The sequence below is a fragment of the Haloarchaeobius litoreus genome (assembly GCF_024495425.1).
Classification (GTDB): Archaea; Halobacteriota; Halobacteria; order Halobacteriales; family Natrialbaceae; genus Haloarchaeobius; species Haloarchaeobius litoreus.
The window spans coordinates 450,186-563,847 of sequence record NZ_JANHJR010000004.1; the positions used below are offsets into that span (position 1 = coordinate 450,186).

General features: G+C 67.9%; 105 protein-coding genes (2 of these 105 only partly in view). 47 read left to right on the plus strand and 58 right to left on the minus strand.

Annotated elements, in window-relative coordinates; genetic code table 11:
* A protein-coding gene (locus NOW55_RS19890) for a hypothetical protein (RefSeq protein ID WP_256401870.1) crosses the window boundary here: on the minus strand, window positions 1-96 show its beginning. 168 nt of this gene lie to the left of the window's left edge; only the first 96 of its 264 coding nucleotides appear in the window; its start codon is at window positions 94-96; its stop codon lies off the left edge, out of view.
* Between the two features lie 282 nt (window positions 97-378).
* Here NOW55_RS19890 and NOW55_RS19895 point away from each other — a divergent pair, with 282 nt between their 5' ends.
* Window positions 379-1,797 (plus strand): FAD-dependent oxidoreductase, encoded by a 1,419-nt coding sequence (locus tag NOW55_RS19895; RefSeq protein WP_256401871.1) that lies wholly within the window; start codon window positions 379-381, stop codon window positions 1,795-1,797.
* A 27-nt stretch (window positions 1,798-1,824) separates the two neighbouring features.
* Here the strand turns inward: NOW55_RS19895 and NOW55_RS19900 are convergent, their stop codons facing one another.
* From NOW55_RS19900 to NOW55_RS19920, 5 genes are all read right to left on the minus strand, one after another.
* Window positions 1,825-2,649: a hypothetical protein gene (locus NOW55_RS19900; RefSeq protein WP_256401872.1), complete on the minus strand. Its 825-nt coding sequence runs from the start codon at window positions 2,647-2,649 to the stop codon at window positions 1,825-1,827.
* Window positions 2,650-2,740: 91 nt separating this feature from the next.
* Entirely contained in the window at window positions 2,741-3,844 is a 1,104-nt protein-coding gene (locus NOW55_RS19905; protein ID WP_256401873.1) for an Mrp/NBP35 family ATP-binding protein, read from the minus strand.
* Between the two features lie 48 nt (window positions 3,845-3,892).
* Window positions 3,893-4,183, minus strand: a complete 291-nt coding sequence (locus tag NOW55_RS19910) for a hypothetical protein (RefSeq protein ID WP_256401874.1) — start codon at window positions 4,181-4,183, stop codon at window positions 3,893-3,895.
* Entirely contained in the window at window positions 4,180-5,508 is a 1,329-nt protein-coding gene (gene nrfD / locus NOW55_RS19915) for an NrfD/PsrC family molybdoenzyme membrane anchor subunit (RefSeq protein WP_256401875.1), read from the minus strand. Before nrfD ends, NOW55_RS19910 begins: the two co-directional genes overlap by 4 nt.
* The gene (locus NOW55_RS19920; RefSeq protein ID WP_256401876.1) at window positions 5,505-6,752 is read right to left on the minus strand and encodes a 4Fe-4S ferredoxin N-terminal domain-containing protein; all 1,248 of its coding nucleotides are present in this window, start codon (window positions 6,750-6,752) and stop codon (window positions 5,505-5,507) included. Before NOW55_RS19920 ends, nrfD begins: the two co-directional genes overlap by 4 nt.
* A 234-nt stretch (window positions 6,753-6,986) precedes the next feature.
* Between NOW55_RS19920 and NOW55_RS19925 the strand changes: the two genes are divergently transcribed.
* A complete protein-coding gene (locus NOW55_RS19925) occupies window positions 6,987-8,429 on the plus strand; it encodes an APC family permease (protein ID WP_256401877.1) in 1,443 nt (480 codons plus the stop codon).
* Window positions 8,430-9,335 (plus strand): universal stress protein, encoded by a 906-nt coding sequence (locus NOW55_RS19930; RefSeq protein ID WP_256401878.1) that lies wholly within the window; start codon window positions 8,430-8,432, stop codon window positions 9,333-9,335.
* Window positions 9,336-9,404: 69 nt separating this feature from the next.
* On the opposite strand, the gene NOW55_RS19935 is transcribed toward NOW55_RS19930, so the two are convergent.
* Window positions 9,405-10,070: a helix-turn-helix domain-containing protein gene (locus NOW55_RS19935; RefSeq protein WP_256401879.1), complete on the minus strand. Its 666-nt coding sequence runs from the start codon at window positions 10,068-10,070 to the stop codon at window positions 9,405-9,407.
* Window positions 10,071-10,154: 84 nt separating this feature from the next.
* On the opposite strand from NOW55_RS19935, the gene NOW55_RS19940 reads away from it, so the two are divergent.
* Window positions 10,155-11,114, plus strand: a complete 960-nt coding sequence (locus NOW55_RS19940; protein WP_256401880.1) for an NAD-dependent epimerase/dehydratase family protein — start codon at window positions 10,155-10,157, stop codon at window positions 11,112-11,114.
* Window positions 11,115-11,116: 2 nt separating this feature from the next.
* On the plus strand, window positions 11,117-11,509 hold the full coding sequence (locus NOW55_RS19945) for a hypothetical protein (RefSeq protein WP_256401881.1): 393 nt from the start codon (window positions 11,117-11,119) through the stop codon (window positions 11,507-11,509).
* A gap of 433 nt (window positions 11,510-11,942) precedes the next feature.
* Here the strand turns inward: NOW55_RS19945 and NOW55_RS19950 are convergent, their stop codons facing one another.
* The 4 genes from NOW55_RS19950 to NOW55_RS19965 form a co-directional block, all read right to left on the minus strand.
* Window positions 11,943-12,251, minus strand: coding sequence for a DUF7344 domain-containing protein (locus NOW55_RS19950; RefSeq protein WP_256401882.1), 309 nt, complete (start codon window positions 12,249-12,251; stop codon window positions 11,943-11,945).
* Window positions 12,252-12,286: 35 nt separating this feature from the next.
* On the minus strand, window positions 12,287-12,538 hold the full coding sequence (locus NOW55_RS19955; protein WP_256401883.1) for a hypothetical protein: 252 nt from the start codon (window positions 12,536-12,538) through the stop codon (window positions 12,287-12,289).
* Window positions 12,539-12,610: 72 nt separating this feature from the next.
* Window positions 12,611-15,817 (minus strand): bacterio-opsin activator domain-containing protein, encoded by a 3,207-nt coding sequence (locus NOW55_RS19960; protein WP_390293637.1) that lies wholly within the window; start codon window positions 15,815-15,817, stop codon window positions 12,611-12,613.
* Window positions 15,818-16,384: 567 nt separating this feature from the next.
* On the minus strand, window positions 16,385-17,296 hold the full coding sequence (locus tag NOW55_RS19965; protein WP_256401885.1) for a winged helix-turn-helix domain-containing protein: 912 nt from the start codon (window positions 17,294-17,296) through the stop codon (window positions 16,385-16,387).
* 224 nt (window positions 17,297-17,520) lie between these two features.
* Between NOW55_RS19965 and NOW55_RS19970 the strand changes: the two genes are divergently transcribed.
* Both NOW55_RS19970 and NOW55_RS19975 read left to right on the plus strand, forming a co-directional pair.
* Window positions 17,521-19,383: an ABC transporter ATP-binding protein gene (locus tag NOW55_RS19970; protein ID WP_256401886.1), complete on the plus strand. Its 1,863-nt coding sequence runs from the start codon at window positions 17,521-17,523 to the stop codon at window positions 19,381-19,383.
* Complete coding sequence (locus tag NOW55_RS19975) at window positions 19,380-21,224, plus strand: ABC transporter ATP-binding protein (RefSeq protein ID WP_256401887.1); 1,845 nt, start codon at window positions 19,380-19,382, stop codon at window positions 21,222-21,224. The genes NOW55_RS19970 and NOW55_RS19975 overlap by 4 nt, the downstream gene beginning before the upstream one ends.
* A 96-nt stretch (window positions 21,225-21,320) precedes the next feature.
* On the opposite strand, the gene NOW55_RS19980 is transcribed toward NOW55_RS19975, so the two are convergent.
* From NOW55_RS19980 to NOW55_RS20000, 5 genes are all read right to left on the minus strand, one after another.
* Window positions 21,321-23,852, minus strand: coding sequence for a hypothetical protein (locus tag NOW55_RS19980; RefSeq protein ID WP_256401888.1), 2,532 nt, complete (start codon window positions 23,850-23,852; stop codon window positions 21,321-21,323).
* 232 nt (window positions 23,853-24,084) lie between these two features.
* On the minus strand, window positions 24,085-24,516 hold the full coding sequence (locus tag NOW55_RS19985) for a universal stress protein (protein WP_256401889.1): 432 nt from the start codon (window positions 24,514-24,516) through the stop codon (window positions 24,085-24,087).
* Between the two features lie 71 nt (window positions 24,517-24,587).
* On the minus strand, window positions 24,588-25,004 hold the full coding sequence (locus NOW55_RS19990) for a hypothetical protein (RefSeq protein WP_256401890.1): 417 nt from the start codon (window positions 25,002-25,004) through the stop codon (window positions 24,588-24,590).
* Entirely contained in the window at window positions 25,001-25,546 is a 546-nt protein-coding gene (locus NOW55_RS19995) for a hypothetical protein (protein ID WP_256401891.1), read from the minus strand. The genes NOW55_RS19990 and NOW55_RS19995 overlap by 4 nt, the downstream gene beginning before the upstream one ends.
* Window positions 25,543-26,280, minus strand: a complete 738-nt coding sequence (locus tag NOW55_RS20000) for a DsbA family protein (protein WP_256401892.1) — start codon at window positions 26,278-26,280, stop codon at window positions 25,543-25,545. Before NOW55_RS20000 ends, NOW55_RS19995 begins: the two co-directional genes overlap by 4 nt.
* A gap of 258 nt (window positions 26,281-26,538) precedes the next feature.
* On the opposite strand from NOW55_RS20000, the gene NOW55_RS20005 reads away from it, so the two are divergent.
* Complete coding sequence (locus NOW55_RS20005) at window positions 26,539-28,101, plus strand: ABC1 kinase family protein (protein ID WP_256401893.1); 1,563 nt, start codon at window positions 26,539-26,541, stop codon at window positions 28,099-28,101.
* 6 nt (window positions 28,102-28,107) lie between these two features.
* On the opposite strand, the gene NOW55_RS20010 is transcribed toward NOW55_RS20005, so the two are convergent.
* The 12 genes from NOW55_RS20010 to NOW55_RS20065 form a co-directional block, all read right to left on the minus strand.
* Window positions 28,108-28,395, minus strand: coding sequence for an amphi-Trp domain-containing protein (locus NOW55_RS20010; protein WP_256401894.1), 288 nt, complete (start codon window positions 28,393-28,395; stop codon window positions 28,108-28,110).
* Between the two features lie 221 nt (window positions 28,396-28,616).
* Entirely contained in the window at window positions 28,617-29,900 is a 1,284-nt protein-coding gene (locus NOW55_RS20015; RefSeq protein WP_256401895.1) for a P-loop NTPase, read from the minus strand.
* A 3-nt stretch (window positions 29,901-29,903) separates the two neighbouring features.
* Complete coding sequence (locus NOW55_RS20020; RefSeq protein WP_256401896.1) at window positions 29,904-30,740, minus strand: HEAT repeat domain-containing protein; 837 nt, start codon at window positions 30,738-30,740, stop codon at window positions 29,904-29,906.
* Window positions 30,737-31,663, minus strand: a complete 927-nt coding sequence (locus NOW55_RS20025) for a DUF8068 family protein (RefSeq protein WP_256401897.1) — start codon at window positions 31,661-31,663, stop codon at window positions 30,737-30,739. Before NOW55_RS20025 ends, NOW55_RS20020 begins: the two co-directional genes overlap by 4 nt.
* Complete coding sequence (locus tag NOW55_RS20030; protein WP_256401898.1) at window positions 31,660-32,376, minus strand: molecular chaperone TorD family protein; 717 nt, start codon at window positions 32,374-32,376, stop codon at window positions 31,660-31,662. The genes NOW55_RS20025 and NOW55_RS20030 overlap by 4 nt, the downstream gene beginning before the upstream one ends.
* Before the next feature lie 2 nt (window positions 32,377-32,378).
* Window positions 32,379-33,197, minus strand: a complete 819-nt coding sequence (locus NOW55_RS20035) for an ethylbenzene dehydrogenase-related protein (RefSeq protein ID WP_256401899.1) — start codon at window positions 33,195-33,197, stop codon at window positions 32,379-32,381.
* Window positions 33,184-34,248, minus strand: a complete 1,065-nt coding sequence (gene narH, locus NOW55_RS20040; RefSeq protein WP_256401900.1) for a nitrate reductase subunit beta — start codon at window positions 34,246-34,248, stop codon at window positions 33,184-33,186. Before narH ends, NOW55_RS20035 begins: the two co-directional genes overlap by 14 nt.
* Window positions 34,245-37,151, minus strand: coding sequence for a nitrate reductase subunit alpha (gene narG / locus NOW55_RS20045; protein ID WP_256401901.1), 2,907 nt, complete (start codon window positions 37,149-37,151; stop codon window positions 34,245-34,247). The genes narH and narG overlap by 4 nt, the downstream gene beginning before the upstream one ends.
* On the minus strand, window positions 37,144-37,338 hold the full coding sequence (locus tag NOW55_RS20050) for a DUF8120 family protein (RefSeq protein WP_256401902.1): 195 nt from the start codon (window positions 37,336-37,338) through the stop codon (window positions 37,144-37,146). Before NOW55_RS20050 ends, narG begins: the two co-directional genes overlap by 8 nt.
* Complete coding sequence (locus tag NOW55_RS20055) at window positions 37,335-38,780, minus strand: cytochrome b (RefSeq protein WP_256401903.1); 1,446 nt, start codon at window positions 38,778-38,780, stop codon at window positions 37,335-37,337. The genes NOW55_RS20050 and NOW55_RS20055 overlap by 4 nt, the downstream gene beginning before the upstream one ends.
* On the minus strand, window positions 38,780-39,361 hold the full coding sequence (locus NOW55_RS20060) for a QcrA and Rieske domain-containing protein (protein ID WP_368407800.1): 582 nt from the start codon (window positions 39,359-39,361) through the stop codon (window positions 38,780-38,782). The genes NOW55_RS20055 and NOW55_RS20060 overlap by 1 nt, the downstream gene beginning before the upstream one ends.
* Window positions 39,362-39,462: 101 nt before the next feature.
* On the minus strand, window positions 39,463-40,044 hold the full coding sequence (locus tag NOW55_RS20065; RefSeq protein WP_256401905.1) for a hypothetical protein: 582 nt from the start codon (window positions 40,042-40,044) through the stop codon (window positions 39,463-39,465).
* Window positions 40,045-40,464: 420 nt separating this feature from the next.
* Between NOW55_RS20065 and NOW55_RS20070 the strand changes: the two genes are divergently transcribed.
* The 8 genes from NOW55_RS20070 to NOW55_RS20105 all read left to right on the plus strand — a co-directional run bounded on the left by NOW55_RS20070 (window position 40,465) and on the right by NOW55_RS20105 (window position 49,651).
* On the plus strand, window positions 40,465-41,661 hold the full coding sequence (locus NOW55_RS20070; RefSeq protein ID WP_256401906.1) for a molybdopterin molybdotransferase MoeA: 1,197 nt from the start codon (window positions 40,465-40,467) through the stop codon (window positions 41,659-41,661).
* A gap of 55 nt (window positions 41,662-41,716) precedes the next feature.
* Entirely contained in the window at window positions 41,717-42,193 is a 477-nt protein-coding gene (locus NOW55_RS20075; RefSeq protein ID WP_256401907.1) for a molybdopterin-dependent oxidoreductase, read from the plus strand.
* Window positions 42,183-42,809, plus strand: a complete 627-nt coding sequence (gene mobA / locus NOW55_RS20080; RefSeq protein WP_256401908.1) for a molybdenum cofactor guanylyltransferase — start codon at window positions 42,183-42,185, stop codon at window positions 42,807-42,809. The genes NOW55_RS20075 and mobA overlap by 11 nt, the downstream gene beginning before the upstream one ends.
* Window positions 42,810-43,220: 411 nt before the next feature.
* A complete protein-coding gene (locus NOW55_RS20085) occupies window positions 43,221-46,097 on the plus strand; it encodes a bacterio-opsin activator domain-containing protein (RefSeq protein WP_256401909.1) in 2,877 nt (958 codons plus the stop codon).
* Between the two features lie 113 nt (window positions 46,098-46,210).
* Window positions 46,211-46,354 (plus strand): rubrerythrin-like domain-containing protein, encoded by a 144-nt coding sequence (locus NOW55_RS20090; RefSeq protein ID WP_256401910.1) that lies wholly within the window; start codon window positions 46,211-46,213, stop codon window positions 46,352-46,354.
* A gap of 2 nt (window positions 46,355-46,356) precedes the next feature.
* Window positions 46,357-47,652, plus strand: coding sequence for a glutamate dehydrogenase GdhB (gdhB, locus tag NOW55_RS20095; RefSeq protein ID WP_256401911.1), 1,296 nt, complete (start codon window positions 46,357-46,359; stop codon window positions 47,650-47,652).
* Between the two features lie 60 nt (window positions 47,653-47,712).
* Window positions 47,713-48,228, plus strand: coding sequence for a hypothetical protein (locus NOW55_RS20100; RefSeq protein ID WP_256401912.1), 516 nt, complete (start codon window positions 47,713-47,715; stop codon window positions 48,226-48,228).
* Between the two features lie 64 nt (window positions 48,229-48,292).
* Window positions 48,293-49,651 (plus strand): PQQ-dependent sugar dehydrogenase, encoded by a 1,359-nt coding sequence (locus NOW55_RS20105; protein WP_256401913.1) that lies wholly within the window; start codon window positions 48,293-48,295, stop codon window positions 49,649-49,651.
* Window positions 49,652-49,671: 20 nt separating this feature from the next.
* Here NOW55_RS20105 and NOW55_RS20110 read toward each other — a convergent pair whose 3' ends face one another.
* Window positions 49,672-50,040 (minus strand): SHOCT domain-containing protein, encoded by a 369-nt coding sequence (locus NOW55_RS20110; protein WP_256401914.1) that lies wholly within the window; start codon window positions 50,038-50,040, stop codon window positions 49,672-49,674.
* Between the two features lie 140 nt (window positions 50,041-50,180).
* On the minus strand, window positions 50,181-52,823 hold the full coding sequence (locus NOW55_RS20115) for a heavy metal translocating P-type ATPase (protein ID WP_256401915.1): 2,643 nt from the start codon (window positions 52,821-52,823) through the stop codon (window positions 50,181-50,183).
* Window positions 52,824-53,162: 339 nt separating this feature from the next.
* Between NOW55_RS20115 and NOW55_RS20120 the strand changes: the two genes are divergently transcribed.
* A complete protein-coding gene (locus NOW55_RS20120) occupies window positions 53,163-55,796 on the plus strand; it encodes a heavy metal translocating P-type ATPase (RefSeq protein WP_390293627.1) in 2,634 nt (877 codons plus the stop codon).
* Between the two features lie 196 nt (window positions 55,797-55,992).
* Here the strand turns inward: NOW55_RS20120 and NOW55_RS20125 are convergent, their stop codons facing one another.
* Entirely contained in the window at window positions 55,993-56,610 is a 618-nt protein-coding gene (locus NOW55_RS20125; RefSeq protein ID WP_256401916.1) for a TetR/AcrR family transcriptional regulator, read from the minus strand.
* 111 nt (window positions 56,611-56,721) lie between these two features.
* On the opposite strand from NOW55_RS20125, the gene NOW55_RS20130 reads away from it, so the two are divergent.
* Together NOW55_RS20130 and NOW55_RS20135 are read left to right on the plus strand one after the other, a co-directional pair.
* Window positions 56,722-58,080 carry an amidohydrolase family protein gene (locus NOW55_RS20130; protein ID WP_256401917.1) on the plus strand — a complete coding sequence of 453 codons (1,359 nt, stop codon included), beginning with the start codon at window positions 56,722-56,724 and terminating at the stop codon, window positions 58,078-58,080.
* A gap of 26 nt (window positions 58,081-58,106) precedes the next feature.
* A complete protein-coding gene (locus tag NOW55_RS20135; protein ID WP_256401918.1) occupies window positions 58,107-58,994 on the plus strand; it encodes a fumarylacetoacetate hydrolase family protein in 888 nt (295 codons plus the stop codon).
* A gap of 19 nt (window positions 58,995-59,013) precedes the next feature.
* Here the strand turns inward: NOW55_RS20135 and NOW55_RS20140 are convergent, their stop codons facing one another.
* Entirely contained in the window at window positions 59,014-60,018 is a 1,005-nt protein-coding gene (locus tag NOW55_RS20140; RefSeq protein WP_256401919.1) for a TatD family hydrolase, read from the minus strand.
* A 144-nt stretch (window positions 60,019-60,162) separates the two neighbouring features.
* Here NOW55_RS20140 and NOW55_RS20145 point away from each other — a divergent pair, with 144 nt between their 5' ends.
* On the plus strand, window positions 60,163-61,209 hold the full coding sequence (locus NOW55_RS20145; protein ID WP_256401920.1) for a beta propeller repeat protein: 1,047 nt from the start codon (window positions 60,163-60,165) through the stop codon (window positions 61,207-61,209).
* Window positions 61,210-61,212: 3 nt separating this feature from the next.
* On the plus strand, window positions 61,213-61,608 hold the full coding sequence (locus tag NOW55_RS20150) for a DoxX family protein (protein ID WP_256401921.1): 396 nt from the start codon (window positions 61,213-61,215) through the stop codon (window positions 61,606-61,608).
* A 36-nt stretch (window positions 61,609-61,644) separates the two neighbouring features.
* Here the strand turns inward: NOW55_RS20150 and NOW55_RS20155 are convergent, their stop codons facing one another.
* Complete coding sequence (locus NOW55_RS20155) at window positions 61,645-61,977, minus strand: DMT family transporter (RefSeq protein ID WP_256401922.1); 333 nt, start codon at window positions 61,975-61,977, stop codon at window positions 61,645-61,647.
* A 137-nt stretch (window positions 61,978-62,114) separates the two neighbouring features.
* Between NOW55_RS20155 and NOW55_RS20160 the strand changes: the two genes are divergently transcribed.
* Complete coding sequence (locus tag NOW55_RS20160; protein ID WP_256401923.1) at window positions 62,115-62,900, plus strand: TrmB family transcriptional regulator; 786 nt, start codon at window positions 62,115-62,117, stop codon at window positions 62,898-62,900.
* On the opposite strand, the gene NOW55_RS20165 is transcribed toward NOW55_RS20160, so the two are convergent.
* From NOW55_RS20165 to NOW55_RS20190, 6 genes are all read right to left on the minus strand, one after another.
* On the minus strand, window positions 62,897-64,195 hold the full coding sequence (locus tag NOW55_RS20165) for an MFS transporter (protein ID WP_303648864.1): 1,299 nt from the start codon (window positions 64,193-64,195) through the stop codon (window positions 62,897-62,899). The genes NOW55_RS20160 and NOW55_RS20165 overlap by 4 nt on opposite strands.
* A gap of 108 nt (window positions 64,196-64,303) precedes the next feature.
* Window positions 64,304-65,332, minus strand: coding sequence for an LLM class flavin-dependent oxidoreductase (locus tag NOW55_RS20170; protein ID WP_256401925.1), 1,029 nt, complete (start codon window positions 65,330-65,332; stop codon window positions 64,304-64,306).
* A 157-nt stretch (window positions 65,333-65,489) separates the two neighbouring features.
* The gene (locus NOW55_RS20175; protein WP_256401926.1) at window positions 65,490-65,993 is read right to left on the minus strand and encodes a DUF3592 domain-containing protein; all 504 of its coding nucleotides are present in this window, start codon (window positions 65,991-65,993) and stop codon (window positions 65,490-65,492) included.
* Window positions 65,983-66,942, minus strand: a complete 960-nt coding sequence (locus NOW55_RS20180) for a hypothetical protein (protein WP_256401927.1) — start codon at window positions 66,940-66,942, stop codon at window positions 65,983-65,985. Before NOW55_RS20180 ends, NOW55_RS20175 begins: the two co-directional genes overlap by 11 nt.
* Window positions 66,943-67,077: 135 nt before the next feature.
* Window positions 67,078-67,566, minus strand: a complete 489-nt coding sequence (locus NOW55_RS20185) for a DUF4870 domain-containing protein (RefSeq protein ID WP_256401928.1) — start codon at window positions 67,564-67,566, stop codon at window positions 67,078-67,080.
* Complete coding sequence (locus tag NOW55_RS20190) at window positions 67,563-68,171, minus strand: helix-turn-helix domain-containing protein (RefSeq protein ID WP_256401929.1); 609 nt, start codon at window positions 68,169-68,171, stop codon at window positions 67,563-67,565. The genes NOW55_RS20185 and NOW55_RS20190 overlap by 4 nt, the downstream gene beginning before the upstream one ends.
* A 178-nt stretch (window positions 68,172-68,349) precedes the next feature.
* On the opposite strand from NOW55_RS20190, the gene NOW55_RS20195 reads away from it, so the two are divergent.
* From NOW55_RS20195 to NOW55_RS20205, 3 genes are all read left to right on the plus strand, one after another.
* Window positions 68,350-69,828: an AMP phosphorylase gene (locus NOW55_RS20195; RefSeq protein ID WP_256401930.1), complete on the plus strand. Its 1,479-nt coding sequence runs from the start codon at window positions 68,350-68,352 to the stop codon at window positions 69,826-69,828.
* Window positions 69,829-70,142: 314 nt separating this feature from the next.
* Window positions 70,143-71,438 (plus strand): FIMAH domain-containing protein, encoded by a 1,296-nt coding sequence (locus tag NOW55_RS20200; RefSeq protein ID WP_256401931.1) that lies wholly within the window; start codon window positions 70,143-70,145, stop codon window positions 71,436-71,438.
* 149 nt (window positions 71,439-71,587) lie between these two features.
* Window positions 71,588-71,926, plus strand: a complete 339-nt coding sequence (locus tag NOW55_RS20205) for a hypothetical protein (RefSeq protein WP_256401932.1) — start codon at window positions 71,588-71,590, stop codon at window positions 71,924-71,926.
* A gap of 158 nt (window positions 71,927-72,084) precedes the next feature.
* Here NOW55_RS20205 and NOW55_RS20210 read toward each other — a convergent pair whose 3' ends face one another.
* The 4 genes from NOW55_RS20210 to NOW55_RS20225 form a co-directional block, all read right to left on the minus strand.
* Window positions 72,085-72,231 carry a hypothetical protein gene (locus tag NOW55_RS20210; protein WP_256401933.1) on the minus strand — a complete coding sequence of 49 codons (147 nt, stop codon included), beginning with the start codon at window positions 72,229-72,231 and terminating at the stop codon, window positions 72,085-72,087.
* Between the two features lie 160 nt (window positions 72,232-72,391).
* Window positions 72,392-72,547: a hypothetical protein gene (locus NOW55_RS20215; RefSeq protein WP_256401934.1), complete on the minus strand. Its 156-nt coding sequence runs from the start codon at window positions 72,545-72,547 to the stop codon at window positions 72,392-72,394.
* Between the two features lie 127 nt (window positions 72,548-72,674).
* Window positions 72,675-72,962: a hypothetical protein gene (locus NOW55_RS20220; RefSeq protein ID WP_256401935.1), complete on the minus strand. Its 288-nt coding sequence runs from the start codon at window positions 72,960-72,962 to the stop codon at window positions 72,675-72,677.
* Window positions 72,963-73,230: 268 nt separating this feature from the next.
* Window positions 73,231-73,992, minus strand: a complete 762-nt coding sequence (locus tag NOW55_RS20225; protein WP_368407792.1) for an ion transporter — start codon at window positions 73,990-73,992, stop codon at window positions 73,231-73,233.
* Window positions 73,993-74,120: 128 nt separating this feature from the next.
* On the opposite strand from NOW55_RS20225, the gene NOW55_RS20230 reads away from it, so the two are divergent.
* The 3 genes from NOW55_RS20230 (at window position 74,121) to NOW55_RS20240 (ending at window position 75,980) form a co-directional block, all read left to right on the plus strand.
* Complete coding sequence (locus NOW55_RS20230) at window positions 74,121-74,336, plus strand: hypothetical protein (RefSeq protein ID WP_256401936.1); 216 nt, start codon at window positions 74,121-74,123, stop codon at window positions 74,334-74,336.
* A gap of 261 nt (window positions 74,337-74,597) precedes the next feature.
* Complete coding sequence (locus NOW55_RS20235) at window positions 74,598-75,416, plus strand: DMT family transporter (RefSeq protein ID WP_256401937.1); 819 nt, start codon at window positions 74,598-74,600, stop codon at window positions 75,414-75,416.
* 27 nt (window positions 75,417-75,443) lie between these two features.
* Window positions 75,444-75,980 (plus strand): hypothetical protein, encoded by a 537-nt coding sequence (locus NOW55_RS20240; protein WP_256401938.1) that lies wholly within the window; start codon window positions 75,444-75,446, stop codon window positions 75,978-75,980.
* A 156-nt stretch (window positions 75,981-76,136) separates the two neighbouring features.
* Here NOW55_RS20240 and NOW55_RS20245 read toward each other — a convergent pair whose 3' ends face one another.
* Complete coding sequence (locus NOW55_RS20245; protein ID WP_256401939.1) at window positions 76,137-76,277, minus strand: DUF7556 family protein; 141 nt, start codon at window positions 76,275-76,277, stop codon at window positions 76,137-76,139.
* 251 nt (window positions 76,278-76,528) lie between these two features.
* On the opposite strand from NOW55_RS20245, the gene NOW55_RS20250 reads away from it, so the two are divergent.
* Window positions 76,529-77,017, plus strand: a complete 489-nt coding sequence (locus tag NOW55_RS20250; protein WP_256401940.1) for a hypothetical protein — start codon at window positions 76,529-76,531, stop codon at window positions 77,015-77,017.
* 181 nt (window positions 77,018-77,198) lie between these two features.
* On the opposite strand, the gene NOW55_RS20255 is transcribed toward NOW55_RS20250, so the two are convergent.
* On the minus strand, window positions 77,199-78,140 hold the full coding sequence (locus tag NOW55_RS20255; protein WP_256401941.1) for a hypothetical protein: 942 nt from the start codon (window positions 78,138-78,140) through the stop codon (window positions 77,199-77,201).
* A gap of 195 nt (window positions 78,141-78,335) precedes the next feature.
* Between NOW55_RS20255 and NOW55_RS20260 the strand changes: the two genes are divergently transcribed.
* From NOW55_RS20260 to NOW55_RS20290, 7 genes are all read left to right on the plus strand, one after another.
* A complete protein-coding gene (locus tag NOW55_RS20260) occupies window positions 78,336-78,527 on the plus strand; it encodes a hypothetical protein (protein ID WP_256401942.1) in 192 nt (63 codons plus the stop codon).
* A gap of 2 nt (window positions 78,528-78,529) precedes the next feature.
* Window positions 78,530-79,015, plus strand: a complete 486-nt coding sequence (locus tag NOW55_RS20265) for a hypothetical protein (RefSeq protein ID WP_256401943.1) — start codon at window positions 78,530-78,532, stop codon at window positions 79,013-79,015.
* 80 nt (window positions 79,016-79,095) lie between these two features.
* Complete coding sequence (locus NOW55_RS20270; protein WP_256401944.1) at window positions 79,096-80,052, plus strand: transcription initiation factor IIB; 957 nt, start codon at window positions 79,096-79,098, stop codon at window positions 80,050-80,052.
* 325 nt (window positions 80,053-80,377) lie between these two features.
* Complete coding sequence (locus tag NOW55_RS20275; protein ID WP_256401945.1) at window positions 80,378-80,851, plus strand: helix-turn-helix transcriptional regulator; 474 nt, start codon at window positions 80,378-80,380, stop codon at window positions 80,849-80,851.
* A gap of 169 nt (window positions 80,852-81,020) precedes the next feature.
* Complete coding sequence (locus NOW55_RS20280) at window positions 81,021-81,185, plus strand: DUF8015 family protein (protein ID WP_256401946.1); 165 nt, start codon at window positions 81,021-81,023, stop codon at window positions 81,183-81,185.
* Between the two features lie 128 nt (window positions 81,186-81,313).
* On the plus strand, window positions 81,314-81,493 hold the full coding sequence (locus NOW55_RS20285; RefSeq protein WP_256401947.1) for a hypothetical protein: 180 nt from the start codon (window positions 81,314-81,316) through the stop codon (window positions 81,491-81,493).
* Window positions 81,494-81,876: 383 nt separating this feature from the next.
* Window positions 81,877-83,556, plus strand: coding sequence for an alkaline phosphatase D family protein (locus NOW55_RS20290; protein WP_256401948.1), 1,680 nt, complete (start codon window positions 81,877-81,879; stop codon window positions 83,554-83,556).
* 26 nt (window positions 83,557-83,582) lie between these two features.
* On the opposite strand, the gene NOW55_RS20295 is transcribed toward NOW55_RS20290, so the two are convergent.
* Window positions 83,583-85,073, minus strand: a complete 1,491-nt coding sequence (locus NOW55_RS20295) for an alkaline phosphatase D family protein (RefSeq protein ID WP_256401949.1) — start codon at window positions 85,071-85,073, stop codon at window positions 83,583-83,585.
* A gap of 129 nt (window positions 85,074-85,202) precedes the next feature.
* Between NOW55_RS20295 and NOW55_RS20300 the strand changes: the two genes are divergently transcribed.
* The 5 genes from NOW55_RS20300 to NOW55_RS20320 all read left to right on the plus strand — a co-directional run bounded on the left by NOW55_RS20300 (window position 85,203) and on the right by NOW55_RS20320 (window position 98,118).
* Window positions 85,203-85,796: an HAD family hydrolase gene (locus NOW55_RS20300; protein WP_256401950.1), complete on the plus strand. Its 594-nt coding sequence runs from the start codon at window positions 85,203-85,205 to the stop codon at window positions 85,794-85,796.
* Window positions 85,797-85,871: 75 nt separating this feature from the next.
* Window positions 85,872-86,063 (plus strand): hypothetical protein, encoded by a 192-nt coding sequence (locus NOW55_RS20305; RefSeq protein ID WP_256401951.1) that lies wholly within the window; start codon window positions 85,872-85,874, stop codon window positions 86,061-86,063.
* 203 nt (window positions 86,064-86,266) lie between these two features.
* A complete protein-coding gene (locus NOW55_RS20310) occupies window positions 86,267-95,422 on the plus strand; it encodes a malectin domain-containing carbohydrate-binding protein (protein ID WP_256401952.1) in 9,156 nt (3,051 codons plus the stop codon).
* Window positions 95,423-95,470: 48 nt separating this feature from the next.
* Window positions 95,471-96,625, plus strand: coding sequence for a glycosyltransferase family 2 protein (locus NOW55_RS20315; RefSeq protein ID WP_256401953.1), 1,155 nt, complete (start codon window positions 95,471-95,473; stop codon window positions 96,623-96,625).
* Window positions 96,626-96,711: 86 nt separating this feature from the next.
* Window positions 96,712-98,118: a right-handed parallel beta-helix repeat-containing protein gene (locus NOW55_RS20320; RefSeq protein ID WP_256401954.1), complete on the plus strand. Its 1,407-nt coding sequence runs from the start codon at window positions 96,712-96,714 to the stop codon at window positions 98,116-98,118.
* Window positions 98,119-98,144: 26 nt separating this feature from the next.
* On the opposite strand, the gene NOW55_RS20325 is transcribed toward NOW55_RS20320, so the two are convergent.
* A complete protein-coding gene (locus NOW55_RS20325; RefSeq protein WP_256401955.1) occupies window positions 98,145-98,558 on the minus strand; it encodes a cupin domain-containing protein in 414 nt (137 codons plus the stop codon).
* Window positions 98,559-98,757: 199 nt separating this feature from the next.
* Here NOW55_RS20325 and NOW55_RS20330 point away from each other — a divergent pair, with 199 nt between their 5' ends.
* Window positions 98,758-99,591 (plus strand): phosphoenolpyruvate hydrolase family protein, encoded by an 834-nt coding sequence (locus NOW55_RS20330; RefSeq protein WP_256401956.1) that lies wholly within the window; start codon window positions 98,758-98,760, stop codon window positions 99,589-99,591.
* Between the two features lies 1 nt (window position 99,592).
* Window positions 99,593-100,819 (plus strand): Tm-1-like ATP-binding domain-containing protein, encoded by a 1,227-nt coding sequence (locus NOW55_RS20335; RefSeq protein WP_256401957.1) that lies wholly within the window; start codon window positions 99,593-99,595, stop codon window positions 100,817-100,819.
* A gap of 60 nt (window positions 100,820-100,879) precedes the next feature.
* Here NOW55_RS20335 and NOW55_RS20340 read toward each other — a convergent pair whose 3' ends face one another.
* Entirely contained in the window at window positions 100,880-101,791 is a 912-nt protein-coding gene (locus NOW55_RS20340; RefSeq protein ID WP_256401958.1) for a metallophosphoesterase family protein, read from the minus strand.
* 146 nt (window positions 101,792-101,937) lie between these two features.
* Between NOW55_RS20340 and NOW55_RS20345 the strand changes: the two genes are divergently transcribed.
* Window positions 101,938-102,963, plus strand: coding sequence for a flippase-like domain-containing protein (locus NOW55_RS20345; RefSeq protein ID WP_256401959.1), 1,026 nt, complete (start codon window positions 101,938-101,940; stop codon window positions 102,961-102,963).
* A gap of 7 nt (window positions 102,964-102,970) precedes the next feature.
* Here NOW55_RS20345 and NOW55_RS20350 read toward each other — a convergent pair whose 3' ends face one another.
* The 9 genes from NOW55_RS20350 to NOW55_RS20390 all read right to left on the minus strand — a co-directional run bounded on the left by NOW55_RS20350 (window position 102,971) and on the right by NOW55_RS20390 (window position 111,431).
* Window positions 102,971-103,888: an alkaline phosphatase family protein gene (locus NOW55_RS20350; RefSeq protein ID WP_256401960.1), complete on the minus strand. Its 918-nt coding sequence runs from the start codon at window positions 103,886-103,888 to the stop codon at window positions 102,971-102,973.
* 103 nt (window positions 103,889-103,991) lie between these two features.
* The gene (locus NOW55_RS20355; protein ID WP_256401961.1) at window positions 103,992-105,332 is read right to left on the minus strand and encodes a hypothetical protein; all 1,341 of its coding nucleotides are present in this window, start codon (window positions 105,330-105,332) and stop codon (window positions 103,992-103,994) included.
* Between the two features lie 107 nt (window positions 105,333-105,439).
* On the minus strand, window positions 105,440-106,276 hold the full coding sequence (locus tag NOW55_RS20360) for an ABC transporter permease subunit (protein WP_256401962.1): 837 nt from the start codon (window positions 106,274-106,276) through the stop codon (window positions 105,440-105,442).
* Window positions 106,273-107,211, minus strand: a complete 939-nt coding sequence (locus NOW55_RS20365) for an ABC transporter ATP-binding protein (protein WP_256401963.1) — start codon at window positions 107,209-107,211, stop codon at window positions 106,273-106,275. Before NOW55_RS20365 ends, NOW55_RS20360 begins: the two co-directional genes overlap by 4 nt.
* A gap of 173 nt (window positions 107,212-107,384) precedes the next feature.
* The gene (locus tag NOW55_RS20370) at window positions 107,385-108,242 is read right to left on the minus strand and encodes a winged helix-turn-helix domain-containing protein (protein ID WP_256401964.1); all 858 of its coding nucleotides are present in this window, start codon (window positions 108,240-108,242) and stop codon (window positions 107,385-107,387) included.
* A gap of 101 nt (window positions 108,243-108,343) precedes the next feature.
* On the minus strand, window positions 108,344-109,168 hold the full coding sequence (locus tag NOW55_RS20375; protein ID WP_256401965.1) for an ABC transporter permease: 825 nt from the start codon (window positions 109,166-109,168) through the stop codon (window positions 108,344-108,346).
* Complete coding sequence (locus tag NOW55_RS20380; protein ID WP_256401966.1) at window positions 109,168-109,974, minus strand: ABC transporter permease; 807 nt, start codon at window positions 109,972-109,974, stop codon at window positions 109,168-109,170. Before NOW55_RS20380 ends, NOW55_RS20375 begins: the two co-directional genes overlap by 1 nt.
* Window positions 109,971-110,888, minus strand: a complete 918-nt coding sequence (locus NOW55_RS20385) for an ABC transporter ATP-binding protein (protein ID WP_256401967.1) — start codon at window positions 110,886-110,888, stop codon at window positions 109,971-109,973. Before NOW55_RS20385 ends, NOW55_RS20380 begins: the two co-directional genes overlap by 4 nt.
* Before the next feature lie 126 nt (window positions 110,889-111,014).
* Window positions 111,015-111,431, minus strand: a complete 417-nt coding sequence (locus tag NOW55_RS20390; protein ID WP_256401968.1) for a hypothetical protein — start codon at window positions 111,429-111,431, stop codon at window positions 111,015-111,017.
* 119 nt (window positions 111,432-111,550) lie between these two features.
* Here NOW55_RS20390 and NOW55_RS20395 point away from each other — a divergent pair, with 119 nt between their 5' ends.
* The 3 genes from NOW55_RS20395 (at window position 111,551) to ddfA (ending at window position 113,243) form a co-directional block, all read left to right on the plus strand.
* Window positions 111,551-112,033, plus strand: coding sequence for a dihydrofolate reductase (locus NOW55_RS20395; protein WP_256401969.1), 483 nt, complete (start codon window positions 111,551-111,553; stop codon window positions 112,031-112,033).
* Between the two features lie 126 nt (window positions 112,034-112,159).
* Complete coding sequence (locus NOW55_RS20400) at window positions 112,160-112,816, plus strand: helix-turn-helix domain-containing protein (protein WP_256401970.1); 657 nt, start codon at window positions 112,160-112,162, stop codon at window positions 112,814-112,816.
* A 70-nt stretch (window positions 112,817-112,886) separates the two neighbouring features.
* Window positions 112,887-113,243: a DdfA family disk-determining factor gene (gene ddfA / locus NOW55_RS20405; protein WP_256401971.1), complete on the plus strand. Its 357-nt coding sequence runs from the start codon at window positions 112,887-112,889 to the stop codon at window positions 113,241-113,243.
* Window positions 113,244-113,333: 90 nt separating this feature from the next.
* Here the strand turns inward: ddfA and NOW55_RS20410 are convergent, their stop codons facing one another.
* Window positions 113,334-113,662, minus strand: partial view of a helix-turn-helix domain-containing protein gene (locus tag NOW55_RS20410; RefSeq protein WP_256401972.1) — the 3' portion only. It continues 325 nt past the right edge of the window; the window shows 329 of its 654 coding nt (coding positions 326-654); the start codon falls outside the window, past its right edge; its stop codon occupies window positions 113,334-113,336.

The window sequence follows — 113,662 nt, forward strand, 5'->3', positions numbered from 1 at the left end:
TGCCTCGGCGAGCTTCGGGAGATGCAGATGCCGTAGTCGAACGGTCAGGTCCTCGGTATCGAGCTCGTGGGACGCCGACCATGCGGCATCGGGCAACGGTAGCCGCTAGTCCTCCGGTTCCTTCATCAGTGAGAAGATGATCATCTGACGAGGCTGGGTGGCCAGTGACTCGTACAACTGGTTCCAGGTATCTGTCCCGCTGTCGTTCGCTGAGAATGTGCTGGACACGTTCGGGACGACCGACTTCATTCCTCGAAAAGCCTTGGTACGTGTTGACGCCCATCGGTGGGGACGCACCGTTCGACGGGTACTCCCGCGCCGAACAAAATTGTGGTGTTAGCACAATACTTTATGGTCTCGGCGGGCGAACGCTCACACATGGAAGGTCCGTTCGTCATCGTCGGCGGAGACGCGGCAGGGATGAGCGCAGCGAGCAAGGCCAAGCGGGACGACCCGGACCGGGACGTCGTCGTCTTCGAGAAGGGCGAGTGGGTCTCCTACGCCGCCTGCGGGCTGCCCTACTACGTCAAGGGCGATGTGGAGACCCTCGACGACCTCGTCCAGGTGACGCCCGAGGCGTTCGTCGAGGAACGCGGTATCGACCTTCGGACGAACCACGAGGTCACGGCGGTCGACCGCGCGGAACGGACCGTGACGGTAACCGGTCCCGACGGCGAGTTCGAACAGGCGTACGGCGACCTGCTGCTCGCGACCGGAGCGCAGGCCGTCGTCCCCCCCTTCGACGGCATCGACCTCGACGGCGTGTTCACTCTGCACAACATGAACGAGGCCGCCGAGATCCGACGCTACCTTGGACTGGACACGCCGACCGCAAACCTCCCGGAGATGGGCTACGGTGCGGCGGCCGCGGAGTACGCCGAGGCCGAGGGGCCCGAGTCGGTCGCCGTCATCGGCGGCGGTTACGTGGGCATCGAGATGGCGGAGGCCTTCGCGGCCCACGGCCTCGATGTGCATCTCTTCGAGATGTTGCCGCACACGCTCCAGCCCTTCGGGACCGAGGCAGCGGGCGTCGTCGAGGACCACCTCCGCGAGCAGGGAGTCGAGCTCCACCTCGACACGGCCGTCGACGGCATGGTCGGCGACAATCACGTCGAGGCCATCGCCGCCGGCGACCTGACCATCCCGGTCGACCTCGCGCTGGTCGGCGTCGGCGTCGCCCCGAACACCGAACTGGCCGAGGCTGCCGGCATCGAGCTCGGCCCGACTGGTGCCATCGCGACGGACGAGTACGGTCGGACGAACGACGAACAGGTCTTCGCGGCGGGAGACAACGCCGAGATGACCCACGTCGTGACCGGCGGGCCCGATCACGTCCCGCTTGCGTTGACGGCGAACCGTGCCGGGCGTGCCATCGGCGCGACGGTCGCCGGTGAGCCAACGCCCGTCGGCGAGATAGCCGGCACCGCCGCCGTCAAGGCGTTCGACCTGGAGGTGGCCCGGACCGGTATCGTCGACGAGGAGGCGGCCCGCGAGGCGGGGTTCGACCCGGTCTCGGTGACCATCACCGCCCGCTCCCGGGCCCACTACTACCCCGGCGACGAGGAGATACAGGTCACGCTCCTCGGGGACCGGGACAGTGGGCGCGTCCTCGGAGCGAGCATGGTCGGCCGTGAGGGTGTCGCGAAGCGAATCGACACCGTCGCCACGGCGCTGTATGCCCGCATGACCGCCCACCAGCTCTCGTACCTCGACCTGGCGTACGCGCCGCCGTTCAGCCCCGTCTGGGACCCGGTCCTGACCGCCGGGAAGGTGCTCGACGGGAAGCTGTCGTCCTGACGCGAACGACTCGCGGTCGCCCCCTGGTCAGTCCCCGTGGGGCGAACACTGCACCTCGAAGTACCGTTCATCGTGACGGACGACAGCGCTCCCGCCGTCGCCGCTCGTCCCCTGGTACGGACACCTGACATCGAGTTCGGACAGCGCTCGGACCGCAACCCGCTCGTGCTCGAACCCACGCAGCGGGAGGTCGCACGTCTGGTAGCCGTCGGCGTCTGTCTCGCAGTTCCCCGACGAGAACAGCGCGGATTCGACCGGCGGCGCGTCCGAGAGCGTTCCGACCGCCGCGTCGTCCACGGACGAGGCCGGCACCTCCTGGGCGCTGACGACGTAGCCCCACCCCCAGCCGAGGCCGAACGCGGCCAGCAGCATGAGCAATACTACGGCCGGGACGCTCCCGACGAACGTCGGAAGTGCGCCGGACCGGACGTCGAACCGGAACCGGAGGAGGAGCGGAACCCCGACGAGCACGACCACGAGCAGCAGGAACGCGGTCGGTGCCGACGGGAACCCGGCCAGCGCGACTGCCGTGTAGACGACCAGCACCCCGAGGAAGGAGCCCAGGACGGCGAGGAGTGCGTCACGGTTCGCGAGCCCGGTGTGCAGGTAGTCGGCGACGAACAGCGGGAGGGCGACCGCGCCGAGACCGCTGGCGAGGAACTGGATGAGTATGGCCGCCTCCGTGGCCCCGCTCGGGCCCAGCCGCAGGTACAGCGCGTCGTAGACCGGTCGCTGGACGCCCGTGGTGACGTTGAGCAGGACCAGGGCGACGGCGATGGTGCCGACGAGTCCGAGCAGGACGTAGGCGACGCCCCGTCCGACCCGTCGGATGATGGCGCTCGTGTCGGTCATGGGTGGGGCGTCGACCGGGATGGCGCGGTCGAACTACGCGAAATACAGTCGCCTGCCGCAAGTGTGTTATGGAGTGCCGAGACGGGGTCGGTCAGTCGGACTCCACCGCGGTCGGTACCTCGTCGCGGTCGTCCGGTGCGAGTGCACCGACGTGTTCGGAGACCTGCCTGCGGTTGACCTCGCCGATGCGGTCGGCGACGGCGTCCACCATGTCGAACAGGTCGTCGCGGACCGGACTGTCCTCGTCCCTGATGGTCGGGCCCTCGGTCGCGCCGCTGTCGAAGTCCGGGTGGACCGGCAGCTCGGAGAGCACCGGCACGTCGTAGTCCTCGCGGATCTCGTCGCCGCCGCCCGCACCGAACACCTCGTGGGTGTCGTCGCAGTTCGGGCAGTGGAACGTGCTCATGTTCTCGACGACGCCGAGGACCGGTGCGTCGTGGTCCGAGAACAGCCGAAGTCCCTTGCGGGCGTCGGCGACGGCCATCTCCTGTGGCGTCGTCACGATGACCACCCCGGCGACGGGGAGCGTCTGCAGCAGGTTCAACGAGGCGTCGCCGGTGCCCGGTGGGAGGTCGACCACGAGGTAGTCGAGCCTGCCCCACTCGACCTCCTCGACGAACTTCATCATCACGTTGTTCACCATCGGCCCCCGCATCACCGCGGGCTCGTCGCCGTCGGGCATCAGGTGGTCGGTGCTCATCACCGCCACGCCGTCAGAGCGCGGCGGGACGATGTCGCCCTCGGGCATGACGCCGGGCTCGTTCTCCGAAGGGAGCAGCCGTGGGACGTTCGGACCGTGCACGTCGGCGTCGAGGATGCCGACGCGGGCACCGCGGTCGTTCAGGCCGGCCGCGAGGTTCGCGGCGACGGTCGTCTTCCCGACGCCGCCCTTCCCGGAGGCGACGGCGACGACGTTCCGCACGCCCGGGAAGACCTCCTGGTCGAAGCCGTGCTCCTCCCCGATGTCGGCGCGGAGGTCGGGCTCCATCCCGGCGTCCTCGATCACCTCCCGAATGGCGGTGCCGATCTCTATCTCCGTGGGAGCGTAGGGCGCGTTGAACGCGAGCGAGACGGTCGCTCCCTCCGCGTCGATGTCGATGTCGTTCACGAGGCCCATGGAGACGATCTCGTCGTCGTTCATCGGGTCCTCGACGTTCCGCAGTCGGTCTTCGAGTTCGGATTCGGTGAGTGGCATGGAACTATGGTGTCGATTGGTGTGGCCGGGTGGTGGGCTGGCGGTTCTTCAGAAGAACAGCACGTCGATGGCCATCGTGGCGACGAACAGGCTGCCCCAGAGGACTGTGGTGAGACCGACGAGGTAGCCGACGCCGAGCCACGCCTTCGACCGGTCGCTCGGCTCGCCGACATACCAGGCCACGACCATCAGGTACACCGGCGCGAGCACGATGCCGAAGATGAGGTACGTGCCCGGGCCGACGAACGGGAGCGAGTGGCCACCGCCGCCACCGCCGCCACCGCCGGCCGCGAGTGGCAGCAGTGCGGCCAGCGTCGCCGGCAGTGCGGTCGGGTTCATGCGTCGTCCACCTCCTCGTGGGCCGATTCGATGGCGTGCAGCTCGACCACCGGGATGACCTTCGAGACGACGAGGAAGAACAGGACGACGATGCCGACCGTCCCGAGCAGCGCCGACAGCTCGACGGGCGACGGCACGTAGACGCCAGGCACGCCGTCGTAGAGCTGGAAGTGTGCGTGCTGGAGTCCCTCGACGACGAACAGTACCTTCTCGACCAGCGTCCCGACGAGCACGCCGAACGACAGCGCGACCAGCACCGGGATGCGGAACAGCGACGGCCGCAGCGAGCAGGCGAAGACGTACAGCATCGCCAGGAGCACGAGCCCGATGGCGACCCAGTACAGCGGCGTCGCTATCTTCACCTCCGTCGCGTGCTGGAGCGTCGTCGGGGCGGCGAAGATGCCCGTGATCACCTGCTGGAGCTGGAGCCAGAGGAAGATGAGTCCGAAGAAGCCCAGCCACTTCCCGAGGCCCTGGAACACCTCGACGGGGATGAGCTCCTCCCAGCCGTAGGCCCGACGGAACGCCGCCGCGACGATGATGATGCCGCTGACCGCGGAGGTCAGCGCGATGGAGAGGAACGACGGCCCCTGGACGCCGCCGGCCCAGCCCGCCATCGACGGCAGCAGCGCGAACAGCCACGGGATGACGCCCCCGTGGAGCAGCAGCGGTGCCATGATGATGATGGCGAAGGCGATCCACCAGACCATCCGCTCGACGATGGCGTCCTCGCGCTCGGAGTAGCCGAGCATCAGCACCGCGTACACCGGTTCGAGCTGGTGGGGGAGTCTGTCGCGCAGCCGGTGGATGTCGTACCGGATGGTCAACAGCAGGTACGTCGCCGTCAGGACGAAGTACGCGGTGATGACGGTCACGTCCCACATCAGCGGTGACCACTGCACACGGGTCGGCCACGCCGGCAGGACGCTCGTCACGAGCCTGTCGGGGCGACCGACGTGGATGAGGATGAACAGCCCGGCGCAGGTCAGTGCCGCGATGGTCAGCAGTTCCGCCAGCCGCGCGACGGGCTGGTAGCGATCCATCCCGAGGAGCCGCACCGCCGCGGAGAGGATGATGCCGCCGTGGGCGATGCCGACCCACCAGATGAACGCGCCGATGTAGAGCCCCCACGGCACGCCGCCGCCGGAGCCCCAGTCGGCGAGATTTGTCACGATGAGGCCGTGCTGGAGCTGTTGCAGGTAGAAGAACGCCCAGATGCCGATGGCACCCAGTGCTGCGGCCATCAGGGCCAGGTACTGCTTCGACAGCTGGCCGATGGGCCGGACGAGCGTCTCGCGGCTCACGTCGCTCGTGTCCACGCTCATGCCTCCTCACCCGCCTCGGCCGCCGAGGCCCCGTCGTCGAGCACCTCGTTCTTGCGGTTGTCGACGAGGCCGACGTCCTCGTAGGAGACTGGTCCCTCGACCTGCTCTGCGTGCGGCGACGGCTCGTTGCCGACGTAGTGGACGTTCGGGCTCGTCCCGCGCTCCTCCAGCAGGTTGAACGTCGAGACCGTGTGCTCCGTCCGGTTCGGGAAGGAGGAGCGGTCGTTCTCCTCGGCGTCGCGATACTGCCGGAGGTGCTGGTTCGGCGCGCTCTCCTCGTCGTTGAGGTCGCCGAAGTGGATGGCGTCCATCGCGCAGGCCTCCTCGCAGGCGGTCGTGCCGACCTTCTCCTCGCCCATCGCGCCGTCCTGCCTGTCGACGCAGAACGTGCACTTGCCCATCACGCCCTCCGGCGGGCGCGCGCCGACCCACTTCCCACGGTCGTCGAACTGGTGCTCGTTCGGGATCTCCGAGTCGGGCACGTCGGGTTCGCCCCACTGGAAGTAGTTCACCCCGTACGGGCACGACACCTCGCAGTACCGACAGCCGATGCAGATGTCGTAGTCCGTGAGCACGAGTCCGTCCTCGTCGCGGGTGTGGCGCGCGCCGACCGGGCAGACCTTCGTACACGGCGAGTCGGTGCAGTGCTGGCACGGCCGCACGAGGAAGTTCTCGTCGTCCTGGTTGCGGTCCTCGTAGGTGAAGACGTACATCCAGTTCGCCCCGCGGGAGAGACCGTGCTCCTGCGAGCACGCCGAGACGCAGGCGAGGCAGCCGTCGCAGTTGTTGAGGTTGATGACCATCCCCCAGCGGGTGCCGTCGCCCTGCGTGGGCGTGTCGCCGTGGCCGCCACCGGAGCCGCTCCCAGCGCCGGCGAAGACGCTGAGCGCCGCCGCGGCAGCGCCACCCTTCGCGAGCAGCTCCCGGCGAGAGATGTCCTCCGCGTCGGCTAGCTCCGTCAGTGTCTCCCGCACGCTCGTGGCGTCGGCGGTCTCCGAGACGACCTCACCGTCGAGGTCGTCCTGGAGTTCCGGCAGTTCGCGAGCGTCCTGCCCGAACTCCTCGAGCATGTCCTCGTGGTACTTCGCGTAGAACTCGGCGTCGGTCAGCTCACCGGCGACGACCCGCTGTGCGTCGCGGGCCATCTCCAGACCGAGATCCGTGTCGTACTCGGTCTCCGAGAGCACGCGCCGCATCTCGGTCTCGGACTCGTCGTCGAGCGGGAGCGTGGCGTCCTCAGGCATCCTGGTTCACCTCCAGTTTCCTTCGCGTCCCCGGTTCTGTACTCGTCATGGTTCCCAGTCGAGACTGGTAACGGTCTGGTCATAACCCACCACGCCGGTTCCCAGAACCCTGAACGGTGCCAGAATATGTTCGCTGGGGGACTCAAGTTGAACCCCGGCAACCGATGTGGTGAGCCCGCCGGGGTGAACGTTGGATTACCCTTTTCACCCGTGTCCTCGATTGGTACGGTAGTAATGGGCACTGGACAGGAGGGAATCTCGACCTCGGAGGGCGCGAACCGCGAAGGAGAGGTACCGGAGCAGGTCGTGGCAGCCGAATCCCCGTCCGGCGAGACCTCGGTCACCGAGGAAGGGACCGAACTCGAACGGACCATCGGGCTGAAGGGCGGCCTGGCCATCGGCGTCGGGACGATGATCGGCGCGGGCATCTTCGTCTTCCCCGGGCTCGCGGCGGGGCAGGCCGGTCCAGCCGCCGCAGGGTCGTTCGCCATCGGTGCGGTGATCGCACTGTTGGTCGCCCTCCCGGCCTCGGAGCTCGCGACGGCGATGCCGAAGTCCGGGGGCGGCTACTACTTCATCTCCCGGGCGCTCGGTGCGCTCGCGGGCTCGATCGTCGGCATCAGCATCTGGCTCGGACTCGTCTTCGCGACGGCGTTCTACCTGGTCGGCTTCGGCAACTACGCCGCGGCCGTGCTGGCCGAAGCGGGCGTCGCCATCGGCGGCGTCCCGGTGGTCGTCCCGCTCGCACTCCTGTTCGGGGTGGTGCTGACCGGCCTGAACCTGGTCGGTACCGAGAACGCCGCGACACTCCAGAACTACGTCGTCGGGCTCTTGCTGACCATCCTCGTCCTGTTCCTGAGCTTCGGCGGTCTCGACGCCGTCGGTGTGTTCGGGAGCAGTACCACCCCCGAACGATTCATGCCGTTCGGGCCGCTCCCCGTGTTCACGACCGCCGCACTCGTGTTCACGTCGTACCTCGGCTTCGCACAGGTCGCGACGGTCGCGGGCGACATCAAGGACCCCGGACGGAACCTCCCGCTGGCGATGGTCGGCTCGGTGGTCATCGTCGGCACGCTGTACGTGGCGACCATCTTCGTCGCCACCAGCGCGTTCGACAGCGCCACCCTGTCCGGCTTCGGCGAGACGGCCATCGTGGAGGTGGCCCGGAACTTCATCGGTGCGCCGGGTGCCATCGTCATCCTCCTCGCCGGGTTGCTGGCGACGGTCTCCAGCGCCAACGCCTCCATCCTCTCGACCTCGCGGGCGGTGTTCGCCCTGAGCAAGGACGCGATACTCCCCCGCTTCGCGAGTCGGATAAACCTGCAGTACGGGACGCCCCACATCGCACTCGCGATGGGTGGCGGTCCCGTGCTCGTCCTCGTCGCCTTCGGCGAGGTCGAGGTGCTCGCGGAGGTCGCCTCGTTCCTCCACCTCGTCATGTACGGGCTGATGTGCGTGGCGCTCATCACGATGCGACGGAACGAACCGGAGTGGTACGACCCCGACTTCAGGGTCCCCGCGTACCGGCTGGTCGCGGGTGTCGGAGCGGTCGCGAGTTTCGGCCTCATCCTGTTCATGAAACCCACATCACAGATCATCGGCGTCGCAATCATGGTCGCATCGGGTGGCTGGTTCGGGTACTACGCGAACGATGTCTCGCTCAAGGGGGTGGTCTGAATGTCCTGGGACGCCACCAAGGACCCGATGGTATCGGACGAACTCTCGGTCCGTGAACCCCCGAAGATACTCATCCCGGTTCGGGTGCTGGAGGGCCAGACGGTCCCGGAACCGCTCGTCGAGTTCCTCACACCAGCGGAGATCGTCGTCCTCGGCTACCACGTGCTCCCCGAGCAGACCCCGACGGAGCAGGGAAGTATGCAGTTCGAGGACCGCGCCCAGGAGGCCGTCGAGGCCATCGCGAAGGGGTTCCGCGAGGCCGGGGGAGGGGTCGAAACACGCGTCGTCTTCACGCACGACCGCGATCAGACCGTCGACCGCGTCGCAAACGAGGTCGGCGCGACGGCGACGCTGCTCCCGAACCCGACCGGCGAGGTCGAGGACGTGCTCGTCGCGGTCCGGGGGAGCATCGACGTCGCTCGCCTCGTCGACCTCGTCGCCGCGCTGCTCGCCGACGACGACGCAGACGTCACGCTCTGGGGCCTCACCGGCGGCGGCGGGTACGACGCGGAGTCCGCGGTCCAGCGCGCCGACGCGACGCTCGAGCAGCGGGGGTTCGACCCGGAACGCATCACGGTCGAGGTCAGCGGGTCCGAGACCCCCATCTACGACATCGTCGCCCGGTCCGTCGAGTTCGACGTCGTCGTCATGGGCGAGGGCGGGCCGCCGGTGCTCTCGGCCCTGTTCGGCGACGACGCCGAGCGCGTCGCGGAGGGCGCGGTCGCCCCGGTGCTCGTCGTCCGGGACCTGCCCGAGCCGGCTGAAGAGGCGACTGATGAGCACCAGAGCACCGATGAAGTCGCTACGGATGCATCGGACTCCGATGGCCCGGTCTCGGGAGACGACCACTCGGGCGAGACGGACGAGACGGGCGAGACAGACGAGACGGACGGGACGGAAGCGTAAACGAGACGAACGGATCACGGGCCAACTACGGTGGTTGGGTGCAGACGACCGGGTTCGACCCCACCCCGGTCATTCGTCCCGGTTCAGGTAGGTCCTGATGATGCTTCGCTCCGCTTTCTGTAGGTGCTCCGAGGCGGTGCTGGGGGCGCAGTCCATGGCGGCCGCCACGTCGTCCCGGCTCGCCTCCCGCGGCACCTCGTAGTAGCCGAGTTCGAACGCGGTCACGAGCACCTCGCGCTGTCGTGGTGGCAGCGATGGCGGAACCGGTGGCCGGCCGAGGTCGTACTCGCCGACCCGTTCGAGCCTCGTCTCGACGCCCTCCGGCATCGACTCGACCGCAGCCTGAAGCGTCTCCGTCGGGCCGACGATACGCGCCGTGATGGAGCCGTCGTGGTGGTACTGGATCGGGAACACCGGGATGAGCCCCTCGATGGTCCCCACGTCGAACAACCGCCACTCCACCGGGTGCGGTTCCGAGTGGACGTAGACGTATGCTCGCTCCTCGCCCACGTGTGTCACGTCGTATTCGAGCACGAGGTCGGTCTCCTCCAGCACGCCGACGAACCGCTGGACGTCGCCGTCGACGTAGAGCAGGACGGTCGCCCGCGGCGGCTCCAGCGACGGTGCCCAGTCGACCATCTGGGCGTTCCGGAACATCGACCCGTCGGTGAGTGCGGGGACGAGCGGATGCAGCTCCGCCTCGGCCCCCGAGACGCGGAGCGTGAGGTAGCGCATGAACGTCGGTCGTCACCTGACTACAAAAATAACCCGACCAGTGTCGGCAGTTCGAGCTTGGTCGTCGGCGAGCAATGACAGCGTATGAAGGTGTTCATCGCTGGCGCGACCGGCGTACTCGGCCGTCGAACCGTCGCGCTCTGTGCCGACCGGGGCCACGACGTGGTGGGGTTGACGCGAGATAGCGGGGGTGACCGGGTCGTCCGCGAGCACGGTGGCGAGCCACGTCGGGGCGACGTACTCGACCGGGAATCCGTCGTCGACGCTGCGACGGGCTCCGACGTGCTCGTCCACGCCGCGACGAAGATTCCGACCGATACGAACCCCGACGACGAGGAGTGGGAGCTGAACGACCGGGTGCGCCGCGAAGGTGCCGAGAATCTCGTCGCCGCGGCCGCCGAGCACGACGCCGACCGCGTGCTCCTCCAGAGCGTCGTCTGGCTGGCACGACAGCCGGACGGGAGCCGGTTCGACGAGGGCGCGGAGCCCCACCCGGACCGGTCGACGCAGTCCGCGCTGGAAGCAGAGCGGATCGTCACCGATGGGGCCGAGACGCACGGCTTCGAGCCGGTCGTCCTCCGCGGCGGCTACTTCTACGCACCCGACACGGTGCACACGAAGCTGTTCGGTGAGGGGCTGCTCGACCGTCGCATGCCCATCATCGCCGGCGGCCTCCTGGGGCGGGACGACGCGGAGCTCTCGTTCGTCCACGTCGACGACGCGGCGAGCGCCTTCGCCGCGGCCGTCGACGGCGACGCGACCGGGACGTTCCACGTCGTCGACGACCGACCGACCACGTACGCGAACTTCCTCCAGAGCTTCGCGGACGAGCTCGATGCACCCCGACCGCGACGGATTCCCGGCTGGCTTGGAGGCCTGTTCATCGACGCGAACATGCGACGACTGCTCACCGAGCCGATGCCGACCTCGAACGACAGACTGCGCGAGGCGTTCGACTGGGAACCCGAGTATCCGACGGTGGACGAGGGGCTGGCGCAGGTGGTCTCGCGCTGGCGGGCGACCGGCGAGGTCGTGGAAGCGTAGCGATGCGCAGCCGTCCCCTCCCGGGCGTGCTCGGGCTCCACCTCGCCGCCGCGACGACTCACGGGCTGACACACGGACTCGTGCCGGTGCCGTTATCAGCCTGGCAGAACGCGCTCGTCGTGGCGACGACGTTCCTCGGCCCGGCGCTCGGCGTGGTGCTCCATCGTCGCGGGCATCGGTCCGGGCTGGCGCTGTTCTCCGTCTCGATGGCGGCCGCGTTCGTGCTCGGCGTCGCGCTGCACTTCGTCGTCGACTCGCCGGACCACGTTCACGCGGTACCGGCCGGGACGTGGCAGCTGCCGTTCCAGGTGACGGCTGTGGGCGTCGCGCTGACGCCTGCGTTGGGGGCTATTGTTGGCGTCTGGTCGCTCCGCGATGATTCGGCAGGACCGTGATGACGGCTCTCGTCGGGTTTCCCGTGGTGCGTCGTCGTTCCTATCCGGATTCGGTCTATCCACACGACCCCGGAGTTCTATGTTCGTTCGAGTGACTGGAATCAGTCCTCTGGGTGTGTTCTTCCGGTCTTCGGTTGCTGATAGAGCAGAGAGCGTGGTCCAGACGTAGGTAGCTGGTGTTGGATGCACACGAAAACTCCGAGTTCGTGTGCATATTCGGGAACGTGGGGTTGTCTACGTGTGACCTCCAGGGGGCGGACTCAATAGCGGAGTTGGGTCCCTTTCCGATAAATACAGAGGATGGGTGTAGCACGGACGGCGACACTGCCGCTCTCTGGTCGGTAGGCACGTTCCGGCGATCGATGGGACACACGACTTGATGCAGCCGTGTGGCTCCATGGGCCGGCGTACACGGTGACCGTCCCTGCAGTCCTCAGAGCCAGTCGTCGGGCAGTTCGTCGACGTGGTTCGCCATCAACTCCAGTAACGGTCGAATTTCCTCGAACTGCGGACCCATCCGAATCGTGTTCGTCTCTTGGTCCCACTCGATGAATCCCGACTCCGCCAGTTTCGGGAGGTGCACGTGACGCATCTGGATCATGAGTTGTTCCAGACCCTCGTCTTCAAGGCGAACGTCGTCGGGGACCTGCGGGTCGTCGTCGTCCTGTGGGTTGTGGTCTAATAACGCGACGAGCACCCGTCGACGGTATCTGTTCGCCAGTGCATCGAGCATTGAGTCCATGTCGGAACTCGACGAGTCGGCACGACTGGTCATGATTATACGGTCTCTCTGTCGCTACGCGTTTCACCGTCTGCCACAGGCGAGAACTCCGGCGCAGCGACCGTTCGTGCCAGGGACTCGATTGGAACCTTCCCGTCCTCGTGAAGCAGGGTGAAGAGAATCCGGCGCCGCGGACGGCTGTCGAGTACCCCCAGCATCTCAGAGAGCGACGCCGGATCGCCAGTTGCTTTCGAGTCGTCCGCATCCCCCGTGCCCGCCGAATAATTCCGCGTTTGGTCGGTGTCCATACTCTCCATAGTGTAGCAATCCCGGTAACATGACTGTAAAATATATTCACGATACGATATTGGATAGTGAAACTATTTCGCCTCTATCTCCTCGCGTTCGTTTGCGAATATCACGTCGAGCGCGTTGCGCTCGGCGCTCCGGATGTGTTTGGCGAACGTCGACGGCACGATGCCCAGCGTGTCGGCCAGTTCTTGGCCCGTCCGTATCCGCGGCATCTCGAAGTACCCACTGCGGTAGGCCAGTTGCAAGACTTCCTGCTGGCGCGGCGTCAACCGGTCGAGGACCGTACTCTGGAGTGTCCCTTCAGTCTCGCGCGTTCGGGTTCGTCGTGCGAGCAGTTCGAGATCGCGTACGTCTCCCTCCAGCCCCTCGACGAACGCGCGGACGTCGCCAGTCTCAGGGAGCTCCACGACGGCCATTGCTGTCCCTGCTTCGATGCGCAGCGAGCGAATCATCGCGCCCCGTTCGAGGATTTGACCGGCGAGTGTCGTCTCGTCCAGCCGTGCTTTGAACAGGGCACCCGTCTCCCGGTCAGCCACATGATTCAGCTCCGCGATGGCGAGCAACTGCTCGCCAGCGGCCACCATCTCGGCGGCAGAGACGTTCCTTGCAGTGAAGAACACAGCCGCGTCACCGTCGGCCCCCTGCACTAGCCCCTCGAACTCGATTACGCAGTCCAGCTCCCGCGCGAGCCGAACGAGCGGCGTTTCGGCCGTCGTCGTGCGGAGCGTGAGTTCGACGACGCTGTCGGTCCGCCGGGTGGTGGTCGCTTCGAGTGCGTGAATGGCGTGGGCGATGGTTCCGCCGAATTCCGCCAGCACCTCCGTCTCGCGCTCGTCCGGTTGTGGCGTCCGCCCCCAGACCGTGATGATCCCGTACTTCGACTCCCCGTAAACGAGTGGGATAGTGACTGCAGAACGTGCACCGTGTTCGAGAGCGTGTTCGCGCCAAACGGATGCGCGGGGGTCTGTGGCGATATCGGCGACGATCTGCATCTCTCCTGTTCGGTGGGCGGTGACGAGTGGGTCGTCGCTCGACTCGTCCCACAGCGTCGCTGTCCGGTCTTCCAGATAGCCACTGTCGATGCCCGCCCAGGCCTGTGGGCGTACCGAATCAGAATCCACGGTGTAAGTGGCGAGCCAGGCCGACTCGTAGAGGTCGGAGCTGGCCAGTTGCTCACAGACCGCCTCATCGATCTCCTCGCGCGTCACGGCGCTGACGAGTGCCTGATCGATCCGCCGGATGAGCGAGTTGAGGTCGTCGAGGCGGGTCAGTTCCTCGTTTTGTGCCTGGAGTCGCTGTTCGCTGTCGGCACGGTCCCACGCCGATTCGACCGTCGCCCCGAAGCTCTGGGCGAGTTCGACGACCCGTTCGTCGAAGACGTCCGACGCCAGCGAGCCGGCATAGACCACCCCGTGTCTGCCGAGAGGAATGAGCAACCGACTCCGAAGGGTCGCCCCGTCCGGCACGGTCTCATCGACGGGGAGGTCGGCAGCGATGTCGATATCCTCACTGACGAATGTCTGCCAGACATGCTCGGAGACGTCGTCCGGGTGTCGGAGCGCATCGGTATCGATCTCCGCGTTGAGGGTGCTGGTGGCTTCGGTCAGGTCACCGCTCGCCTCGTCGTACCGCCAGAGCGCGGCGTACTCGACCCCGAGGACGTCCACGGCGAATTCGTCCACGCAATCCTGAATCGCCTCCACATCAGCGTCGATCAGTTCGTGACTCGCATCGGTGAGCCGTTCGAGGGACTGCTGAGTGTGTTTGCGCTCGGTGATGTCGAAACTAACGCCGAAGAGGACCGGCGGATCATCTTCGATGGCCCTGGCCCGCCAGTTGATCCACACGGGCGCGTCCGGGACGTCGTCAATTCGGACCTCACCCTCGATATACTCGCCCGGTTCGAACTCGGTGTTCATCACCGCCTCGGCCTCCTCAACGCTTTCGTGCCCCAGTCGTGCCAGAAACTCCTCGAAGGGAAGCGGTCCGTCCGACTTCGACAGGTCGAACATCTCCAAGAATCGGCCGTCGCCGTCGACGGTCTCGGCCTCCAAATCCCACTTCCAGGTTCCCATCTGCACGGCGTCGAGTGCGAGTTCGAGCTTTTCATTCGACTCGCGGCGCTGCCGTTCGGCCTGCGCCCGCTCGACGGCCGCCCACGTCCGTTCGGCCGTCTCCTCGACCATCTCAATCTCCTCGTCGGTCCACTCGCGAGCCTCCGCGTTATCGACAGCGAAGAACGCCACGAGGCGGCCGTCCTTGATCAGCGGTACGGCGACGCTGGCGTGGGTGTCGACCGACGCGTGCGCCGCCCGGTCCTCGTCGCTCAGTTCCGGGGCGGATTGCGTGTCGTCCAGAACGAGGTTCTCGCCGGCGCGGAGCGTCTCTACGATGTACTCGCCGTAGTCGGCCAGGCGACGTTCGCCGGTGTCCGAGAGAGCGTCGCCCCGGTAGTAATCAGGGCCAATCCAGAACGTGTCCTCGTCGTCGCCGACCACGATATAGTGTGCACGGTCGGCGTCCAACCGTTCCCCGAGGACACGTGCGGCCTCTCGCTGAATCTCGCTGGGGTCCGAGAGCGAGCGAATCGCGTCGGTGAGGTCGACGCGGAAGGAATCCAATTCGGCTTGCTGCTGGAGTTTTCGCTCGGCGTTCTTTCGCTCGGTGATGTCGAGTGCGGCACACACCAGACCGGTGATTTCCCCGGACTCATCTCGAAGCGGGGAGACCGTGAGGTCGTAGGTTACGTGCCCGGACGGTAATTCGTAGGTCACCTCCTCGCGGAGACGTTCGCCAGTTTCCAGCGCCTGCCGCTTGGGTGCCATGAGCGTCTCTGCCGCCTCGGGGGGCAAAAGCTCGTCTTCACGCTTCCCCAGTATGTCCACGTCTTCGAAATCCTGAGCCGGGTTCCTGACCCAAGTGTATCGCAGGTCGGTGTCCAGTCGGAAGAGGACGAGTGGCGAATTCTCTACCGCGACGTCGAGTTGCTTGTGCTCCGTTCTGAGTTCCTGTTCGAGCCGTTCGTTCGTCTCTCGGAGCTGCTCCATCTTCTTGCGTTCGGTGATGTCCTCGAAAACGACGGCAACCCGCCGGGAGCCGGCGCCCTCGGGTTTGAACACGTAGAAGTTGTACCAGATTCCGTCCGGCTCGGCGTACAGTTCGTGGCGCTCGCCCTCGCCCGTGCTGGCGACGCGGCCGAACACCTCGAACCAGTGCTCCTCGTATCCCGTATCGATCTCGGTTAGCCACCGACCCTCGAACTCCTCGCCGGTCATCTCGACCGCCGCCGGGTTCGAGTCGCGGTAGAGTACATCAAGCGCCTCGCCGTCACCGTCGAAGACCACGTCCGCCAGGAAAAAGCCCTCGTCCATCGAGTTCAGGACCGTCCGGTAGTGCCGTTCGCTTCCGACTGGCTTCCACCACACCCGTCCCTTCGCGCCGACCTTCTTCGTCTCGATGGTACCGTCTTCGACGAGGGCGTCGAGTCGATTGTAGATCGTTCGGTCGGAACAGTCGAACTCTGCGGCGATCTCCGGCGTCGTGTACGGAGTCCCCGGAGGACCGAGCTGGTCGAAGACCGCAAGGACCGTAGCGGCCGATGGCACGGACGAACCCATAGGACTGGTTGGGTGCAGATAGACAAAAAGATGCGGTCAACGGAAACAGATCGAGCGATTCCAGTCCTCGAGAATTCGGATTCCTCGCATTCAAGATACGCGCCTCTACTTATCGGCGGAATAGTTCCAACACCAGCGTTTCGAGTGATTCATCTGGAACCGGCTGTGCGAAGGTGGGGCGGGGGCTGAGTATTTTTTCTGCTTTGTGCCCTTGGGCACACCCACTCACTCGACCGGCTCCCGACGCACGGACTCGATGCTCGCATCGGGTCCAATCTCCACCGAAGCCCGTTCGCCGTCGACGGTGAAGTGAACCGAGAACCGGGGTGGGTCCTCGCTGTGGATCTCCGCCCGGAACCCGTCGAGGTCGGCCCAGACCTGCGATGGGTGGCGCGCCGATGCGTCGAAGCCGTGCTCGGCGAGGAACCCCTCCACGACGGGGTGGAAGGTGGCCATCGTACCGCCGGAGACGCGGGCGACGCTTCCGCAGCGCCCGCACTCGAATTCGGCCATCGACGGCTTCGGTTCCTCGCCGGGGCCGCCGCCCGGGAGCCACAGGAGGTCGCGCTCGACGCGCCCCGAGCAGAGCTGGCAGAACCCGTCGAACAGGCTCCCGAACGTCTGGTGGTACCAGCGGGCGAACGCGGTCGGTAGCTCCTCCCGGTCGTACTGGTCGATGTTGCCCGGCGGGAACGAGAACTCGGCCCCGCCGTCGCAGTCCACGCAGCGGAACTCCGCCCGCTCGTCGGCGTAGCGGACGACCATCTCGCCGTCACAGAGCAGGCAGTTCCAGCCCGGCCTGATGGGGTCGATGGTCGCGTTCGTCGTGTACGTGCCGGCGTACATCGCGCCGACGACCTCCCGGCCCGCGTGGGTCAGCTCGTAGCCGCTGTCGTCGCCGTCGTCGGTCTTCCGGACGAACACGCCGCACAGCCTGTCGAGGTGGTAGTTGAAGTTCCCGCTGTCCGCGATGTCGACGCGGTCGAACAGCGCCGAGAACGAGAGCCGGTCGTTCGGTCGCATCCCGAGCGCCCGGAGGATGTCGACCCGGACCTCGTTCCCGAGCAGCCCGAACACGTCGTTCGGTGGCCGTTCGTCGACCCCGTCGGCAGTGTCGTCCGGCTGCTCACCGTCCATACGCCGTCGTTCTCGCCCACCGGCAACTGATTTGTGGTCGCGTGTGTGGCTGTCTTCTGCCCAGTCGAGTCGCGGACCGGGGCTGCACCTGCCGGCATTCGTCTCTCGAACCTTACAGTATCGCGGTACAGAGTACGCTTATCCTCCTTCAGGTACTGCAACACTGACACGACCGCTACTCGCTCCCGAACCGCCCGACGATGACCACCGACGACCCCCACGAAATGTCGCGCACGACCCCCGTCCGCTATCTGTTGCACCGGTTCGCACGACGCCGCAGTCGCCAGTTCGTCGGCGGCACCCTGCTGATACTGCTCGCGCTCGCCTTCCAGCGCGTCCCCGCACTCGTCATCGGCGTCGCACTGGACTCGCTGCTCCTCAAGAGCCAGGCGTTCGGCCTGCCACTCGTCCCCGACGGGCTGGTTCCGGACGAGACGGGCGGACAGGCCGCGCTCGTGGTGGCACTGCTCGCCGTCGCCGTCGTCGGGGAGAGCCTCTGCCGCTGGTACGGCACGCTCGTCTACGAGCGCGCCAACCTCGAGACGCTCCACGACATCCGGACGACTGCCTTCGAGACGGCGACGGGCCTCCCGCTGTCGGCACATCGGGACACGGACCACGACCGCCTGAGCGTCCTCAACGACGACGTCGACAACCTCGAGGACCTGTTCGACGGCGGCCGCGCCGCGGTCGTCTACGGCGGCGAGCTCCTCACCGCGTTCGCGTTCATGCTCCTGCTGAACTGGAACCTCGCGCTCCTCATGGCCGTGCTCCCGGTCGTCGTCGCCATCACGGCTCGGTACTACGCCGGGCTGCTCGAACCGCGGTACGACGCTGTGCGCTCGAACGTCGGGCGGCTCAACGCGCGACTCCGCGACGCCATCGAGGGCATCCGGAGCGTGAAGTCGCTCGTCCGCGAGCGACACGAGGCCGACCGGCTCGGCGACGCCTCGGACGCCTACAAGCGCTCGGCCTGGTCGGCGCTCAAGCTCCGCGCCATCTACAACCGTGTCTCCTGGCTGCTCGCGGTCGCTGGCGTCTGGTTCCTCTTCGGCGTCGGGAGCTACTGGATCATCGTCGGGACGCCCGCCGCCTTCACGCAGTCGTTGACCGCCGGGACCCTGCTGACGTTCATCATGTACACCTTCTCGCTGATGGACCCGACCCGCAAGCTCGCCGTCGAGGTCCTCGACAAGGTCGAGAGCGGACAGGCGTCCAGCCGGCGGGTGGTGCCGCTCCTGCGCCACGACGCCGTCGAGATTCGCGACGGGCAGACACCACCGCTGTCGGTCACCGACGGTGTGGTCGAGTACGACGACGTCTCTTTCGCATACGACGAACGCGACGACGACGACCTCACCCTCGAACACGTCTCGCTGACGGCGGACTCCGGCGACTTCATCGGTATCGTGGGTCACAGCGGTGCCGGCAAATCCACCCTCGTGAAGCTCCTGTTGCGCTTCTCCGAGCCCGATGCAGGTGAGATTCGAATCGACGGACGGCCGATCGACGAGCACTCGGTCGGGAGCCTCCGCGAGCACGTCGGCTACGTCGGCCAGGACCCGTTCCTCTTCCCGGGGACGGTCCACGAGAACGTCGCCTACGCCGACCCGGACGCCTCGCGAGAGACCGTCGTCGCGGCCGCGAAGCGGGCCAGCGCACACGAGTTCGTCACCGACCTCCCCGACGGCTACGACACCGCGGTCGGCGAGCGCGGCACCACGCTCTCCGGCGGGCAGCGCCAGCGCCTCGCCATCGCCCGGGCGCTCCTGACGGAGCCCGAGGTACTGGTGTTCGACGAGGCGACGAGCCACGTCGACACCGAGACCGAGGCCGAGATCCAGCGCACGCTCCGTGCGGTCGCCAGTGACCGGACGGTGTTCGCCGTCGCCCACCGGCTGTCGACGGTCCGGCAGGCAGACCGCATCGTCGTCCTCGAGGACGGCCGCATCACGGAGCGCGGCACGCACGACGAGCTCGTCGCACGGGACGGCACCTACGCCTCGCTCTGGGCCGTCCAGACCGGTGCCGTCGCCTCGGGGACAGCGGACCCGACACCGGCACCCGGAACGGAGGTGCAGCGATGACAGACGCGTTCGCCGACCGGGCCGACGACTACCCGCTCGTTTCGCTCGTCGACCGCTACGGCCGGGCCGACCTGCCCCTGCTGCTCGTCGCGATGACGTCGACGTTCGTCTCCATCTTCCTGAGCCTCGCCGACGTCTACCTCATCGGGCTGGGCATCGACGCGCTGTTCAACGACCAGCCGTTCGCCCTGCCGCTGCTCCCGCAGTCAGTCGTTCCGACCGGGACCATCGACCTGCTCGTCTTCGTCACGGCGCTCGTCGTCGCGACCGGTATCGTGTCGCACTCCCTCTCGTTCGTCGGTGAGTACTGCTTCGGGCTCTACACCCAGCGGTTCCTCCACGAGGTCCGCACCGGTGCCTTCTCGACGGTCGTCGGCTTCGACCTGTCGTTCTTCGACGAGCACCGCACCGGCAACGTCATCAGCGCGCTCAACGACGACGTGAACCAGCTGGACACGTTCTTCAACAAGCTCGTCGAGGCGAGCATCTGGGCGGTCACGACCATCGTGAGCGCCTTCGTCTACATGGGCCTGCTGAACGTACAGCTCGCGCTGTTCGTGCTGCTCTCCGCGCCGGTGCTCGCCGGGTTGAACCACTGGTTCTCCCGCCAGGTGGAACCGGTCCAGGACGACATCCGCACCGAGCGCGGTGGCCTGAACGCGCTGCTGGAGACGGCGCTGGGTGGACTCGACGTCATCAAGGCGAACACCGCCGAGGCCGACGAGAGCCGACGGCTCGCCGACGCCTCTCGCGAGTACACCGACGCTCGTCTCGCGAACCGCCGGCTCTCCATCCGGCAGGCACCCCTCAACCGCCTCGTCGCGGGCCTCTGGCTCCTGTTCGTCGTCGCCATCGGCGTGCAGTGGATCACGGTCGGCCCGCCCCTGTTCTTCTCCGGCACGCTGACCGCCGGAGAGCTCGTCCCGTTCCTGTTCTATCTGGAGCGGATGACGCCGCCGCTGAAGAACCTCGGCGGCCTCATCAACGGCTACAAGGGCGCGAAGGCGGCGGCGAAGCGCGTCGGCGGACTCGCGGCCCGCGAGGGCCGAACCGGGGGGCAGGACGGGGCCGCGGTCGACCTCGACGCGCCCGACGTGTCGTTCGAGGGCGTCTCGTTCGCCTACCCCGGCACCGACCAGCGGGTCATCGACGGCGTCGACCTCGACATCGCCCCCGGGTCGACCGTCGGTATCGTCGGGACGACCGGCGCGGGCAAGTCGACGCTGCTCGACCTGCTGCTCCGGTACCACGACCCCGACGAGGGTCGAATCGCGGTGCAGGGCCGCGACCTCGCCGACATCGCGCCGGAGCCCTACCGCGAACAGGTCGGCTACGTCGATCAGGACTCGTTCCTGTTCGACGGGACGGTCCGCGAGAACGTCGCGGCCGGCGCACCCGGTGGCGACGCGAGCGACGAGGCCGTCCGCGAAGCCGCGCGCGTGGCGGGTGCCGACGAGTTCGTCCGCGACCTCCCCGACGGTTACGACACCGAACTCGGCGCACAGGGGACGACACTCTCGGGCGGGCAGCGCCAGCGTCTCGCCATCGCCCGCGCGGTCGTCGGCGACCCGGAGTTGCTGCTGTTCGACGAGGCGACGAGCCACGTCGACACCGAGACGGAACGTGTGGTGCAGGAGCACCTCGCCGACATCACCGCGGACCGGACGACGTTCGTCGTCGCCCACCGGCTCTCGACGGTCCGCCACGCGGACCAGCTCGTCGTGCTGGAGGATGGAGTGGTCACGGAGTCCGGCACGCACGAGGAGCTGGTCGAGAAGGGCGGGAGCTACGCGAAACTGTGGAACGTGCAGGTCGGGGCCGTGGCGGCGGCCGGGGACTGAGATGACGTGTGGTCACCGGTCGCGTCGAGTCGACGGTCCTGCGACCTCGGCCCGGCCGAACGTGGTGGTCGCCGTCACCGTCAGTGCTGTCCGTCGTTAGTTCTGCGCCCCGGCTCCGTTCGCCGAGAACGTGTTGCCGCTGCTCGAGACCGTCGAGTCACCGCTCACGGCCAGCCCGTAGCCGCTCCCGTTGCGGAGCGTCGAGTTCTGCAGGGAGAGCGTCGAGCCCTCGAAGACGACGACGTTCCCGTGACCGGGGGCGAAGATCCAGTCGTCGCGGCCGCCGTACTCGACGACGCACCGGTGGAGCTGGTTCTCCCTTCGGGCAGTCCCGCGGAACGCGATGCCGTCCCAGAAGCCCGCCGTCCGCTGCTCGCCCGTGAAGGTGATTGGCCTCCCCGACTCGCCGACCGCGGTCAGTGCGCCGGGGCCGTCCTCCTCGATGGTCATGCTGGCACCCTGTCCGAACTCGACGGTGGTCCCGGGGTCGACGGTGAGGTGCCCGTTCACCTCGACGTTGTCGTCGGTGTTCACCCGATATGGAACGTCGATGGCGTCCCAGGTGACCGTCTGTCGGCTCCCGATGGTGTCGCCACGGACGAGCACGATATCCTCGTCGTTGCCGGTGTAGGTGCCGCTGTCCGAGAGCGGATGGGTCGTCGACGAAGCGACCCTGCCCGCACCCGAGGCGTTGCGCGTAACGGTGTTGGTGGTGAAGCTGTCGACCTTCGCGCTCCCCGAGAAGGCGAAGCCGTAGGCGTCGCTCTCCCGGAGCGTACAGTCGTCGATACGGACGCGGGAGCCCTCGAAGACGACGACGTTGGCCCTGGCGGGTGCGAAGATCCAGTCGTCGCCGCCGCCGTACTCGACGACGCAGTTGCGGAGCTGGTTCTCGGTCCGGTCGGTGCCGCGGAAGGCGATGCCGTCCCAGTAGCCGCGGGTCTGCTGTTCACCCGTGAACGTGATCGGCTGGCTCTCCTCGGTGTCCGGGTCGATGCCGACCGCCGTCAGCCGGCCCGGCCCGTTCTCCTCGATGGTCATGCTGGCGCCCTGTCCGAACTCGACGGTGGTGCCGGGGTCGACCGTGAGGTGGCCGTCCACCTGCACGTTCTCGCCGGTCTGAACGCGATAGGGGGCGTCGATGGCGTCCCACGTCACCTCGTCGTCACCCGGAATCGTGGCCCCGCGGACGAGCACGAAGTCCTCGTCGTTACCGGTGTAGGTCCCGGTATCAGAGAGGACGTGCGTGGTCGCGGAGGAGACCAGCCCGGCCCCGGAGGCGTTCGCGGTCACCGTGTTCTGCACGAAGGCGTCGACACGTGCGCTGCCGGAGAAGGCGAAGCCGTAGGCGTCGCTCTCGCGGAACGTACAGTTCGCGACGTTTACCCGCGAGCCGTCCCAGACGGCGAGGTTGGCCTTCCCTGGCGCGAAGATGTAGTCGTCGCCGCCGCCGTACTCGAACACCACGTGCTCGAACCGGCTCGGCGTCTGGTCGCTGCCGACGATACCGACGCCCTTCCAGTAGCCGCGGGTCCGCTGGGCGCCGGTGAACGTGATCGGCTGGACCTCCTCGGTCTCGGGGTCCATCCCGACCGCCCGGAGCGAACCGGGGCCGTCCTCCGAGACCAGGAGACCGACGCCCTGTCCGAACTCGACGGTCGTCCCGGGGGCGATGGTCAGCTCACCGTCCAGCCGGATGTTGTCCCCCGTCTCCACGGTGTACGGTACGTCGAGTGCGTCCCACGTGCCCTCGAAGTCGGCCCCGATGTCGGCTCCGTGCATGGCGACGCGGTCCTCGTCGTTGCCCGTGTAGGTGCTCCCGTCGCTCAGGAAGTGCGCTGACCGTGACGAGACGTACGCGGCACCGTCGCCGTTGGCCGTCAGTACGTTCTGCTCGAAACTGTCGACCGTCACGCTGCCGCTGTAGGCGAGCCCGTAGGCGTCGCTCTCGCGCAGGCTCGAGCTGTCGATACGGAGTCGTGCGCCGTCGATGGCCACGACGTTCGCTCGTGCAGGCGCGAAGATGAACGAGTCCCCGCCGCCGTACTCGACGACCGCGTAGGTCAGCTCGCTCTGCACCCGGTCGGACCCCTCGAAGAAGATGCCCTTCCAGAAGCCGCGTGTCGCCTGATCGCCGGTGAACACCACGGGCTCCGCACAGTTCCCGACCGCAGAGAGCGCGGAGTCGGCTCTGACGACGAGTGAGGTGTCCTGTGCGAAGCGGAGCTTCGTCCCCGGTTCGACGGTCAACACTGCGCCGTCCTCTACGTCGAGTGAGCTGGTGACCAGGTACTCGCTGGCCTCGGAGCCGAGCGTCGTGTCTTCGGTGACCGTGCCGCCGATCTCGACGACGTCGCCGCCGCCCGCGTTCCCCGCTGGACAGGCCTCGATGCCGGCCGTGGGCCCGACGCCCGCCGGCTGACCGTCGTCGTCCGTCGTGCCATCGTTCGCCTCGGTGCCCTGGTTCGTCGCCGGTGCGGAAGTCGTCCCGGCCTGGGTCTGGTCCGTCGCTGGCTCGTCCGACCCACCCGTGAGTGCCGAACAGCCCGCCACCGAGGTGGCGAAGGCGGTCGCCCCGACCGCTCTGAGCAGGTCGCGCCGGCGCGTCGACCGGTCGCCGTCCGTCATCGGTCTCCTCCGCTGGCCGCCGCCGCGTCGGCACGTGCGTCGAATCCGTTCGCAACTGCAGTCGCTGTCGGTGGTACCGTCTCTTGTCTACCCATCGACTGCTCGTCGGTCGCCGACCATCTTGACCTAGCAGTCGATGTACTTCGTGTCCCGCCACACGCGGGCGATTTGGGGGCGAAGCACGTCGTGTTCACCCGCCTGGACTCGGTCCGTCCTTCCCGCGCCGGATTGCTCAGACCGGTGTGACCGGGACCTCGGACTCCCGGAGGACACGGTCCGTGATCGACCCGAGGTGGTGCGAGCCCTCGCCAGGCTCCCCCGTGGCACCGCGCTTGCCCATCACGATGGCGTCGATGTCGTTCTCCGAAGCGTACGCCAGTATCTCCTCGTGGGGGACGCCGCGGCGCACCGCGGCCGTCGTCTCGATTTCGTGTTCGATGGCGTCCTCGACGACGTCCCCGACGAGGTCCTCGGCGTCGTCCGCCAGCCGCTCCAGCGCCGCCTCGTAGCTGCTCAGGGCCGGTGTCGACCCGTAGACGTTCTCGTCGACGACGAACAGCACGTGGAGTGTCGCGCCGTGTTCCGCCGCCAGGTCCATCCCGTGTTCGATGCCCCGCTCGGCGTGCTCGCTCCCGTCCGTCGGCACGAGGATGTTCGAGTACATGGCTAGCACTACGCCGTTTGCTATCAAGAGTGATGTGACGGTTCCCGTGACGGTGGAATCGGGCCGTGGTCTCAACACCGCCGACAGTTGGCCCGCTGGTAGTAGAGGAGACCGACGAAGAGGCCGATGCTCGCGACCCCCAGCAGCGGGCGGAGCGGGTCGAAGTACGTCATCAGCGCGGAGCTGCTGAACAGCGCGAGCAGGAGCGCGTTGCAGATCGGACACCCGAACGCGAGGACCCCGGAGACGACGCCGCCGACGGCGACACCGTCACCGAGCGGCTCCGCCGAAAGCGAGCGCTGGTAGACGAACGCCGCCGCGAACGCCGACGTGGCCATCAGGAACAGGTAGTCTGCCGGCGTGCTGGCGATCATCCGGACGTACAGCGGGTTCGGTATCAGTCCCGTCACCGCCCCGAACACCAGGAACACGCCCAGCCCGACGGCGACACCTCGCAGGACGTCTCGTCGGTCACCGGCGACGTTCACGTGAGGTCACCCACGTCACAGGTCCGGGGGTCGCCCGTTCTGGCGAGGAATCCGACGAGCAACAGGATTCCGGCGGCCCGGAGGAGGTTCCCCTGGAACGGGAGCGCCGCCATCGCCCCCACGAACCCGAGCATCCCGAGGACGCCGGCTCCGCAGCTCGCACAGCCCGCAGCGAGGACACCCGGCAGCACCGTCGCCAGCGACGATGCGCCGCTCGCCCGTGTCTGCCGGTACAGCGCGGCGGTGTGGGTCAGCGCGACCCCGGTCAGGAGCGCGTACAGCACGACGAGTGCGAGCCCTATCCAGCCGGTGGTGAGGTACACCTCCCGGGTGAGCGCCGAGACGGCGTAGACGACATCGGTCGGGTCCCTCGAGACGATCTGGACGGAGAACTGCGGGAACGTACTCAACACGAGCACGAGGTACGTCAGTGCCGTGGCGACACCGGCGACCAGCAGCCGGCGGTCAGAGGTGAGGGGATAGGTCAGGGCGTCACGGAGGGAGTGGAGGTGCCCCCGGCCCGTGCTGTCGGCGGTACTCACGCCGCTAGCACCCTGTCGAGCGCCTCCGCGAAGTTCTCGTAGGGGTGGGCCCCGACTATCTTCCCGGCGGCGTCGGCGTCCCGGTTGTAGAGCACGAAGCCCGGCGTCCCCTGGACCCCCGAGTTCCGGGCCAGGTCGACGTCCGCCTCGATGCTCGACCGAATCTCCTCGCGGTTGTTCCGTCGACAATCGTCGACCGCGGGGACGTCGACGCCGTCGGTCCGCTCCGTGATGTCCTCGAAGGTGGCCTCGTCGGCCCAGTCGTGGCCACCGCTCTGTTGCGCCTCGAACGCCTCGCCGTGCCAGTGCCAGTACGTCGACGGCTCGCTCTCGGCGTTCAGCCGCCAGACGCACCGGTCCCAGTGCGCCGACGGCATCGAGTACTGCCCGATGTTGGGGTACGAGAGGAACACCAGCCGCACCTCGCCAGACTCGATGTAGTTCCGGCCGATCTTCGGCAGCGTCTGCGTCTCGAACTCCTTGCAGAACGGGCAGAGGTAGTCCGTCCAGTAGTACAGGTCCACGGGTGCGTCGCGCTCGCCGACGACCGGTCTCCCGGCGAGTTCGACCCCGTAACCCGTCTCACCGTCCAGCGATTGGTACGTCGACGGCGTGTACTCCTCGCTCGAGGACCCCGTTCGTGATGCGAGATACGCGACGCCGCCGCCGAAGGCCACCGTCGCGCCGCCGGCGAGGAGGGCGCGCCGCCGTGTAATATTGCTCCCGCTATCCATTGACGTGCAAGACTATCTGGACACGACGTATCTGTCTTGCGGTCGAGTCCCGAATCCCTCCCCGGAAATGACCGACGGGGTCCGGGGAGTCCCGTGTCGGTCCCCCGTTCGGACGCCGTTACGTTCAGCCGTCTTGGGTCGGACGGCGGCCAGTGGCTCACCCTGCCCACGACCACAGCCACCCAGCTATTTATCGCACTCGTCTGAACGGACTGATATGCATCAGACGCCCGAGAACACCCCACGACCCCGGTATCGATGACCGGCTTCTACCGGCGATATGTCGCCGTCCTCGTCCGGTTCCTCCCGTTCGCAATCGCCTTCCTCCGCGACAGACGCCGGTTCCTGCTGTTCGGCGGACCCAGGCGGCTCGAGGAGCACGTCCATCGGGAACGGGCCGAGCGGCTCCGGGACACGATGCTCGACCTCGGCCCGGCGTTCGTCAAGGTGGGCCAGGTGCTCTCGACGCGCCCCGACATCGTGCCCCCGATCTACGCAGACGAGTTCCGGACCCTGCAGGACGAGATACCCGAGGATGCCGGCGGGGACCCGCGTGCGGTGGTCGAGGCCGAGCTGGGTGAAGATATCGACCTGAAGACGCTCGAGCCAGTCGCCGGTGGCTCGCTCGCGTTCGTCTACACCGTCCGGTATCGGGGGGAGCGGATCGCGCTCAAGGTCCGACGCCCCGACGTAAAGGAGCAGATCGACCGCGACCTGCGTGTCGTTCGGCGGATCATCCCCCTGGTCAGCCTCTTCGCGAACGAGCGCCAGCAGTACTCCCTGGAGAACGCCGCCCAGGACTTCGAGGAGATCATCGCGGACGAACTGGACTTCAATCGCGAACGCAGTATCATGGCGGAGGTCCGCGAGAACCTCGCGGACGAGGACGACGTCGTCGTGCCGGCGGTCTACCACGACCTCTCCTCCGAGCGACTGCTCGCGATGGAGTACCGGACGGGCCGGAAGATAACCGACGACGGAGCCTTCGACGGTCTGGACGTGACACCCCACGAGATGGCGTCCCGGATCGCCACGGTGTACCTCCAGATGGGACTCGTCGACGGCGTGTTCCACGCCGATCCGCATCCGGGCAATCTGGCTGTCACTGACGATGGGAGCTTGCTCATCTACGACTTCGGGATGAGCGAACGCCTGGCACCGACCGTGCAGGAAGACATCGTCTCACTGTACAGAGCACTGGTCCGACAGGACGTCGATGCCCTCGTCGACGCGCTCATCGCACTGGACGTGCTGGAGGTCGGTGTCGACCGTGCGGAGGTCGGCCGGGTGCTCGACCTCGTCATCGAGAACCTCGAAGGGCGGCGCGAGGTCACCTGGCGGGCCATCGTCACCGAACTGACCACGATGCTGCAGGACTTCCCGTTCCGGATCCCACCCGACGTGATGTTGCTCATCCGCGTCGGCACGGTCGGGGAAGGCGTCTGTCGCCAGCTCGACCCCGAGTTCGACTTCCTCGCCGTCATCCGCTCGTTCCTCGTCGAACGGGGATTCATCGAGACGGAGTTCCAGGCGCTCCTCGACGACACCTGGACGGACCTCAGGCGGTCGCTCCCCGCGCTGGCGAGGGCTCCGTACCGGGTCGAGCGGACGATGAGCCGTCTCGAACGGGGCGAACTGGTGGTCCGCACCGAGTCGGTCGACGGGGGGACCGACCGTGCGCTCGGCTACGCGGTGCTCGGCGGCTCGCTGACCGTCGCGGCCTCACTGCTCGCGTTCCACAGCCAGCCGTACGAGATTCCAGCCGTCGCCCTCGCCGGTGTCTTCTGTCTCCTGTACCTCCACCGGGTCCGACGGGAGTGACGGGTGTCAGGGACGCTCGGACTCCACCGAGAGGTGTCCCTCCTCGGGGGTCGTCGCCTCGCGCCACCAGACCAGCTCGAACTCGATGCTCTGCTTGGCCTCGGTGTCGCCCTCGCTCCAGTCGGACTCGCCCTCCAGCTTGAACGTGATGTCGTCGTCGGGATCGAGGCTCACACGGTCGCCACCGAGTTCGAGCGTCACCGGCTCGGAACTGTCCAGCTGGTCGGCCAGATCGCGCAGGTACGTCGCGACCTCGGCACGCGTCCGCTGCTCCTCTGTCTCTAGCTCTCCCATGTCTAGACAGTCGGTGACATTCCCTATAGGCCCGAGGGGTGATTCCCGGTTTGTGCATATCGACACGCCTCCTCGCGGCGAAGCGTTCGTAGGGCGTTTGCCGGGCGGTTCCGGCTGTCGGACCGACCCCGCCGTCCAGTCGCCGTCGGTGTCCACCCGTGAGAGTTTGCCGTCCGTTTGGAGCTCGCGAGGCAGCAGCTCCCAGGTAGGCCTGGACCGGGTCAGGCGGGGAGCGCCCGCAACAGCCACGTCTCCGGGTTCTGACGTCTGACCTGGAACGTCTCGAACGAGTCGGTGTCGGCCACGTCGAGCAGCAACTCGCGGACCGGAGTCGGGTCGCGGTCGCTGACGACGTAGAACGGCTCGCCGGCCTCGTGGGCCTCGAACCCCGTCCGGACGTGCTCGCGGCGTTCGTCGGGTGCCACGCCGCGCAGGTCGACCGCGCCCTCGGGGACGTCGACGGTCCAGATCTCGTCGAGACGGTCGCGAACCGCTGTCGAGAGGTCGCTGGCGTGGTCGGACACTCCGTCGGTGGTTGGCTCCGGTGCGGCCTGCATCTCGGGGTCGAACGGGATCTCGGCGAGCACGGGGGCACCGAGCGCCGCGACGGGGTCGTCGCCGTCGAACAGGTCGTGGGGCTCGCCGCAGTTCTCGCAGACGAACTCCCCCATGTTCGAGACGACGCCGAGCACGGGCACGTCGTTCTCCTCGAACAGCTGGAGCGAACGGTGCGTGTCTGAGACGGCGGCGTGGAACGGGGTGGTCACGAAGACGACGCCGTGGACCGGTACCTCCTGCAGGGTCGTCAGCACCACGTCGCCGGTGCCGGGCGGGAGGTCCAGCACGACGGTGTCGGGGTCGTCCCAGGCGGTCTCCTCGAACAGCTCCGAGAGGGCGTCGTGTGCCATCGCGCCGCGCCACGCCAGCGGCGCACTCGAGGAGAGCAGGCCGACGCTCATCACCTCCAGACCGTCCGTTTCGACGGGGATCGGGTTGCCGTCCTCGTCGGAGTGGACCGGCCCGCTCACCGAGAGCAGTTCCGGCACGTTCGGGCCGTGGATATCGGCGTCGAACAGCCCGACCGACTCGCCGTCGGCGGCGAGTGCGCAGGCCAGCGACGTGGCGACCGTCGACTTGCCGACGCCGCCTTTCGCGCTCGCCACGGCGACGACGCGGTCGGCAGCGCCGATGCCGACGCTCCGGTCACCGGTCTCCGGCTGGGCGTGGACGTGCTCGACGTGGGCTCGCTCGACGCCGTCGACGTCGCCGGCGGCACGGACCATCGTCGCCGTGACCGCCTCGGCCTCGTCGGGTGGAAAGTCGCCGAGGTCGGCCTCGACGACGACGTGCCCGCCGTCGACGAACACGCCCTCGACGAGCCCGGCCTCGAAGACGTCCTTGTCGGCCTCGGGGTCGCGGACACGCCTGAGTGCGGCCTCGACGTCATCCTGCAACTGGTCGTCGTGCGAACGCTGGCTCGGGTCTGAGTCTGGTGTCTCTGCCATAGTTCAGAGGTCCGGCTGTCGGTTGAGGCGGCTCTCCCCGGGGAGCGCCGCGCTGTCGTTCTCGGTGCCACCGGTGAACTGCCGGCGGAACTTCCCGGGGTCGGCTTCGAGTGAGCGGGCGGCTGTACTCCGGACCACCTTCGGTTCTGAGTCGTCGCCGGCGACCGCCCGCAATCGCTGGTCCGCCCGCTCGTCGTCGACGCCCGCGAGCAGGTGGACCGCCCACTCGCGGACGCGTTCGCTCTCGTCGTGGCTCTGTTCGAGGAGGACGTCGAGCATCGCCTCTCCCCGTGATTTGAACAGGGAGACGGCGGCGTTCCGGCGGACAGCGTGGTGTGCGTCGTCGAGTGCGTCTTCGACGTGTGACTCGAACGTTCCCCGGTCGATGCGGTCGAGGGCGACGACCGCCTCGGCCCGGACCCACGGGTCAGCGTCGTCGAGCGTCGCGACGGCGGCCTCGCCTGCACGCTCACCGCCGAGGTTCCCGAGGGACTCGACCGCGAACTGCCGGACGTCCGCGTCGTCGTCGGCCAACCCGAGGTGGACGAGCGCGTCGACGACGACGTCGGTGGCGTCTTCCTCGCCGAGGGCGAGCGCGGCGCGTCGTCGGTCGACGACGTCGCCGTCCTGCAGGAGACTCACCTTCTCCGCCACCTCGTCGTCGGCGATGGGGCTGATGTCGGTGGCCTGGAGCTCCCGCGGGGTCGCCTCCCCGATGGTCACGTCGCGGTCGACCTCGATGTCCTCGAGCCCGGCCGGGTCCTCGCCGAAGCCCGGACTCTCCTCCGGGTGGACACGGGGGTCCGTGGGCCCGTCGGTGGCCTCCTCCTCGTCCCTCATGACGCCACCTCCGTCTCGTTCTGGTTCCGGTTGTCCACCGGTACGAGCGCTCCGGTGGGAAGCAACACGAGTGCCGCGCCCAGCAGGACGGCGAGCGCACGTGGGAACGTCACGGGCATCCCGGCGACGAGAAGCAGGCATGCCCCGGTCGCGGTCGCGTACGCCCCACGGCGGACGGCTGCGGTGCCGACGGCGGCACAGACGCCGACGGCGGCGGCGACCAGCAGGTGGGGGACCCCGACGACGGCGAACGCAACGAGCAGCGCGCTCCCGGCCACGTACGGACTGGCGGCGGTCAGCGCGAGGGTCGCGAACAGCACGAGTACGCCGACGCTTGCGGCGAGACGGTCGCGCTGCACGCGGATGCCGGTCCCCAGAATCGCGGCGACGATGAGCAGGCTCCCCGTCTGGCGCAGGCCCGCGTCGACGAGGCCGGTCGCGGCCGCGAGCGAGACCGCGACGCCGGCGACGAAGCCGGCGGCGACGGCCACCCGGCGGAACGCACGGGAGGAGTCCGGCACGCCGACGGTCCCGAGCAGCGCGAGGCTCGCTCCGCCCGTGACGCCGACGGCACCCGGGAGCGTCGCCGCCGCGTCGAACGACGGGAGCACCCCGAACACGGCGACGAACAGCAGCCCGACGCGGACAGTCCGCCTGCCGGTCGAGAGCACGAGACCGAGGAGCACCATCGCCAGCACGCCCAGCATCGCCGTCCCCACGACGGACCTGGCACCCGATGAGACCGGGACCGGGTCGAACGGGAGGTTGTACAGGGTCCGGAGCGTGGTCGTCCCGGCGACCGCGAGGACGGCGACGAGACCGAGTCCGGTGACGACCGCCTCGTGGTCGACCGGCCGGAGAGCGGACTGCATCCCGGCATCGTGCTCCGTCGCGCCGTCCTCGTCGTGAATCTCGGACGTCATGCAGCTCCCTCCCCGTGGATGCGTGCGTCGAGGTCGTCCACGTCGGCCTCGGTGAAGCGGTCCAGGAAGGCCGCCAACTCGCCGTAGATGCCGGTCCCCGGCTCGGAGTTCAGGGCGTCCGCGACGCCGCCCGTCACCACACGCAGGTGGCGGTCGTGGAAGTCCAGCCGTGCCTGCGCGAGGGTCTCGTCGACCGCCGCCTCGCGCCGGCAGAGGTAGCCCATGAACTCCAGCTGGAGCCTGAAGTGGTCGTGGTTGCGCCGGTCGTCCTGGTCGACCTGGCAGCCGAAGTACTCGTACGCCCTGGCGAGGTCGAGGTTCACGTCGTTCCAGGACACCTCCGACCGGTAGTCGGACTCGTACAGCGACACCGGCGGCCCATAGTTGTCGACCGTGCCGTCGGTCTTGTCGACGACCTCCGAGAAGCCGACGACGAACAGGTCGTTGTAGCGGGCCGAGAGGATCTCCTTCTCGTCATCCACGGTCAGGTCCGGTGGGTCGACCGACAGTCCGCTCTTCTCGAGCAGCGTGGCGAACTCGTCGGCGACCCGGCCGTCGTCGAGTGCCCGGTAGAGCTCCGCGTCGGGCTGGGTGAACGTCCGCGCCGCGAGCGCGTACACTGCCCCCCGGGCCCCGGCCGCGACCGCTATCTCCTCGTGCAGGCGTCGCCGGTCCGCGCCCCCGGCCAGCCCGTCGGTGTCGTCGGTCGACACGGTCACGCCCCCCTCGTCCGGCGGACGCCCTGGATGGTCACGAGCGTGGTCGCGACGATGGCGATGCCAGCGACGGTCCAGAGGATGACCTCGTACGGCGGCCCGCCCGGGCCGGGGCCAAGCGCGAGGTAGTACCACTCGCTGGCGGCCTTCTGGCCGGACCGCTCCATGTTACCGCCGTTCCAGACCGCGATGGCGACGTCGAGGTCCCGGTCGGTCGGGACCGTCGTCCGGTTCGCCGATGCGCCGTCGAGTGCCCGGGAGAACGTCACCGTCCAGCGGCCGTCCCGGTAGGTCGCGTTCGTCGACAGCGTGGAGTCGGGGAACCGCGTGGTGGTGCCGGGGCCGCCAGCGAGCAGCTCCTCGCTCGCGTTCGCACCGGACCAGTACCAGACGTTCACCGGGTTGTCGGTGCTGCCCATCGCGATGGGCGGCCGGTTCGATGCGTTCGCGGGGAACTGGACCGCCACGGCGTCCGCGAACGAGCGGACCCGGTCGTTCGAGACGTTCCGGCTCGGGTCCGCCCACGAGACCCGGACGTGCAGCCGGTCCTCGGTCCGCACGACGGCGACCGACGCCTCGGTGACGGTGGTGTCGTCGCCGCCCGGCACGTTCGCACCGGCGCTGCTGAGCGGCACGGTCGCGGCGGGTGCGCGGTTCCACGCCTCGCCGTCGTCGCCCTCGACGGCGTCGTCGTCCACCGTGTAGTGCACGGGGATCTCGTAGGCCGGTCGCGCCTCGACGAACGCGGGGGCGACTGCCGTCGCGGCGAGCACGGCCAGCCCGAGCAGGCAGACCAGGGCGAGGTCACTCCTCCGCATCGTCGAACACCTCCAGTCTGTACTGGTCGGCCGTGTCCTCCGTCGTCAGCATCTCCATCACCTCGCTCTCCTCGCCCCGTTCGACCTTGTTCCGCTCGCGCTCGATGGTGTTCAGCGCCTCGTTCACCTTCGGGCCGAACAGCTCCTCCAGGTAGTTCCGGGGGATGCGCTCGGCGTCGAGCGACTCGCCACGCTCGGAGTGTTGCGGTGGCGCGAACGGCGGGATGTAGTAGACGTTCGGCTCGGTCCGGTACTCCGGGTGGAGCCGGACCGCCACCTCGTACTCGTTGACGAGCTTGTGGATGGGACCCTCCTCGTCGTCGAGGTAGCCGACGAGCCGGAGCTGTGGCGGGCAGTCGGCGGCACACGACGGAGGTCTGACCTCGCCGTCGGGCCCCTCGCCCTCGATGCGCGGGTAGCAGAAGATGCACTTCTCCGAGGTCTTCTTCATCGCGTTGTAGTACACCTTCTTGTACGGACAGCCCTCGACGCAGTAGCGGTAGCCGCGACAGCGGTCCTGGTCGACCAGGACGATGCCGTCCTCCTCGCGCTTGTACAGCGCGGAACGCGGGCAGGCCTCCACACAGGACGGGTGCGTGCAGTGGTTGCAGATGCGCGGGAGGTAGAAGTAGTACGAGTTGGGGTACTCGCCGGCCCCCTCGTCCTCCTCCCAGTTCGGTCCCCAGGAGGCGGCATCGCTCATCGGCCGCAGCGGCTCGTCGCTGCCCTCGTACATGATCTCCTCGTGGTTGAAGTCCCACGGCGTCCCGTACTCCTCCTCGTCGGGTAGCTCGCCCGGGGTTCGCTCCTCGCCGGACTCGTTCCAGCCGCCGCCCATGTCCTCCCAGTCCTTCGGGTAGCCGGGACCGGGTTTGGTCTCGACGTTGTTCCAGTACATGTACTCGCGGCCGCCGCCCTCGGTCCAGTTCGTCTTGCAGGCGATGGTGCAGGTCTGACAGCCGATGCATTTGTTCAGGTCCATCACCATCGCGACCTGGTGGTCGATGCCCTCCGCGAGGTCGACCGTGTCCCCCTCGTCGGACTGGCTCATTCGTCACCACCTCCACCGGACCCATCGCTCTCGTCGACTGGTTCGACTTCGACGCGGACGTCGCTGTTGACGCCCGTTGGCCCCCAGTAGTTCGGCCGGAAGTACAGGTGCTCGCCGGTATCCTCGGGGTACTGGACGAGTTGGGTCGGCTTCATGTACAGCGGGACGAGCGAGTTGAAGTTCCCTCGACCGGGGAACTGGAACCGCTCCCACGCGAAGTACATCCGGGCGGTACCCGGTTCGCCGCTCGGATACTGCTTCGCCTGGACCTCGACGCTGCCGAGGTCGTTGTAGATGCGGACTGTGTCACCGTCCTCGATGTCCCGTGCGTCCATATCGTCCGGGTTGAGGTGCACGACTGGCTCACCCCGCTGGAGCCGGAGCATCTTCTCGTTGTCGCGCCACGTCGAGTGGATCGACCACCGGCCGTGGGGCGTATTGTAGTTCAGTGGATACTCGGCTCTGTCCTGCAGGGTCGGCGCGCGCTTGTGGGTCGGCAGTTCCTCGTCGAGTTCGAGGAACCAGTCGTGGTCGATGTAGTACTGCTGACGCCCGGTGAACGTCGGCCACGGGTTCTTCTCCTGGACGTACCGCTTCCAGGGCGTGTACGGCTCACCCTCCTCCAGGTCGGAGGTCCAGTGGTCCCCGACGGCTCGGACCCGTTCCGGGTTGTCCTCGTCGGTCCCGTCGATGTCGTCGAACGTGATCTGGGCGTCGCTGTCCGGTGGGTTCGTCTCCGTGGAGTTCTCGAGGATGAACTCGCAGGCCTCCCGGTCGTCGGCGAGACGCCCCTCCTCGTCGGACTCCCAGTCGCGGACGAAGTCCTCGTGGACCGATTCGAGGTCGATCTCCCGGTCGAACTGCCGGTCCTGAACCGGGACTACGTCGTCTCGTTCCCGGGCCAGCTCCTGGATCTTCGCCGCGAGCTCGCGGAATATCTGCCAGTCGGTCTTTGACTCCCCGAGCGGTTCGACCGCGGGGGTGAACGGATGCACGTAGCTGTGCATGTCCGTCATCGAGAGGTCGTACTTCTCGTAGTGACTGGCCGACGGGAGGACGATATCCGAGTACATCGCCGAGGAGTCCATCCGGAAGTTGACGTCGACGACGAGGTCGAGCTTCGGCCAGAGCTGTTCCTCGACAGCGACGTTGCCCTTGGCCTGGTTGAAGTAGTTCCCCCGCCAGATGAACATGATCCGCGGGTCGGGCCGCGAGCCGTCCTCACGCTCGGACGGGTACAGGGGCATCCAGTCGTTGTCGATGGCCTCCTGTACACGACGTGTGGTCTCGGCGTCCGCGTTGTCCAGCACGTCGCAGTGGTAGTACGTCCACAGCGTCGTCGGCACGCTGCGGCTCGGGACGGGGGAGTTGAGCTTGCTCCACCCCTCGTACGTCCAGATCTTCTCCTGGCCGACGTAGTGGTCGAGCCCCGTCCCCTGCCTGCCGATGTGACCAGTCAGCGTCACCAGCAGTTGAATCGCGCGGTTGCCGAGGTCGTTGTGGTACCAGTCGTTGACGCCCTTGCCGTGGATGATCTTCCCCCGGTCGGCTTCGGCGAACTCCCGGGCGATCTCCTGGTGGGTCTCACGCCCAACGCCGGTCTCTTCGGTGACGAACTCGGGCGTGTACGTCGAGAGCTCCTCGCGGAGTCGGTTCCACACTGACCGGACGGCGACCGACCCGTCTGCCGTCGAGACCGTGCGGTCGACGGCGAGTTGCGGATCGAAGTCGAGTTCGATGCTCGCGGTCTCGTCGTGTTGGCCGTCGCGAGCCCCGAGTGATCCTGGGGCGACGCGCAGCTCACCCTCGGCGTCCGCCATTACGAACACGTGGTCCGCCCTTTCGACGTCGACGTCGACACCGGGAACCTCGCTCGCACGCAGGAACTTTCCGGTGTCCTCGCGGACGAGAAGCGGCATGTCGGTCTGTTCTTTCAGATGCGCCTCGTCGTACAGCCCCGCGTCTACGATCGTTCGGGCCATCCCGAGTGCCAGCGCCGTGTCGCTACCGGGGTCCGGTCCGATCCACTCGTCGCAGTGGATTGCCGTCTGCGAGTAGTCCGTGAACACGCCGACCCGCTTCGTGCCGTTGTAGGCCGCCTCCAGGAAGTACTTCGCGTCCGGGATTCGCGTGACGTTGATGTTGGACCCCCACGCGATGATGTAGTCGGCGTGGTACCAGTCGGCGCTCTCGGCGTTGTCGGTCTGGGTCCCCCACGTGATGGGTTGTCCCGGTGGGAGGTCGGAGTACCAGTCGTAGAAGGAGTGACCGACGCCGCCGAGCAGGCTCGTCAACCGGCTGCCACTGCAGTACGACACCGGCGACATCGCGGGGATCGGCGTGAACGCGCTGATCGCGTCGTACTCCTCGTCCTGTACGGCATCGATGACCTCCTCGGCGATCTCTGTCAGGGCCTCGTCCCAGGAGATCCGCTCCCACATGCCCTCCCCGCGCTCGCCGGTCCGACGGAGCGGGTGGAGAACGCGATGGTCTGCGTTCACGTAGTCGGAGTAGCACGCACCCTTCTGACAGCCACGCGGGTTCGGGTCCGGAGAGTCCTCGTCGAACTGCGGGTAGTCGCCCGCCTGCGACTCCCGCCACACCTGGCCGTTGCGGACGAACACCTCCCAGGAGCAGCTTCCGGTGCAGTTCACGCTGTGGGTGCTCCGTGCCGTGGAGTCCCAGTCCCACTCCTCGCGGTAGAGGTCCTCCCAGTCGCGGTAGGGGTAGGAGCCGATGGGGTCGTCGACGACCTCCAGGCCGTCCATCCCGAGCAGGTCGTCGCCCAGGACGCTGGCCGAGCCCGCGACGGTGGCCGTCGCGCCGATTCCCTTCAGGAAGTCACGACGGGCCAGGTCGAGGCCGTCGTCGGTGCTGTCGTGCGTCTCTCGTTGGTCACTCATTTGTGGTGATGATGACGGTGGTGAGTCCGACTGCGACGCCGGTTGCTGCGAGTGCGATGCCGAGGGCGGTGTCGCCGCCGACCTCCAGCCCGGCCGCGATGAGTGCGATACCGCCGAGCTTGGTCGTGCGGTCGAGCCACCGGTACTGCCGCGGGGAGCACGCGATGCTCCCCGGACGCCCGGTCATCCACGCTCACCCCCGTCGTCCGAAACTGCCTCGTCGGTCGATTCGTCGTGACCGTCCGCCCCGTCGTCGCCCGTCCGGTCGATGACGAGGTAGGTCACCGCTCCGGCGACTGTCGGGACGAGGAGCAGGGCGGCCGTGAGGTACGGCTTGATGGCCGCGGTGTTCGTCTCCAGCAGGTCCGCGACGATGACGTCCATACCCGCGATGGAGGCGACCATGATGAACACGACGCCGGCGATGCCGACCGCGGTCTGGCGGGGCCGTTCGAACGGGTCCGCCGTGAAGTGCGTCGGCTCCGACTCGTAGTCGAGGAACGGCCAGACGGCGACCGCGCCGAACACGAGGCCCGGGAGGACCAGCCCGCCGACGAACTCCGAGCTGACGTGGATCCCGAGCAGGTCGAAGCTCATCCACGACGGCGTGAGCTTCAGGAAGCCGTAGCCCCACATCAGGAACCAGTCCGGCATGATGAGCGAGGGCGTCGACGCCGGGTCGTTCGGGCCGTACTCCGCGATGTTGTGGACCGGCAGGAACCCGGCCAGCAGCGAGAGCGTCGCCAGCGTCAGGAAGAACACCACGGCGCTGACCGCGGCCTGGTTCGGGAACGCGGGGAGGCCGACGACGACGCTGTCGTCGTCCCGGTCGACGCCGTCGATGGCGGTCCTCGCGGCATCACCTCCACCCGCGGTGCCCTCGCCGCCCCCGTCGGCGTGGACGCCACGCCGTCCCGGCACGTCGCCGTCCCGCCGGTCCTCGGTGTGCTTCTGGCGCACGAGGATCGCCATGTGGACGGCGATGAGCCCCGCGATGACCAGCGGCAGCACGAACACGTGCAGGAAGAAGAACCGCGGGATCGTCGCGCTGGACGGGAACTCCCCGCCGAAGACGATCTGGCCGAGCATATCCCCGATTAACGGGACGGAGATGGCGACGTTGTAGCCGATGCCGACCGCCGTGCTGGCGAACTCGTCGAACGGCAACGCGTAGCCGGTGTAGGCCGCGAACATCGAGGTGCCGGCGAGCCCGGTGCCGACGAGCCAGTTCGGCTCCCGCGGGTTGCGGTACGCCCCGGTGAAGAACACGCGCAACATGTGCAACGCCATCGAGGCGACGAACAGGTGCGCGGCCCAGTGGTGGATGCGCCGGATGAGCATCCCGAACGGCACGTCGTAGGTGATGTTGAGGACGCTGACGTACGCCTCCGGCAGCTCCTCACCCTGGTACTCCGCGATGCTGCCCTCGTACTCGACCTCGGACGTGCTCGGCTCGAAGAAGAAGCCGAGGAAGGTCCCGGTCAGCACCAGCACGAGGAAGCAGATGAGCGCCACCTCGCCGAGCAGGAACGAGTCCTCGGCCGGGAACGCCTTCCCGAGGAACGACTGTGCGCCCTCGATGTCGAGGCGGTCGTCGACGAACTCGTACGCGCGCTGCAGGCGGCTCATCAGCCACCCCCCGGGCCGACCGGCCCGGTGAAGTCGCCCGTGGCGACGAGGTAGCCGTCACCCGAGATGGTGATCGGGAGCTGTGGCAACCTGCGCGGCGGCGGGCCGCCGGTGACCCGTGCCCCGGCCAGCGGGTCGAACCGCCCGGAGTGGCACGGGCAGACCAGCGTGGTCCCGTCGCGGTCGGCGACCATGCAGCCCGCGTGCGTACAGACCTTCGAGTACGCGGCGTACCCACCGACCGTGTACTCCATGTTCGTCCCCTCGCCGTACTCGCTCTCGGGGAACCGCACGAGGAGCGTCGGCGCGTCGGCGATGCCGGGCCGCGGCTCCGGGAACACGGTCAGCTGTTCGCCCTCCGAGAGGCGGTCCTCGGTGATCTGCTCGCCCTCCGAGTCCACCAGCGCGACGCCGTCGGAGTAGACCGGCCCCGTGTACTTGCGCTCGAACACCTCCGTGAGGCCAGCGAGGGGTGCGGCCAGGCTCGCGATCGCGGTCAGGCCGCCGATTGTCGCGAGTATCTTCGCGTAGTCGCGTCGGTGGAGTTCGGCGCGCTCGTCCCGCCAGAGCGGCTGGTAGATGCTGGGTGTGCTGGCGTGGGCTGACTCGCACGGACAGTCGTCGTCCCTCTCGTCGTCGCCGGGGTAGCTCCGGGCGAGGAGCTCGCGTCGGTCGTCGGGGCTCACGAGTGGCCCCTCCGTTCGGCGACCTCGACGTGTGGCATGAACCAGGCGTAGTAGGAGACCGTCAGCCCGGTCAGGGACATGAACATGCCGAAGGCGTAGATGCCGAAGTACTGGGTCCGGGCGAGCGTGAGGTACTCGCCGGTGAACAGGGCCGCGAAGACGATGGTGAGCACGGTCAGTCCACCCATCGCGACCAGCCCGGCGAGGGCGTCGCTCGCGGGGGCGTACTCGACGATCCAGCGGTCCTCGGTCTCGATCCAGGGGAAGCTCGGCCGGACGGTGCCGCCGTCGGAGACGGCCTGCTCGTCCGGGTCCGGTCTGGCGGCGTAGTTCATGAACCGGTGGAAGAAGGAGAGCACACCGAGGAGCGCGAGCAGGGCGACCCAGACGACGACGCCGACCTGGCTCGGCGAGAGCTTGTTCGGGGTGTCGACGAAGCCATCGAGCGGGCGGATCTCGCTGACGCTCTGGTCGATGCGGATCTCCTCCGACGGCGGTTCGCCCTGGATGGCGACGGCCCACATCGGCAGCAGCACCGCGAGAATCAGGAGAATGACGACGAGTTTATCGACTCGCATCTGTGCCTCCGGTCTGTCGGGCCGGGGTCCCACCGGTCACGGCCGGTCGACGCCCCTGCTCGGCGACTCGCCGACACCAGTCCGTTTCGAGCGGTGGCCGATGGTCGCGGCCGACCCGCCGTGTACGGGCTGTGCTACCGTTGAACATATCCGGTGAGACTGGATGTATCATAATAAAACCTGATGGTGGTACCGGGCTCGTCCGGTGTCGATACCGCTCTCCACTACCGCCCCGTGTGGTGGATTACTGGGTACGACTCAGGTTGATGCTTGGAGACGGGAGGGAAATCAACCCCGCCACGAACATGTTCGTCTCTCCGACCAGTCGACCGGTCAGCGACTGTGGTTATAAGTACACGTCGCGTCGACATCCGGACGTCACATGAGCTCCGAGTCGGACCCGAGCCGGCGTGGTCGTCGGTGACCCACGGCGACACGGTGCCGTTGCCGGACGCGCTCGATGCGCTCCGCGAGCGACTCCGGCCGCTCGACAGAACCGAGACGGTGGCCCTGTGCGACGCCAGGGGTCGCGTCCTCGCCGAGCCCGTCGTCGCGTCTCGCAGCATCCCGCACTACCGACGCGCGGCGATGGACGGCTACGCGGTGCGAGCGTCGGACACGGTCGGGGCGTGCCGCGACGCCCCTGCGACGCTTTCGCTGGCCACGGACGTCGTCGCCCAGGGACACGCGGTGCCCGTTCACACGGGCAGCGAACTCCCGGCCGACGCAGACGCCGTCGTCAGGGTCGAGCGCACGCGCGAGGTCGGTGATGCCGTCGAGGTGCTCCGGCCCGTCGAGTCCGGCAAGGACGTCGCGCCGGTCGGCGAGGACGTATCCAGTGGGCAGGAGCTGTTCGAACCAGGACACCGGCTGACCACCTCCGACGTGGCGCTGTGCAAGGGGACCGGCGTCCGCTCGGCGAGGGTCTACGAACGACCCACCGTCGCGGTCGTGCCGACCGGCGAGGAGCTCGTCCAGCAGGACCCCGACCCGGGGGAGGTCGTCGAGACCAACGGGCTGACCACGGCTTCGTTCGTGGAGTCCTGGGGCGGTGCCCCGACCTATGGCTCCGTCGTGCCCGACGACGAGGCCGCGCTCGCGGACGCGATCGAGGATGCCTGCGACCACGACATCGTCGTCACGACCGGTGGTTCGTCCGTGGGCGACCGGGACCTCGTCCCCGACGTCGTCGACGACCTCGGGGAGGTGTTCGTCCACGGGGTCGACATCAAGCCCGGCCACCCGGTCGGACTCGGTGTCGTCGGCGATACGCCCGTCGTCTTGCTCCCCGGCTACCCGGTCTCCTGTATCGTCACCGCCGTCCAGTTCCTGCGCCCCGCGGTGCGGGACATCGGACGGCTCCCGACGCCGCCGTTCCCGACGGTCGAGGGCGAGCTCGTGGCGACCATCGAGTCCGAGGCGGGCACCCGACGGTTCGCCCGGGTCACCGTCGACGACGGGCCGGACGGTGCCAGGGTCCGGGAGACCGACGACAGCGGTGCCGGCGTCCTGTCGAGTGTCGCCCTCACCGACGGCTGGGTCGTCGTGCCCGAGGACGTCGTCCGTCTCGACCCCGGGACCAGCGTCACCGTACACCGATGGGAGCACGCGCTGTAGCGCCGGCCGGGCCAGGCGTGAGCTTCAACACCGTCGCCGTGGTACTCTCCTGGAGATGACTGGTCAGGACAGCTCGGCAGCCGACGGACGCGACCGGACCACGGCCGACGTGCTGGTCGACGGTGAGACGCCGCGGTCGCTCGACGCGCTCCTGTCGACGGCCGGGGTGGGGACGGTCGAGCGGACGCTCGGCTACGACTGTCTCTCCCGGGGGCTCGTCGACGCGACCTGGCGTGGCGTGCCGGTACGCGACCTCGTCGAGGCCGTCGGGCTGCCGGACGAGACGACACACCTGCTCGTCGAGAGTCGGGACGGCCATCGAGGCTGCGTGCCCATCGGGACCGCACTCGACGGGCTCCTGGCGCTCGAACGCGACGGCGAGCCACTGTCGGGCCCCCGGTTCCTCGCGCCGCAGATCGAGGGCCCGCGTGCCGTGAAGGACGTCGCGCGCCTCGAACCGGTCGCGCTCGCCCCCCACGAGGACAGGACGGCGTACGAGACGACCGGCGGAGCAACGGACGATGGCGACTGACGGATTCTCCGCGGTCGTGCTCGTCGGCGGCGAGAGCACGCGGTTCGAGGACGGTCACAAGGCGAGCGCACGGCTCGGCGGGCGGACGCTCCTCCGGCGGGTCCTCGACGCAGCCGATGCGGCCTCTGCAGGACCCCCGGTTCTCGTCTTCCGGAGCGACGAGCAACGCCGGACGGTCCTCGATGCGGCCGAGGACGTGGCTGGCGACGCGGTCGGTCTGGCCGGCGACGCCGAAGCGTTCCAGGGGCCGCTCGCCGGCCTCTACGGCGCACTCGACGCCGTCGAGACGCCGTGGCTGTTCCTCTGTGGCTGCGATATGCCGCTCGTGTCGGCGACGGCCATCGACTACCTCGGTGGGCGACGGACAGGCGACGCCGACGCCGTCGTCCCCGTCGATTCCTCCGGCAGGTACGAACCGCTGTTCGCCATGTACCGTCGTGATGCGCTGCTCGGGGTCGAACCGTCGCTTCCGCGGGCCGCCGGCGTTCGGGTTCTCGTGGACCGCCTCGGCTCCGTCGAGTCGGTACCGGTCTCCGACGCCCCCGAGCACGTCCCCCTCGACGCGGCGACGACGAACGTCAACACGCGAACGGAACTGGAGCGGGTACGGAACTGACGGGCGTCCGGTCGACGAGGTCGGTCCGTGCCGCCCGGTCGGTGACCGAGGCTCAGACCCGGACCGATTCCCGTGACTCGTTCTGGTCGGCGCGTCGAGGCCGTCCTCGCCGTTCCCGTCCACCCACTCGACGAACACAGACTCATCGAGGTCACGGCGGACGGAGTCGTCGTCGCCGAGCTCTGAGCGGTGGCGATTCCCCGTCGTCTCGGCCACGCTTGACCCGGAGAGCGTTCCTCGCCCGTTGGGCAGACTGCCCGTGAGCGTCCACCCGACAGTCGGGGGGTTCGATAGTAAACCCCTAAAGCAGTGGGTCCCGTCGTTCCGACACACGATGTCCGAAACTCATCCTCGCGCCCGTGCGGTCCGGTCGAGTCGCTCCAGTCGACGGCGGGCCCCCGGTGACCGGCAGTGACGGTCGACGGCACGCTGCTGGACGAGACGACGGTGCTGCTGGTCGGGGACACCGACTGGCTCGACCGCTTCGAGACGACGCTCGACGACCGCACCGACGCCACGGTTCGGCGCGAACCGGTCACCAACGCAGCGCTCGACCTCGTCAAGACGGGCACCGTCGACTGCCTCGTCGTCGAACAGTTCCTCCCGGAGACCACCGCCGTGGAGCTGCTCCGGACGCTCCGTACCGAGACACGGACGCTCCCCGTCGTCGTGGCAACTGCAGCCGGGGACGAGTCGACGGCGAGCGAGGCCATCGGTGCAGGTGCGAGCGACTACGTCGCCGTCGGCGACGACCTCTCGGCTGCCGTTGCGGAACTGTTCGACCGGACGGACCGAGCGGTCAGGCGGGCCCGGCGGGAGCGAACCCAGCGCGAGCGCGCCCGACAGTTCGACGCGATGTTCGACGACGAACGGACCGCGACCTGGGTCCTCTCGCCGGACGGATGCCTCGCGCGGCTGAACGAGACGGCCCGCGACCTCGTCGACGCACCCGCCGACGAGCTCGTCGGTGAGTCGTTCTGGACCCTTCCCTGGTGGTCGGCGGCAGACGAACCGAACCCGGACGTCCGGAGCCTCGTCGAAACGGCGCTCGATGGCTCCTTCGCCAACGCCGTCGTCGCGCCGTCCTCGTTGACCGACGACTCCACCGTGGTCGACCTCTCGGTCAGGCCGGTGTCGAACGAGCGCGGCGAACTCGTGTCTGTCGTCGTCGAGGGCGTCGACGTGACCGAACGCGTCGAGCTCGAACGCGACCTCCGCCGCTCCGAAGAGCTCCACCGCGTCACCCTCAACAACATGACCGACACCGTCCTGATGACCGACGAGGACGGCGAGTACACCTACGTCTGTCCCAACGTCCACTTCATCTTCGGGTACACCGCCGAGGAGCTCCGCGAGCGTGTCCCCATCGACGAACTGCTCGGCCCGGAGCTGTTCGATCGGTCTGAGCTCGCCGAGGAGGGGGTCCTGAAGAACATCGAGTGCACGGCGACCGACAAGGCCGGCAACGAGCACACGCTCCTCGTGAACGTCCGCGAGGTGTCCATCCAGGACGGGACGATCCTCTACAGCTGTCGCGACATCAGCAAGCGGAAACAGCGCGAGGAGGCGCTGGCGACCCTGCAGGAGACCGCTCGTGACTTCCTCTACGCCGAGACGCATCAGGAGATCGCCCAGCACGTGGTCGACGACACGCCCGGTGTCCTCGACCTGGAGGCGAGCGCGGTGTTCCTGTTCGACGCCGACGCGAACGAACTGCGCCCGGCGGGCCACTCGCCGGCGCTGAAGGAACTCCACGGCCCCCTGCCGTCGATCCCGTTGAGCGAGGACACGCTTCCGGGGCACAGTTTCGTCCAGGACGAGGCGCTGTTCCTCGACGACGTGCATCGTTCCCCCCACCTTTCCAACGAGGCGACCGACCTCAGGGGAGCGGCCTACATTCCGCTCGGCGACCACGGCGTGTTCCTCGTCGGTTCGGACACCGTCGGGGCCTTCGACGAGGTCACCAGGGAACTGGCCGACCTGCTCGCGGCGACCGCGGAGGCGGCGCTGGACCGCGTCACACGCGAATCGCGGCTCCGCGAGCAAGACCGGACGTTGCAGCGCCAGAACGAACAGCTGACGATGCTCAACCGCATCAACGAGACGATTCGGGAGATCGACCAGGCCATCGTCCAGGCGGAGACTCGCGAGGAGGTCGACCACACGGTCTGCGAATTGCTCACCGACGACGACCGGTTCGAGTTCGCCTGGATCGGAACGGTGGACCGCACGACCGACACCGTGACGCCGAGAGCCTGGGACGGGGCCGAACAGGGGTATCTCGACAGCCGTCCATTCACGGTGGACGCGGCGAGTGGGGAGCCGGTCGGTCGGACCGCCGCGACCGGTGAACCGACCATGGTGACGAACGTCGCCGCAGGGCTTCGGGACGAGCCGTGGCGGACCGACGCCCTCGCCCGGGACTACCTCTCGGCGATCAGCATCCCGCTCGTCTACAACGACCTGACCCACGGCGTGCTCACGGTGTACGCGGATTCACGGGACGGCTTCGACGAGACCGCCCGCGAGGTGTTCTCCGAGCTCGGCGAGACCATCGCCGCGGCCCTCAGCGCGCTCGAACGGAAGAACGCGCTTCTCACCACCTCGATGACCCGTGTCGAGTTCGCCATCGACGACCCGACGTTCGTGCTCTCCCGGCTGGCACGCGAAGGCGACTGTACCCTCACGTACCAGGGTGGCGTCCAGCAGACCATCGACGGGAGCTACGTGTTCGTCACCGTCGAGGGGACGTCGGTCGACGCGGTCGAGGAAGCGGCTGCGGACCTGGTCGCCGTCGAGGAGCTCCAGACCGTGAGCTCGGACGGTGACGGCGGTGTCGTCCGCCTCCGCCTCGCACAGCCGTTCGTCGCCCTCGAACTGGCCGACCACGGGGCGGTGTTCCGGGAGGCGACCGCGACGCCCGAGGAGACGACGCTGGTCGTCGCCGTCCCCGACGGCATCGACGTGCGGACGGTGACCCAGCTGGTCGCGGAGACGTTCGCCGGCGTCGAACTGCAGTCGAAGCAGACGCTCGACGCCGCGGCCGACCACGACCGGTACTCGCGGTTCCTCGAAGCCGTGACCGACCGCCAGCTCGAGGTCGTCCAGACCGCGTACTACAGCGGGTTCTTCGAGTCGCCTCGCGAGCGCTCCGGCGCGGAGGTCGCCGACACGCTCGATATCTCCCCGACGGCGTTCTACAGACACGTCCGCACGGTCCAGCGGAAGCTCCTCCGTATCCTCTTCGAGGAGGGTGTACAACCGCCAGCACCGGGAGGGGTTCGATAATGAACCCCTTTCCATCACGAGGGTTCGACTGACAACGGCTGGTTACTCCCTTATACAATTATTACTCCTTGAACGAGTGCCCGGGTCCCACCGCTGGCGCTCGTGACCACAGCATGAAGGATGTCGACGTCAACCCCGACGAGGAGAGCCCGTACGAATGTTTCGAGTGTGGTACCATCGTCCTCTCGACGGACGCACCGGGGACCTGCCCCGACTGTGCCGGTCCGATGCGTAATCGACGGACGCCCATCGAGTGACCATGGCTTCGCAATCGAGCGCGACCAGCGACGAGCGGAGCACAGGATCTGTCGAGCCGGAGTCGGCCGTCGAGACCGCCCGGAGACAGCTCGAACACGCCGCCGAGCTGGTGGACATCGATCCGAACGTCGTCGAGCGGCTCAGGTACCCCAAGAAGGTCCACGAGGTCACGGTCCCCATCGAACGCGACGACGGCAGCGTCGAGGTGTTCACCGGGTATCGCGCCCAGCACGACAGCGTCCGCGGGCCGTACAAGGGCGGTCTGCGCTACCACCCGGAGGTCACCCGCGACGAGTGCGTCGGCCTCGGGATGTGGATGACCTGGAAGTGCGCCGTGATGGACCTCCCCTTCGGCGGTGCGAAGGGTGGTATCGCGGTGAACCCGAAGCAGCTCAGCAGCGGCGAGAAGGAACGTCTGACCCGCCGGTTCGCACAGGAGCTACGCGACGTCATCGGCCCCACCGTCGACATCCCCGCGCCTGACATGGGGACCGACCCTCAGACGATGGCGTGGCTCATGGACGCCTACTCGATGCAGCAGGGCGAGACGACACCCGGCGTCGTGACCGGCAAACCACCCGTCGTGGGTGGGAGCGAGGGCCGCGACGGTGCGCCCGGCCGGAGCGTGGCCATCGTCACCCGCGATGTCGTCGAGTACTACGACAGGGACGTTTCGGATACCACCGTCGCCATCCAGGGCTACGGGAGCGTCGGGGCGAACGCGGCCCGCCTCCTCGACGACTGGGGCGCGGACGTCGTCGCAGTGAGCGACGTCAACGGCGGCATCTACGACCCCGATGGCCTCGACACGGCCGCCATCCCGTCCCACGCAACGGAACCCGAGGCCGTGATGCAGCACGACGCACCCCGGACCGTCAGCAACGAGGAACTGCTGGAGCTGGACGTCGACGTGCTCGTCCCTGCAGCCGTCGGTAACGTCCTGACGGCCGAGAACGCCCGCGACGTCCGGGCGGACATCATCGTCGAAGGAGCGAACGGCCCGACCACCTCCGTCGCCGACGACATCCTCGACGAGCGGGGTATCCCCGTGGTCCCCGACATTCTGGCGAACGCCGGCGGCGTGACGGTGAGCTACTTCGAGTGGCTGCAGGACATCAACCGTCGTGCGTGGTCCCTCGAACGCGTCCACGAGGAGCTCGAAGCCGAGATGCAGGCGGCCTGGACGGAGGTCCGACGGGAGTTCGACGCCCGCGACGTGAGCTGGCGCGACGCCGCCTACATCGTCGCGCTCTCTCGGGTCGCCGAGGCACACGAGGCCCGCGGGCTCTGGCCGTAGCGCGCCAGTCGTCCGGTCATCCAGAAAGCACTTCACGCTGGCTCGGTCTGTCCGTGAACGATGAACCGCCGCAGGATCCTCGCCACGACCACCTCCACCCTCGCCGTCGCGAGCCTCGCGGGCTGTCTGGGCTCGCTTACCGGTCAGGACGACACCGACGAATCGACGCCGACCGACACGATGCATACACCGACCGACACGACGCACGCACCGACCGACGACGATATCGCGGAGACGACGGCAGGCGAGTCAGAACCACTCCCCGAGGAGCAGCAGTTCGATGCGGACCACCCGATTCGGGTCCAGAATTACGACTCGACCGCCTACACGCTGACGTTGCGCTTCCGCAAGGACGACGACGTCGTACACAGCATGACCGTCGATGTCGCCGCCGACTCGGACGAGGTCGTCTACAATCTCGAACAACTCCAGCCCGACGGCATCGTCCAGTACCGTGTCGTCGCCGAGGTCGGCTCGAACCAGGACTCCCGTGCAGTCCAGACGAACGCCTGCTTCGGGGACGTGAACGTCAATATCTCGGACGGCGAACCGACAGTCGGCTTCGAGATCTGCTGAGTGCGGTAGCCGCTGTCTCCAGCCCCCACACTAGCTATAACCGCCTGCACGTCGCAGTTTGCGTATGGACCGTCGCCGCTTCCTCGCCGTCAGTGCCGGCGCCCTCACACTCACTGCTGGCTGCGCGTCCGACACCTCGGACGCAGACGAGACGCCGACCACCGGAGACAGCACGCCGACCGGAGATGGGACAAGTACGGACGAGATGGGCACCGACCGGACGGCCACTAGCCCGGACGTCCCGGACGCCGTCGGTCTCGAGACGCTCGCGACGGGGCTCCAGAACCCGCTCGATATCGCGTTCGGGCCGGATGCAGACCGCTACTACGTCGCCGAACAGCCCGGTCGAATCCGTGTCGTCGACGTGGATGGACTCCGAGGTGAGCCGATGCTCGACCTCACCGACACCGTCGTCACCGGCTTCGAGCAGGGACTACTCGGCATCGCCCTCCACCCGAACTTCGCGGAGAACCGCCGCCTGCTCGTCCGGTACTCCGCGCCCCGGCGCGAGGGCGTCTCCGCCGAGTACAGCCACACGTTCGTACTCTCCGAGTTCACCGTCTCTTCCGACGGACTGACCGCGGATCCGGGGTCGGAGCGGGTGGTCATGGCGCTCGACCAGCCGCAGGGGAACCACAACGCGGGCTCGGTGCTGTTCGGTCCAGACGGCTACCTCTACGTCGGCACCGGTGACGGCGGCGCGGCGAACGACAGCGGGTTCGGCCACACCGGGGACTGGTACGACGGGACCGACGGCGGCAACGGGCAGGACGTGACCGAGAACCTGCTCGGGAGCATCCTCCGGATCGACGTCGACGGCCGCGACGGTGACCGTGGCTACGGCATCCCGGCGGACAACCCGCTCGTCGGTCGCGAGGGACTCGACGAGCACTACGCCTGGGGCTTCCGGAACCCGTGGCGGCTCGCCTTCGACGGGGAGACGTTGTTCGCCGGCGACGTGGGCCAGAACCGCTGGGAGGAGGTCGACGTGGTCGAGAAGGGCGGGAACTACGGCTGGAACGTTCGCGAGGGCACACACTGCTCCAGGAGCGACGACTGTCCGAGCAGCACACCCGACGACGTGCGCGGCGGCGAACGGCTGCTTCCCCCGGTCATCGAGTACCCCCACGAGGGGCAGCCCGTCAGCGGTATCTCCGTCATCACGGGCAACGTCTACCGGGGCGAGGGCATCCCCGGTCTTCAGGGCCGGTTCGTCTTCGGTGACTTCCGCGCAGAGGGACGGCTCTTCGTCGCGACACCCGCGGAGAGTGGTCTGTGGTCGACCTCGGTCCTCCCGGTCGCAGACGGCGACGCGGAGACGCTCTCACAGATACTCTCCTTCGGCCGCCACGACGGGGTGCTCTACGTGCTGGGGAACGGCGGTGATGGCGGTGGGGTGCATCGGCTGGTCCCGGCTGCGTGAATCGGAGCCTTCGCCGACGGTCAGCTGTCCCGTTCGAGGCGGTCACGTCGGTTCTCGTACTCTTCGTCGCTGAGGTCGCCCCGGGCGTAGGCAAGCCTGAGCTCTTCGAGAGCGCGTTCGGACCCGGACGACGAATCGCTCACCGCGCGGAAGACGAGGTAGCCGAGCCCGACGAGGGCGGCGAGGAACCCGAGTTGTATCAGCGCGCCCAGCAGCACGACCCAGCCAGGTGCACCGCCGCCGTTCCACATCCCGTGCTCCCAGCCACCCATCATACCGCCGTACCCCATCGTTCCGAAGCCCATGAACAGCAGGGGCAGGATGAGCAGGGCTCCAAGTACGACGAGGACGAGCGTGGCGAGCGATTTATCGGTGGTTCGTTCGGACATTGGTGAGCCTCCGTGGACCGTCTCCACGGTTCTAGATACGTGCGCACCGTTCAATGCGGTTGCCCTTTCGAGGATAGGGGGCAATCCGGGGAGAGGGCACGAAAATGGGGGAAACGCTCTCTGTGGCTTTGGATTCGAAACTACTCCCGGCGACGCACCCCGAGCAGGCTGTAGTCGTGGTCCGGTTCGTACCGGCGGAACAGCAGGCTGTTCGTCAGCACCGAGACGCTGGAGAACGCCATCGCGCCGGCCGCGAGCACGGGCTGGAGCAGGCCGAGCGAGGCCAGCGGAATCATCGCCGTGTTGTAGCCGAGCGCCCAGACGAGGTTCTGCTTGATCTTCGCCAGGGTCGCGTCTGAGATGCGGATGGCCTTCACCACGTCGAGCGGGTCGTCGCGCATCAGCGTCACGTCGGCGGCCTCGATGGCCACGTCGGTGCCGGAGCCGATGGCGGTGCCGACGTAGGCCACGGCGAGCGCAGGCGCGTCGTTGACACCATCACCGACCATCATCGCCTGACGACCCTCGGACTGGATGGCCTCGACCGCGTCAGACTTGTCCTCGGGGAGGACCTCCGCGCGGACGTTCTCGGGGTCGATGCCGACCTGTTCGGCGACCGCGCGAGCCGTCCGCTCGTTGTCGCCCGTGATCATCATCACGTCGACGCCGCGCTCTTTCAGCGCCGCGACGGCGTCCTTCGCGCTCTCCTTGACGGTGTCCGCGTCTGCGACGACGCCGACGAGCTCGCCGCCACTGCCGTCAGCGCGGGTGCGACCGACGAGCATGGCCGTCTTCCCCGCCGATTCGAGGCGCTCCATCGTCTCCGCGGCCGGGGTGGGGTCGATGCCGTTGTCGCGAAGCAGCTTCCGGTTGCCGACGAGCACCGTGTCGCCGTCGACCTCGGCCCGGACACCGTGCCCGGGGACGTTCTCGAAGGAGTCGGGGCTCCCGACCTCGATGCCGCGCTCCCGGGCACCCTCGACGATGGCCTGTGCGAGCGGGTGCTCGCTGCCGCTCTCGGCGGTCGCGGCGAGGCGGAGCACGTCCTCCTCGGTCGGCGTCTCCCTGGCGGCGAGCTCCCCACCGTCGGCGGCGGTCTCGCCACCGTCGGTGACGGGCTGCCCGTCGTCGAAGACGACCACGTCGGTCAGCTCCATCTCGCCCTTCGTCAGCGTGCCCGTCTTGTCGAAGACGACGGTGTCCACGTCCTTCGCCCGTTCGAGCACGTCACCGCCCTTGAACAGCACGCCGTTCTGTGCACCGATGGTGGTGCCGACCATCGTCGCCGCGGGGGTCGCCAGTCCGAGCGCGCAGGGACAGGCGATGAGCACCGCGGAGGCGAACACGATGATGGCGAACTCGAACACCGAGACGCCACCGCCGGCGACGCCGGGACCGCCCGCGACGAGCCCCCAGAGCGGGAGTGCGTCGACGAACCCCGCCAGTGCCTCGGGGAACAGGAACCAGACGGTGCCCCAGAACAGGGCGTTTGCGATGACCGCCGGGACGAAGTACGCCGAGATGCGGTCGGCGAGGTTCTGGATGTCGGGCTGGCGGGACTGTGCCTCCTTGACTGTCTGGACGATCTGCTGGAGCGCCGTGTCGCTGCCGACCTTCGTGGCCTCGACGACGAGCAGGCCGTTCTCGTTGATGGTCGAGCCGACGACCTCGTCGCCCTCGGCCTTCTCGACGGGGACGCTCTCGCCGGTGACCATCGACTCGTCGACCGCACTCTGGCCCTCGACGACGACGCCGTCGGTCGGGATCTTCTCCCCGGGCCGGACCTTCATCCGGTCGCCGACCGCCACGTCTTCGAGCGAGACCTCGCGCTCGGTGCCGTCCTCGTCGACGACGGTCGCCGTCTCGGCCTCCATCTCGAGCAGCTTGCGCAGCGCCTCGCCGGCCTGGCCCTTCGACCGGGCCTCGAGGTAGTTCCCGAGCGTGATGAACACGAGGATGAGCGCCGCGGTGTCGAAGTACATGCTGCCGGCGACGAGCTCGAACAGGACGCTCACCGAGTAGATGTAGGCCGTGCTCGAGCCGAGCGCGATGAGCACGTCCATGTTGGCCCGCCGGTTCTTCACCAGTGCGTTGTACGAGTTCCGGTAGAACGGCCAGCCGAGGACGACCTGGACGGGCGTCGCGAGGGCGAACTCGACCCAGCCGAACCGCATCCCGAAGATCGTCTCGGGGACGAACACTCCACCGAGCAGGAGCTTGTCGACGAGGAAGAACAGCATCGGGACGGACAGCGCGGCCCCGAACAGTGTCAGGCGGAGCTGTTTGCGTATCTCGGCGTTGCGTGCCGCGTCGCGGGCGTTCTCGCCGCCTCCGTCGCCGCCGGCCTCACCGTCTCCGGTCTCCTCTCTGACCGGCGAGTAGCCGGCGTTCTCGATGGCCTCGTAGAACGTGTCGAGCGAGGACTCGGCCGGGTTGAAGCTGACCTGTGCCTCGTCGGTCGCGTAGTTCACGTCGGCGCGCACGACGCCCGGCAGCGACTCCAGTGCGTCCTGCACCGTCTCCGAGCAGTTCGCACAGGACATGTCCGTGATGGCGATGGTTACGGACTCCGTCACCGGGCTGTAGCCGGCGTCCTCGATGGCGTCGAATATCTCGCCGAGCGAGACCTCGCCGGGGTCGTACTCGACGCTCCCCTCGTCGGTGGCGTAGTTGATGCTCGCCTCCGTGACGCCGTCGAGCTCCTCGACCCGCTCGGCGATGGTCTGCGAGCAGTTCGCGCAGCTCATCCCCTGTATGTCGATCTGACTTCGATGCGTGCTCATGGTAAACTGTACGGGCTACTCCTTCAATCGGTTTGCCCTTTCCACACCGTGGTGTCGCGGGGACTGAACTTTCGAATCCAAAGAGAGATGGGCGATTCAGCTTTCGGTCGGCCAGCAGAACACGGTGCCCGGCGGGTGTGCGAGTGGGGTTTCGTTCGGAATCCGAACCCGGGCGGACACCGAGACGGTGCCTGGTCGGCCCTGCCGTGGAGTATCGGGTCGTGCTGGTCACAGCCGCCCGTCTGTTAACTGATGCCGATTGGATTAATAATTAATTCACATCACAACCCGTCCTCGTAGCAGTCGATTTATTAACTCCCCCTCACCTAGCTTCAGCCAATGAGTTCACCCGACCGGGATACGCAGGATTCGTGCGACGTATCCCAGGACGGAGCGTCCTGCTGTGGAGACGACAGCGGGCGCGACGACCCAGCCCGGTCCGACGGTGGGTCCACCTCAACGGCTGGCGACAGCTCCGTCGCGGAGTTCTCGGTGCCTGACATGGACTGTCCGTCCTGTGCCGGCAAGGTCGAGAACAGCGTCAACAAACTCGACGGTATCGTCGACATCGACCCACAGATCACGACCGGGACGCTCACCGTGGTCTACGACCCGGAGCTGACCTCGCCTGCGGCGATCACCGACCGCATCGAGAAGGCCGGCTACGCCGTCGATTCGGCGGCCGACACGACGGTCTCCTACACCGTCCCCGACATGGACTGTCCATCCTGTGCCGGCAAGGTCGAGAACGCCCTGCAGTCGCTCGATGGGGTGCTGTCCATCGACCCGCAGCCGACGACCGGAAAGGTCACCGTCACCTTCGACGGGTCGGTCTCGGAGGCCGACGCAGTCCGCGCAATCGAGAAGGCCGGCTACGAGGTCACCGACAGCACCGGCAGCGTGGGTGCCAGCGAGGGTGACGCGACGGCGGAGAGCATCTGGACGAGCACGCGGGCGGTGAAGACCTGGATCAGCGGCGGCTTCCTCGCGTTCGGCCTCCTCTTCGAGTTCTTCCTCCACGCCCAGAACGGGCTGGTCGCGACAGTCGTGGGCAGCGAACTCTTCGTCGCGGACGTCCTGTTCCTCGTCGCCATCGCGAGCGGCGGCCAGGAGATCCTCCGGAACGGCTACTACTCGGCGCGGAACTTGAACCTCGACATCGACTTCCTGATGTCGGTCGCCATCCTCGGTGCGCTCGTCGCCAGCGTCGTGTTCGGCGAGGCGCTCTACTTCGAGGCCGCGACGCTCGCCTTCCTGTTCAGCGTCGCCGAACTCCTCGAACGGTACTCGATGGACCGCGCCCGGAACTCGCTGGAGGAGCTGATGGACCTCTCGCCGGACGAGGCGACCGTCAAGCGGGACGGCGACGAGGAGACGGTGCCGGTCGACGAGGTGACCATCGGCGATATCGTCGTGGTCCGCCCCGGGGAGAAGATTCCGATGGACGGCGTGGTGGTCGACGGCGAGAGCGCCGTGAACCAGGCGCCGATTACGGGCGAGAGCGTGCCCGTCGACAAGACCGGCGGCGACGAGGTGTACGCCGGTACCATCAACGAGGGTGGGTACCTCGAGGTCGAGGTGACCTCCGAGGCCGGCGACAACACGCTGTCGCGCATCGTCCAGATGGTCGAGGACGCCCAGTCGAACAAGACCGAGCGCGAGCAGTTCGTCGAACGGTTCTCGTCGTACTACACGCCGGTCGTGGTCGCGTTCGCCATCGTCGTCACCCTCGGGAGCCCGTCCGTCCTCGGCACGACCTGGTCGACCGCCGTCGTCTACGGGCTGACGCTGCTCGTGCTCGCCTGCCCGTGCGCGTTCGTCATCTCCACGCCGGTCTCGGTCGTCTCCGGCATCACGAGCGCCGCGAAGAACGGCGTGCTCATCAAGGGCGGCAACCACCTGGAGGCGATGGGCGCGGTCGAGGCGGTCGCGTTCGACAAGACGGGTACCCTCACCAAGGGTGAACTGACGGTGACCGACGTCGTCCCGCTGAACGGGAACACCGAGGCGGACGTGCTGCGGTGCGCCCGCGGCCTGGAGGCACGCAGCGAACATCCCATCGGCGAGGCCATCGTCGAGCAGGCGACCACCGTCGGCGTCGCCGAGCGCGACATCGACGACTTCGAGAGCATCACCGGCAAGGGTGTGCGCGCAGACCTCGACGGTCGGCCGCACTACGCTGGCAAGCCGGGGCTGTTCGAGGACCTCGGCTTCGACCTCTCGCACGTCCACGCGACGACGGACGGCGGCGTCGTCACGCAGACCGCACGGACCATCTGCGACCGCAACAACTGTCTCGACCTGCTGCACGACACGGTCCCCGCGCTCCAGTCGGAGGGGAAGACCGTCGTGCTCGTCGGGACCGAGGACGAACTCGAGGGCGTCATCGCGGTCGCCGACGAGGTGCGCCCCGAGGCGAGCTGGACGGTCGCACGCTTGCGGGAACTCGGCGTCGAACACACCGTCATGCTCACCGGCGACAACGAACGGACGGCCCGGGCCATCGCGGACCAGGTCGGCGTCGACGAGTTCCGCGCCGAGCTCCTCCCCGACGAGAAGGTCGCCGCCATCGAGGAGCTGAACGAGACGTACGACGGCGTCGCGATGGTCGGCGACGGCGTCAACGACGCACCCGCCCTCGCCACGGCGACCGTCGGTGTGGCGATGGGTGCCGCCGGCACCGACACGGCGCTCGAGACGGCCGACATCGCACTCATGGGCGACGACCTCGCCAAGCTGCCGTACCTCTACGAGCTGGCCCACGACGCAAACGGCGTCATCAGACAGAACGTCTGGGCCAGCCTGTTCGTCAAGGCGGCGCTCGCCGTCGGCGTCCCGTTCAACCTGGTGCCGATCTGGCTCGCCGTCCTCGCCGGCGACGCCGGGATGACCACGGCTGTCACCGGGAACGCCATGCGTCTCTCGCGGATTCGCCCCGAGAGCGACCCCGCCGGTGAACCGGCGAGGGACTGAGGGGACGGGCGAAAGGCGGCAACGCTGACTCACTCCGACAGTCGGAGAACACGCTACCGACCTCACAGTCTCCACCACTGCTCACTCTGCAGTCGAAAGCGAAATCACCGTGCTGCCCCGGGTTCACCTTCTCCACGGCGGCTCCGTCGTGTTCCAGCGAGACCGCGGTGTCGGTCCCCGCCGCTCGGCGAGGGCCTCACTCCTCGTCGAGCGTTAGCGAATCGAGGATGAACTCGTCGATGGACTGGCGGGCCTGTTCGGGTGCCTCCTCGTGGCCGAGTGCCATGCGACGGCCACGGGCCGCGTGGATGATGTCCGTGACGAGCTGGCCCATCCGTTCAGCGTCGACCTCGCGGAAGGTGCCCTGCTCCATCCCCTCCTCGACGACCTCGACGATGCTCCCACGGATGCGCTCGTAGTGGTCGTTGAATATCTCGCGGTGCGTCTCGTCGTTCTGGGCGAAGGTGTACAGCTCGTGGTACACCTTCATCCGGTCCCAGTGGGAGAACTCCTCGAACTCGGGGCCGAACAGACACTGGTCGATGCGGGCGTCGAGCTCGGTCCGGGGGTCCGCGTCGCCGTCGACCTCGACGCTGCCCTCGTACTGGTCGATGATGTACTCGAGGAACGAGGCCATGAGGTCGTACTTACCGTCGAAGTGGTAGTGGATGACCTGGCGGGTGAGCTCCATCTCCTCCCCGATGTCCCGCATCCGCAGCTCGCTGTAGCCGTGTTTGCTCAGGGCACGGAACGTGGCCTCCATGATCACCTCTTCGGTGTCCTTCGCGGAGACCTTCTCGTCCGATTCGCTCATACGTCCACTCCACCCGGGAGCTACATAACTCGATTGCCCCTGGCAGCACACGGTGCCGGTGTTTACCGCGCGGTAAATTTTTAACCTAGTGGTCAGACTGTGGTATTGAGTATGTCAGTCACACTCATACAGAACGGCACGCTCGTCACGATGGACCCCGACCTCGGGGAGATGGGCGGTGCCGACGTGCTCATCGAGGACGGCAAGATCGTCGACGTGGGGCGGAACCTGAGCGCACCCGACGCCGAGGTCATCGACGCGTCGAACCACATCGTCCTGCCGGGGTTCGTCGACTCGCACATCCACATGGCCCAGACCCAGGTGCGGGGCATCGCCGGGGACTGGTCGCTCATGGGCGAGTACTTCGAGCACATGCTCGGCAACATCACCGGGCTCTACCAGCCCGAGGACATGTACCTCGGCGGCCTCTTCGGGGCGTTCGAGAAGCTCTACACGGGGACGACCACCGCCCTGGACTGGTCCTACCCGAACTCGGTCGAACACGCCGAACGGGCCGTCGACGCGCTGCAGGACGCCGGGCTGCGCGCGGTGTACACCTGGGGCCCGCCGGGAGATGACGCGGCGAAGTGGTGGTACGAGAGCGACGTCGGCCTCCCGGAGGAGCAGATTCGCGAGGTCCACGACGGGAAGATCCGGGACGACGACCTGCTCAGCCTGGGGCTCGGGCTCCGGGGGCCGGACTTCTGCGTCGACGAGACCGCCCGCAGCGACATGGAACTGGCACGCGAACTCGGCGCTCTCGCCAGCATCCACATGGGGGCAGCGCTGTGGCCCTCGTCGGTCTACGGCGAGGACTACCAGGGCTTCGGCGCGATCTCCGACATGCTCGGGCCGGACGTCAACGTCGCCCACGCGAACCACTTCTCGCAGGAGGACGTCCAGCACGCCGTCGACGAGGGCGTCTCGTTCTCCTCGACCCCGGAGGTCGAGATGCAGATGGGCCACGGCATCCCCGTGACGGGGAAGGTGCTCGAGGCCGGCGGCCAGCCAGCCTGGGGCGTCGACGTCTGCTCGAACATCAGCGGCGACATGGGCAGCCAGATGCGCATCGGGCTGCAGGTCCAGCGGATGTTCGACAACCAGCGGACCCTGGAGGGCGACGAGGAGGTCTCCGAGGTCACCATCACCGCACGCGACACGCTGGAGATGGCGACCATGGAGGGCGCGAGGGCGCTCGACATGGCGGACCAGATCGGGAGTCTCACGCCGGGCAAGCGCGCCGACGTCGTCATGCTTCGGACGGACGACTTCATGACCGCGCCGTCGCACTCGCCCATCCAGACCGTCGTGTTCCAGTCGGACCCGTCGCACATCGACACGGTGCTCGTCGACGGCGAGCCCGTCAAGCGCGACGGCGAACTGCTGAACCCGGCTGTCGAGGAGGAGTTCGACCGCTTCGTCGCCTCCGGCCGGCGGCTCATCGACGAGGCCGGACTCGACCTGGACTGAACGCCAACACTTCCAACTCATCACAGATGCACATCGGACAATACAGGACGACAGACGACGAACAGCCGTGGTGCGGTGTCAGACGGGAGGACGGCACCGTCGTCGATCTCCCGACGGCCGGCTACCGCGCGGGTGTCGACGTCCCGAACCTGACGGCCGACCTCCTCGCGACGTGGGAGTGGCGGCGCAAGGTGGACCTGGCGGTCGAGTACGCCGAGGCGACCGGCGTGGGCGTCCACGACCACGACGACCTCGACCGACTCGCGCCCGTCACGGAGCCCTCCAAGGTCGTGTGCGTCGGCCTCAACTACCGGGACCACGCGGCGGAGGGCGACAACCCGATTCCAGACGAGCCAGTGCTGTTCTCGAAGTTCCCGTCCTCGGTGAACGGGCCCGACGACACCATCACCTGGGACCCCGACCTGACGCAGAAGGTGGACTACGAGGCCGAACTCGTCGTGGTCATCGGCGAGGAGGCTCGGCGGGTCGACGAGGACGAGGCGCTCGATCACGTCGCTGGCTTCCTCGTCGGCAACGACGTGTCGGCCCGCGACCTCCAGCACGGCGACGGCCAGTGGGTCAGGGGGAAGAGCCTCGACTCGTTCGCGCCCATCGGTCCCGAGCTCGTGACGGCCGACGAGGTGGACGACCCACACGACCTCGACATCTGGGCGGAGGTCAACGGTGAACGGTTGCAGGAGTCGACCACCGCGAACCTCATCTTCGGAATCGACGAACTGGTGTCGTTCTGCAGTCAGGCGTTCACGCTCGAACCGGGCGACCTGCTGTTCACCGGGACGCCACCGGGTGTGGGTGTCTACCGCGACCCGCCCGTCCTCCTCCAGGAGGGCGACGAGGTGACCATCGGGGTCGAGGAGGTCGGCGTGCTGACGAACGGCTGTGGATACCTGTAGGCCCTTCCGCTCCCCCGGACTACTCCTCGGCGAGCCCGAACACGTCTCTCGGATTCTCGTAGACGACCGTCCGGATGTCCGCGGGGTCGATTCCGTAGCGGTACAGCTCGAATATCGCTCGCTTGAGTGCGAACGGGTCGGTCCGGAGGACGTTCGCGCAGTCGGTGTCGACCATGATCCGCTCGGGGCCGTACTCGTCGATCGCGTTCGCCACGTCGGCGGCGTCGACGCCGACGAGCCAGGAGTGTCCGATGGTGTAGCTCAGGTGGCAGTCGGTCTCCTCCATCAGGTACGTCGTGTTGTTCCCATCGGCGTGGGAGGCGACGACCCGTCGCTCCGGCAGTCCAGCGTCGTGTGCGGCCTCGATGTCCAGTCTGACCGACTCCAGTGCGGGGTTCTCGCCGGTCAGCACGGGCTCGGTGCTCATACCCGGGTTCTTCTCGTAGCCCGGTGTGCCGATCCCGTCGCGGTAGCTCCGCTTCGACTCGGTCCCGGTGTTCGGCGTGTGGAGGATGACCGGCAGGTCGTGGTCGTTCGCGATTTCCATCTGTGCCTGCACCACGGCCTGCTGCTCGTCTGGGTCCCAGCGCTCGACGTGCTGGCTCGGGGTCACGCCAGTCTCGCCGATGGCGACAACCTCGTCGAGCGCGGCGTAGTCGTCCATCGCGGCGAGCAGTTCGTCTGGGTTCTCGATACGGACGCCGGTGTGGACGCCGAGCCCGAGCTTGGCCTCGAAGAAGTGGTTCCGCTCGATGGCGGCGCGGCGGTTGACCGCGTCGTCCCAGAGGAACCTGATGTCGCTCGCCCGGACGGGCTTGTAGGGCGTCCAGTGGTAGCCCGACGCGACCATCACCATGGACCGACAGCCCGCCAGGGCGTAGCGCTCCCGGTCCTCCCAGGAGAGGGTGTGGGCGTGGTTGTGGCAGTCGATCCAGGGGAGGTTGAGCAGCTCCGTCGGCAGGGGTGGCTGGTCCGCGAGGTACGATGCGTCGGTCGGTCGAGCGGTGGGGTAGTCCCGTGTCATTGCTGGTGTGGCCCGTACGCGGATTGGCTCGCCCGCCGGCCGGTTGCCAGGCGGCAATCGTGCTGGAAGCCCGTTCGTAGCCCTGCCACTTAGCGTTTTACAGCTTGGTAAAAACTTAATATGTGTCACCATCACACACTCCGTATGTCACTGCTCATCGGGACAGACGACGGACTGTACATGGCGGACTCCGTACCGTTCGAGCGCGACGAACTCGAGCAGGTGCTCGACTGCGGGGTGGTCACGGCCGCCGAATCCTGGCCGCACACCGACGGCGTGTTCGTCGCCTCGTCCACCGGTGCGTACCGGTCCCTCGACGGTGGGCACAGCTGGAATGACCTCGGGGTTCCACTCGGCGACCGTTTCTGGCATGCCGGCCAGAGCGAGGTCTGGTCCATCCTCGCCACCGCCGACGGGGCGCTCTACGCCGGCACGAACGACCCCTACATCTTCCGGTCGGTCGACGACGGCGAGACGTGGGCGGAGCTCAAGGGCTTCCGTGATCTCCCCTCGCGCGGCCACTGGGAGTCGCCCATCGACCCACACTACGCTCGACTGCGGGCGCTCGAGACGGTCCCCGGGCGGCCGGACCACCTCATCGCCGGGGTCGAGGCCGGCGGCATCCACCTCAGCACCGACGGCGGGCAGAGCTGGCAGGACCGCCGCGACACCATCGTCGACGACGTACACCAGATACACCCCATCTCCGAGGACGTCTGGCTGGCGACGACGGGCTACCTCGACCACGACCTCGAGAACCTCGGACTCGGCCACGCGGTCGGTGAAGGCGGGCTCTGGCGGACGGTCGATGGGGGCGACTCCTGGGACCGCATCGACCGGGGCAACGACTACTCGTACATCAGGTCCGTGTTCGTCCACGACGGCACCGTCCTCTTCGGCGGCGGCGAGGAGGCACCACCGGCCTGGGTGAACGACGAGCACGGCGTGGCGCTGTTCGAGTCGACGAACTTCTGTCGCGACCTCGAACGCGTGTCCTACCCCGGCGAACCACACGAGGTCGTCGAGACGTGGGCCGTCCACGACGGCGACGTCGTCTGTGGCTCGGGGCTGTTCGACGTGCCGGACCAGCGTGACGACGTCGAGGGCCGCATCATGCGTCGAACGGACGCCGGCGAGTACGAGACCGTCGGCCGCCTGGGGGCAAACGTCAGCCGACTGGAGGTGGTCTGAGCCATGGGCGACGCACCCTCGCGGCTCGGTCGACTGCTGTTCAGCGGAACGCTCGTCTACATGGCAATCGACGGATTCCGCAACAACGACAAGCGGGTGGAGATCGCAGCGCAGAAGGGCCTGCCGAATGCAGACGTCGCCGTGCCAGTCGTCACGGGGATGCTGCTCGTCGCCAACATCGGGATCCTCCTCTGGCGCTTCCCCCGGGCGTCGGTCGGCGCTGTCATCCTCTTCTTCCTCGGGACGACGCCGGTCATCCACGACTTCTGGACGATGGAGGGGCAGGAACGACAGGCGAACAAGGTGAACTTCTGCAAGAACGTCGCACTGCTCGGCGGGGCGGTGCTCCTGCTCTCCGAGGCGGCCGGTGACGGCGACGGCGATGCCGACGACAGGTGAGTCCGCGACGATGGACGCACACCACCGAGTCCTCCCTCAGTGCGCGGACATCTCGGAGACGACGTTCACCGCGTAGACACCGACGAGGATGCACAGGATACCGACGACGCCGGCGAGGTCCACCGGCTCGTCGAACACCACGACACCGATCGCAGCCACGCCGACGATTCCGAGGGCCGCCCAGGTGCCGTAGACGACGCCGATCGGCAGCTCCTCCAGCGTCAGCGACACCAGGTAGAAGGCGACGCCGTAGCCGACGACGACCGCAACGCTCGGCAGCGGTTTCGAGAACCCGTCGGACAGCTTCAGTGCGGTCGTTCCGAACAGTTCCGAGATGATGGCTGCGGCGAGCAGCACGTAGGGGTGCATGGTCGCCGGTGCCGGCGCGACGCGTTTGACTGTTCCCGAACCGGGTGCCACTTGCAGCCCGTTTCAGGGGGACTCCATGGCGCAGCGGCCGTCGGAGCTCGCACCATTTTTGTCGCGGAACCGAGAACCACTCGGTGATGACGGCGCTCGGAGAACTCGGCCTGTCGAGCTACGAGGAGCAGGTCTACCGGACGTTGCTCGTGACCGGTACGACGACGGCCGCCGACCTCTCGACCGCCAGCGACGTGCCGCGTGGCCGCATCTACGACGTGCTCAACGGGCTCCAGTCCCGGGGGCTCGTCGGGACGCAGTCGACGGAGCCGACCCGGTACCACGCCGTCGAGCCAGATGTCGCGGTCGACAGGCTGCTCGCCGAGCGGACCCGCGAACTCGCCGACGAGTGGGAGCGGTATCGTGGCGTCGCCCGCTCGATCCGGACGAACCTGCTCCCGACCGCCCCCGCGGACGCGAGCGTCTGGCTCGGGTCGCTCGGTAGCGAGGAGATGCAGACGGCGATGCAGGAGCACACGCGGACCGCGACGGAGTCGGTGCTGGCGACGGTCGGGCCGCCGTACCAGCACGCGTCGTGGGAGACGCTTCGGACCGAGGTGGCGGCATTCCTCGACGGCACCGCGGACGGGCTCTCCGTCTCGCTCGTCCTCGCCGATGGCGTGCTCGACAGCCTCCCCGACGGCTTCCCCGGTGTCGTCGACTCGGCACCGGGAACCTTCGAGATACGCACCCACCCGACGGTCCCGCTCTCCTTCGACGTCGTCGACGGGGAGCTGGCGACGCTCGACGTGCCACACCCCGTGCACCGAGACGACCGCCTCGGCGTCGTCGGCGTGTCCGACCCCGATGTCGTCGCGGCGTTCGAGCGGGAGTTCCATGCTCTCTGGTCGGACGCGACGCCGCTGCTCTAGACCCCGGCCGTCGATTCGAGCCGGTCCCGTGCGACCACGCCGAGCAGGGCGAGAATCGGCACGAACAGCAGGCCCGCGACGACGAACGGCGACCAGTACGCGATGGCGACGTAGAGCAACCCCGCCGCTGCCGGACCGAACGTCCGCGCGAGGCTGCTCGCGGACTGGGTGAGGCCGAACGCGCCGCCCTGCTCGTCGGCCTCGGCGTTCAGAGAGACCAGCGCGTTCAGCGAGACGTTGGTCAGTGCGTTGCCGAACGCGAGCGGCGTCGAGACGAGCGCGAGCGCGACGGCACCGGACTCGACCGGGCCGAGGGCGGGGACGAACCCCCACGAGAGCGAGAACGGGACCATGGCGAGGGTCACGACCTGGATGGCCGCGCCAGCAAGCGCGAGCCGGTACTCCCCGAAGCGCTCGGTGAGCGGCCCGATGAGCCCGCCCTGGACGATGGCGATGAGCACGCCGATGTACGTCAGCAGCACCGCGTTCTCGGCGGTCCCGTAGCCGAGGCGGTCGCTGGTGAGGAAGATGAACTGGCTCTCGAACGCCGAGAACGCGAAGGAGGCGAGGAAGAACGCCACGACCAGCGAGCCGATGTCCGGGGACCGGACCGCGTCGTACAGCTGTCGGAGACGGGAGTCCGCGTCGGTCGCGGTACGCTCCCTGCGGTTCGGCTCGGGGAGCACGAAGTACGCGAGGACGAGGTTCCCACCGGTCAGCACCGCCGCGGTGAACGACGGCATCGTGAACTCGCTGACCGGCATCGCCGACGGCAGCACCGTCTCGAACACGGAGAGCGCCTGCGGACTGGAGACGATTCCCGCGATGGCGGGGCCGAAGACGAACCCCAGGCCGAACGCCGCACCGAGGATACCGAGCCCCTTCGCCCGGTCCTCCGGCGGCGTGATGTCCGCCATGTAGGCGTTCGCGGTGGCGATGTTCCCGCCCATCGCGCCGGCGAGGGCCCGGGCGAAGAACAGCACGACCAGCCCGTTGGCCGCACCGAACGCGCTCCCGAGTTCCCCCGCCAGCCCGAACAGCGTCCACGCGAGCACGCTCCCGGTGAGCGACAGGAGGAGCACCGGTCGTCGGCCCCGTTCGTCCGAGAGCCGGCCGAGGATGGGAGCGCCGACGAACTGGAACAGCGAGTACGTGGCGATGAGCAGACTGCCGACGAACTCGTTCGCGCCGAAGAACTTCGCGTACAGCGGGATGACCGGGATGAGGATGCCGAAGCCGAGCAGGTCGAGGAAGATGACGAGGAACAGCGTCCCGACGACCCGCCGCCGTGTCATGCCCGGGACGGGAACCCCATCGTCGCCGCCCCCGCTCTCGTCGGAGTCCCCGTTCACGGGAGTTCGGTGGCAGGCTCCGACGAAAGAAGTTCCGGTGCCTCCGGGCCCTCAGCGGGGGTCGAGACCGACCGCGTCCGCGAGTAGCTCGTGCGACCGCAGCCCGTCGTCGTGATCGGCGACCACGTGCTGGATCATGACCTCGTCGACGCCGACGCGGTCGGCGAGCTGTTCGAGCAGTCCGGCGATAGTCCCGGGACTCCCCGAGATGGCGCGGGGCCACTCGTCGTCGTCGAGCGTCTCCGGCGTCGGTTCGGGGACCCCGCCGAGCTCGTCGATGGCCTCCTCGACGGAGGGGGTGGTCCCCAGCTCGCCGCGCCGGAGCCGCTGGTAGGAGGCCTCTGCGACGGCTCGAAGCCGGGCGGCCGCCTCGTCGGTCTCGGCGCAGACGGCGTTCACCGCGACGATCCCGGTCGGCTCGTCGACCCCGCCAGCGATAGTTGATCGCTGGAACTCCTCGCGGTACGTGTCGAACGAGTGTTCGGCCCACTGTGGGCGGATGAACCCGGCGAAGCAGTACGGCATTCCGAGCTCGGCGGCGAGCTCCGCGCTCGACGGGCTGGAGCCGAGCAGCCAGGGCTCTGGCGGCGCTTCGCCGGAGCGAGGCACCGACAGGCCGGCGTACTCGTGGCCCGCCGGGTAGTCGTCGTAGAGGTGGTTGACGACCGCTTCGACCCGCTCCCGGTGGTCGCCGTCGGGGTCCTCGACGTGCCGCTCCGTCCCGAGCGCACGGTCGCTCTCGGGGGAGCCGTTCGCCCGTCCGAGCCCGGCGTCGATGCGCCCCGGTGCGAGTCCGTCGAGCGCGCCGAACACCTCCGCGACCTTGAACGGGCTGTAGTGGTTCAGCAGGACGGCTCCCGAGCCGAGCCTGATGTCGTCGGTCTCGGCCGCGAGGTGGCCCAGCAGCACCTCCGGCGTCGTGCCGGCAAGTCGCTCCGCCATCCCGTGGTGTTCGGCGACCCAGAACCGCTCGAATCCGAGTCGCTCGGCCTGCTGTGCCGCCTCGACCGTGTTCGCGTACGCCTCGGTTGCGGTGCCGCCGTCCGGGACCGGTGAGAGGTCGACGATAGAGAGATCCATGGCGGTCATCGGGGACTCCAGCGGAAAACGGTTTGCCAAGCAGCAGTCCGATGTCGGCAGGAAGACACCGGGGACCGAACGAGGACGCCGGAGGTACAGACTGCCCGACGGTCAGCATCACAGCGCCGTCGTACCGGGGTCGCGCGCGGTCGGAGCCTCAACCGCCCAGGAACGACCTGAGGGACGACCCGAGCCCGACGAGGGACATGAAGCCACCGATCCCGACGAACTTGAGCGGTGTGTTCGTCCGTTGCGCGGTCAGGAACGCCTCGCCGGGCGAACCCGGGTCGACGTACGCGGTCGCGCTGCCGTTCACCTCGTACCTCGCTAGCTCCGATTCGGCGGCGTCGCGGGTTCCGAAGGTCGGTCCCGTCGAGCCCGGGTAGACGTTGTGGGACGTGTACGTCTCGCCCCCGTACCGGTACTCGTAGGTAGCCGTCGGCCGGTAGTCCGTCCTCCCGCGACGCTGTGGCACGTCCGCGACGCCCGTCTCGACCACCGTGGCGTTCACCTCGACCGCGTCCCGCATCGCCTCCGACTGCTGGTGGTAGTCGTACGCGCCGTAGCCGACGAGCAGACAGCCGACCAGCACGACCAGTAGGCCGCCTCGGAGCGGACCGGGGGTCCGCCCGGGGACGGAGATGTCGAGCTTAGGCGTCATCCTCGGCCCCTGGGCGGTAGTGTTCCCGGTGGACGACCGTCTCCTCGGTGCCGTCGACGGCGGTCACGACGAGCCGGTCGCCAGCCGCGGCCGCCTCGATGGTACCGGTGTTCCCGGCCCAGCTGGTCGAGACCGGCCCGTCCTGCTCGGTGTAGAACTCCAGCTCCGCGTCGGCGACGGCCGTCTCGATGCGGACCGTGTCGGCCTCGACACCCGGCGTCTCGGTGAGGGCGACACGGACCCCGATACGCTCGTTCGCGGCTCCCGTACCGGACGCGCGAGACCCGCGCTCGACGTCCCAGGTCACCGATTCGACCACGTCGTGTGCCTCGTCTACGACGGGGGGCTCGAACGACTCCCGGGCGCTTCCCGTCGAGCGCGCCTCGCTACTGACGAAGAACACTCGCCACTCACCGTCGTCGGTGGCGAGTATCCAGCTGTCCTTCTGGTCGGCGGTCAACGGCTCCGCACCCACGTCGACGACCGCGATATCCTCGGACCCGATCCGGGTCCCGAGTTCGTCGCGGTCGAACCAGATGCCGATACCCGGGTACTCGAACAGGAGTTCGACGGACACGTCGGTGGTCACGTCCTCGAGTTCGAATCCATCGACTGCCTTGTACACCGAGCCGTCGAACTCCCAGTCCGTCCCGTCCCAGCGATCCGGGTCGAGGACGCTCGCGCTGTGGACGACGGCCGAGAGGGCGTCCATGTCCTCCGCGGCAGCGTCGTCGATGTACTCGCCCACGAGCCCACGCGCAGTCTCCCTGAAGGTCGGGGTCGTCGTCGGACCGTCTCCGGTCTCGTCGCCCACGTCGAGACTGTCGTCGAGACAGCCAGCCAGTGCGGCAGTCACCGTGGCGGCACCACCGGCGAGGAAGCGGCGGCGGGAGGCGGTGGGTCGTTCGTCGTCGCTACGCGGTCGGGACCAGTTCGGTCGGTCTGCCATCGTGACCGAGCCCAGGGCCGACCGGTGTGTAAACCAGGGTGCGGAATTGGCGGGCACCGAACGCGAATTCACTGCCGCCGCCGACCGTTTGGTGGCCGCCAAACCGGTTCCTGATTGCGATTCCGGGCGGCCCGCTCAGCTGGTCAACTCTCGGCCCCACTCGAGCACGTCCGGTGCGAGCGGGTACTCCCACGCCGTCCCGAAGATCGCCTTCCCCATGCCGACCACAGAGAAGACCATCGTCAGCAACGTCATGATCGCCAGTGCGAAGACGCCGGCGACGACCACCAGAAGGAGCACGAGTACCACCCAGTCGAACGGCGCGAAATCGGGCAGCACCGCGTCGACGACGAACGTGAGTGCGAAGCCGAACAGCACCGCGGCCAGTACACAGAGGTACGTCAGGTGCCAGTTCAGCACGTTCCGGGCGTTCTCCCGGGTGAACGGGTGGTCGGTGGTCAGGTAGACGATTCCCGGCAGCGCCACCCCCGAGAGCAGGCCGAGCGGGTGGAGGAAGATACCGGTCAGCGTTCGCTCCGTCAGCAGGCTCGGACCCGGCCGGGACTCCTCGAACTCGGTCGCGCCCTCCTCCTCGTCGGTCGTCGGTCGTCTGGGGCGTTTCACGGTCTGTCCTCCTCCGGATGGTTCGACCACGGTACGAGTCGCCCCAGCCCGCCAGCTCTGAGGGTTCTGGCGACTCGCTCCGCGAACAGCAGCCCCAGACAGACGAGGAAGAGGTTCCCCGCCGCTCCCCAGAGCCTGACGCCGCTCCCGATGGAGGGGTCCACGGGGAGCACCGCCGTCACCGCTCCGAGCGAGAAGAGCACCAGGCTCAGCTGGAAGCCCGCGAGGACGAGCGTCCTGATGCCCGCCGGATTCCGCAGCCGGACGAAGTCGGTCACCGAGAGGGTATCGAGGGGCGTCTCGTGTGCGAGCGCCTGCTGTCCCTCGGGCGACACCGGCCACGCCGACTGGGGGTGGTTGATGTAGTACAGCGTGATCGTGTCCGGGTACGCCTCCGTCGCGACCACGTCGATCTCGCGGAGCTCGTTCAGTCTGTTGCGTACCGTCTCCTTGCTCACGTCGGGGGTGACCCGGGCGCGGATCTGCTCCGCGGAGAAGAACGGTCGCTCGGCGTCGAGCATCGTCTCGACCACGTGCTCCTGCGTGAGCTTCTTGGTGAAGTCGTGGTCGATGCGGTCGTCGATCCAGGGTGGGAGGGCCGTCATCTGCGTAGTAGTTCTCCGTTTCGTGGAGCGGGTTGTAAACGTCCGACCGGATTTTGCGGGCACCAAACGGGAAAACTCACCGATACGGCGTCGCCCCGGTTCGATGCGACCGCATCCGTACCGACGTCTGGCGGCACTCGCCCCCGTCATTCATTACCTCGTCGATGCTGTCTCCCGTATGGACCTCACGGCGCGGGAGATAGACATCGCGACTCCCACACCGACGGTCATCCTCCACACGGCCGACGCCGAGGAGCTGGGGGCGCATTCACTCGACCGCATCCGCATCAAGCGCGACGGTCGTACCTACACGGGTATCGTCGAGACGACGACCGAACTCGTCGAGCAGGGGGGACTGGCCGTGACGAGCCGGCTCGGCCACGTCACCGGTCCGGTCACCGTCTCGCTCGCGCCGAAGCCACGGTCGGTCGCCCACATCCGGGCGAAGCTCGAGGACCACGAGCTCGAGCGCGGGGACATCCAGGAGATCGTCCACGACATCGACCGATACCGACTCAACGACGTCGAGCTGGGGGCGTACGTCTCCGCCATCCAGGCCAACGGGCTCTCGCACGAGGAGACCCGCCACCTCACCGAGGCGATGACCGCCGCCGGCCAGCGTATCGAGTGGTCACAGGACGTCATCGCCGACAAACACTCCATCGGTGGTGTCGCCGGCAACCGTGTCACCCCCATCATCGTCCCCATCGTCGCGGCGGCCGGGGTCACCATCCCGAAGACCTCGTCGCGGGCCATCACCTCGCCCGCGGGGACTGCGGACACGATGGCGGTGTTCTGCGAGGTGGCGTTCACGACCGAGGAGATGCGGGACATCGTCGAGGAGACCAACGGCTGCGTCGTCTGGGGTGGCAGCGTCGACCTCTCGCCGGTCGACGACAAGATAATCCGTGCCGAGAACCCGCTCTCCGTGGACCCGCCGGGCCAGATCATCGCCTCCGTCCTCTCGAAGAAGAAGAGCGCGGGCTCGAACCACGTGATAATCGACATCCCCTACGGCGAGAACGCGAAGGTGACGAGCCTCGTCGCCGCCCGCGAACTCGCGGAGGACTTCCGTCTGGTCGCGGAGCACCTCGACCTCGAGATCGCCTGCACCATCACCCGTGGTGGCCAGCCGATCGGCGAGGGGATCGGCCCGGTTCTGGAGGCCCGCGACGTGCTCGCGGTTCTCGACGGCGGCGGTCCGCTTGAACTCCGTCTCAAGAGCATCAGACTCGCCGACATCCTGTTCGACCTCTGTGACGTGGACGCGGACGCCGCCGAGTTGCTGGACTCCGGTGCGGCCCTATCGAAGTTCCGGGAGATCGTCGCCGCCCAGGGGGGAGACCCCGACGTCGAACGCGACGACCTCCGGCCGGGCGGGCATCGACACGTCGTGACCGCCGGACGCGACGGTGTCGTGATGACCGTCCAGAACCGCTACATCAGCGAAGTGGCGCGACGGGCCGGTGCCCCGCGGGACCCCGGTGCCGGCATCAGGCTCCACTGCCGCGAGGACGACGATGTCGCTGCCGACGACGAACTCTTCACGATATACGCCGAGAAACGGAGCAAACTGACGGAGGCCGTCGACTACCACGACGAGGTCGAGGCGGTCCGCATCGGCGACCCCGACGAGGCACTCATCGAGCGGCGCTGACCCGGTCGGCGGTCGTTCGGCCAGCCTCCGGCCGTGGGTTCCCCCACTCCGTCAGCGCCTCGCTGTCGTCGGTCTCATCGGCGAGTCCGAGAGAACTCCCGTGGGAGGGGGTTCCGAAGGCCGTGTGAGACGGTTGCCGCGACCCCCTCGAACCGCTCGCCGAGCGTCGGAGCTCCTGCCACCGATACCCGACAGAGGGTGGCGACCTCCGGGGCCGCACCCGACCAGAGGCGCGTCTGGATTGCCGGAGAACCGTTCGTTCGCTATCACGCCTCGGCCCCACTTCTTCCCGAGCGCCAACCCTTCGAGCACGGATGACGAACGAACGACCCATCGAAGACGCCCGCTGCTGGCTGCTCAACACGGCGGACATGGAAGTCGCCGTGCACGTCAACTACCACGGCTCGCCCCTGACGACCATCAAGCCGGAGGAGGACCAGCCCGCGTTCACCATCGACTCGGACGCGAGCGGTATCTACGGCACGTACACGTTCGAGGCCGTCGAGACGGACGACCCCGACGACACCGTCCTCGCCTCCGTCTCGGTGCTGTTCGAGGAGAACGACAGCTACGCCGCCGTCTTCCGCCAGGTCGACGACGCCGAGTACGAGTTCTCCGTCTACGAGAACGACTTCTCCCCCTCGGGCGACACCCGCTTCGAGATCCGGCACACCGGGCTCGCGGCGGAGGTCGACTGGACCCTGGAGCCGAAGCCCGAGGCCGACCCCAGCATCCCGGACGACGAGCGGAGCGGCACGCTCCAGCGCGGCGAGTGGCAGCAGGCCATCGACGTCACCGAGAACGAGTACCGGCTGGAGGTGCTCGTCGATGGCGAGGTCGTCGCGTTCAGGCAGGACCTCGAACTCGAGGCCAACCGGATGATCGTGGTGTACCTCGTCGGCGACCCGAAGCCGTGGATGGGCTCTGACGAGAAGGAGGGCCACATCTTCCGCCAGGAGTACCAGATCCAGACCGGCGAGCACCGCGAGGACGAGGTGACACCGCCCGCAGACCCGTACACGGAGACGGACGACAACCAGACCATCGAGTTCGACCTCGACCCGGTCGAGCTCTACCACACGAACCGGACCGAGGTCGAGCTCGCCGCGACCGACCCAGACGGAATCGTCGACGACCTCGCCATCGAGAGCGCGGAGCCGTACTCGGACGGGTTCGTCGTCCCGGACGAGAGCGTCGACCGGGCGTTCGCCATCGGCGGCGAGACGACCGCGACGCTGCTCGTGAAACCGAAGGTCCCACCCGCGAGCTACGAGGTGGACATCGTCTCCAACCCCGGGAGCCTCGGTGAACGGGCCGTGGCCACCCTCCCGGTCGAGGTCGCACCCGTCACCGTCGACCGGCTCCAGGTGCTGGTCGACGCCTACCACGCCGGGGACGAGATGACGGACGCCATCGCGGCCCAGCTCACCGACGTCCTCGAACACGCCGACGAGCATCGCCAGGACGGCGAGACCGCCGCGGCGTGCAGCGACCTCAAACAGGTAATCGACACGGTCGGCGAGCACAAGGACGAGGGGATCAGCGAGCCCGCATCGCTCGACATCGAGACCGAGGCGAAGGCACTTCGGGCGTACCTCAGTTGCGGGTGATCGTGACCGGCTGACGATGGGATAGGCCGCTGACCGATTTCGGCGGTACATCACCGCATCCGGCCTCGGTCCGGTATGGGAAACCGACCCGGCACCCACACCGACCCGACCGCTGAGAGCAGCGACGTGGCCGTGGAGGGCGATGGCCGATGACGGGCGACTCCGTCGGCCTCGGCATCGACCGTCCGATCCTCAGACACCTCACCTACCGCGAGGCCCACCTGTTCGAGCTGGGGATCTGGCCCGGTGCGTCGGTCGCACTCGCGCTGTTCGCGGGCGACTACGGGCTGGCGCTCGCGACGGTCGCGCTCATCCGGCGACGGCTGCAGCGAACCGACCGCGAGCCGTCCAAACCCACGGAGCGACCCGTACTCCTGCGTGCCTACGTCAGGGACGCCTGGTACTTCGCGGTCGGCGCGCTGGCCGGGTTCCTGTTCATGTTCGGGGCCGCGCTGGTTGCGGGGGCGGATGCCCAGGCGCTCGTGTGACCGTCCGACCGATAGTTCGACCGCGGCGCTTCTCCTGACGGTTCTACGGCCGGTGTTCGATGTGGACGTAGCGCGTACGGTTATCGGAGGACGCCATGTCGTCGCCGAAAAAATGGGGATGGTCCACCAGCGGGTGGGGAGTCCGGAGGCTCGACGCCTCAGTCCGCGCCGCCGCCCTTGCCGCTGTTCGTCAGGACCCACGTGATCGCCACCACGACGATGGCGACGACCACGATGCCGATGAGGAGGGTGGGACTGATGCCACCGCTCGTCTGGAGTGCGGTACCGCCGAGCGATTCTGCCATGGACGTGATCATGTCGATCACATCCGTACCGAGGAGGGCGGGTGATAAACCTCGGTGAGACTCTCCACACAGCTACCAGAACAGGCCTACTGGACGGAGTCGCTACTCCGTGGTCCGACGGTTGTCCGCGAGAGGTTCGAGAGGGTCTGCCGGCCGGCTGTCACTCCGTCTCGGCGACGGCGAGTGCTGTCTGTACGTCCGCGAGGAACTGCTGGAGTTCGGCGAGGTCCTCGCCCTCCGATGCGTTCTCGTCGACGGCCTCAGAGAGGCGTTCGACCTGCTGGAGCGCCGTCTGTACGTCGATGGTCTCTGCCATTGCGTTCGTCGGTGGACGACACACGTAGTAATGCCTCCAGAGTGTATATCTCAGTGCCAGCTCCGTCCACCAGATTGCCGGCCAGTAGCGGGTTGAACGCCCGGCCCCGAACCGTCCGGCAGCACCGTCACTTCTCCCGGAACGGCCCGTAGTGTCTCGGGAGCACCGAGTGGAGGTCCCCGCAGCTACCGACCAGCTCCGGTGACTGCTCGTCTTCGTCCGGTTCGCGTATCCGCTCGATGGTCGCGTAGAACCGCCACTCCTCGACGTCGTCGAAGAGGAAGCAGAGCTGTCCCCACCGGCCGAGCCCGAGTGCGCCGATGGACATAGTCCGTTCGTCGACCACGTCCTCGTCCCAGTGCATCGACCCGCCGCTCGCGAACGATTCAGGCTCCGCGGGCGACTGGTACTCCACCGAGCTCGCTCAGTAGTCGCGGTCGGTACCGAAGAACCAGCGACTGTCACCGTCGAACCCGAGCGCGTCGACGATTGTCTCCTGTAACTCGAAGAGTGACCGCTCGCCCCCCCACGTCGAAGTCCCGTCAGAACGTCTCTGTCGACCGTTCGACTGTGAGTCCGAACCGGTACGAGGACACGTGCGAGCCCGGGGTTGGAGAGCCCGCGGACGGAGATCCCGTCGTTCTTTCGATTCGGCGGCCCACGCGTGCCGCCACCGCCTCGCATCACTCGCCGATCCGTCGGTCACAGTGGGGGCACCGGGGGTCGTCCGGGGTGCTAGCTTCGAGGAGGCCGGAGACGAGGATGCTCGACGGAACGGCGGCCACGCCGACGCCGAGGAAGGAGACGACGACCCCGACGACCCGCCCGAGCGGTGTGACGGGGTAGACGTCACCGTACCCGACGGTCGTGATGGTGACGCCGGCCCACCAGAGCGTCGCCGGGATGCTCGAGAACGTCTCCGGCTGGGCGTCGTGCTCGGCGAAGTACATCGCGCTCGCGGCCAGTACCCAGAGCACGCCGGTTACGAACCCGGAGACGAGGAGGTCGCCCCGCTTCCGGCGGACCACCTGGACGATGAGGTCCACGCCGTCGACGTACCGGACGAGTTTGAGGAACCGCAGGATCCGACCGAAGCTGGAGGCGTGGAGGCCGCCGATGCCGAGGGCCAGCCCGACGTAGAACGGGACGATAGCGAGCAGGTCGACCAGCAGGTAGGGGTCGCGCAGGCTCGCGCCGTCGTCGACGTCGAGCGTCCGGCCAACCACCCTGACCGCGAACTCGACCGTGAACAGGCCGACAACGACGTACTCGACGGCGTCGAGGAGCGGTCCGTACTGGGCGGCGACGCCGTCGACGGACTCCAGAACGACCGCGACCGTGTTCGCGACGATGAGACACAGCACCACCGCCTCGACCGCGCTCATCTGCCCGTCGCCGTCGAGCCCGTTCGACACGTCGACGACGAGACTCCGGACGCTTCTCACGACCCACCACCCCCCATACCGGCGGCCGTCAGCGTCGGATGAACCACGGAACGTCCGCCGCCATCTCCTGCACGTGACTTCCCTCCCACGTCTTGCGGGTACTTACCACGGTCGTGGCTACGTCCGACATGGTCTGGAACCAGGTGTCCGGTGCGGCCCACAGCGCCGTCGCCGGGATCACGATGGCGTTCACCACCGCGAAGCTCGCCGAACACCGCGAGAAGCGGCGCTGGCTCCGGCGGACGGTGTACCAGCCGCTCTACGGACGGTCGAACCGTCGGCGGACCGAACGGGGCTTCTACCGGTCCCTCTGGGACCACTGGACCGGGAACTGGAGACGGTGACTCCGGTACAGACGCGATGGCCACGCCAACCATACCGGGAGTTCCCCGGTCCCCCGGAAGAACCGGTCACACGTTCCACTCACCGAATAGGTCCCTCGGATGCGAGTGACGCACCTGGACCGTCTACATTCCCTTCACTTCTCGGACTGTCATCACCCCCCTCGGACTACGTGAAACCACGACCCACTGGCCGTCGACACAGGCCGGCCGGGATGCACGAACTGCCCCATCGACACCACCCGCACGCCCCTCACAAGAGCCTTGCACGTACGCATACCCCTGCCGTTCGACGCCGCGGAACCGATCGAGTACCTCACGTTCGGTCGGAAGTCCTGGCTGCTGTTCCGGGTCTGGCTGCTCCAGGTGGTCATCCTCTTCTTCGAGGTCCAGATCCTCCGGAGCGTCCACCCCTCCATCGAGCGCGCATTGGGTTCGCTGGAGGTGGTCCAGCTCTACCTCGTCATCTCGCTGGTTGCGCTGCTCGTCCTCGCGTCGTTCGCACGACGGATGGGGCGACTCACGTTCGCAGCCTCGTTCAGGCACCCGCTACACGTCGGCCTGTCGGTGTTCGGCTACCTCGGCATGGCCGGCAGCCTCGTCCTCCCGGTGGTCTCGCTCACCGGGGTTCCTCCAGCAGTGGCCGATGGCGTGGACGCGGTCGACGTCGCACTGGTCTCGCTGGTGACGACCACGCTCGCCGCGTTGCTCATCGTCGAGTTCTACGCACTGTTCGACCTGGAGGACTACCCCTCGAAGCGGGAGATACGGACGACGACGCGGGGCTGGGTCCGCGCACTGGACTGGTGCGAGGAGCCCGACGGCACCCGACGCAAGCGCGAACGGTACGAGGAGTTCCGCCAGCGGACCGACGACCTGTCGGCGCTCCTCGAGTACGCCGCCACCGCGGAGGGCCGTGAACTCGGCGGCGACTTCGAGGACTGGGTGGCCGACTACCAGCAACAGAGCCTCCTCTCACAGGAGGCGATCGTTCGCGGCGACACCCGGAACCAGCGCCTGCAGGACCAGCACCGGTCCCTGCAGGACCTCGTCGACAGGTTCGAACGAATCAGCGAGATGTGACCCGACGACGATCTAAGCAGACCCCCCATGATCGACAGATACGACACCCCCGACGAAGCGCTACCCCACGAGACGACGGTCCTGGTCGTGTCTCAGGAGAGGAACTGCTTCGGGCGCGACTTCACGGACCTCTTCGACGAGATACGGTCCGCGAACGTCTGCGACCACCTCCTCATCGAGGAGCAGTACCGCTCCGTCGACGACCTTCCCGACTACGACACGCTCATCCAGTACGGCGTCTGGGTCGTCCACTACAGCGCGCTGCTCGCGGACGACTCCGACGCGATACGGTCGTACCTCGAAGACGACTCGATACCGGACGAGACCCAGATCGTCGTCGTGTTCGACACCAACGACGACCGGCTCGCCTCCGACGCGACGAAGAACCTGAAAGGCGAGTACAGCGACGAGCTCATCGTCACCTCGACGGAGACGGAGCTCGTCTACTACCTCCTGGGACACTTCAACACCGCCAGCCCCTGTACGGCTGCCGGCCTCGCGTACCTCGTCTCGTGGAACAACATGGTCGCCGACCTCATCGGCCCGTTCCGCGACGCGGACTGAGGCCGGTTCGCCCAGCGCCGGTCTCGGGACGGCAGGACCGACTCGACGTGACGGATCGCTCTCACGGTCTCCCCGTTCTTTCACCCCGGGCGAGTACGACCGGTAGCTCCGCAGCGCTGGTGTGCTGGACCATCCTGACGTTCGCGCACGGGGCTCTCAGCGCCAGTTGGGGAGCGACGCCGTCGCGGTCTGATGCATCCCCAGCCACGCGTTCGGCCGGTCCGGGTCGGCGATGATGAACCACACCTCACCGTCTACCTCCTCCCGCAGCGAGACGAGGTCGGTGCTGTCGGACATACCCGGCGTTCGTCACCGGAACCCAAGTACCGGCGAAAGTGTCCATAATCTCGACGCGTCTCGCCGGTCCGGCGGCGAATTCTGGTAGCGAGCTGGACTCTCTGGGCTCCCCTTCAGGACGAGTCACGTTCGTTCCAGTGATGGACGGCTGGACGACCACCCGACCCGGGAGGGGCCGAGACGCGGCGACGACCTGACGACGAGGGGCCGTCGTCCGCGCGGCGAGCGCCACGCCGACAGCGGAACACACCATGAGACTCAACGACATCATCCCGTTCGACCTGTTCGGTACCGACATCGAACCGACCGACCCGACGGAGTCGACCGCGGAGGCAAACGACGGCACGACCGACGACGGCTCGTCCGCGTCGTCGGCCAACGGGTCGACGAGCGAGGGGGCCGGTGACGGTGCCACCGACGACTCCACGGGGAACACCCCCACCGACCCCGACACCACGTCCACCGCGCAGGCGGAGGCCCAGCAGGGTGACGGCCCTGCAGCCAGCAGCGCCAGCACGTCGGCCACGAGCAACGGTCACTCCGAGACGAGCTCCGTCAGCGTCGTCGTCGGCGAGAACGGCGCGGCGGCGGCCTCCGACATCGGCGTCGTCTCCGTCGGAGCCGAGGGTGCGGCGGCCGCGAGCGAGGTCGGCGTCGTCGCCGTCGGCCCGAACGGCGGGAGCGCGGCGTGCGACGCCGCGAACTCGACGGAGGTCAAGACCCGGACCAGCGACGACTGAGACGCGCCCCGCGGCGGCCTGTTTCTCTCCGACCATCTCTGGAGGAGCGCTTCGCGTTCGATGCCGGCCTCCAGTGGGTTCGAGCAGTACGCACACCGGTGAAAGACGGTTGGTGACGGGCGAGATTGCAGAACCGACGGCGGGTGACGTGCGACCGCAGTTCGGCCAGCGTCCGTCTCGCTCAGCCGTCGTCAGCGGCCAGGAGGCCCTCCTCGACGTACTCGGCGGCCCAGTCGATGCCGGCCTCGATGTCCTCGGCCTCGACGTAGTACTCGCTGTCGTCGCTCAGCAGGTGGTCCCCTGCCTCGTCGGTGAACTCCTCGAAGCTTCTATCGGTCCCGTCGAGGACGGCACGCAGGTCGGACTCGTCGACGGTGGGGGACTCCGCGAGGTCGCGTTCGAAGGCGTACCGTCGACCGAGCACGGTGAAGAACGCACGCACCATCGGGTCGAGCCCGTCGACCTGGAACTCGGTCCGTCCGTCCTCCGTGATGCGGAAGACGTTCCGGATGCGCTGGCGCTGGGCCGCAAGGGCCGCCCAGCCGGCGTCTCCCTCCGAGGTGGGCGCCGTCCGGCTCTCGGTGCTGTCGTCGGAATCCTCCCCCTCGTCCCTGCTCCCCGCCTGTTCGAGCCGGCGGATGGGCCGGTTGATCTCATCGGCGAGCGTTCCGCCGGCTCGTTCGGTGGCACCGAACAGGTCGTCGATCATGTCCTGCCGGCCGTTCTCGAGGATCGCGATCTTGTCCGCGACGGAGCGGTACTCCTCCACCGTCTCGCGGAGCGTCGTCTCCTGCTCCGAGCTCAGGTAGATGTCGCTGACGACGATGGCCTGTTCGAGCGCGTCGATCTCGGAGTAGATATCCGTGCGAACGCGCTCCCAGCTGTAATCCGTCGGGTTCTCCAGCGCCGAGCCGAGCGTGCTGTAGCACTCGGTGAGCCTCGTGTGGACCGTCGACAGTGTGTCCACCTTCTTGTCGAGGTAGAACTCCGCGAGTCGACGCTGGTTCTTCGACCGAAGTCGACGCTTCGTGGTGACGTAGTTCACGCCAGCGGTGAGTCCTGCACTCCCGATACCGATCGCGCCGCCGACGATCGCGCCGGCGACCTCCGGAGAGAGGTCCATACCGAAATCCGGTCTCTGCTCACGTATGCGCCCCCGAACCGTTCAATCTCGGTAGCAGGTCTCCCCCGTAGAAGCCAACCGGAACCGTTCTGGTGGACGTGCCAGCGTAACCACCACGACCGCCGCAAGAATCCGAATGGATAACCGAATTCAATATATCCGTTACTTATTACCTTTGGAAACCAAGCCACGGTGATGCCCGACACAGAACCGGTCGCCAACACCGCACTGGACCCGCAGACGCTCCAGTTCCTCGACGGCCAGGCTGAGACGCTTGACACGACACGGGACGACCTCCTGCAGCGGCTGGTGGCACACTACCGGACCGCCTGCGAGAGCGGCCTCTCGTGTCCGCACTGCAACAACGAGCTCCTCATCGACATCTGACCATGGCACTCAAGAAACCGACCCCCGCCACCGACAAGCAAGGCGAGAATAACACCGCCGCCGACGCGGACCCGCAATCGGCAGACACCACCTCGACGGCCAAGGCCGAGGCCGAGCAGGGCAACGGCCCCGCGGCGAGCAGCGCAACCACCTCGGCCACGAGCAACGGCCACTCCGAGACGAGCTCCGTCAGCGTCGTCGTCAGCGAACACGGCGCATCGGCGGCCTCGGACATCGGTGTGGTCACCGTCGGCAGCGATGGTGCGGCGGCCGCCAGCGGGGTCGGCACCGCTGCCGTCGGCCCCGAAGCCGGTGCCGCCGCCTCCAACGCCGCGAACTCCACGACCGTCGAGGTCGAGAGACGCGACCAGACCGGCGGCTGCTCGGGCTGTCGAAACGCGGCCGAGGAGAACGTGCTGGACGACACCGACGACCAGAACGACGGACCGGACCGACACGACCGGACGGGGGACCGCGACGAGACCTGAACCGGTGTCGGTTCGCAGTCACCCGACCATCGGACAGGTCCGACAGACGTCGGCCGTTAACCAACGACTGCTCCCAACCCATGAGTTTCCATCAGACCCAACCACGACCACAGACGAATCGTACGGACGCCGCGGCGGATCAGTGCCCGGAGTGCAACGGGTCCCTCGTGAGCGACCCACAGAGGGGGGAGCGGAGCTGTTCGGAGTGTGGGCTGGTCGTCGCCGAGGACAAGATCGACGAGGGCCCGGAGTGGCGTACCACGGACGCCACGGACGGGTCCCAGCCCTCGCGCGTCGGTCCACCGGTCACCAAGACACAGCACGACGACGGCCTCTCGACGACCATCGACTGGCGGAACCGGGACGCCAAGGGGAACGCGCTCGACTCCCAGCAGCGCGAGCGGATGCGTCGCCTCCGCAAGTGGAACAGCCGCTTCAAGACCCGTGACTCGAAGGAGCGCGGCCTCAAGCACGCCCTCGGCGAGATCGACCGGATGGCCAGCTCGCTCGGTCTGCCCGAAGACGTCCGCGAGACGGCGTCCATCATCTATCGGCGGGCGCTGAGAGCCGACCTGCTCCCCGGCCGCTCCATCGAGGGCGTCGCGACGGCCGCACTCTACGCGGCCGCACGCCAGTCCGCACTTCCCCGGAGCCTCAAGGAGACGGCGACCGTGAGCCGGGTCGACCGCCGCGAGGTGGTCCAGACGTACCGGTACCTCCTCCGCGAGCTCGAGCTCGGCGTCGAGCCCGCCGACCCCGAGCACTACCTCGTCCGGTTCGTCTCGAAGCTGGGGCTCGACAGCTGTGTCGAGCACCGGGCACGCGAGCTCCTCGACGCGGCCCGCGAAGAGAACGTGACCGTCGGCAAGAGCCCGGTGAGTCTCGCGGCGGCGGCCGTCTATGCGGCCGCGCTCGTGGTGGACGACGCCGAACGACTGACCCAGGACACCGTCTCCGAAGCCACCGACGTCGGTGAGGCCACCATCCGGTCGCGCTACCGGGACCTCCTGAAGGCGGACGAGACCTGTCCGCTCTGATCCGGATGGCGACGACCATCCACCCTGTGGACTGGCCTCGGGTGGACGTCGCAGACACCACCGCACCTGATTCATCCCACATTGGTGTTGATGATTTTACAACGGTCTACAACGTTCTACGATGGTACTCTGGGCAGTGCAGAATGGGCAATCGAGCGGTGAACGCCACCGACTTTCGAGGTGCAGACTGTCGGCGCACCCGTCGACGTCACCCCCCGGTGAGGACACCTCGCAAGGTACTGTGACCGAAGCGGAGAGACCAGCAGGGAGGCGGCCCGGTCTCGTGATGGCCCCCGGCCGCCCGCACATCGGCACGCGATTACAAATGTCAGACAACGATTCAGAACGGACGACTGAAGGGCACGAACAGACAGACACCGACGAAGCACACGAACGGCACCTGAGGACGATGGGTCGGTCGAACCCCGACCGGGGCGACCACACCGTCAGCGTGGAGGGCTGCCGGCGACGCCCGCACGGCGACACCACGTGGGTCGAGCTGACCGGGTTCCAGCGCGACCTGCTGACCTGCATCCGGCGGCTCGACGACGGGACGACCATCCCGACCGGGACGACCATCAAGGAGGCGATGGAGTCGCTGTACGGCGAGACGATCAACCACGGTCGCCTCTACCAGAACCTCAACCATCTGGCGGAGTGCGACTGCATCGACAAGGTGGTCGTCGACGGCAGGACGAACGCGTACTACCTGACCGACGGAGCCATCGAGATGCTGGACGAGACGGCGAAACACCTCGTCTCGACGTGCGGCCTCCAGCAGTCCATCACCGAGTCCTGACGGATGAAGAGCTGACGGGGCTACCGAAACGACGCCCGTCGCTGGGCTGACCTGCTCGGATCGTCGGCCGGCCCTCAGCCCGACGACGTAGGACGGCGGCCACCAGCGGACCCCTCATTCTCCTACCAATAGTCGAACACTGTAGTTCGATTCCGTCCTCGGTTCGGGTATGAAGCGTCCGGACCTCGTACTCTTCCTCATCCCCGTCACGTACGGCCTCGTCGGGATCGGCCTGCTGTTGCTCGACGTGAACGTCTACAATGCGTCGTTGTACGCCTCGTCACTCGTCTGCGCCATCATCGCGCAGGCGCTGTTCGTCGACCCGCCGGTCTGAGGTCGACAGCCGACGGGCCGACTGGCGAGCGTGTGTCGTGGTGTTCGCGACCCGCTCGAACCATGATACCGAGCTATCGGGACTCGTCCCTACTTCTCCCCCTGGAATCGTCTCACGAGTGGGTCGCAATGAGTATCGCCCAGCTACTCCGACCGGACTCGATCGCAAGTACAGCGCTCCAGACGTCGACATCAGGTGGTTCCGGGGGAGCCCCCTCGTGGGACTTCCTCCTGCTCGCCGTGATCGTCGGCCTCGTCATCATCAGCCTCGCGTGGCTGCTCTCCGGCGGGTCGTCCTCGTCCGACTGAGGCCGATCTGGCGGGAACGGCCAGCCGAACGACCACTGGCCCCCTCGGCCCTCTTTCGCTTTCAAAACGTCCGCCACCCGCCGGCTTCGCCGCCGAGAAGCTACCGGGATTCGTCGCGACTGCCGACCGTTCTGTCCTCCATGACAGCATCGCCCCGCTGGAGTCAGGCTCCGTGTCGACGACAGGGACCACGTCATCGACATCGTCCGGAGGCTGAGTGACCATCTCCAGTGCCGTCTCATCGGCCCGAGAGGTAGAACGCGTGCCCGCTCGTTGTTGGTTCGAGGGGGGTGCCCGGCTGGAGGGTCCGGTGAGTGCGCCAGATGGTCCAGGAATCTGACCGATATCGACCGCTCTTGCCGGTCGACGGACTCGTACGACTGATGCCACGTTCGACGAGCCCCTCCGACGGTCGCACCGCCAGCGGGAAGCCGGCAGGGATGCCCCACATCGACATCCGAGCACGGGACCACTGCCTCGGCGACCTCCCTGACGGTACGTGCGAGGTCACCACGGACGGCGACACCGACCGCGTGTTCCCGCTCTCGGTCGCCAGTGGTGGCCCGACACCAGACGGGGTGATTCTCTGGACCCGAGTCGCACCGTCGGCGTACCGGGCTGGCACGCCGCTCTCCCTCACCGTCGCCGAGGACCCCGAGCTGGAGCGCGTCGTCTCACACGGCCGCATCCCCAGCACGGACTTCGACGGCCGTCACGACCACACCGTGCGGATCGACCTCGACGGCGAACTCGAACCGGACCGGCACTACCACTACCGTTTCGTCTACGACGGCGTCGCCTCCAGGACCGGCCGCTGTCGAACGCTCCCGGAACCGGACGACTCACCGGACAGCCTCCGGCTCGCCATGGTGAGCTGTCAACACTACCAGAACGGATACTTCGGCGCGTTCGACCACCTGGCGGCGGAGGACCTCGACTTCGTCCTCCACCTCGGCGACTACATCTACGACTCGGCGGACGACCGCTACCGCTCGCCCGTCGCCGACGAGTATCCCGGGCGGGACGTCTCCCTTCCGAGCGCGAAGGACATCGCTGCCTCGCTGGAGGACTTCCGGGAGCTCTACCGGACCTACCGGCGTGACCGGTCCCTCCAGGCCGCCCACGAGCGTCACACGTTCATCCGGACCTGGGACGACCACGCCATCACGAACAACCGCTACTGGGACTACGAGGCCGACGCCCAGGCGGCTCCGGACCACCCGCGCGGCGACGACCCCGCGTTCATGCGGCAGCTGACCGCCGACGGCATCCAGGCCTGGTGGGAGTACACACCCTCGCGGGTCGACTACGACCCGGAGGCGGACCATCTGCACGACGCGTTCCAGCTCTGGCGGTCCGTCGAGTTCGGCGAGCTGGCGACCCTCGTCCTGACCGACGAACGGCTCTACCGGACCCACCACCCCGGACACCTGAGGAGTCGGCTGGCCGCCAGCGAGCCGGACCGGACGATGCTCGGCGAGAGCCAGCGTGAGTGGTTCCTCGACACGGTCGGCGACGACGACGCGAGGTGGACGGTCTGGGCGAACGAGGTGCTCTCGATGCCGTTCCGCGTCGGTGTGGGCCGGCTCTCCATCGCCGCGAAACCGGACACGTGGGCCGGCTACGCACACGAGCGCGACCGGGTGTTCGCTGCGCTCGGCGAGGTCGAGAACGCCGTGACACTCACGGGTGATATGCACACCTCCCTCGCCGGGTACCAGCGGCTCCCTGACGGGTCACGCGCCGGCGTCGAGTTGATGACGCCGTCGGTGACGAGCGTCAACCTCGCCGAGGGGCTGGGCATCGAGGGGGGGCTGCTCGGTCGGGTGACGCGACCCCTGCTGTCCGGGCTCGTGAAGCTGATGAACCCGCAGTTCGAGTTCTTCGACAGCCACCACTGGGGTTACGCGGTCGTCGAGTTCACGGCTGATGCCTGCACGTACACCGCGTACAGCGTCGACAAGGAGGTTTCCGGACAGGAGGCCGACAGCGAACCCCTCGCCAGCTATCGGGTCCCGGCCGGGCGGACCGAACTACACCGGCGGCCGGCCGGGGCAGGGTAGGCGTCGGTATCGAGCCACCCGAACTCTCAGCGCCAGAGCCGCGAGAAATCGTCGAACGACCGACGGAGCGTCCCCATGAGAGAGGGCCCCGAGAGCGTCCGGGTGTCCTCGACCGTGGGCCAGCCGTCGCCGTCCGCGTCGATGGTCACCCGGCACCGCCGGTCCCCGACCTTGTCGAAGATCGAGATGGACAGCGAGCCGTCCTCGACACGCACCTCCCCGAAGTTGTAGAACTCGCCGTACTCGTACTTCCCGCCCTCCTCGTAGTGGATGTTCGGGCCGAAGGTCGTGTCGGGCACCCCGGGGTCGCGTGGCGCGGCCCCCATCGGACTCGCCAGTGCCTCGTACAGCTCCGGGCGGCCGTCGCCGTCGATGTCGAACGACGCCACCCGGGCGAAGTGCCGGTCGCCGGTGAGCCAGACGACCGTACTGTCCACCTCCTGACAGATGTGCGAGAGCAGTTCGTCCAGTTCGTGTTCGAACCCGGTGTCCGCGTCGCCGTCGGCCCACGAGTCTCTGGCCCCGGCCGCGCTCGACGGACTGGACAGCGAGACACTGCTCGCCACCAGCGTGAACGTGGCGTCGGTCTCCGCCAGGCCCTCCTTCAGCCACTCGCGCTGTTCGTCGCCCAGCATCGTCTTCTCCGGGCCGTCCGTCTCGGTGTTGTCGTCCCGGTACTGCCGCGAGTCGAGCACGAACAGTGCCAGCTCCGACCCCCACTGGAACGAGCGGTAGAGTCTCCCCTCGTCTTCGCCCGTGACGGACGGGTGCTGGTCGACCGGCCAGTACTCGAGGAACGCCTGTCGAGCCGCCGGGAGCCGCGGCTCCTCGGTCCCCGCCCAGTCGTTGCCGACCTCGTGGTCGTCCCAGATGGCGACGGTCGCCGTCGACGCCAGCAGCTCGCGGAGGTTCGGTGCCTCCGCCCGGACCTCCCGGTACTTCGCCCGGTAGTCGTCGACGGTCTCCGGCTCGCCGTCGGGCAGCGCGGGCGTCCCGTGGTCGGCGTAGATGGTGTCGCCGAGGTAGAGGAAGCAGTCCGGGTCGCGGTCCGCCATCTGCGCCGGGACCTGATACGGCGGTGCCCGGCCCTGTCCCCACGTATCCCCGGTCCAGACGAGCGACACGGGGCCCGACTCGTCGGGTGCGGGCGCAGTCCTGAACCGTCCCGTCGTCGGCTCCCCGAGGGGCTCCGAGATAGCGCCCGCGCCGAACCCGGCAGCCGCCCAGAGCTGGTATTCGTACCCGGTGTCGGGCTGGAGGTCGGCCAGCCTGAACCGGACCGTGCAGTCGTCCGCCTCGACGCTCGGCAGGGGGGTGACACGTTCGCGGTCCCCCGTCGAGTCGGCCCTCCAGTACGTCAGGTGGACGAGGGCCGGACCGTCGGTCCTGGTCCAGACCACCGCGGTCTTCGCCGTCACGTCGCCGACGACCGTGCCGTGGTCGAGCGGGACCGGTTCGAGGTCCTCCGAGAACTCCCCCGGGGGACAGCCGTCTTCGAGGTACGCGTCCGGTTGCATCGTACGGTCGCTCGTTCGTCACCGACCGGAAAGAGGGGTCGAGGCCGTCCGGTTCACTGACCAATCCCCGCCGACCCGGTCGCCCGGAACCCGGACCGTTTATCTCCCCGCTCCGTGCAGAGCGTCAGTGTGCAGCAAGCGATATTCTTCGATCTGGACGGCACCCTCCTCCATCTCACGCGAGGGTACGGGGAGCTCCTCGCGGAGACGTTCCGGTCGGTCGAGGGCGAGTGCCGCGACGAGTGGCTGACCAGCTACGACGAGGCGTTCTTCGAGGCGTTCCAGGCGTGCGAGCCGGAGCCGTCTCGCCGGGCGTTCGCAACCGTCAGCGACGAGCCGGACGCGCTCGCGATGCAGCTCCTCGAACTCGAGGCCGAGTACAGTCGAGTTCCGGACGGGGCCCATGCGGACCTCGCCGCGCTGGGGGAGCGCTACGAGCTCGGTGTCCTGACCAACGGGATGTCCGAGTGGCAGCGCGAGAAGCTCCGGGCGAACGGCCTCGACCGGCACTTCGACGTCGTAATCACGTCCTACGAGGCCGGCGCGCACAAGCCCGAACCGGCTCCGATCGCGGCCGCAGAGCGTGCGTTGGACGCACCGACCTACGGCATGGTCGGCGACTCCGACGCCGACATCGAGGGTGCGGAGCGACAGGGTTGGGCGGCGTTGCGGTACGACGGACAGCGGTTCCGTGACGCGCCGGCCGCGTTCGGCTGGGAGTGACCACCGAGGCCGGTCAGCCGCCGCGCTGGTAGGGGGAGACTGCATTTCCGGCTCCAGCACGTTGCTGGCGACGACATGGGGACCGGACCGACCGACCGCATCCGAGGCATCGCCTTCCTGTTGAGCGGCGTCGTCGCCGCCGTGCTCATCGTCTACATCCTGGTCGTACCGGGTTCGTTCGCGTCGCTCCACCCGTTGCCGCTGATGCTTCTCTTGCTCCTGACGATGGTTGTCGCGTTCAGCCAGGCGCTGGGCCTCCTCCGCTGAATTCGACCGTGCGACCTCGTCACGGGTACACCATACCGGGTCACCGCGAGGCCGACCTGCGATGGCAGGCCCGGTAACCCCGGGTTAGCCGGGTTCGGCACCTGCTGTTCGATGTTAGGATTTCAGTTACAAACCAACAACCATGTGTTAGACTACCGATAGCTACCCGGTTACAATGGCGTCTCGGGGGGCACTCGGGACGCATGGAGACTTTCGTCCAGCGGGAGTCGGTGCTGGCTGTACTGTTGTCTACACTGACCGTGCTGTCGGTCGTGGCGGCAGGATCGACGGGCGCGTTCGCGGCCCCGGATAGGGGGGTCGGAGCGCCCGATATCTCATCGACAGTCACCGGAGCGGACAGGGCTGCTGTGGGGGAGACGCTACATCGAGCGAACGCGGGCGGCGGCTTCACGGACGGTGACGGTAACCAGTGGAGTCCCCTGACGGACTACCTCGTCGCCGGCGGTGACCAGACGTCTTCGCACGGCCAGCCATCGACGATACACAGCTCGGTGCCACCCGGGACACCGTCGCAGATCTGGGAGACCGAACGCTGGGACCCGTCCGACGGCGCGGAGATGCAGTACGAGTTCGCGGTCCCCGCGGGCCAGCAGGTCGAGGTCCGCCTCTACTTCTACGACGGCTACTCCGGCACCAGCGCGCCCGGTGACCGCGTGTTCGACGTGAGCGTCGAGGACCAGACCATCGAGAACTTCGACATCATCGACACCTACGGCGACGACACCGGGGCGATGGAGTCGTTCACCGTCACGAGCGACGGCACCATCGACGTCGACTTCGGACACGTCACCGAGAACCCGCAGATCAACGCCATCGAAATCGTCTCGGTCGAGTCCTCACCGGGGGAGCTCGACGCGCCGGGTTCGACCGACTTCGGCACCGTCGTCACCGGCGGAACGCAGACGGAGACGGTGACGCTCACGAACCTCGGGAACGCGAGCAACGCCTCGCACCCCGACATCACCGTCGACGGCGTCTCGCTGACGGGGACCGACGCCGGGCAGTTCTCCCACGACTTCTCGGGGAGTACGACGCTCGCGCCCGGGGAGTCGACGACGGTCAATGTCACCTACAGCCCGGACGAGGCGCAGGCTCACGCCGCGACGCTCGACGTGAGCCACACCGGGACCAACTCGCCCGTCACCGTCGACCTGACCGGTGAGGGGACGAGCACGGCACAGGTCGGCTTCGGCAAGAGCCAGCTCCAGGGCTTCTCGCAGGGCTCGCTCACCGCGCTGGAGTTCGGGCCGGACGGCCGGCTCTACGTCGCCCAGCAGAACGGGATGGTGTACGCGCTGAACGTCTCCCGGGACGGTGAGAACTCCTACAGCGTCGCCTCGCAGGAGTCCATCGACGCGATCCAGGACATCCCGAACCACGACGACCTCGGGACGCACCTCCCGGGAGAGACCAACCGGCAGATAACGGGCCTGACGGTCGCCGGGACCGCAGCGGAGCCGATCGTCTACGTCTCCTCCAGCGACCCGAACATCGACGTCGGGGCGGACGACGACGACACGGACACGAACTCCGGGGCCATCTCCCGGTTGACGTTCGACTGGAACACGGACGGGAGTCTCTCGTCCGTCGACCACGAGGTGATGGTGCTCGGACTCCCGCGCTCCGAGGAGAACCACGCGACGAACGGCCTGGACCTGAGCGACGACGGGGAGACCCTGTACGTCGCACAGGGTGGGCACACGAACAAGGGTGCCCCGGGCAACAACTTCGGCCACACGCCCGAGTACGCCCTCTCCGCCGCCGTGCTCTCTGTCGACCTCGCCCAGATCGAGGCGAACTACTCGGTGAACGACCTCCAGAACTACGATACCGACTACCCGAGTCTCCCGTTCCACTACGCCATCCCGACCATCCAGAACGAGGATGCGACCCCCGGCGACGACCTGCCCTTCGGTGGCGCGAACGGCACGAACCAGGCGATGTGGGTCGAGGACGGGCCGGTGCAGGTGCACTCGCCCGGCTACCGGAACCCCTACGACCTCGTCCTCTCGGAGGACGACCAGCTCTACGTCATCGACAACGGCCCGAACGGCGGCTGGGGCGGCCAGCCCGTGGACGAGGGGCCGGGCGGCACGTGCACCAACGCGCCGAACGAGGACGGGAGCTACGGCACCGGTGACCAGCTCCACCTCGCCACCGAGGGCAGCTACGGTGGCCACGCCGCGCCCATCCGTGGCAACCCGACCGGTGCGGACATCTACGACGAGGACGGCAACGTGGTGCTCGACATAAACTCGTCGAACAGTCCCGTTCCGGCGTCCGAGGTGAACCCGGTCGAGTGCGACTACCAGGACCCCTCCGAGGACAACTCCATCGGCGGCACCTTCGGCTGGACCGGCGGGATGGACGAGTACACCGCCTCCAACTTCGGCGGGGAGATGCAGGGCGACCTGCTCGTCGTGGTCGGCTCCAGCTCGGTCACGCGCGTCCAGCTCAACGCGACCGGCACCGGCGTCACGGACCAGGAGACCAACTTCTTCAGCGACCTCAGCGCGCTCGGCATCGCGGCCCAGGGCGACGAGGGGCCGTTCCCCGGCACGGTCTGGACCGCCCGGGGCAGCATCACCGTGTTCGAGCCGAACGACTACGGCGACGGCGGTGGCGGCGGGACGTGTTCGGGCGCTGACGACCCGAGCCTCGACGAGGACGGCGACGGCTACGACAACGCCGACGAGATCGACGCGGGCACCGACCCGTGTTCCGCCGCCTCGACCCCGCCCGACTTCGACGACGACTTCATCTCGAACGTCAACGACCCCGACGACGACAACGACGGCGCGCCCGACACCACCGACCACTTCGCAGTCGACGCGGACAACGGGACGACGACGACGCTCCCGGTCCAGATGGAGTTCGCCGAGACGGCCCTGTTCGGCGACGACAGCCAGGGGTGGGACGGGCTGATGACGAACGGTGAGGACGACTATCAGGACCTCTACGACCCGTCCCAGATGACTGTCGGCGGTGCGGCACAGGTCGTCACCGTCGAGAACGTGCCTGCAGGCGACGCGGTCAACGACCAGAACGCACAGCAGTTCGCGTTCCAGCGCGGCTTCGTCGCGCCCGACGAACCGTTCACGGTGTCGACCACCGTCAACGGCTACCCCGAGAACCCCTCGAACTACCATGGGCTCGGCTTCTACATCGGGAACGGCGACCAGGACAACTACATCAAGCTCATCGTCTCTGCCAACGGCGGCACCGGCGGCGTGCAGTTCGCCGAGGAGTTCGGCGGCTCGTTCGCGAACGTCGCCCAGCCCGACGACCCGGCGGTCACGGGGCCGGGCAACAACACCGACCTCTCGATGACGGTGTATCCGAGTAACAACACCGTCCGGGCGTTCTACACCCCGACCGGCGGCAGCCAGACGTTCGTCGGCGAGACGACCGTCCCCGAGTCGTGGCTGAACACCTCCGACGGGAACGGGCTCGCGATGGGCCTCATCGCCACCTCCTATCAGGCCGGCTCCACGTTCGACGCGACGTGGACGGACCTGACCGCCGAGTACGTGACCCCGCCGGAGAATCAGCCACCCGTCGCCGACGCCGGGGACGACCAGACGGTCGACGAGGGGGCGACGGTCCAGCTCGACGCCTCCGGTTCGACCGACCCGGACGGCGACGACAGCACCCTCGGCTACACGTGGACCCAGACCGCCGGCCCGACGGTGAGCCTCTCGTCGTACGACGCGGTGAACCCGACGTTCACCGCCCCGGACGTCGACGGGGCCACGACACTCAGCTTCGAGGTCAGCGTCTCGGACGGGCTCGCCAACGACACCGACACGGTGAACGTCACCGTGCAGGACACCGATACCGGAACCGGTGCGGTCGTGTTCGCCGTGAACTCGGGCGGCTCGGCGTACACCGCGACCGACGGCACCGAGTACGTCGCCGACACGAACTTCGTGGACGGCAGTACGTACAGCAACACGACGGTAGAGATCGGCAACACGCAGGACGACACGCTCTACCAGACCGAGCGCTACGGCGACCCGTTCGGCTACGACGTGCCCGTCGAGAACGGCACCTACCAGGTCACCCTGCAGTTCGCGGAGATCTACCAGGGCGTCGCACCCTCCGACTCGCCCGACTCCTCCGGCCCGGACGACGGCACGAACGAGAACGACCGCGTGTTCAACGCGAGCATCGAGGGCGAGCAGGTCATCACCAACCTCGACCTCTTCGCGACGGTCGGCCCGGCCAACGCCACCCAGCAGACGTTCACCGTCGAGGTCACCGACGGCCAGCTCGACGTGGACTTCGAGGCGCTGTACGACAACGCGAAGCTCTCGGCGATGACGGTGACCGAGGTCCCCACCCACCAGCCCTACGCGGTCGAGACCGACCCGGCGACGAACGTCGGGGCCACCTCGGCGACGCTCAACGGCGACCTCACCGGGCTCGGCGACAACGACAACGCGACCGTCTACTTCCAGTACTGGGTCCAGGGCCAGAAGGACTCGACGCTGACGTGGTGGACCGGCAGCACGCAGTCCAGTCCGGGGGCGTTCAGCGCGACCGTCGCGCTCGACCCCGACACCACCTACGAGTTCCAGGCCTACGCACAGAGCGACGAGGGCGAGTGGGTGGCCGGCGACGTGGAGACGTTCACCACCGACGCCACGGGCGACTACGGCGTCCAGACCGGTACCGCCTCGAACGTCACGACGCAGGGGGCGGAGCTCTCCGGAATCCTCTCGCTTGGCGACAAGACCGAGGCGACGCCCTACGTCCGGTTCTGGGTGCAGGGCCAGCCCGAGACCACGTACTGGTACACCGGCAGCCCGACGAACGAGTCCGGCGGGTTCGACTTCCCGGTCACGCTCAGCCCGAGCACCACCTACGAGTGGCAGGCGCTCTCCCAGAGCAGCGACGGCGAGTGGGACGCCGGGGACGTGAGCAGTTTCACCACGCCCACCGGCGAGTTCTTCGGCGCGACGACCCACCCGGCGACGGACGTCGGTGTGGAGTCGGCGACGCTCAACGGCGAGCTCCTGAACCTCGGTGACAACGACAACGCGACCGTCTACTTCACCTACTGGGAGCAGGGTGCGAAGGAGTCGACGCTGACCTGGTGGACCGGCAGCGTGCAGGAAGCCACCGGCAACTTCAGCGCGACGGTCGGCGTCGAGCCGAACACCACCTACGAGTTCCGCGCGTTCGCCCAGAGCGACGAGGGCGAGTGGAAGGCCGGCCCTGTCCGGACGTTCACCACGCAGGACGGCGCGGTGTTCGACGTCGAGACCGACCCCGCGACGGACGTCGGGGCCACCTCGGCGACGCTGAACGGCGACCTCACCGGGCTCGGCGACCACGACAACGCCACGGTCTACTTCCAGTACTGGGTCACCGGCCAGCAGAGCTCGACGCTGACGTGGTGGACCGGCTCCACGCAGTCCGCGCCCGGTCCCTACAGCGCGACCGTCGACCTCCAGTCGGACACCAGCTACAGCGTGCAGGCGTACGTCCAGAGCGGCGACGGCGTCTGGAAGGCCGGCGACGTAGAGACGTTCACGACCGGCACCGAGGGCGAGCTGTCCGTCGACACGTTGCCGCCGACGAACGTGACGGAGACGGCGGCGACGTTCAACGCAGAGGTGTTCAGCTTCGGAGCCGACTCGCTGGAGAAGGCCCACTTCCAGTACTGGATACAGGGCCAGGAGAGCTCGACGAAGCAGTGGACGCCGAACGAGGTTCCCTCCGAGCCGGGGACGTTCAGCATCGACACGAGCGGGCTCCAGAACGACACGACGTACGTCGTCCGGGCCCACGTGCAGAACTCCGACGGCGAGTGGGCCAACGGCGGCACGGAGACGTTCACGACGGGCGCACCCGTCGAGAACCAGCCGCCGACGGCCGCGTTCACCGCGAACGAGAGCACGCCGACGGTCGGCCAGCCCGTCATGTTCGACGCCAGCGGCTCGAGTGACGATGACGGCTCCATCGCGAGCTACGAGTGGGACTGGAACGGCGACGGCATCACCGACGCGACGGGCCAGCAGGCGACCCACACGTTCGGTTCGTCGGGCGACTATCAGGTGAGCCTGACCGTCACCGACGACGACGGCGCGAACGACACCGCGACGCAGACCGTCTCCGTGTCGGAAGCACCCACCGTCAACAGCTCGGCGACGCTGACCATCACCCCCGACTCCGGCATCGAGGCGTCGACCTACGGCAGCGGCTCGTACGAGGTGACGAACACCGGCGAGTCGAACATCACGAGCGTCACGCTCGACCTCTCGACCGCCACACTGCCGGACGTGGTGTTCGACCCCGACGGGACCGCCGGCGACCAGGCCGCGAAGGGCCTGAGCATCGACGGCCAGTCCGGCGACGGTGTCGGCGTGGTCAGCACGGCCGACGGCGACGTGTTCAGCCAGCCCCACAACGGGGTCAACGGCTCCGACGGGTACGACGTGCTCACCATCGAGTTCACGGACTTCGAGCCCGGCGAGACGGTCTCGTTCTCGGCGGACAACGACCCGACCAGCATCAAGGGAGCGACACTCTCGTCGCAGGAGGCCGGCCCCATCTCCGGGCTGGAACTCGCCCGGTCTACGCTCACCGTCGAGTACGGCGACGGGACCACGCAGACCTCCCAGACGATCGGCGACGGGAGCGCGGGTGGTGCGGAGGCCACCGTCGACTCCTCTGTCCCGACCGCGCCGAGCATCGACGCACAGGGCGTCAGCCTCGACTCCGATGCGCTCGACCCGCGCCACTCGGCCGCGACGGTCGGCAACGCCAGTCAGACCATCACCGTGTCCGGCCCGGCCGGGGCCCAGGTGACCCTCGTCCGCGTCGAGGGCGAGCTCGAACTGAGCAACGTGCCCGACTATAACGGTACACCCGGCTACGACATCGAGGCGTTCGAGGCGAACAAGGCCGAGGACGTCGAGTACTACTCCGCGACCATCGGCTCCAGCGGGACCGTCGAGATACCGGTCACGCTGACGAACTCGACCGACGTGGGCGGCCTGAACTACTTCGTCGCGAGCGTCGCGGACGCCGAGGGTGCCGGGATGGCGTCGAACGTGGTCGTTCTGGAGTACGCACCGGGTGAGGACGAACCGGCCGCCGACCAGCCCGTCCACGCGATCAACGCCGGCGGCGACGCGTACACCGCCACGGACGGCATCGAGTACGCCGCTGACTCGAACTACGACGAGTCCGCCGGCACGTCGGACACGAGCGAACCCATCGCGGGAACCGACGACGACGCGCTCTACCAGACCGAACGGTACGGCGACCCGCTCTCGTACAGCTTCCCCGTCGAGGACGGCACGTACGACGTGACGCTGCACCTCGCCGAGATCTACCACGGCGTCGACGGCGGCAACCCCGACGGCGGCGTCGGTGACCGCGTCTTCGACGTGAGTATCGAGGGACAGACGGTCCTCTCCGACTACGACCTCTACGAGGACGTCGGGCCGCTGAACGCGACCCAGGAGACGTACACCGTGACCGTGACCGACGGGGCGCTGGACGTCGACATGGATGCCTCGGTCGACAACGCGAAGGTCGCGGCCATCACCGTCGAGAACGCGAGCGACGACGGCGGTGGGGAGAACACCCCGCCGGCGGTTACAGCCATCGACGACCAGACCGTCATCCGGGGCGAGACGGTCACGGTTCCCGTCTCGGCCACCGACGTCGACGGCGACAATCTGACGCTCTCGGCGAGCACGCCCGGCTTCGTCTCCTTCACCGACGACGGCGACGGCACCGGGACGCTGACCGTCGCCCCGCAGTCCGGCGACACCGGCACCACCACCGTCGAGGTCACGGCCGACGACGGCGAGGCCCAGACGACCGAGAGCTTCGAGCTGACCGTCGACGCCGGCACCGACACGACCGCTGGCACGGCGACCCACCGCGTCAACGCCGGTGGGAACACCATCACGGCGACCGACGGCGGGCCCGACTGGACCGGCGTCACCGGCACCGGTTCGCCGTACCTCGTCTCCGTCGGGAGTTCGGGCGGGAACTACTGCGGTGGCGACGCCGTGACGCCGACGAGCGCGGTTCCGTCGAGCACCCCCGCCGGCGTCTACGACTGCGAGCGCTACGGGGAGATGGAGTGGACGTTCTCGACCGACGCCGGGACGGTCGAGGTCCGGCTCTATCTGTCCAACCAGTTCTCGGGCTCTAGCGGGGTCGGCGAGCGCCAGTTCAACGTCTCCGTCGAGGGGACGCAGGTGCTGACCCAGTACGACCCAGTCGCAGACGTCGGTCACGCGAACGGCACGCTCAAGACGTTCACCGTGAGCGATTCGAACGGCGACGGCAACGTCACCGTCACGTTCGAGGCCGGTGCCATCGAGAACCCGCAGGTCAACGCCATCGAGGTCGTCGACACCGACGACGGCTCCGGTGGCTCCGGGTCGGCCGCAGCAAACCTCCTCGTCACCGAGAACGGCGGCATCGACGCGAGCACGTACAACACGGGCTCGTTCGAGATCACCAACACCGGCGACACCGCAATCGAGTCGGTCACCTACGACCTCGGCCAGGCGATGTTCCCCGACGTGGTGTTCGACCCCGATGGCACCGCCGGCGACGCGGGCTCGAAGGGGTTCACGCCCGACAGCGGCGCGAGCACGACCGGGCTCGTCGACGGCTCGTTCGCCAGCCCGCACAACGGCGTCGACGGCGAGGACGGCTACGATGCGCTGACGGCGACGTTCGACGACTTCGACCCGGGCGAGACGTTCACGTTCTCCACGGACATCGACCCGACCAGCATCAAGGACGCCTCCAGCACCGGCTCCGCGGGCTCCGTCTCCGGCCTCGAACTCTCGGCGGCGACCGTCACCGTCGAGTACGCCGACGACTCCACGCAGACGACGGCGCTGTTCGGTGACGGGAGCAACGGCGGGAGCGCGGCCACCGCCACGTCCTCGGTGCCGACCGCCCCGACGCTCGGCGTCTCCGGCGTCACGCTGGACGCCGGCGCACTCGACGCACGCCACGCCGCCGCGACCGTCTCCTCGGCGAGTCAGACCATCACCGTCGACGGACCCGCCGGTGCGACCGTCCAGCTGCTCCACGTCGAGGGCCAGCTCGAACTCGACCAGGCAACCGGCTACGAGCTGGAGCAGTACGAGGCCAACACCGCCGAGAACGTCGACTACCAGACCGTCACGCTCGACTCGAACGGCGACGCCACCGTCGACGTGACCCTCACGAACACGTCGAGCAGCGACGTCGAAGGCGGGTACAACTACTTCGTCGCGACGGTCGCCGACGGCGACGGTGACACCGGGTCCACGACGAGCATCATCGTCCTGAAGTACGACGATTCGGCCTGAGACGCACCCGCTGGCACCCACCGTCGAAACCACCACTTCCACAACACGATGATCTGGAGCTCACTCGTCTCGGCCGTCCAGTTGCTCGGTGTCCTCGTCGGCCTCGCCTTCACCGGGATGGTCGGCCTCGGGCTACTCTCGTCCGCGCTGTACAGCACCGAACGGGCGGAAGAGCCCGTCGAGAACCTGCGGCTGGTGATCCCGACGGTGGCGGCCGAGCACGTTCGGCCGGCGCTCGTCGAGACCATCGAACACACCGTGTCGAACTTCCCCGAGTACGAGGTGTACTGCGTCCTCGACGAGGGGAGCGACCTGGAAGACGAGCTCGACGTACTGGACGACGTCACGACCGTCGTGGTGCCCGCTTCGTTCGACTGCGAGGCCGTCGCCAAGGGGCGCGCTATCCAGTACTTCATCGAGACGGTCGTCGACGATGCACCCGGGCACTGGTACGGGTTCATCGACGACGACAACCGCATCCTCGACGACACGTTCTGCTACGAGATTCCGCACTACGAGGCGCGGGGCTACCGGGCGATGAATCCGGTGCTCGTCCCGCGACAGGGCCGGTCCGTGCTGACGTTCATGACCGACCACATCAGGTACGTCGACGACATCTCCATCTACCGACTGTTCAACGGGGTGCTCGGTCGACCGTACCTCGGCTTCCACGGCGAGCTGCTCTGTGCCCGGGGTGACCTGCTACGGGAGGTCGGGTTCGACCGCGACACCATCGTCGAGGACTTCGCGTTCGCCCTCGAACTCGCGAAGCGGGACGTGAAGGTGTGGCAGAGTGCGACGCGTGTGAGCGTGCTGAGCCCACACGACGTGCAGTCGTTCCTCGACCAGCGGGCTCGCTGGTATCTGGGTATCGCCCGGTACCTGCCACGAGCGCCGGTCGTCAGTCAGGTGGTGGTCGGGCTCAGAATCGCCATCTGGACCGTCGCCGTCACCTCCAGCTGGGTGTTCGTCCCGCTGTGGGTGCTCGGCTACGGACTCGCTCTCCCGGGCTGGTTCGTCGTGCTGCTCGCGCTCGGGGGGCTCCTGTACATCGGGACCATCGCGCTGGGTGCGAGACGCATCGGCGGGCTCCGAGGGACCGCACTCCTCGCGCTGACACCGGTGTACGCCCTGCTGGAGCAGATCGTCCCGCTGTACGCCCTCTGGACCGGCGAGCGGGAGTTCGTCGTCATCGAGAAGTGACCGATGCTACCCAGTTCTCCGTCGGCTGGTCGACAGGTGGAAACTACGCTTACGTCCGTGACGACCGAACTGTCGCGTAGCAACCGATGGGCAGGCGCGACAGCGACCGTCGGCGACGACCGCTCCTGCAGACACTCGGTGTCGGCCTCTCGACGCCGTACTGGCTCCGCCGACTGGAGAGTCGGCCACCGACCACTCGACCGGGGGACCCGACCGTGAGACAGGCGAGCACCGTCGCGGCTCCAGCGTTCGTGGTCCACGAGCGCTCGGGCAGGGCACACGTCGAGCGACGTGGGAAGGACGGCACGGTGTTCAGCGGGACCGCCGACGAGGCGCTCCAGTACGCTGTCGACGCCGGTTCGGAGAGTGGCATCGGGACCGCCATCGGGCTCGCTCCGGGGACCTACGAGGTGCACCGCACGGTCCGGCTCGCGTCGTCGACCTGGCTCGCCGGCAGTGGCACAGCAGCGAACCTCCGCGCGGGTTCCGGCCTGGACGACGACCTGCTGCGTGTTCCACCCGGCACCGACCACGCCCGAATCTCGGGCGTCCGACTGGAGGGCAACCGTGGCGAGAACGCCAGCGGGGCCGCCGTCTCGGTCGCCGGCTACACCTGGCGGACGGTCCTCGACGGGCTCGTCGTGCGCGGACCCGCCGGCGACGGCGTCAGGTTCGAGGCCGGCCCCGAGGGCGAGTACTCCTTCGAACCCGTGCTGGCCGACGTTGACGTTGCCCGCTGCGGTGGGGACGGCTTCGTCTTCGGTCACGTCGGCGACCTGTTCGGCTCGAACCTCTACGCGGAGGGCTGTGCCGGCAACGGTTTCACCATGGCCGCCGCGGGCAGCACGGTCGTCCACCCTCACGCCTACGACAACCGTGGTGAGGCGGGCGTGCGCGTCCTCGAGAGCGCGATCGACCTCGACCTGCTCGGCGGCCACTTCGAACGCAACCGCCGGCACGGCGCTCTCGTCAAGGGCGAACGGATCGCGATACGGAACGCGTTCTTCGCGGATAACTCCCGGGACGCACCCGACTCCTACAGCGGGCTCGTGCTCGACGGCGCACGGGACTGTCTCGTCTCGGAGTCGACGTTCGTCAACGACGAAGGCGGCCCGCGCCCCCAGCGCCACGGGATCGTGGAGACGGCCGCGTCCGACACGAACCGGGTCACCGCGAACCTGTTCCGGAACCACGCCAGCGGTGCCGTCGAGAAACCGGCCCAGCCGGCAACGTCGATGTACCGCGACAACGTCGGCTACACGACGGAGAACGGGGGTACCGCCGCAGTCGGCGACGGCGACGGGATCCCCCACGGACTCGACGAGACGCCGACGCAGTACTGGGTGCAGTCGGGAGACCCACGGACCGTCGCGCGGGCGGTCGACGTGGACGGCACGGACCTCACGGTGTCCGTCGTCGAGGTCGGAAGCTGGTCACCGATGACCGACGCCGTCGACGTGACCTGGGGTGCGACGGCCATCGGTGGCGAGTGAGTCGACGGCGGCGGTCGAGATCCTCCTCAGTCCTCTCTGGTCGGGACCTCGCCAGCAGGAACTATCTCGCACTCGGGGAGGTCTGCCAGTACGTCCTCGGGTCCCGGCGGTGCGTACACCGCGAGGAGCTGGAGCGTGTCCCACCCGGTGTTCTTCGTCCCGTGTTCGACGCCTGCCGGGATGTACACCATCTCGCCCGGGCCGACCTCCCGCGTCTCGTCCTCGATGGTCTGTTCACCGTCACCCGCGATGAAGTACAGTATCTCGTCGCTGTCCGGGTGCGTGTGGAGGTCGTGGCCCTTCCCGGGTTCGAGGTTCACGACGCCCGCGCTGAGTCGCTCCGAGCCGTTCACCTCTGGTGTCGCCATCCACTTCAGCGTCCCCCAGTCGAACAGCTGGGTCGATACGTTCTCGCTGCTGACGAAGTGTTCTCCGGTCATGACTCCAGTACAGTATGTCTCCGCTGGCGCATAATTGCACCGCGACCTGTCGACGAATCGGAGAATAGAGGCCACAGATGCGCCCATGAATCGGTATCGACCGGACTACCAGAAGAGTGAACAGTCGACCCCGGTTCGGCCGTGGTGAATCCTGTCCCACAGCTTCAATATCTGCCCGAGAGATGGTACCAATGGACACATGAAGTTCACACGTTCCGAGTCGCTCGCCCGGCTCCGAGACGTCGCGACGAGTGGTGAACCGATCATCGGCGCTGGAGCAGGGACCGGCATCTCGGCGAAGTTCGCCGAACGGGGTGGCGTCGACCTGCTCATCATCTACAACAGCGGCCGGTACCGGATGAACGGCCGCGGGTCGTTGGCCGGACTCCTCCCGTACGGCGACGCGAACGAGATCGTCGTCGAGATGGGCCACGAGGTCATCCCCGTGGTCGAGGACACACCGGTGCTCGCCGGGGTCAACGGGACCGACCCGTTCCGTCAGATGGACGTGTTCATCGAGGACCTGAAGCGCCGGGGGTTCTCCGGCGTCCAGAACTTCCCGACCGTCGGGCTCATCGACGAGGACAGCGGGTTCCGGCAGAACCTCGAGGAGACCGGGATGGGCTACGACAGGGAGGTCGAGATGATACGGGAGGCCGCCGAGCAGGACATGCTGACCTGCCCGTACGTCTTCAGCGAGGAACAGGCCCGCGAGATGGCCGAAGCCGGTGCCGACGTCGTGGTCTCGCACATGGGGCTGACGACGTCCGGCGACATCGGTGCCGAGACCTCGCTGGACCTCGAGACGGCCGCCGAGCGCGTGCAGGCGCATCACGACGCGGCGAAGTCGGTCAACGAGGACGTCCTGGTCATCTGCCACGGCGGCCCGATCGCCTGGCCCGACGACGCCGAGTACATCCTGAACAACACCGAGGGTGTGGTCGGCTTCTTCGGGGCGTCCAGCATCGAACGGCTGCCGACAGAGGAGGCGATTCAGAACCAGGCGCGGGAGTTCAAGGAGATCGAGTTCTAGCATGGCGGTCGTCATCATCGGCACGCTGGACACGAAGGGCGAGGAGATCGGGTTCGCCCGTGACGTGATCGAATCGCAGGGCGTCGAGACGCACCTCGTCGACGTCGGTGTGCTGGACGACCCGGAGTTCGAACCGGACACGTCGGCGAGCGAGGTCGCGGAAGCAGGCGGCACCACCCTCGATGCGCTCCGCGAGGACGCGGACCGGGGCGAGGCGATGGAGGCGATGGGACGCGGGGCGGCCGCAGTCGCCCAACGGCTCCACGAGGCGGGCGTTCTCGATGGGGTCCTCGGGCTCGGTGGCTCCGGCAACACCTCCATCGCGACGACGGCGATGCGGTCGCTGCCCGTCGGCGTCCCCAAGTTCATGGTCTCCACGATGGCCTCCGGCGACACGGAGCCGTACGTCGGCTCCCGGGACATCGCGATGCTCTACTCCGTCGCCGACATCGAGGGACTGAACCAGCTCTCGCGGCAGGTCATCGCCAACGCCGCCCTCGCGATGGTCGGGATGGTCGCCAACGAACCCGACGTGGCGGTCGAGGACCGCCCCACGATCGGCATCACGATGTTCGGCGTCACGACGCCGTGTGTCCAGCACGCCCGCGAGCTGCTCGAAGCGCGCGGTTACGAGACCATCGTCTTCCACGCGACGGGGACCGGGGGCCGAGCGATGGAGTCGCTGATCGAGGAGGGGATCATCGACGGGGTCCTCGACGTGACGACGACCGAGTGGGCGGACGAGCTCGTCGGTGGCGTCCTGAACGCGGGTCCCGAGCGCCTCGATGCAGCGGGCGACGCCGGCATCCCGCAGGTCGTCTCGACGGGTGCGCTCGACATGGTGAACTTCGGCCCACGGGACTCCGTGCCCGAGGAGTTCGAAGGTCGCCAGTTCCACATCCACAACCCGCAGGTGACGCTCATGCGGACGACACCGTCGGAGAACGCCGACCTCGGCCGGATCATCGCGGAGAAGCTCAACGCCGCGACGGGGCCGACCGCGCTGGCGCTTCCGCTCGGCGGCGTCTCGATGCTAGACGTCGAAGGCGAGGACTTCTACGACCCCGAAGCGGATACAGCCCTGTTCGACGCGCTCCGGGAGCATCTGGGTCCGGACGTCGAACGCCTCGAACTGGACACCGACATCAACGACGAGTCGTTCGCCGAGGCCATCGTGGACACGCTCGACGAGTACATGCGCGAGTCTGGGCGCGGACCCACGTCGTGACGACGGCCCCCTGCGGTCCCCGGACGACCCAGAGATAGCCCGATCGCGGGCCCGTCGCACTCAGTAGGCGTAGCTCTTCTCGGCGACCCGTAACAGCCCGTCGTCGGTCCGGTCGAGTGGGGCGTAGCGGTCCTCGGTCACACTGTCGACGTAGGCAGCGAACGCCGACCCGAACCCGGTCGGCGGGTCATCCCACAGCTCGACAGCGTACGACACCAGTTCCTCATCGCGCACCCGCTCCCGTTCGGTGTCGTTCGTGAGCCCGTAGAACGCCGACGCGGCCATCTCGCGCATGAGGATGTCGGGCTCGGCGCAGTAGACGCAGTCGTCGAAAGCGGAATGGTACTGGACGCCGCGCTCGCCGTGGTCCGGGCAGTCGAACCGGTCTAGCGTCCCCACCTCCCGCATCTCCACGTCGAACGGTGGCTCGTCGGTCACGTCGACGACGAAGTAGCCGCCGAAGGACTGCTCGCCGGTCTCCCGGTGGGTGTACTGGAGGAACGCGGAGTTGAGCCGACGGCCCTTCAGACGGCCGAGATGCGTGTTCCCGCAGAAGTGTGCCCGGCCCTCGAACTGGTCGAGCAACCGCCACGTCTCCATGTGCGTGACGAGGACCACGTCGGACGCGACCGCGTCGAGGTCGTTCGTGAACCGCTGCCCGCCGACGGTCACGCAGCCGTTCGAGGGGACCTCGGTGCCGACGCCGAGGTCGGCGTCGAAGTCGCCGAAGTGGTCGCGGTTGCCCCACACCCAGACGAGGTCGTGGCGGGCGTGGGCGGCGATTTCAGCGAGGACTGGTTCGACCTCGTCGAGCTGCCGGACGGCCGTCTCCCGCCCCGCCCGCATCGCGTCAGTGAGATCCCCGACGTGCACGACGAAGTCGAACGTCTCATCCTCGATGTCGTCGCGGACCCGACGGAGCGACTCGGTGTCGCCGTGGTGGTCACCCAGGACGAGGTATCGCTGTCCCATGCCCGACTGTCGTGTCAATCGACAGTTAGTGGTGACGGTCTCCGGGCCCCCGGTGCTGTCGACGCGTCGACCGCGGGACCCGGCCGTACCGACAGCGACGGAACAGTTCCGGAGGGTTCAAGCCACCTTTCGGGCCAAACTACGATGTGAACGTTCGCAACGCCGCCGCGACGCTGGTGGGGTTCGCTATCGCAGGTGTCGTGCTGCTCGGGCTGGCGTACCTCATCGGGACCGGTGAGATTCTCGACGCGCTCGGCAAAGCGAACCCGGTCCGCGTCCTGATGGTCCCGCTCGCGATCTTCGCGTGGCTCTGTGTCTGGGGCGTGGCGTTGCAGGTCATCCTCGCTGCGGTGGGTGTCGAGATCTCGGTCATCGACGCGGTGCTCGTCCACGCTGGCGCGGCGTTCGCGAACCACATCTCCCCGTTCGGGCAGGCCGGCGGCGAGCCCATCGCGGCGTGGCTGGTCACGGAGACGAGCGACGCGGAGTTCGAACGGGCGCTGGCCGCGATGACCAGTTTCGACACCATCAACGTCGTCCCGTCGCTGCTGTTCGCACTGGTCGGCCTCGGCTACTACGCGGTCGAGGCTGTCCTCGTGCAGCGCATCCAGTATCTGGCCGCCGGTGTACTCGTGCTGGCGGTGACCCTGCCGCTGTTCGGGGTAGTCGCGTGGCGGAAGCGGGAGGCACTGGAACGTCGGCTGGTCGGACTGGTCGTCCCACCGCTGCGGTTCGCCGACCGGGTGCTCCCGAAGTTCTCGCTGCCGGGTCGGGCGGCGGTCGAGGGGATGGTCGAGGGGTTCTTCGTGGGCATCGAGCGCATCGCGACGGACCGCCGGCGGCTCGTCATCGCCGTCGTGCTATCGGCTTCGGGGTGGGCACTCCAGGCGGCCGGCCTCTGGTTCGCGTTCTGGGCGCTGGGTATCGTCATCCCGCCGTACATCCCGCTCTTCGTGGTCACGCTCGGTGCGTTCGCCGGGGCACTTCCCACGCCCGGCGGTCTCGGCGGGGTCGAGACCCTGCAGATCACGCTGCTCGTGGCGACGACGACGGTCGTCGCCCCGACCATCACGGCCGCGGTCGCCATCTCACGGGTCGGTGGCTTCTTCTTCACGACCACGGTCGGGGCAGCAGCTATCGGAATCCTGAAAATACGGTCGAATTCGGTCTGAAGCGGAGTCAGCGGTAGCCGAGCTGTTCGAGGCGGCTCGCCACGTCGGCGTCGACCGGCTCGTCGCCGTTCGCCAGGTCTCCCGCCGCGACCGGGTCGTACGTCCCGTCGTCGGTCGCCATCGTGACCGCCCACGGCACCGTTCGGAGCTCGGGCAGTGCGATGCCCGCGGCGTGGCCGTAGATGCCCAGCTCGCCCATGGCGTTGCCGTGGTCTGCGGTGATGACGGCGCGCTCGCCGTCGAGGTTCGAGCGCAGGAGTTCGACGTCGTCGAGGACGATCTCGAGGTTCGCACGGTAGGCCGCCCAGACCTCCTCATACGTCCGGTTTCCGAAGCGGAAGTCCTCCCAGACCGAGAGGGACTCCTCCCCGAAGTCGTCGAGCGCGATGCCGTCGTCGTGGTCGTCGGCGAGCGACGGGAAGTGGGGCTGCATGTAGTGGACGACCAGCCGGTCGAACTCCTTCGTCCGGCCAGCCTGCACGGCCGCCGCGGTCACCTGTCGGGGTGGTGTCGTCCCGACGTCGTCGTCCCAGCCGTCGCGCCAGACCTCCTCGACGAAGGCGAAGTCGTCGTGGTCGATGTGCGACGCGCTGTAGGGGTTCGCCGTGACGTAGCCGACGTCCGCCAGCTCGTCGGCGGTCCGGGTGCCGAACACGGTGCTGAGCCACTCCGTCGAGGTGCCGCCGGGCGAGATGCGCGACTCCCCGGTCGGGAGGTCGTAGTCGCCGGCCACCTCGTCCCAGAGGTCCGCCCGGCAGGCGTCGAGCACGACGAGCACGTCCCAGTCCGCGTCGAACATCTCGTCCGACTCGAGGGACCTCGCGTACCGGAGGTACGACCGCGAGACGAGTTCGTGGACCGCACCGAACCCCGCTCCGCGGAGGTTCTTCACGCTCTCGTCCACGGTCGAGCGAAGCGAGTTCATACCCCGACGGAGGGCGGTCCCGCGCATAGTAACTTCGGAACCGACCGAGTCGGGAGCAACACAGCCGTCGTCGGCCAGCGGCGGGTCGCGCGGCAGCCGACGGTCAGGGACCCTCGATTATCGTCTCGAAGAGGTCGGGGTACTCCTGCAGCTTCAGCCGGCCGATCAGTGCGTAGCAGTACGCCTGGACGCGTTCGTGCCCGAGACTCCAGTTCCCGTCGCCGCCGCCGTCGACGTCCGCCACCTGCAGGTCCTCGATGGCCCGCGACGCCTGCCGCGTGAGCAGCGGCGGCGGGTCCCCGCCGATGACCGACTGGTAGGTGGAGCGTGCGCGGCGCTTCTCCGCGATGAGGTGGCCCGAGTCGAACCCGGTCTGGCCCTCGTCCACGACGAGCTTGTCGACGGCGTGCTCGTAGGCTCGCGCCTTCGCGACGCCGGTCGAGAAGCCGACCGCAGTCGCGACCCGGAGCTCCCGGTCGACGTCGACCGTCCACGGCGAGGGGGCCGTGGCGGGGATGCACCATCTGGCGAGCCGTCGGTGGGCGAAGGCGTACAGGTCGTCCTGTTCGCTGTCACCCAGCCCCTGTCGTGCGAGTGCCTCCTCCCGTGTCGGTGTGTCCTCAAGCGACGTTCTGAAGGCGTCCGTGGCGGCCTGTAGCTGCTGCGAGTACGGCTGCGAATCGTTGCCGAGACGGCCATCCAGATGCTGGAGGAACCGTTCCGCGCTTTCAACGTGCACCTCCGCCTGCAGGAGGTTCGCCGTCAGCTCGCCGACCGAACGAGCCTCGACGCCGGACGTCTCCGGGCCGTCCTCGTCGTCGACGCCGTTCGTGGCGTCCTCGAAGCCCCGCAGATCCGCGAGCTGCTCGGCCACGAGTGCCTCCTGCTCGATCTCGAGGTACCAGGCGAGGTCCGTCGCGGGGTCAGAGACCCGGTAGGGGGCGAGCTCCCCGGCGACCTGTCCGACCCGCTCCTGGAGCTCGGTGCCGCGCGTCGCCAGCGCCTGCAGGTCGCCACGGCCGGCCTCCCAGCGCGCCCGTCCGAGGTCCTCGCCGGCGAACTGGAGGCCGTACGTGGCCTGCCAGAGTGCCTCGTGGTAGTTGCCGCTCCGGAGTGCCGACTCGGCGTCCTCCAGCCAGCCACCGTCGCCGACGAACCGCCGCTCGGAGTCGAACCCGCTCCAGAGCGATTCGGCACGGTCCGTCGTCTCGGCGAGGCGGTCGACGGCGAACGCGGCGTGTTCCTCCGTCACCGTCGGTCGCCAGTGGGTGGTGGCCTCGGGCGGTGTCGGGTAGTGTCGGGACGCGAGGTCGGTGACCGAGTCGGGGAGGGCTGTCGGTTCGGTCATGCCGAGCCCGACGGTCACGCTCGTCCCCAGCGCGCCGATTCCGGCGACGCCACCGAGGAGCCGTCGTCTCGTGAGGGAGGGGATGTCGGGGACCATGTCGTATCCTGTCGGTTGCGTGCCCGGTCACTTAATCCTCGGTACAAACGCAGTCCGGCACCGATGGCGGGGACGTGGGACGGGGACCGCTGCCACCGGGTGGGCGTTCAGTTCAGGTCCGCACGTTCGAACAGCAGCGTGCCGACGAGCAGCGGTCCGACCGTCCACGCGAACAGGACGACTGCGAACGCCCACGGTTCGACGTAGAACGGAACCGTCCCCTCGACCGCGGCGGTGGCCGTCGGGTAGGCGGGGTCGGTCGCGTTGATCGCTGCCATCACGAGCGCGCTGTACGCTCCGGACGGGCTCAGTCCCTGCAGCAACACGAACCACGCGGGCACCGAACCGCCCGGCGGCGAGCCGGCGCTCGCGAGGTACGCCCCCTGCGGAACGAGGTCCCAGAGGATGGCGAGCCCGAGGTAGAGGCCGATGCCGATGGTCATGGCCCGGGACCTGGTCGCGACGGCCGCCGAGACGCCGACCGCGATGCCGACGAAGGCGACGCCGAGCGCGGCGGTCAGGCCGACGACCGCGAGGAACGCGACCGGCGGGAGCGAGCCGTACACCCCGAGCGCCACGACGCCGGCGAGCGCGAAGCCCACCACGAGCCCGACCACGACCACTGCGCTCCGGCCGAGGAACTTGCCGAGCACGACGGTCCGTCGGACGGGTTCGAGCCCCAGCAGGATGCGGAGACTTCCGGACTCCCGCTCACCGGCGATGGCGAGGTAGGCCGCCACGAGCGCGACGACCGGCACCAGCATCGAGGCGAACTCGCTGGCACCGCCCAGTGCGGCGAGGACCCCGCTGTCGAGCGCGGGGACGAGCAGCGGGATGAGGAACGTCATGCTGACGATGACCGAGACGAACGCGACGACGCCCCAGAGCAGACGCGAACGGATGGCGTCCTCGAACTCCTTCCGGGCGATGACTCGCCAGTTCATCGCTGTGCCTCGATCGCCCGCCGGGTGTCGTCTCCGTGCGTGTACGCCGAGAACAGGTCTTCGAGCGACGACTTGTTGGTGTCGAAGTCGAGGATGCGGGTCCCGGTCTCCCTGAGCCGGTCCAGCACCGCGAGCTTGGTCGCGGGATCGGTACAGGTGACCTCCATCTCGTCCCCGTCGACGAGGACGCCGGAGACGCCGGCGAGGTCGGCGAGTCTGTGCTCGGCCGGCACCTCGTCGACCGTGACGGTGATGGTCGCGCCCGTGCCCAGCGAGTCCCGGAGCCCGTCGATGGTGTCGACGGCGACCAGCCGGCCACGGTTGAGTATGCCGACGCGGTCACAGACCGCCTCGACCTGGCTCAGGATGTGCGAGGAGAAGAAGACGGTCCCGCCGTTCCGGGCGTGTTCGAGCGTCAGTTCGCGGATGTCGCGGATGCCGTCCGGGTCGAGGCCGCTCGACGGCTCGTCGAGGATGAGCAGGTCCGGGTCCCCGACGAGGGCCATGCCGAGCGCGAGCCGTTGGCGCATCCCCTTCGAGTACGTCCCCGCTGGTCGGGACGCGGCGTCCGCGTCGAGGCCAACACGACGGAGGATGGCGTCAGGGTCGTCGTCGGTACGCTTGAGACTGATGGCGAAGTCGACGTGCTTGCGACCCGTGAGCCTGTCGTAGAGGCTGTAGCCGTCCGGGAGGATGCCGACACGCTGGTGGATCTCCTCGGCCTCCGTCTGGGCGTCGTACCCGAGCACCGACGCGGAGCCAGCGGTCGGTCTCACGTAGTCCAGCAGCATGTCGATGGTCGTCGACTTCCCGGAGCCGTTCGGGCCGAGGAAGCCGAACACCTCGCCCTCGGCGACTGTCAGCGAGAGCTCGTTGACGGCGAAGACGTCGTCACCGTAGCGCTTCGTGAGGCCGTCGGTCTCGATGGCTGTCATCGTCCCCTCACCGGGTTGGTCGGGTCACTCGTCGGGTGCGGTCGCGGTGTCCGGTCCGCTGTCACTGGGCGGGTGGCTGGAGTCACACCGACCGGTAGCGCCGTCGCAGGGATAAATATTGTTAAATATCTTATATAATATCGGGGATACTACTCAAATATTCTTGAGCAGGCTCACTCCGGGCCCACCGTCACCGAGAGATCAGCAGCCACCCTGACCACGAGCTCGTCGTCGTCACAGCGCACCGTCACGGTGCAGGGAACCGGCGACGCTCCATCGGGCTCGACCTCCCAGTCCCCGACGAGCGAGAGCAGCCGCCAGAACGGCAGGCTCGTCACGTCGACCTCGTGGGCCCAGCAGAACGCGATGACGCCCGGATGAGAGAGAAGTCGTGCTTCGAGCGGTGCGAACAGACGCAGACCGCACTGCGTGCAGTCCGCGCGACAGGTGTACGGCGCTGGGCCGTCTGTCTGCGCCACCGAGACGTCCATCACCCCACCGCAGGTCGGACACGTGCCGGCCAGCGCGACCGATAGCTCGTTGCGTGCACGCCGGTCGCAGGACTCCAGAATCTCCTCACTGGTCCGCCCCACCGCTGCGGGCGGTGGGAGGTCGTACGTGACGACGGTGGCCTCGCAGTCCGCGCAGGCGACGGTGAGCAGGCGCTCGCGATACGACGCCGAAAGCGTGGTCGAGTCACAGCTGGGACACGGTCCGTCGACGGTGATCGGCTCGAAGGCCGGCTCGGTGTCGTAGGTGCCCGACCTGATGGCCCTGAGCACCCGCTCGCCGGCCTGTGTGAGGGCGTACGTGTCCCCCGACTTGCGCACGAAGCCGTCCGTCAACTGGTCGAGGTGGTAGGAGAGCTGCGAGGTGCTGTCGATGGCGAGCCTGTCGTACAGCGCCGTGAACGTCAGCTCGTCCTCCTCGGCCGCCGCCGCGTCGGCGAGCGTCCGCAGGATCTCGATCCTGCGCTCGCTCCCCAGTGCGGCGAACGCGTCCTCGGGGTCGGTGCGACCGTCAGTGCCCATGCTCGTGTCGACCAGAGTCGAGGCCGCCGGGTAAGGATTTCGTCGCCGGGGGGCTGGCCGCCTGATGGCGGGCGACGTGTCGTCGACGGGTCGTCGGTGTTCTAGAGGTCCCCGCTGACGAACCGTCGGTACCCGACGACCATGGGGACGACCGTCCAGAGCACCAGCAGCAGTACCGCCATCCACCAGTCGACGTAGAACGGTGCGGCCTCGCGGAGGTACAGGTTGGCTCGCTGGCCGTCGAAGCCGAACTCCAGCAGCCTGTAGTACGCCTGGCCTGGTTCGAGGAGCCGGTAGAGGTACGACCATTCGGGCAGGTTCTGTGGCATCAGCACGGTGCCGTCGAAGCGGTGCAGGATGAGCAGCGTCATCGTATGCAGGAGGCCCCAGAAGTTCACGAGGAGCAGGTAGCCCCCGAGTGCGCCGAAGGTGATCCAGCGGTCCCGGGTGGTCGACATTGACAGCCCGACCGCGATACCGACGAACGAGAGGCCGAACAGCACGGTTGCGACCAGAAACCACGGATACCACGCGATGCCCTCGGTTCCGTAGAGGAACGCACCGAGCCCGCCGGCGAGGGCGAGTGCCACGAGCGTGGGAACGAGCAGGACCACAGCCCGGCCGACGAACGTGCCGACGGCCAGGTCGCGACGGTCGTGCGGGAGCGACAGGGTGAGCAGCAGGCTCCCGCTGTTCCGCTCGTGGACGATGGACTTGTAGCCGAGCATGATGGCGAGCAGCGGGACGACGAGGGCGATCACGCCGGCGAGCCCGTCGACGAAGGCGACGAACGTCTCGTCTCCGACGTACTGGTGCAGGTAGGCGTAGCCCAGCGAGAGCGCTAGCAGGATGCCGACGAGGAGCCAGATGCTCTTCGAGCGACCCGCGTCGTTGATGTCCTTGTGGGCGATGTCGCGCCAGCTCATCAGAGGTCCACCCCCGAGAAGCGGAGATAGGCGAGTCCGAGCGGCCCGACGAGCCAGGCTGCGAACAGAGCGAGGGCGATCCACTCGCTGAGGTACCACGCGCCGTCGACCGTCGCACTCGGATCGATGAACCCCTCGGTGATACGACGGAAGAGCCGACCGGGCTCCAGTCCGACCACGAACTGGAGGGGGTCCGGGAGTTCACCGTCCGTGAATCCGAGTGCCTCGAGGGCGAGCCCCAGAGCGCCCACGACGGTGTCCCAGACGATGACGAGCAGGAAGAACACCGTCACGCCGAGGACGAGGGCTCGGCGCTTCGTCGATACGAGCAGCGAGACGGCGATGCCGATACCGGTCCAGACGGCCCCGAAGAGGACGGTCAACACGACGAACCCGAGGAACGGCAGCAGGTCGAGCGTCCCGAACGGGTAGACGACGAGCGAGCCCGCGAGGGTCATCGAGCCGGCGATGGTCGCGGCGAGCAGTCCCGTCCGCGAGACGTACTTCCCCACCACGACGTCCTCGCGGCTGATGGGGAGCGAGAGCGACAGCAGCAGCGAGCCGGACTCGCGTTCGCTGACCACCGCGCCGTAGCCGAGCAGTACGCCGACGAGCGGGACCAGCGTCGTGAGCCAGCCGACGGCGTAGCTGGAGAACGTCGCCGTGGTGTGTGGGCCCTCGGTCAGCACTGGATAGACGTAGCCCGAGAGCAGGACGACGAAGGAGACCAGCGCCAGCAGGGTCTTCGTCGACCGCTGGTCGGCGGTGTCGGACCAGTCCTGCCGTGCGATGAACTGCCAGCTCATCGGCCTCTGGAGCCCGTGTACTCGATGAACATGTCCTCGAGCGAGGCCTCCTCGGTCTTGAAGTTCATCACCTCGATGCCGGCCTCGTGGAGGGCGACGACGATGTCCATCTTCGCGTCGTTCGTACACGTGACCTCGATGGTGGAGTCGCCCTGTGAGACGACGGTCTCGACGCCGTCGATGGTCTCGATCTCGGCGAGCGTGCTGTCGCGCAGCTCGTCGAGCGTGAGCACCAGTTTCGTCCCGCCACCCATCGAGTCGCGCAGTCCCTCGATGGTGTCGACGGCGACGAGTTCGCCCCGCTGGAGGATGCCGACGCGGTCACAGACCGCCTCGACCTGTTCGAGGATGTGCGAGGAGAAGAAGATGGTCGCGCCGCGGTCGTTCTCCTCGCGGAGTATCTGACGCATCTCCGCCGCACCGTTGGGGTCGAGGCCCGTGCTCGGCTCGTCGAGGAGCAGGAGGTCCGGCTCGCCGACGAGCGCCATCCCGAGGACGAGCCGCTGTGCCATCCCCTTTGAGTAGCCGCTGGCCTTCCGGTCGGCCGCGTCTCTGATGCCGACCCGGTCGAGGATGTCGAGCGGGTTCGTGTCGTGGGCGTCCTTCGACCGGATGGCGTACTCGATGTGCTGACGACCGGTCAACCGCTCGATGACCGAGTAGCCCTCGGGGAGGACGCCGATGCGCTCGCGCGCCTCGACGCCGTTGTGCTGACAGTCGGTGCCGAAGATCTCGACGTGTCCGTCGCTCGGCTTCGCGAAGTCGAGCAGGATGTTGATGAACGTCGACTTCCCCGCACCGTTCGGGCCGAGGAAGCCGAACGTCTCGCCCTCCTCGACCGTCAGGTCGACCCGGTCGAGGGCCGTGGTCGACCCGTAGTGTTTCGACACGTTGGTCGCATCGATTGCATTCATACACCGACCAACTGACGGCAGACTTATAACAGACACCCCATCGTTTCAGAGTCAGAAATCCCGTGGTACGGTACCGTGCCTGTCAGGTCCCGGTGCCCGCACCGGCGCTCGTGACGAACGGCCGTCCTACTGCTCGGAGCCGTCGGGGTTCCCCTGGGATGGCTTCTCACTCCGTCTCGCGGTGGTCAGGAGGACACCGCCGAGCAGGACACCGAGCGAGATCCCCGCCACCGCGCCGGCCGCCGCACCGTCCGTGAACACGGCGTCGAGCGACCAGGCGACCAGCAGGCCGAGCGCGGTGCCGACGAGCAGGCCCACGAGCACCGCGACACCGAACACGCGGCTCGCCCAGTCGCTCGCACCGCCGTAGTTCTCGGCGAACTGACCGACGAACGCGCCGGTGAGCAGGCCACCGGAGACACCGTAGCCGGCGAGGAGGGCGAGGTCCCCCGACTGGCCCGTCACCACGGCGGCCGTGCCGCCGATGCCCGCGCCGAGCGGGATGCCGATACCTGCACCGTAGTTCCGCAGTGTGGTCGTCATGGTTGTTGGTACGTCAGCTGGCTGCTTATAGCCGGCACCCGGCTCTCCGGTCCTGAGAACCAGCCGGCCCCGTAATCCGTGAACGATGGGGCTTACTCCGTGGAGACGGAAGGGACCCCATGGACGTCATCGCCGTCGCGGCTGTCAGCGAGAACGGTGTCATCGGAGACGGGCCGACGCTCCCGTGGAGCCTGCCCGAGGAGGTCCGTCGCTACCGGGAGCGCGTCGCCGACGACCTGGTGCTCATCGGTCGTCGCACGTTCGAGATGTTCGACGACCCACCGGGCGCAACGCAGATCGTCATGAGTCGGAGCGACCGCGAGTACGACGACCCCGACGTGATCCACGCCGGCAGCGTCGAGGCGGCGCTGGAAGCCGCCCGTGAACGCGGCGCACCCGTGCTGTACGTCCTCGGCGGGAGCGCCATCTACGGGGCGCTGCTGCCACACTACGACCGGATGCTCATCAGTCGAATCGAAGGCGAGTACGAGGGCGACGCCTCCTTCCCCGAGTTCGACCGCGATGAGTGGGAACTGGTGTCCGAGACGGAGTTCGACGGCTACGTCCTCGAAGAGTGGCTGCCGACGTCGAAGCGGGACTGACTGTTCGGTCGAGCCCGCCGTCTCTCGTGGTCGGTCGACCCACACACCGCTCGTCACGTCCGGTCGGGTTCTGGCCGGTATCTGGTCACGGACACGACTTTTTCAGATGCTCACGTACACTGTGGTATGACTACGGTCGTCGAGTTCGTCATCCCGGCCCACGAGTTCCCGCTCGGGGCCATCGCCGAGAACCACCCCTCGATGACGGTTGAACTCGAACGTATCGTCCCGACGGAACTGGCCATCATGCCCTACTTCTGGGTCCGCGGGATCGACGGGGTGACCCAAGAGGAGGTGATGGCGGGATTGGCCGCACAGGAGGACGTGAAGAACGTCGAAGTCGTCGACCAGGCCGGTGGCGCGTACCTCATGCGTGCCGAGTGGGAGAGCCAGTGCGAGGGCGTGATGCGGGCAATCACCACCACCGAACTCGTACTCCTGTCGGGCATCGGGAACTCCGAACAGTGGACCTTCGAGCTGCGGGCCACCGACCACGAGGCCATCGCGTCGTTCCAGGAGTACTGCCACGAACACGACATCCACCCCACGCTCACCTCGATGCACCGCCTCTCGGAGATGGATTCCACCGAGGACTACGATCTCACCCCGTCACAGCGGGAGGCGCTGGTACTCGCGTACGAGCGTGGCTACTACCAGACGCCCCGAAGCGCCACGCTGGCGGAACTGGCCGAGGAACTCGACATCACCGGCCAGTCGCTCGGGTCCCGGCTCCGCCGTGGCACACATCGGCTCATCGCGGGCACGCTGATCGAGCTCGAGTGACAGTCGGTATAAAAACACCGTTCATCTGAAGAAGGAACATTGACTCGGTCACGACGATTCTACCGAAGCGATGAGCATCGACGATACCGACCCCTCCCCCCAGGAATCGCCCGGTTTTCACATCCCGAACCTCCAGTATCAACGGGAGAGCGACTGCTTCCTGTACACGGTGGACCACGGTCGCTGGTCGATGTGCGAGGCAGTGGTCTCCTCGGTCGCCGCCGCCACCGGCCGTGACCCACTCGGGTTGCCACAGCTCTACGACGCTATCGACCCCGATGCGCTCGATGCTCTCCTCTCCCCTGCTCCCGACCCTGGGAACGACCGGTCCGTCTCCGTCTCGTTCGAGTACGCCGACTGCCGGGTCTCGATCGAGGGCGAGTCGCGGATTCGCGTCCGGGCCACGGCCGGGGTCGCGTCTGACTGAGTCGGAGACTCCGGAGTCCCCCGAACACAGCCGGGGGCTCGCATCGTGGCGCGACTCCGATACGGGTGGGTCGCGCCCGGGACACGACACTCACGTTCCGAACAGCGAGGCGAGGACGGCCGACTCGGCCCGCTGGAGGTGCTCGCCCGCGGTCGAGGCAGTGCAGCCCATCGCCGCTGCCACGTCGGCCGCCGTCGCCTCGCGTGGCACCTCGTAGTAGCCGACGGCCAGTGCTGCCTCGACGGCCTCGCGCTGGCGGGGCGAGAGGGCTTCACGGGCGTCGGCTGGGGTGACACGGTCGCCGCCGACACGGTCCACCTCGATGCCTACCGTCTCGGGCACGCCGTCGACGGCCGCCTGCACGTCGGCCTCCGTCCCGACGATGGTGAAGGTGCTGCTCCCGTCCTCCCGCCACTCGA

Coding starts and splice junctions, on each gene's coding strand:
- NOW55_RS19895 (WP_256401871.1), top strand. CDS start 379: ATGGAAGGTCCGTTCGTCATCGTCGGCGGAGACGCGGCAGGGATGAGC.
- NOW55_RS19900 (WP_256401872.1), bottom strand. CDS start 2,649: ATGACCGACACGAGCGCCATCATCCGACGGGTCGGACGGGGCGTCGCC.
- NOW55_RS19905 (WP_256401873.1), bottom strand. CDS start 3,844: ATGCCACTCACCGAATCCGAACTCGAAGACCGACTGCGGAACGTCGAG.
- NOW55_RS19910 (WP_256401874.1), bottom strand. CDS start 4,183: ATGAACCCGACCGCACTGCCGGCGACGCTGGCCGCACTGCTGCCACTC.
- nrfD (WP_256401875.1), bottom strand. CDS start 5,508: ATGAGCGTGGACACGAGCGACGTGAGCCGCGAGACGCTCGTCCGGCCC.
- NOW55_RS19920 (WP_256401876.1), bottom strand. CDS start 6,752: ATGCCTGAGGACGCCACGCTCCCGCTCGACGACGAGTCCGAGACCGAG.
- NOW55_RS19925 (WP_256401877.1), top strand. CDS start 6,987: ATGGGCACTGGACAGGAGGGAATCTCGACCTCGGAGGGCGCGAACCGC.
- NOW55_RS19930 (WP_256401878.1), top strand. CDS start 8,430: ATGTCCTGGGACGCCACCAAGGACCCGATGGTATCGGACGAACTCTCG.
- NOW55_RS19935 (WP_256401879.1), bottom strand. CDS start 10,070: ATGCGCTACCTCACGCTCCGCGTCTCGGGGGCCGAGGCGGAGCTGCAT.
- NOW55_RS19940 (WP_256401880.1), top strand. CDS start 10,155: ATGAAGGTGTTCATCGCTGGCGCGACCGGCGTACTCGGCCGTCGAACC.
- NOW55_RS19945 (WP_256401881.1), top strand. CDS start 11,117: ATGCGCAGCCGTCCCCTCCCGGGCGTGCTCGGGCTCCACCTCGCCGCC.
- NOW55_RS19950 (WP_256401882.1), bottom strand. CDS start 12,251: ATGGACTCAATGCTCGATGCACTGGCGAACAGATACCGTCGACGGGTG.
- NOW55_RS19955 (WP_256401883.1), bottom strand. CDS start 12,538: ATGGACACCGACCAAACGCGGAATTATTCGGCGGGCACGGGGGATGCG.
- NOW55_RS19960 (WP_390293637.1), bottom strand. CDS start 15,817: ATGACCGGCGAGGAGTTCGAGGGTCGGTGGCTAACCGAGATCGATACG.
- NOW55_RS19965 (WP_256401885.1), bottom strand. CDS start 17,296: ATGGACGGTGAGCAGCCGGACGACACTGCCGACGGGGTCGACGAACGG.
- NOW55_RS19970 (WP_256401886.1), top strand. CDS start 17,521: ATGTCGCGCACGACCCCCGTCCGCTATCTGTTGCACCGGTTCGCACGA.
- NOW55_RS19975 (WP_256401887.1), top strand. CDS start 19,380: ATGACAGACGCGTTCGCCGACCGGGCCGACGACTACCCGCTCGTTTCG.
- NOW55_RS19980 (WP_256401888.1), bottom strand. CDS start 23,852: ATGACGGACGGCGACCGGTCGACGCGCCGGCGCGACCTGCTCAGAGCG.
- NOW55_RS19985 (WP_256401889.1), bottom strand. CDS start 24,516: ATGTACTCGAACATCCTCGTGCCGACGGACGGGAGCGAGCACGCCGAG.
- NOW55_RS20000 (WP_256401892.1), bottom strand. CDS start 26,280: ATGGATAGCGGGAGCAATATTACACGGCGGCGCGCCCTCCTCGCCGGC.
- NOW55_RS20005 (WP_256401893.1), top strand. CDS start 26,539: ATGACCGGCTTCTACCGGCGATATGTCGCCGTCCTCGTCCGGTTCCTC.
- NOW55_RS20010 (WP_256401894.1), bottom strand. CDS start 28,395: ATGGGAGAGCTAGAGACAGAGGAGCAGCGGACGCGTGCCGAGGTCGCG.
- NOW55_RS20015 (WP_256401895.1), bottom strand. CDS start 29,900: ATGGCAGAGACACCAGACTCAGACCCGAGCCAGCGTTCGCACGACGAC.
- NOW55_RS20020 (WP_256401896.1), bottom strand. CDS start 30,740: ATGAGGGACGAGGAGGAGGCCACCGACGGGCCCACGGACCCCCGTGTC.
- NOW55_RS20025 (WP_256401897.1), bottom strand. CDS start 31,663: ATGACGTCCGAGATTCACGACGAGGACGGCGCGACGGAGCACGATGCC.
- NOW55_RS20035 (WP_256401899.1), bottom strand. CDS start 33,197: ATGCGGAGGAGTGACCTCGCCCTGGTCTGCCTGCTCGGGCTGGCCGTG.
- narH (WP_256401900.1), bottom strand. CDS start 34,248: ATGAGCCAGTCCGACGAGGGGGACACGGTCGACCTCGCGGAGGGCATC.
- narG (WP_256401901.1), bottom strand. CDS start 37,151: ATGAGTGACCAACGAGAGACGCACGACAGCACCGACGACGGCCTCGAC.
- NOW55_RS20050 (WP_256401902.1), bottom strand. CDS start 37,338: ATGACCGGGCGTCCGGGGAGCATCGCGTGCTCCCCGCGGCAGTACCGG.
- NOW55_RS20055 (WP_256401903.1), bottom strand. CDS start 38,780: ATGAGCCGCCTGCAGCGCGCGTACGAGTTCGTCGACGACCGCCTCGAC.
- NOW55_RS20065 (WP_256401905.1), bottom strand. CDS start 40,044: ATGCGAGTCGATAAACTCGTCGTCATTCTCCTGATTCTCGCGGTGCTG.
- NOW55_RS20075 (WP_256401907.1), top strand. CDS start 41,717: ATGACTGGTCAGGACAGCTCGGCAGCCGACGGACGCGACCGGACCACG.
- mobA (WP_256401908.1), top strand. CDS start 42,183: ATGGCGACTGACGGATTCTCCGCGGTCGTGCTCGTCGGCGGCGAGAGC.
- NOW55_RS20090 (WP_256401910.1), top strand. CDS start 46,211: ATGAAGGATGTCGACGTCAACCCCGACGAGGAGAGCCCGTACGAATGT.
- gdhB (WP_256401911.1), top strand. CDS start 46,357: ATGGCTTCGCAATCGAGCGCGACCAGCGACGAGCGGAGCACAGGATCT.
- NOW55_RS20100 (WP_256401912.1), top strand. CDS start 47,713: ATGAACCGCCGCAGGATCCTCGCCACGACCACCTCCACCCTCGCCGTC.
- NOW55_RS20105 (WP_256401913.1), top strand. CDS start 48,293: ATGGACCGTCGCCGCTTCCTCGCCGTCAGTGCCGGCGCCCTCACACTC.
- NOW55_RS20110 (WP_256401914.1), bottom strand. CDS start 50,040: ATGTCCGAACGAACCACCGATAAATCGCTCGCCACGCTCGTCCTCGTC.
- NOW55_RS20115 (WP_256401915.1), bottom strand. CDS start 52,823: ATGAGCACGCATCGAAGTCAGATCGACATACAGGGGATGAGCTGCGCG.
- NOW55_RS20120 (WP_390293627.1), top strand. CDS start 53,163: ATGAGTTCACCCGACCGGGATACGCAGGATTCGTGCGACGTATCCCAG.
- NOW55_RS20125 (WP_256401916.1), bottom strand. CDS start 56,610: ATGAGCGAATCGGACGAGAAGGTCTCCGCGAAGGACACCGAAGAGGTG.
- NOW55_RS20130 (WP_256401917.1), top strand. CDS start 56,722: ATGTCAGTCACACTCATACAGAACGGCACGCTCGTCACGATGGACCCC.
- NOW55_RS20135 (WP_256401918.1), top strand. CDS start 58,107: ATGCACATCGGACAATACAGGACGACAGACGACGAACAGCCGTGGTGC.
- NOW55_RS20140 (WP_256401919.1), bottom strand. CDS start 60,018: ATGACACGGGACTACCCCACCGCTCGACCGACCGACGCATCGTACCTC.
- NOW55_RS20145 (WP_256401920.1), top strand. CDS start 60,163: ATGTCACTGCTCATCGGGACAGACGACGGACTGTACATGGCGGACTCC.
- NOW55_RS20150 (WP_256401921.1), top strand. CDS start 61,213: ATGGGCGACGCACCCTCGCGGCTCGGTCGACTGCTGTTCAGCGGAACG.
- NOW55_RS20155 (WP_256401922.1), bottom strand. CDS start 61,977: ATGCACCCCTACGTGCTGCTCGCCGCAGCCATCATCTCGGAACTGTTC.
- NOW55_RS20160 (WP_256401923.1), top strand. CDS start 62,115: ATGACGGCGCTCGGAGAACTCGGCCTGTCGAGCTACGAGGAGCAGGTC.
- NOW55_RS20165 (WP_303648864.1), bottom strand. CDS start 64,195: ATGACACGGCGGCGGGTCGTCGGGACGCTGTTCCTCGTCATCTTCCTC.
- NOW55_RS20170 (WP_256401925.1), bottom strand. CDS start 65,332: ATGGATCTCTCTATCGTCGACCTCTCACCGGTCCCGGACGGCGGCACC.
- NOW55_RS20175 (WP_256401926.1), bottom strand. CDS start 65,993: ATGACGCCTAAGCTCGACATCTCCGTCCCCGGGCGGACCCCCGGTCCG.
- NOW55_RS20180 (WP_256401927.1), bottom strand. CDS start 66,942: ATGGCAGACCGACCGAACTGGTCCCGACCGCGTAGCGACGACGAACGA.
- NOW55_RS20190 (WP_256401929.1), bottom strand. CDS start 68,171: ATGACGGCCCTCCCACCCTGGATCGACGACCGCATCGACCACGACTTC.
- NOW55_RS20195 (WP_256401930.1), top strand. CDS start 68,350: ATGGACCTCACGGCGCGGGAGATAGACATCGCGACTCCCACACCGACG.
- NOW55_RS20200 (WP_256401931.1), top strand. CDS start 70,143: ATGACGAACGAACGACCCATCGAAGACGCCCGCTGCTGGCTGCTCAAC.
- NOW55_RS20205 (WP_256401932.1), top strand. CDS start 71,588: ATGACGGGCGACTCCGTCGGCCTCGGCATCGACCGTCCGATCCTCAGA.
- NOW55_RS20210 (WP_256401933.1), bottom strand. CDS start 72,231: ATGGCAGAATCGCTCGGCGGTACCGCACTCCAGACGAGCGGTGGCATC.
- NOW55_RS20215 (WP_256401934.1), bottom strand. CDS start 72,547: ATGGCAGAGACCATCGACGTACAGACGGCGCTCCAGCAGGTCGAACGC.
- NOW55_RS20230 (WP_256401936.1), top strand. CDS start 74,121: ATGGTCTGGAACCAGGTGTCCGGTGCGGCCCACAGCGCCGTCGCCGGG.
- NOW55_RS20240 (WP_256401938.1), top strand. CDS start 75,444: ATGATCGACAGATACGACACCCCCGACGAAGCGCTACCCCACGAGACG.
- NOW55_RS20245 (WP_256401939.1), bottom strand. CDS start 76,277: ATGTCCGACAGCACCGACCTCGTCTCGCTGCGGGAGGAGGTAGACGGT.
- NOW55_RS20250 (WP_256401940.1), top strand. CDS start 76,529: ATGAGACTCAACGACATCATCCCGTTCGACCTGTTCGGTACCGACATC.
- NOW55_RS20255 (WP_256401941.1), bottom strand. CDS start 78,140: ATGGACCTCTCTCCGGAGGTCGCCGGCGCGATCGTCGGCGGCGCGATC.
- NOW55_RS20260 (WP_256401942.1), top strand. CDS start 78,336: ATGCCCGACACAGAACCGGTCGCCAACACCGCACTGGACCCGCAGACG.
- NOW55_RS20265 (WP_256401943.1), top strand. CDS start 78,530: ATGGCACTCAAGAAACCGACCCCCGCCACCGACAAGCAAGGCGAGAAT.
- NOW55_RS20270 (WP_256401944.1), top strand. CDS start 79,096: ATGAGTTTCCATCAGACCCAACCACGACCACAGACGAATCGTACGGAC.
- NOW55_RS20275 (WP_256401945.1), top strand. CDS start 80,378: ATGTCAGACAACGATTCAGAACGGACGACTGAAGGGCACGAACAGACA.
- NOW55_RS20280 (WP_256401946.1), top strand. CDS start 81,021: ATGAAGCGTCCGGACCTCGTACTCTTCCTCATCCCCGTCACGTACGGC.
- NOW55_RS20285 (WP_256401947.1), top strand. CDS start 81,314: ATGAGTATCGCCCAGCTACTCCGACCGGACTCGATCGCAAGTACAGCG.
- NOW55_RS20290 (WP_256401948.1), top strand. CDS start 81,877: ATGCCACGTTCGACGAGCCCCTCCGACGGTCGCACCGCCAGCGGGAAG.
- NOW55_RS20295 (WP_256401949.1), bottom strand. CDS start 85,073: ATGCAACCGGACGCGTACCTCGAAGACGGCTGTCCCCCGGGGGAGTTC.
- NOW55_RS20305 (WP_256401951.1), top strand. CDS start 85,872: ATGGGGACCGGACCGACCGACCGCATCCGAGGCATCGCCTTCCTGTTG.
- NOW55_RS20310 (WP_256401952.1), top strand. CDS start 86,267: ATGGAGACTTTCGTCCAGCGGGAGTCGGTGCTGGCTGTACTGTTGTCT.
- NOW55_RS20315 (WP_256401953.1), top strand. CDS start 95,471: ATGATCTGGAGCTCACTCGTCTCGGCCGTCCAGTTGCTCGGTGTCCTC.
- NOW55_RS20320 (WP_256401954.1), top strand. CDS start 96,712: ATGGGCAGGCGCGACAGCGACCGTCGGCGACGACCGCTCCTGCAGACA.
- NOW55_RS20325 (WP_256401955.1), bottom strand. CDS start 98,558: ATGACCGGAGAACACTTCGTCAGCAGCGAGAACGTATCGACCCAGCTG.
- NOW55_RS20330 (WP_256401956.1), top strand. CDS start 98,758: ATGAAGTTCACACGTTCCGAGTCGCTCGCCCGGCTCCGAGACGTCGCG.
- NOW55_RS20335 (WP_256401957.1), top strand. CDS start 99,593: ATGGCGGTCGTCATCATCGGCACGCTGGACACGAAGGGCGAGGAGATC.
- NOW55_RS20340 (WP_256401958.1), bottom strand. CDS start 101,791: ATGGGACAGCGATACCTCGTCCTGGGTGACCACCACGGCGACACCGAG.
- NOW55_RS20350 (WP_256401960.1), bottom strand. CDS start 103,888: ATGAACTCGCTTCGCTCGACCGTGGACGAGAGCGTGAAGAACCTCCGC.
- NOW55_RS20355 (WP_256401961.1), bottom strand. CDS start 105,332: ATGGTCCCCGACATCCCCTCCCTCACGAGACGACGGCTCCTCGGTGGC.
- NOW55_RS20360 (WP_256401962.1), bottom strand. CDS start 106,276: ATGAACTGGCGAGTCATCGCCCGGAAGGAGTTCGAGGACGCCATCCGT.
- NOW55_RS20365 (WP_256401963.1), bottom strand. CDS start 107,211: ATGACAGCCATCGAGACCGACGGCCTCACGAAGCGCTACGGTGACGAC.
- NOW55_RS20370 (WP_256401964.1), bottom strand. CDS start 108,242: ATGGGCACTGACGGTCGCACCGACCCCGAGGACGCGTTCGCCGCACTG.
- NOW55_RS20375 (WP_256401965.1), bottom strand. CDS start 109,168: ATGAGCTGGCGCGACATCGCCCACAAGGACATCAACGACGCGGGTCGC.
- NOW55_RS20380 (WP_256401966.1), bottom strand. CDS start 109,974: ATGAGCTGGCAGTTCATCGCACGGCAGGACTGGTCCGACACCGCCGAC.
- NOW55_RS20385 (WP_256401967.1), bottom strand. CDS start 110,888: ATGAATGCAATCGATGCGACCAACGTGTCGAAACACTACGGGTCGACC.
- NOW55_RS20390 (WP_256401968.1), bottom strand. CDS start 111,431: ATGACGACCACACTGCGGAACTACGGTGCAGGTATCGGCATCCCGCTC.
- NOW55_RS20395 (WP_256401969.1), top strand. CDS start 111,551: ATGGACGTCATCGCCGTCGCGGCTGTCAGCGAGAACGGTGTCATCGGA.
- NOW55_RS20400 (WP_256401970.1), top strand. CDS start 112,160: ATGACTACGGTCGTCGAGTTCGTCATCCCGGCCCACGAGTTCCCGCTC.
- ddfA (WP_256401971.1), top strand. CDS start 112,887: ATGAGCATCGACGATACCGACCCCTCCCCCCAGGAATCGCCCGGTTTT.